Source organism: Clostridioides sp. ES-S-0108-01, assembly GCF_020662285.1.
In the GTDB taxonomy this organism is placed as follows: Bacteria; Bacillota; Clostridia; order Peptostreptococcales; family Peptostreptococcaceae; genus Clostridioides.
The window spans coordinates 1-115,343 of the sequence record NZ_JADGMN010000011.1 but is presented as its reverse complement, the minus strand read 5'-3'; the positions used below and the strand labels follow the sequence as shown (position 1 = coordinate 115,343).

At 30.9% G+C, this 115,343-nt stretch carries 129 protein-coding genes, 2 pseudogenes and 1 riboswitch (1 of these 132 running past the window's edge); of the genes and pseudogenes, 7 read left to right on the top strand and 124 right to left on the bottom strand.

Going from position 1 to position 115,343, the window contains the following annotated elements; all coding sequences use genetic code 11:
* The 23 genes and pseudogenes from IR152_RS12035 to IR152_RS11925 form a co-directional block, all read right to left on the bottom strand.
* Positions 1–32 carry the start of a hypothetical protein gene (locus tag IR152_RS12035; protein WP_227452207.1) on the bottom strand. 466 nt of this gene lie to the left of the window's left edge, so 32 of the gene's 498 nt are visible here — the first part of the coding sequence; its start codon is at positions 30–32; its stop codon lies beyond the left edge, outside the window.
* Between the two features lie 10 nt (positions 33–42).
* On the bottom strand, positions 43–486 hold the full coding sequence (locus IR152_RS12030; RefSeq protein WP_227452206.1) for a hypothetical protein: 444 nt from the start codon (positions 484–486) through the stop codon (positions 43–45).
* Positions 476–1,315, bottom strand: a complete 840-nt coding sequence (locus IR152_RS12025) for a DUF5685 family protein (RefSeq protein WP_227452205.1) — start codon at positions 1,313–1,315, stop codon at positions 476–478. Before IR152_RS12025 ends, IR152_RS12030 begins: the two co-directional genes overlap by 11 nt.
* Positions 1,316–1,535: 220 nt before the next feature.
* On the bottom strand, positions 1,536–1,679 hold the full coding sequence (locus IR152_RS12020) for a hypothetical protein (RefSeq protein ID WP_227452204.1): 144 nt from the start codon (positions 1,677–1,679) through the stop codon (positions 1,536–1,538).
* A 54-nt stretch (positions 1,680–1,733) separates the two neighbouring features.
* Positions 1,734–2,195: a hypothetical protein gene (locus IR152_RS12015; protein WP_227452203.1), complete on the bottom strand. Its 462-nt coding sequence runs from the start codon at positions 2,193–2,195 to the stop codon at positions 1,734–1,736.
* Positions 2,189–2,383, bottom strand: coding sequence for a hypothetical protein (locus tag IR152_RS12010; protein WP_227452202.1), 195 nt, complete (start codon positions 2,381–2,383; stop codon positions 2,189–2,191). Before IR152_RS12010 ends, IR152_RS12015 begins: the two co-directional genes overlap by 7 nt.
* Before the next feature lie 162 nt (positions 2,384–2,545).
* Complete coding sequence (locus IR152_RS12005) at positions 2,546–3,289, bottom strand: glutamine amidotransferase (protein ID WP_227452201.1); 744 nt, start codon at positions 3,287–3,289, stop codon at positions 2,546–2,548.
* Between the two features lie 19 nt (positions 3,290–3,308).
* The gene (locus IR152_RS12000) at positions 3,309–4,571 is read right to left on the bottom strand and encodes a M20 family metallopeptidase (RefSeq protein WP_227452200.1); all 1,263 of its coding nucleotides are present in this window, start codon (positions 4,569–4,571) and stop codon (positions 3,309–3,311) included.
* Positions 4,572–4,752: 181 nt separating this feature from the next.
* A complete protein-coding gene (locus tag IR152_RS11995; protein WP_227452199.1) occupies positions 4,753–5,751 on the bottom strand; it encodes an ABC transporter permease in 999 nt (332 codons plus the stop codon).
* Positions 5,735–7,246: a sugar ABC transporter ATP-binding protein gene (locus tag IR152_RS11990; RefSeq protein WP_227452198.1), complete on the bottom strand. Its 1,512-nt coding sequence runs from the start codon at positions 7,244–7,246 to the stop codon at positions 5,735–5,737. The genes IR152_RS11995 and IR152_RS11990 overlap by 17 nt, the downstream gene beginning before the upstream one ends.
* Before the next feature lie 53 nt (positions 7,247–7,299).
* Positions 7,300–8,262 (bottom strand): substrate-binding domain-containing protein, encoded by a 963-nt coding sequence (locus tag IR152_RS11985; RefSeq protein ID WP_227452197.1) that lies wholly within the window; start codon positions 8,260–8,262, stop codon positions 7,300–7,302.
* A gap of 47 nt (positions 8,263–8,309) precedes the next feature.
* Entirely contained in the window at positions 8,310–9,203 is an 894-nt protein-coding gene (gene rbsK, locus IR152_RS11980) for a ribokinase (RefSeq protein WP_227452196.1), read from the bottom strand.
* A 41-nt stretch (positions 9,204–9,244) separates the two neighbouring features.
* Positions 9,245–10,267: a LacI family DNA-binding transcriptional regulator gene (locus IR152_RS11975; RefSeq protein ID WP_227452195.1), complete on the bottom strand. Its 1,023-nt coding sequence runs from the start codon at positions 10,265–10,267 to the stop codon at positions 9,245–9,247.
* 217 nt (positions 10,268–10,484) lie between these two features.
* A complete protein-coding gene (locus tag IR152_RS11970) occupies positions 10,485–10,724 on the bottom strand; it encodes a hypothetical protein (RefSeq protein WP_227452214.1) in 240 nt (79 codons plus the stop codon).
* 146 nt (positions 10,725–10,870) lie between these two features.
* Positions 10,871–11,134: a hypothetical protein gene (locus IR152_RS11965; protein WP_227452194.1), complete on the bottom strand. Its 264-nt coding sequence runs from the start codon at positions 11,132–11,134 to the stop codon at positions 10,871–10,873.
* A gap of 69 nt (positions 11,135–11,203) precedes the next feature.
* Positions 11,204–12,277, bottom strand: coding sequence for a DUF362 domain-containing protein (locus IR152_RS11960; protein ID WP_227452193.1), 1,074 nt, complete (start codon positions 12,275–12,277; stop codon positions 11,204–11,206).
* Between the two features lie 146 nt (positions 12,278–12,423).
* A complete protein-coding gene (locus IR152_RS11955; protein ID WP_227452192.1) occupies positions 12,424–12,753 on the bottom strand; it encodes a hypothetical protein in 330 nt (109 codons plus the stop codon).
* Positions 12,754–13,000: 247 nt separating this feature from the next.
* On the bottom strand, positions 13,001–14,614 hold the full coding sequence (locus tag IR152_RS11950; RefSeq protein ID WP_227452191.1) for a recombinase family protein: 1,614 nt from the start codon (positions 14,612–14,614) through the stop codon (positions 13,001–13,003).
* 659 nt (positions 14,615–15,273) lie between these two features.
* Complete coding sequence (locus IR152_RS11945; protein WP_044822746.1) at positions 15,274–15,501, bottom strand: helix-turn-helix domain-containing protein; 228 nt, start codon at positions 15,499–15,501, stop codon at positions 15,274–15,276.
* A pseudogene (locus IR152_RS11940) lies at positions 15,494–15,921 on the bottom strand (RNA polymerase sigma factor). The gene IR152_RS11945 and the pseudogene IR152_RS11940 overlap by 8 nt, the downstream one beginning before the upstream one ends.
* 367 nt (positions 15,922–16,288) lie before the next feature.
* Positions 16,289–16,723, bottom strand: a complete 435-nt coding sequence (locus IR152_RS11935; protein ID WP_227452189.1) for a DUF3788 domain-containing protein — start codon at positions 16,721–16,723, stop codon at positions 16,289–16,291.
* 18 nt (positions 16,724–16,741) lie between these two features.
* Complete coding sequence (locus tag IR152_RS11930; RefSeq protein ID WP_413927497.1) at positions 16,742–17,689, bottom strand: AraC family transcriptional regulator; 948 nt, start codon at positions 17,687–17,689, stop codon at positions 16,742–16,744.
* 324 nt (positions 17,690–18,013) lie between these two features.
* The gene (locus IR152_RS11925; protein WP_227452187.1) at positions 18,014–18,538 is read right to left on the bottom strand and encodes a DUF4865 family protein; all 525 of its coding nucleotides are present in this window, start codon (positions 18,536–18,538) and stop codon (positions 18,014–18,016) included.
* A gap of 131 nt (positions 18,539–18,669) precedes the next feature.
* Between IR152_RS11925 and IR152_RS11920 the strand changes: the two genes are divergently transcribed.
* Positions 18,670–19,521 carry a LysR family transcriptional regulator gene (locus tag IR152_RS11920; RefSeq protein ID WP_227452186.1) on the top strand — a complete coding sequence of 284 codons (852 nt, stop codon included), beginning with the start codon at positions 18,670–18,672 and terminating at the stop codon, positions 19,519–19,521.
* A 40-nt stretch (positions 19,522–19,561) separates the two neighbouring features.
* Here the strand turns inward: IR152_RS11920 and IR152_RS11915 are convergent, their stop codons facing one another.
* The 30 genes and pseudogenes from IR152_RS11915 to IR152_RS11770 form a co-directional block, all read right to left on the bottom strand.
* A complete protein-coding gene (locus IR152_RS11915) occupies positions 19,562–20,455 on the bottom strand; it encodes a conjugal transfer protein (protein WP_227452185.1) in 894 nt (297 codons plus the stop codon).
* A gap of 15 nt (positions 20,456–20,470) precedes the next feature.
* Positions 20,471–21,479 (bottom strand): annotated as a pseudogene (locus IR152_RS11910) (lysozyme family protein).
* A complete protein-coding gene (locus IR152_RS11905) occupies positions 21,476–23,611 on the bottom strand; it encodes a type IV secretion system protein (RefSeq protein WP_227452184.1) in 2,136 nt (711 codons plus the stop codon). The pseudogene IR152_RS11910 and the gene IR152_RS11905 overlap by 4 nt, the downstream one beginning before the upstream one ends.
* On the bottom strand, positions 23,611–26,061 hold the full coding sequence (locus IR152_RS11900; RefSeq protein ID WP_227452183.1) for an ATP-binding protein: 2,451 nt from the start codon (positions 26,059–26,061) through the stop codon (positions 23,611–23,613). The genes IR152_RS11905 and IR152_RS11900 overlap by 1 nt, the downstream gene beginning before the upstream one ends.
* Positions 26,048–26,437 carry a conjugal transfer protein gene (locus tag IR152_RS11895; RefSeq protein ID WP_227452182.1) on the bottom strand — a complete coding sequence of 130 codons (390 nt, stop codon included), beginning with the start codon at positions 26,435–26,437 and terminating at the stop codon, positions 26,048–26,050. Before IR152_RS11895 ends, IR152_RS11900 begins: the two co-directional genes overlap by 14 nt.
* A 109-nt stretch (positions 26,438–26,546) precedes the next feature.
* Positions 26,547–27,050: an antirestriction protein ArdA gene (locus IR152_RS11890; RefSeq protein ID WP_227452181.1), complete on the bottom strand. Its 504-nt coding sequence runs from the start codon at positions 27,048–27,050 to the stop codon at positions 26,547–26,549.
* A gap of 16 nt (positions 27,051–27,066) precedes the next feature.
* The gene (locus IR152_RS11885) at positions 27,067–27,570 is read right to left on the bottom strand and encodes an antirestriction protein ArdA (RefSeq protein ID WP_227452180.1); all 504 of its coding nucleotides are present in this window, start codon (positions 27,568–27,570) and stop codon (positions 27,067–27,069) included.
* Positions 27,489–27,785, bottom strand: a complete 297-nt coding sequence (locus IR152_RS11880; protein ID WP_227452179.1) for a conjugal transfer protein — start codon at positions 27,783–27,785, stop codon at positions 27,489–27,491. Before IR152_RS11880 ends, IR152_RS11885 begins: the two co-directional genes overlap by 82 nt.
* 86 nt (positions 27,786–27,871) lie before the next feature.
* Positions 27,872–28,510 (bottom strand): CatA-like O-acetyltransferase, encoded by a 639-nt coding sequence (locus IR152_RS11875; RefSeq protein WP_227452178.1) that lies wholly within the window; start codon positions 28,508–28,510, stop codon positions 27,872–27,874.
* 186 nt (positions 28,511–28,696) lie between these two features.
* Entirely contained in the window at positions 28,697–28,918 is a 222-nt protein-coding gene (locus IR152_RS11870) for a hypothetical protein (RefSeq protein WP_227452177.1), read from the bottom strand.
* Complete coding sequence (locus IR152_RS11865; protein WP_227452176.1) at positions 28,919–29,053, bottom strand: DUF3789 domain-containing protein; 135 nt, start codon at positions 29,051–29,053, stop codon at positions 28,919–28,921.
* A 6-nt stretch (positions 29,054–29,059) separates the two neighbouring features.
* Positions 29,060–30,259: a MobT family relaxase gene (mobT, locus tag IR152_RS11860; RefSeq protein WP_227452213.1), complete on the bottom strand. Its 1,200-nt coding sequence runs from the start codon at positions 30,257–30,259 to the stop codon at positions 29,060–29,062.
* A 201-nt stretch (positions 30,260–30,460) separates the two neighbouring features.
* A complete protein-coding gene (locus IR152_RS11855; protein ID WP_227452175.1) occupies positions 30,461–31,855 on the bottom strand; it encodes an FtsK/SpoIIIE domain-containing protein in 1,395 nt (464 codons plus the stop codon).
* Positions 31,856–31,955: 100 nt separating this feature from the next.
* A complete protein-coding gene (locus IR152_RS11850; protein ID WP_227452174.1) occupies positions 31,956–32,498 on the bottom strand; it encodes a DUF3795 domain-containing protein in 543 nt (180 codons plus the stop codon).
* Positions 32,499–32,522: 24 nt separating this feature from the next.
* Positions 32,523–32,981 carry a VOC family protein gene (locus tag IR152_RS11845; RefSeq protein ID WP_227452173.1) on the bottom strand — a complete coding sequence of 153 codons (459 nt, stop codon included), beginning with the start codon at positions 32,979–32,981 and terminating at the stop codon, positions 32,523–32,525.
* A 106-nt stretch (positions 32,982–33,087) separates the two neighbouring features.
* Positions 33,088–33,501, bottom strand: a complete 414-nt coding sequence (locus tag IR152_RS11840) for a DUF3788 domain-containing protein (protein ID WP_021360144.1) — start codon at positions 33,499–33,501, stop codon at positions 33,088–33,090.
* Between the two features lie 95 nt (positions 33,502–33,596).
* On the bottom strand, positions 33,597–33,980 hold the full coding sequence (locus IR152_RS11835; protein WP_065977959.1) for a YdcP family protein: 384 nt from the start codon (positions 33,978–33,980) through the stop codon (positions 33,597–33,599).
* A 74-nt stretch (positions 33,981–34,054) separates the two neighbouring features.
* A complete protein-coding gene (locus IR152_RS11830) occupies positions 34,055–34,318 on the bottom strand; it encodes a YdcP family protein (RefSeq protein WP_227452172.1) in 264 nt (87 codons plus the stop codon).
* Between the two features lie 224 nt (positions 34,319–34,542).
* The gene (locus tag IR152_RS11825; RefSeq protein ID WP_227452171.1) at positions 34,543–37,590 is read right to left on the bottom strand and encodes an SrtB-anchored collagen-binding adhesin; all 3,048 of its coding nucleotides are present in this window, start codon (positions 37,588–37,590) and stop codon (positions 34,543–34,545) included.
* 174 nt (positions 37,591–37,764) lie between these two features.
* A complete protein-coding gene (locus IR152_RS11820) occupies positions 37,765–37,902 on the bottom strand; it encodes a helix-turn-helix domain-containing protein (RefSeq protein ID WP_413927496.1) in 138 nt (45 codons plus the stop codon).
* A 511-nt stretch (positions 37,903–38,413) separates the two neighbouring features.
* Positions 38,414–38,536: a DUF2185 domain-containing protein gene (locus tag IR152_RS20470; protein ID WP_077711488.1), complete on the bottom strand. Its 123-nt coding sequence runs from the start codon at positions 38,534–38,536 to the stop codon at positions 38,414–38,416.
* A 233-nt stretch (positions 38,537–38,769) separates the two neighbouring features.
* A complete protein-coding gene (locus IR152_RS11810; RefSeq protein WP_227452170.1) occupies positions 38,770–40,077 on the bottom strand; it encodes a M20 family metallopeptidase in 1,308 nt (435 codons plus the stop codon).
* Positions 40,078–40,141: 64 nt separating this feature from the next.
* Positions 40,142–40,621, bottom strand: a complete 480-nt coding sequence (locus tag IR152_RS11805) for an L-2-amino-thiazoline-4-carboxylic acid hydrolase (protein ID WP_227452169.1) — start codon at positions 40,619–40,621, stop codon at positions 40,142–40,144.
* A 46-nt stretch (positions 40,622–40,667) separates the two neighbouring features.
* Entirely contained in the window at positions 40,668–41,534 is an 867-nt protein-coding gene (locus tag IR152_RS11800) for a PTS system mannose/fructose/sorbose family transporter subunit IID (protein ID WP_227452168.1), read from the bottom strand.
* Positions 41,531–42,286 (bottom strand): PTS mannose/fructose/sorbose/N-acetylgalactosamine transporter subunit IIC, encoded by a 756-nt coding sequence (locus tag IR152_RS11795; RefSeq protein WP_227452167.1) that lies wholly within the window; start codon positions 42,284–42,286, stop codon positions 41,531–41,533. Before IR152_RS11795 ends, IR152_RS11800 begins: the two co-directional genes overlap by 4 nt.
* Before the next feature lie 26 nt (positions 42,287–42,312).
* The gene (locus IR152_RS11790; RefSeq protein ID WP_227452166.1) at positions 42,313–42,801 is read right to left on the bottom strand and encodes a PTS system mannose/fructose/N-acetylgalactosamine-transporter subunit IIB; all 489 of its coding nucleotides are present in this window, start codon (positions 42,799–42,801) and stop codon (positions 42,313–42,315) included.
* Between the two features lie 17 nt (positions 42,802–42,818).
* The gene (locus IR152_RS11785) at positions 42,819–43,220 is read right to left on the bottom strand and encodes a PTS sugar transporter subunit IIA (protein ID WP_227452165.1); all 402 of its coding nucleotides are present in this window, start codon (positions 43,218–43,220) and stop codon (positions 42,819–42,821) included.
* A 2-nt stretch (positions 43,221–43,222) separates the two neighbouring features.
* Positions 43,223–43,720 carry a PTS sugar transporter subunit IIB gene (locus IR152_RS11780; RefSeq protein WP_227452164.1) on the bottom strand — a complete coding sequence of 166 codons (498 nt, stop codon included), beginning with the start codon at positions 43,718–43,720 and terminating at the stop codon, positions 43,223–43,225.
* A gap of 23 nt (positions 43,721–43,743) precedes the next feature.
* A complete protein-coding gene (locus IR152_RS11775; RefSeq protein WP_227452163.1) occupies positions 43,744–44,157 on the bottom strand; it encodes a PTS sugar transporter subunit IIA in 414 nt (137 codons plus the stop codon).
* Positions 44,158–44,378: 221 nt separating this feature from the next.
* The gene (locus tag IR152_RS11770; RefSeq protein ID WP_227452162.1) at positions 44,379–46,946 is read right to left on the bottom strand and encodes a sigma-54-dependent transcriptional regulator; all 2,568 of its coding nucleotides are present in this window, start codon (positions 46,944–46,946) and stop codon (positions 44,379–44,381) included.
* A gap of 403 nt (positions 46,947–47,349) precedes the next feature.
* On the opposite strand from IR152_RS11770, the gene IR152_RS11765 reads away from it, so the two are divergent.
* The 3 genes from IR152_RS11765 (at position 47,350) to IR152_RS11755 (ending at position 48,688) form a co-directional block, all read left to right on the top strand.
* Entirely contained in the window at positions 47,350–47,799 is a 450-nt protein-coding gene (locus IR152_RS11765) for a hypothetical protein (RefSeq protein ID WP_413927495.1), read from the top strand.
* A 363-nt stretch (positions 47,800–48,162) separates the two neighbouring features.
* On the top strand, positions 48,163–48,474 hold the full coding sequence (locus IR152_RS11760; protein WP_227452161.1) for a DUF6442 family protein: 312 nt from the start codon (positions 48,163–48,165) through the stop codon (positions 48,472–48,474).
* Between the two features lie 4 nt (positions 48,475–48,478).
* Complete coding sequence (locus tag IR152_RS11755; protein WP_227452160.1) at positions 48,479–48,688, top strand: helix-turn-helix transcriptional regulator; 210 nt, start codon at positions 48,479–48,481, stop codon at positions 48,686–48,688.
* A gap of 135 nt (positions 48,689–48,823) precedes the next feature.
* Here the strand turns inward: IR152_RS11755 and IR152_RS11750 are convergent, their stop codons facing one another.
* Both IR152_RS11750 and IR152_RS11745 read right to left on the bottom strand, forming a co-directional pair.
* Positions 48,824–48,982: a hypothetical protein gene (locus IR152_RS11750; RefSeq protein WP_227452215.1), complete on the bottom strand. Its 159-nt coding sequence runs from the start codon at positions 48,980–48,982 to the stop codon at positions 48,824–48,826.
* Between the two features lie 401 nt (positions 48,983–49,383).
* Complete coding sequence (locus tag IR152_RS11745) at positions 49,384–49,779, bottom strand: pyridoxamine 5'-phosphate oxidase family protein (RefSeq protein ID WP_227452159.1); 396 nt, start codon at positions 49,777–49,779, stop codon at positions 49,384–49,386.
* Between the two features lie 140 nt (positions 49,780–49,919).
* On the opposite strand from IR152_RS11745, the gene IR152_RS11740 reads away from it, so the two are divergent.
* The gene (locus IR152_RS11740; protein WP_227452158.1) at positions 49,920–50,312 is read left to right on the top strand and encodes a winged helix-turn-helix transcriptional regulator; all 393 of its coding nucleotides are present in this window, start codon (positions 49,920–49,922) and stop codon (positions 50,310–50,312) included.
* 16 nt (positions 50,313–50,328) lie between these two features.
* Here the strand turns inward: IR152_RS11740 and IR152_RS11735 are convergent, their stop codons facing one another.
* From IR152_RS11735 to purE, 66 genes are all read right to left on the bottom strand, one after another.
* Positions 50,329–50,487, bottom strand: a complete 159-nt coding sequence (locus tag IR152_RS11735; RefSeq protein ID WP_227452157.1) for a hypothetical protein — start codon at positions 50,485–50,487, stop codon at positions 50,329–50,331.
* A 361-nt stretch (positions 50,488–50,848) separates the two neighbouring features.
* On the bottom strand, positions 50,849–51,265 hold the full coding sequence (locus IR152_RS11730; protein ID WP_227452156.1) for a DUF3788 domain-containing protein: 417 nt from the start codon (positions 51,263–51,265) through the stop codon (positions 50,849–50,851).
* 14 nt (positions 51,266–51,279) lie between these two features.
* Positions 51,280–52,191, bottom strand: a complete 912-nt coding sequence (locus IR152_RS11725) for an AraC family transcriptional regulator (protein WP_227452155.1) — start codon at positions 52,189–52,191, stop codon at positions 51,280–51,282.
* Positions 52,192–52,375: 184 nt separating this feature from the next.
* Positions 52,376–53,398: a spore photoproduct lyase gene (splB, locus tag IR152_RS11720; protein ID WP_227452154.1), complete on the bottom strand. Its 1,023-nt coding sequence runs from the start codon at positions 53,396–53,398 to the stop codon at positions 52,376–52,378.
* 578 nt (positions 53,399–53,976) lie between these two features.
* On the bottom strand, positions 53,977–55,917 hold the full coding sequence (htpG, locus tag IR152_RS11715) for a molecular chaperone HtpG (protein ID WP_227452153.1): 1,941 nt from the start codon (positions 55,915–55,917) through the stop codon (positions 53,977–53,979).
* A gap of 114 nt (positions 55,918–56,031) precedes the next feature.
* Positions 56,032–57,432, bottom strand: coding sequence for a tetratricopeptide repeat protein (locus tag IR152_RS20290; RefSeq protein ID WP_227452152.1), 1,401 nt, complete (start codon positions 57,430–57,432; stop codon positions 56,032–56,034).
* Positions 57,433–57,463: 31 nt separating this feature from the next.
* Positions 57,464–57,838: a FliM/FliN family flagellar motor switch protein gene (locus IR152_RS11705; protein ID WP_413927494.1), complete on the bottom strand. Its 375-nt coding sequence runs from the start codon at positions 57,836–57,838 to the stop codon at positions 57,464–57,466.
* A 2-nt stretch (positions 57,839–57,840) separates the two neighbouring features.
* The gene (locus tag IR152_RS11700; RefSeq protein WP_227452151.1) at positions 57,841–58,722 is read right to left on the bottom strand and encodes a FliM/FliN family flagellar motor switch protein; all 882 of its coding nucleotides are present in this window, start codon (positions 58,720–58,722) and stop codon (positions 57,841–57,843) included.
* A 22-nt stretch (positions 58,723–58,744) separates the two neighbouring features.
* A complete protein-coding gene (locus IR152_RS11695) occupies positions 58,745–59,506 on the bottom strand; it encodes a flagellar hook-basal body complex protein (RefSeq protein ID WP_227452150.1) in 762 nt (253 codons plus the stop codon).
* Between the two features lie 20 nt (positions 59,507–59,526).
* Entirely contained in the window at positions 59,527–60,300 is a 774-nt protein-coding gene (locus IR152_RS20285; RefSeq protein ID WP_227452149.1) for a flagellar basal-body rod protein FlgG, read from the bottom strand.
* 41 nt (positions 60,301–60,341) lie between these two features.
* Entirely contained in the window at positions 60,342–60,527 is a 186-nt protein-coding gene (locus IR152_RS11685; RefSeq protein WP_227452148.1) for a flagellar protein, read from the bottom strand.
* Positions 60,512–60,934 carry a DUF6115 domain-containing protein gene (locus IR152_RS11680; RefSeq protein ID WP_227452147.1) on the bottom strand — a complete coding sequence of 141 codons (423 nt, stop codon included), beginning with the start codon at positions 60,932–60,934 and terminating at the stop codon, positions 60,512–60,514. Before IR152_RS11680 ends, IR152_RS11685 begins: the two co-directional genes overlap by 16 nt.
* Positions 60,935–60,949: 15 nt before the next feature.
* Positions 60,950–61,651, bottom strand: a complete 702-nt coding sequence (locus IR152_RS11675) for a sigma-70 family RNA polymerase sigma factor (RefSeq protein ID WP_227452146.1) — start codon at positions 61,649–61,651, stop codon at positions 60,950–60,952.
* Positions 61,652–61,664: 13 nt separating this feature from the next.
* Positions 61,665–62,543, bottom strand: coding sequence for a MinD/ParA family protein (locus IR152_RS11670; RefSeq protein WP_227452145.1), 879 nt, complete (start codon positions 62,541–62,543; stop codon positions 61,665–61,667).
* The gene (gene flhF / locus IR152_RS11665; RefSeq protein ID WP_227452144.1) at positions 62,540–63,556 is read right to left on the bottom strand and encodes a flagellar biosynthesis protein FlhF; all 1,017 of its coding nucleotides are present in this window, start codon (positions 63,554–63,556) and stop codon (positions 62,540–62,542) included. Before flhF ends, IR152_RS11670 begins: the two co-directional genes overlap by 4 nt.
* Positions 63,531–65,606 carry a flagellar biosynthesis protein FlhA gene (gene flhA / locus IR152_RS11660; protein ID WP_227452143.1) on the bottom strand — a complete coding sequence of 692 codons (2,076 nt, stop codon included), beginning with the start codon at positions 65,604–65,606 and terminating at the stop codon, positions 63,531–63,533. Before flhA ends, flhF begins: the two co-directional genes overlap by 26 nt.
* 8 nt (positions 65,607–65,614) lie before the next feature.
* The gene (locus tag IR152_RS11655) at positions 65,615–67,429 is read right to left on the bottom strand and encodes a fused FliR family export protein/FlhB family type III secretion system protein (protein WP_227452142.1); all 1,815 of its coding nucleotides are present in this window, start codon (positions 67,427–67,429) and stop codon (positions 65,615–65,617) included.
* A gap of 11 nt (positions 67,430–67,440) precedes the next feature.
* On the bottom strand, positions 67,441–67,710 hold the full coding sequence (fliQ, locus tag IR152_RS11650; RefSeq protein ID WP_227452141.1) for a flagellar biosynthesis protein FliQ: 270 nt from the start codon (positions 67,708–67,710) through the stop codon (positions 67,441–67,443).
* A 12-nt stretch (positions 67,711–67,722) separates the two neighbouring features.
* A complete protein-coding gene (gene fliP / locus IR152_RS11645; RefSeq protein ID WP_227452140.1) occupies positions 67,723–68,388 on the bottom strand; it encodes a flagellar type III secretion system pore protein FliP in 666 nt (221 codons plus the stop codon).
* Positions 68,389–68,763, bottom strand: a complete 375-nt coding sequence (locus tag IR152_RS11640; protein ID WP_227452139.1) for a flagellar biosynthetic protein FliO — start codon at positions 68,761–68,763, stop codon at positions 68,389–68,391. It abuts the gene before it with no gap.
* A gap of 14 nt (positions 68,764–68,777) precedes the next feature.
* Positions 68,778–69,221: a flagellar basal body-associated protein FliL gene (fliL, locus tag IR152_RS11635; protein ID WP_227452138.1), complete on the bottom strand. Its 444-nt coding sequence runs from the start codon at positions 69,219–69,221 to the stop codon at positions 68,778–68,780.
* An 11-nt stretch (positions 69,222–69,232) separates the two neighbouring features.
* A complete protein-coding gene (locus tag IR152_RS11630; protein ID WP_227452137.1) occupies positions 69,233–69,928 on the bottom strand; it encodes an OmpA family protein in 696 nt (231 codons plus the stop codon).
* Positions 69,918–70,736: a motility protein A gene (locus tag IR152_RS11625; protein WP_227452136.1), complete on the bottom strand. Its 819-nt coding sequence runs from the start codon at positions 70,734–70,736 to the stop codon at positions 69,918–69,920. Before IR152_RS11625 ends, IR152_RS11630 begins: the two co-directional genes overlap by 11 nt.
* Complete coding sequence (locus IR152_RS11620; protein ID WP_054268815.1) at positions 70,736–70,939, bottom strand: flagellar FlbD family protein; 204 nt, start codon at positions 70,937–70,939, stop codon at positions 70,736–70,738. Before IR152_RS11620 ends, IR152_RS11625 begins: the two co-directional genes overlap by 1 nt.
* Before the next feature lie 12 nt (positions 70,940–70,951).
* Positions 70,952–71,935: a flagellar hook-basal body protein gene (locus IR152_RS11615; protein WP_227452135.1), complete on the bottom strand. Its 984-nt coding sequence runs from the start codon at positions 71,933–71,935 to the stop codon at positions 70,952–70,954.
* Between the two features lie 50 nt (positions 71,936–71,985).
* Positions 71,986–72,555 carry a flagellar hook assembly protein FlgD gene (locus IR152_RS11610; RefSeq protein ID WP_227452134.1) on the bottom strand — a complete coding sequence of 190 codons (570 nt, stop codon included), beginning with the start codon at positions 72,553–72,555 and terminating at the stop codon, positions 71,986–71,988.
* Positions 72,556–72,573: 18 nt separating this feature from the next.
* Positions 72,574–73,779 carry a flagellar hook-length control protein FliK gene (locus IR152_RS11605; protein ID WP_227452133.1) on the bottom strand — a complete coding sequence of 402 codons (1,206 nt, stop codon included), beginning with the start codon at positions 73,777–73,779 and terminating at the stop codon, positions 72,574–72,576.
* A gap of 28 nt (positions 73,780–73,807) precedes the next feature.
* Positions 73,808–74,254 carry a flagellar export protein FliJ gene (fliJ, locus tag IR152_RS11600; protein ID WP_227452132.1) on the bottom strand — a complete coding sequence of 149 codons (447 nt, stop codon included), beginning with the start codon at positions 74,252–74,254 and terminating at the stop codon, positions 73,808–73,810.
* A gap of 31 nt (positions 74,255–74,285) precedes the next feature.
* Complete coding sequence (gene fliI / locus IR152_RS11595; protein WP_227452131.1) at positions 74,286–75,605, bottom strand: flagellar protein export ATPase FliI; 1,320 nt, start codon at positions 75,603–75,605, stop codon at positions 74,286–74,288.
* A gap of 3 nt (positions 75,606–75,608) precedes the next feature.
* A complete protein-coding gene (locus tag IR152_RS11590) occupies positions 75,609–76,349 on the bottom strand; it encodes a FliH/SctL family protein (RefSeq protein ID WP_227452212.1) in 741 nt (246 codons plus the stop codon).
* Positions 76,333–77,403: a flagellar motor switch protein FliG gene (gene fliG, locus IR152_RS11585; RefSeq protein WP_227452130.1), complete on the bottom strand. Its 1,071-nt coding sequence runs from the start codon at positions 77,401–77,403 to the stop codon at positions 76,333–76,335. Before fliG ends, IR152_RS11590 begins: the two co-directional genes overlap by 17 nt.
* Positions 77,404–77,415: 12 nt before the next feature.
* On the bottom strand, positions 77,416–78,966 hold the full coding sequence (gene fliF, locus IR152_RS11580; protein WP_227452129.1) for a flagellar basal-body MS-ring/collar protein FliF: 1,551 nt from the start codon (positions 78,964–78,966) through the stop codon (positions 77,416–77,418).
* Between the two features lie 24 nt (positions 78,967–78,990).
* On the bottom strand, positions 78,991–79,308 hold the full coding sequence (gene fliE / locus IR152_RS11575; protein ID WP_227452128.1) for a flagellar hook-basal body complex protein FliE: 318 nt from the start codon (positions 79,306–79,308) through the stop codon (positions 78,991–78,993).
* Between the two features lie 9 nt (positions 79,309–79,317).
* Positions 79,318–79,722, bottom strand: a complete 405-nt coding sequence (gene flgC / locus IR152_RS11570; RefSeq protein WP_227452127.1) for a flagellar basal body rod protein FlgC — start codon at positions 79,720–79,722, stop codon at positions 79,318–79,320.
* A 7-nt stretch (positions 79,723–79,729) separates the two neighbouring features.
* Positions 79,730–80,047: a flagellar basal body rod protein FlgB gene (gene flgB / locus IR152_RS11565; protein WP_227452126.1), complete on the bottom strand. Its 318-nt coding sequence runs from the start codon at positions 80,045–80,047 to the stop codon at positions 79,730–79,732.
* 407 nt (positions 80,048–80,454) lie between these two features.
* Positions 80,455–80,545, bottom strand: a riboswitch (cyclic di-GMP riboswitch).
* A 334-nt stretch (positions 80,546–80,879) separates the two neighbouring features.
* The gene (locus tag IR152_RS11560) at positions 80,880–81,413 is read right to left on the bottom strand and encodes a hypothetical protein (RefSeq protein WP_227452125.1); all 534 of its coding nucleotides are present in this window, start codon (positions 81,411–81,413) and stop codon (positions 80,880–80,882) included.
* Between the two features lie 188 nt (positions 81,414–81,601).
* The gene (locus IR152_RS11555) at positions 81,602–81,763 is read right to left on the bottom strand and encodes a hypothetical protein (RefSeq protein ID WP_227452124.1); all 162 of its coding nucleotides are present in this window, start codon (positions 81,761–81,763) and stop codon (positions 81,602–81,604) included.
* A gap of 51 nt (positions 81,764–81,814) precedes the next feature.
* Positions 81,815–82,753, bottom strand: coding sequence for a glycosyltransferase family 2 protein (locus IR152_RS11550; RefSeq protein ID WP_227452123.1), 939 nt, complete (start codon positions 82,751–82,753; stop codon positions 81,815–81,817).
* 26 nt (positions 82,754–82,779) lie between these two features.
* Positions 82,780–85,347 (bottom strand): glycosyltransferase, encoded by a 2,568-nt coding sequence (locus IR152_RS11545; protein ID WP_227452122.1) that lies wholly within the window; start codon positions 85,345–85,347, stop codon positions 82,780–82,782.
* A 76-nt stretch (positions 85,348–85,423) separates the two neighbouring features.
* On the bottom strand, positions 85,424–87,562 hold the full coding sequence (locus IR152_RS11540) for a glycosyltransferase (protein ID WP_227452120.1): 2,139 nt from the start codon (positions 87,560–87,562) through the stop codon (positions 85,424–85,426).
* Between the two features lie 76 nt (positions 87,563–87,638).
* A complete protein-coding gene (locus IR152_RS11535; protein WP_227452115.1) occupies positions 87,639–88,511 on the bottom strand; it encodes a flagellin in 873 nt (290 codons plus the stop codon).
* 102 nt (positions 88,512–88,613) lie between these two features.
* On the bottom strand, positions 88,614–88,949 hold the full coding sequence (locus tag IR152_RS11530; RefSeq protein WP_227452113.1) for a flagellar protein FliT: 336 nt from the start codon (positions 88,947–88,949) through the stop codon (positions 88,614–88,616).
* Positions 88,950–88,951: 2 nt separating this feature from the next.
* Complete coding sequence (gene fliD, locus IR152_RS11525) at positions 88,952–90,469, bottom strand: flagellar filament capping protein FliD (protein WP_227452111.1); 1,518 nt, start codon at positions 90,467–90,469, stop codon at positions 88,952–88,954.
* Between the two features lie 11 nt (positions 90,470–90,480).
* Positions 90,481–90,843 (bottom strand): flagellar export chaperone FliS, encoded by a 363-nt coding sequence (gene fliS / locus IR152_RS11520; RefSeq protein WP_227452109.1) that lies wholly within the window; start codon positions 90,841–90,843, stop codon positions 90,481–90,483.
* 3 nt (positions 90,844–90,846) lie between these two features.
* Positions 90,847–91,239 carry a flagellar export chaperone FliS gene (gene fliS, locus IR152_RS11515; protein WP_227452107.1) on the bottom strand — a complete coding sequence of 131 codons (393 nt, stop codon included), beginning with the start codon at positions 91,237–91,239 and terminating at the stop codon, positions 90,847–90,849.
* Positions 91,240–91,260: 21 nt separating this feature from the next.
* Positions 91,261–91,473, bottom strand: a complete 213-nt coding sequence (csrA, locus tag IR152_RS11510; RefSeq protein ID WP_227452105.1) for a carbon storage regulator CsrA — start codon at positions 91,471–91,473, stop codon at positions 91,261–91,263.
* Positions 91,467–91,859 (bottom strand): flagellar assembly protein FliW, encoded by a 393-nt coding sequence (locus IR152_RS11505; protein WP_227452103.1) that lies wholly within the window; start codon positions 91,857–91,859, stop codon positions 91,467–91,469. The genes csrA and IR152_RS11505 overlap by 7 nt, the downstream gene beginning before the upstream one ends.
* 16 nt (positions 91,860–91,875) lie before the next feature.
* Positions 91,876–92,808: a flagellar hook-associated protein FlgL gene (gene flgL / locus IR152_RS11500; RefSeq protein WP_227452102.1), complete on the bottom strand. Its 933-nt coding sequence runs from the start codon at positions 92,806–92,808 to the stop codon at positions 91,876–91,878.
* 18 nt (positions 92,809–92,826) lie between these two features.
* On the bottom strand, positions 92,827–94,137 hold the full coding sequence (gene flgK / locus IR152_RS11495; protein ID WP_227452100.1) for a flagellar hook-associated protein FlgK: 1,311 nt from the start codon (positions 94,135–94,137) through the stop codon (positions 92,827–92,829).
* 17 nt (positions 94,138–94,154) lie between these two features.
* Positions 94,155–94,571: a flagellar protein FlgN gene (locus tag IR152_RS11490; RefSeq protein WP_227452097.1), complete on the bottom strand. Its 417-nt coding sequence runs from the start codon at positions 94,569–94,571 to the stop codon at positions 94,155–94,157.
* Between the two features lie 4 nt (positions 94,572–94,575).
* The gene (gene flgM, locus IR152_RS11485; protein WP_227452096.1) at positions 94,576–94,851 is read right to left on the bottom strand and encodes a flagellar biosynthesis anti-sigma factor FlgM; all 276 of its coding nucleotides are present in this window, start codon (positions 94,849–94,851) and stop codon (positions 94,576–94,578) included.
* A gap of 147 nt (positions 94,852–94,998) precedes the next feature.
* Positions 94,999–95,313: a FliM/FliN family flagellar motor switch protein gene (locus IR152_RS11480; RefSeq protein ID WP_227452094.1), complete on the bottom strand. Its 315-nt coding sequence runs from the start codon at positions 95,311–95,313 to the stop codon at positions 94,999–95,001.
* A 23-nt stretch (positions 95,314–95,336) separates the two neighbouring features.
* Positions 95,337–95,765 (bottom strand): YaaR family protein, encoded by a 429-nt coding sequence (locus IR152_RS11475; protein ID WP_227452092.1) that lies wholly within the window; start codon positions 95,763–95,765, stop codon positions 95,337–95,339.
* An 8-nt stretch (positions 95,766–95,773) separates the two neighbouring features.
* A complete protein-coding gene (locus IR152_RS11470) occupies positions 95,774–96,442 on the bottom strand; it encodes a lytic transglycosylase domain-containing protein (protein WP_227452090.1) in 669 nt (222 codons plus the stop codon).
* 38 nt (positions 96,443–96,480) lie between these two features.
* On the bottom strand, positions 96,481–97,464 hold the full coding sequence (gene rfbB, locus IR152_RS11465; RefSeq protein WP_227452089.1) for a dTDP-glucose 4,6-dehydratase: 984 nt from the start codon (positions 97,462–97,464) through the stop codon (positions 96,481–96,483).
* A 38-nt stretch (positions 97,465–97,502) separates the two neighbouring features.
* Entirely contained in the window at positions 97,503–98,060 is a 558-nt protein-coding gene (rfbC, locus tag IR152_RS11460; RefSeq protein ID WP_227452088.1) for a dTDP-4-dehydrorhamnose 3,5-epimerase, read from the bottom strand.
* A gap of 51 nt (positions 98,061–98,111) precedes the next feature.
* Positions 98,112–98,981, bottom strand: a complete 870-nt coding sequence (gene rfbA / locus IR152_RS11455; RefSeq protein WP_227452086.1) for a glucose-1-phosphate thymidylyltransferase RfbA — start codon at positions 98,979–98,981, stop codon at positions 98,112–98,114.
* Positions 98,982–99,087: 106 nt separating this feature from the next.
* Positions 99,088–99,960, bottom strand: coding sequence for a dTDP-4-dehydrorhamnose reductase (gene rfbD, locus IR152_RS11450; protein ID WP_227452084.1), 873 nt, complete (start codon positions 99,958–99,960; stop codon positions 99,088–99,090).
* 204 nt (positions 99,961–100,164) lie between these two features.
* A complete protein-coding gene (locus IR152_RS11445; protein WP_227452082.1) occupies positions 100,165–103,971 on the bottom strand; it encodes a phosphoribosylformylglycinamidine synthase in 3,807 nt (1,268 codons plus the stop codon).
* 24 nt (positions 103,972–103,995) lie between these two features.
* Complete coding sequence (gene purD, locus IR152_RS11440; RefSeq protein WP_227452080.1) at positions 103,996–105,246, bottom strand: phosphoribosylamine--glycine ligase; 1,251 nt, start codon at positions 105,244–105,246, stop codon at positions 103,996–103,998.
* Between the two features lie 10 nt (positions 105,247–105,256).
* On the bottom strand, positions 105,257–106,789 hold the full coding sequence (gene purH / locus IR152_RS11435) for a bifunctional phosphoribosylaminoimidazolecarboxamide formyltransferase/IMP cyclohydrolase (protein ID WP_227452078.1): 1,533 nt from the start codon (positions 106,787–106,789) through the stop codon (positions 105,257–105,259).
* Entirely contained in the window at positions 106,782–107,375 is a 594-nt protein-coding gene (gene purN, locus IR152_RS11430; protein WP_227452076.1) for a phosphoribosylglycinamide formyltransferase, read from the bottom strand. The genes purH and purN overlap by 8 nt, the downstream gene beginning before the upstream one ends.
* Positions 107,369–108,445: a phosphoribosylformylglycinamidine cyclo-ligase gene (gene purM / locus IR152_RS11425; RefSeq protein WP_227452074.1), complete on the bottom strand. Its 1,077-nt coding sequence runs from the start codon at positions 108,443–108,445 to the stop codon at positions 107,369–107,371. The genes purN and purM overlap by 7 nt, the downstream gene beginning before the upstream one ends.
* Positions 108,439–109,806 carry an amidophosphoribosyltransferase gene (purF, locus tag IR152_RS11420; protein ID WP_227452072.1) on the bottom strand — a complete coding sequence of 456 codons (1,368 nt, stop codon included), beginning with the start codon at positions 109,804–109,806 and terminating at the stop codon, positions 108,439–108,441. The genes purM and purF overlap by 7 nt, the downstream gene beginning before the upstream one ends.
* An 11-nt stretch (positions 109,807–109,817) precedes the next feature.
* On the bottom strand, positions 109,818–110,516 hold the full coding sequence (gene purC / locus IR152_RS11415) for a phosphoribosylaminoimidazolesuccinocarboxamide synthase (protein ID WP_227452069.1): 699 nt from the start codon (positions 110,514–110,516) through the stop codon (positions 109,818–109,820).
* Between the two features lie 5 nt (positions 110,517–110,521).
* Positions 110,522–110,998 carry a 5-(carboxyamino)imidazole ribonucleotide mutase gene (gene purE, locus IR152_RS11410; protein ID WP_003420964.1) on the bottom strand — a complete coding sequence of 159 codons (477 nt, stop codon included), beginning with the start codon at positions 110,996–110,998 and terminating at the stop codon, positions 110,522–110,524.
* A 901-nt stretch (positions 110,999–111,899) separates the two neighbouring features.
* Between purE and IR152_RS11405 the strand changes: the two genes are divergently transcribed.
* Both IR152_RS11405 and IR152_RS11400 read left to right on the top strand, forming a co-directional pair.
* Positions 111,900–112,115 (top strand): hypothetical protein, encoded by a 216-nt coding sequence (locus IR152_RS11405; protein ID WP_003420960.1) that lies wholly within the window; start codon positions 111,900–111,902, stop codon positions 112,113–112,115.
* A gap of 5 nt (positions 112,116–112,120) precedes the next feature.
* Complete coding sequence (locus IR152_RS11400) at positions 112,121–112,414, top strand: spore coat protein (protein WP_227452068.1); 294 nt, start codon at positions 112,121–112,123, stop codon at positions 112,412–112,414.
* Positions 112,415–112,581: 167 nt separating this feature from the next.
* Here IR152_RS11400 and IR152_RS11395 read toward each other — a convergent pair whose 3' ends face one another.
* The 3 genes from IR152_RS11395 to IR152_RS11385 all read right to left on the bottom strand — a co-directional run bounded on the left by IR152_RS11395 (position 112,582) and on the right by IR152_RS11385 (position 115,078).
* Positions 112,582–113,313: an HAD family hydrolase gene (locus IR152_RS11395; RefSeq protein WP_227452066.1), complete on the bottom strand. Its 732-nt coding sequence runs from the start codon at positions 113,311–113,313 to the stop codon at positions 112,582–112,584.
* Positions 113,314–113,400: 87 nt separating this feature from the next.
* A complete protein-coding gene (locus tag IR152_RS11390) occupies positions 113,401–114,666 on the bottom strand; it encodes a class II D-tagatose-bisphosphate aldolase non-catalytic subunit (protein ID WP_227452065.1) in 1,266 nt (421 codons plus the stop codon).
* A 103-nt stretch (positions 114,667–114,769) separates the two neighbouring features.
* A complete protein-coding gene (locus IR152_RS11385; protein WP_227452061.1) occupies positions 114,770–115,078 on the bottom strand; it encodes a PTS fructose-like transporter subunit IIB in 309 nt (102 codons plus the stop codon).
* Between the last annotated feature and the right edge of the window lie 265 nt (positions 115,079–115,343).

The window sequence follows — 115,343 nt, the reverse complement described above, 5'->3', positions numbered from 1 at the left end:
AAAACTCCTCCATAAGCAACTTTTATACTCATATTTATCATCCTAACAACAAGTTATTAAATCTCCACCAAAACATTCGCAACATGAATCTAAACACCAAAGCTTAGCACAATTTTCACAACAATCGTCACCTAGACAACAGCAACAATCATCACAGCAACAGCAACAACATCCATCTAAATCATTTCGTCTTCTTCTATTATAATTATCAGCTCTGTTGTTATATTCATTTCTATATTGTGTATAACTTCTAAGTGCATCACTATATTCACTATTTTCAGGCTCCATAAACTTTGCTCTTTTTAAGAAGTCTTCGCCTTCTTCATAATATCCTATGTTCATTGCAGAAAAACCAGTTAAATAATACCATTCTGCACATTTGTCAGTCAAAGTTTTCAAAAAATCATATGCTTTTCTAAATTCACTGTTTTCTATAAAAGCTCTTGCTCTCATAAAATTTTCATTATTATAAGTATTACTGTACACTTTTTCCACCTCTACTTTCTAATATATTCATATATCTTAAATAAACACCAGAATAAATTATATTTTCTATTATTCCAACATTTTTATTTAGATTTAGATTATCAATTCCTTTAGCTAAAAATCCTAATGATGTTACTATTATTTTTTTTACTTTTTCTTTTAACTCATCATTTTTATCTATATACTCTATAAATGGATTGTATCTTCCTTTTTTAAAATCTTCATCTAAATCTTCATAGGCATCTAGTAGATATATATACTTACCTATATTAAAGCCTATCATTCTTAAGTTTCTCTCGTTTTCATCTTTTTTATAAGCAAATACTTCACCCATTATATTTCCAAATATACTAGATACTTCATCTATATTTATATTTTTATCTTTTTCTAACTTATTTAATTCATTTAACTGTTGTTTTATATACTCTGCCTTTTCAGGATACTTTTCATATGCTAATTTTAATTTGTTTTTATATATATAATATGCTAATTTATCTTTTATGCGTTTATCATCCATTAAATTATCTTCCAATTTATAATACGTTAAAAGAATATTCATACTTGCTGCATATTCTGTAATATCATTTGTAATTACCTTTTTCTTTTTAAATGGATTGACTATACATACTTCCTCTGTGCTTATAGACTCTGTGTTATATACTGCTGTTAATAAAACAATTAAAAATGTTATATCATAATTCAGAGAAAATCTAGAAATTTCTCCATGATTTCTTTTTAAGTATTTACATAGTCCACAATAATAAGCTTTGTAATAATCATATTCTCTAAATGTTAAATCCATTTTGTTTATTTTAACATATCCAAACATAAATACTCCTTTTTTGTACTATTTTTTATTTAGATTATATATAGTATAACACTTTTTATCAAGATTATATAAGATACAGTATTCTAAAAAACTTAAAAAATTCCTTCTAATCATTGTATCTTAAATTTAAAATAATTAGAAGGTTAAGTTAAAAATAATATTAAATTATATACTTATATTAACTCATACAAGTTAATTATGCTTTATATCAATTTAAAATTTAAATAATTGGTATATATTCAAAACTACCTACAGTATCCTTCAATTCCTTTTTTGCTTTATTTATAACCAATTCATCAAGCATCACATCATTTATTGAACACGCTATAGATTTAGATGCTAACAACATAGCTTTAAATCCCATATCAGAACCTGCACTAGCACAAGACTGTCATGTATGAGCAGAAATACCAATAGGTCAAACTGAGCAAGAACATTGTGCTGTAGGAATTATGTAACTAATATCTCCAATATCTAGTGATAATGATATACAGTTATTATGAGTAAATGTATCATCTGTAACCTCATCATGTAAATTCATCTTAGCAATATCCTTATTTCCACTTAATACACTAGAAACACTAATTCTTTTATCTATATACACTGTTTCAGCTAATTTTTCTGCAAAATAGTAGTCATCTTCGTTATAATTTTGTACTCCTACCAATCTCATGTTTTGTGATAAGATATTTGTTAATATTGTATTTGGAATATAGTCATACACTCCACTTATAATATTATATTCCATACTAGTACCAGTCATTAATGCTGCCCCTTTTGCTATATCAACAATTCTGTCAAATACATCTCTTACATGCTCCATTTTAACTCCTCTTATGTAATACCACACTTCTGAAAAATCTGGAACTATATTTAGCATTTTTCCACACCATCTAATTCATCTATACTAAAATCATGTTTTTTTAAATATTCCTTTTGTAAGCTTGAAGCATAATATTCTTTATATTGAAGTTCTGGATTTTTCCATATTTTATCTGATATATCTCTTAACTCTTCCTGTATACCATCTATATATTCTATTAAAAACTTTTTATTTAAATCACTCATATTAATTGTATAAACCTCCCTATTTCTAATAACTTATTAATTATTAACCAAAATAACTCATTTAAAAATATTTTCTACTGTACATCAATTTTATACAATAAAACCTCTTGACTTGTAAGTTTCGTTTTATCAAGTAAGAGGTTTTCAAATTTTATAAAATTTTTAGCATGTTAGCCAATCAAGCATATTGACCCATAATTTATTATAGTATTTCCAATCAGTAAATTCTTTTGAACCCCAATGAGGTGCACAATCAGAACTAAATACAGCAGATTTTCCTTTTCCAAACTCACCAACAGCTACAAATGGGTCTCCTCCAATAGTTGCTAACACAGGGCAATTATCTCTAGCAACTGTCTTATTATATCCTAAAAACTTTGGCCATTCTGTTGGTATATCTTTTAATACTGGATGTTGAGAGTCAACAACTACTGGAATTATTCCTGCTGGTTTTTCTACTCTATCATCTTTATCTATCATTGTTATTGGTAATACATCTTTAATAGCAGTTTCACCAAATCTAGCTTTTGCATCTATACCTGTAAATGACATGTATCCACCTACCATGATTAATGCCCCACCATTATTTACGTAATCTTTGATTAGTTCAAGTCTATCTGGATTACTATTGCAATCTATAAAAGTACCATTAGATAATAAAAACGTATTAGAACCTATATCAGATAATATTATACAATCATATTCATTTAACTCCTCTAATTTATATGGGAAGCTATCTGCTGCTACATGTGCAGGCATATGAACTGTCTCATATCCTCTAGATTCTATTGCCTCTTTTAACCACTTTACAGCTTCTTCATAGTGAGTTGTAACAAATGTATCAAATCCTTTTATATGAGTTATATTTTTTACCCAAGATTCCCCTACTATTAATACTTTTTTCATTTATATATTCCTCCTACTTTTATAAATTTAATATTAGACTTGCATACATAAGTATACTATCTAGATACTCCTTAATTTCAACATATTCATCTATTGAATGGCATTGTTCTATTGAGCCTGGACCTAATATGAGTGTTGGTATTTCAGCTAAATTTTTCATCAATCTCGCATCATTCCCAGCTGTCGAACCTCTTATTTCTAATTTTTTCTCTAGAGTTTCTTCTAGTATTTTATGAGCATTAACTACAAAATCAGAATTCTTGTCCATCTCAAAACCTAATCCTGATTGATATATATTTATATTTGGCTTATTATCTTTAAGCCATAAATCCCCATTAGCTCTTGTCATTATGACATTGGTCACGTCATTTACAACTTGTTCATAACTCATTATATTTGGTAAGAAGTGTACACATAAGTTAAATACACACTTGTCTGGCACAGTAGAACCTGCTGTCCCACCATTTATCATACCTAAATTTATTGTAGGTGATGGTAATAGTGGATGCTTATATATCATAAGCCAGTTATGTTCTAATTCTTTTATATCTTGAAGGAGTAACATAGCCTTCTCTATCGCATTAACACCCTCCCACTTACTACCACAGTGAAGAGATACACCTTTAACCTCAACTTCAAAGAATACAAATCCCATATGTGCAATTATTAAATTCTGTTCTGATGGTTCACAAATTACACAGTAGTCTCCATCAATTCCATTCATAACTGCATTTATAGTACCATTTCCCCCACCTTCTTCATCTACTACTGACATTATCTTCACATTACCAGGTACATTTAAACCACTATCTTTTATAAGCTTTACAGCTAATATTGATGCTATAAGCCCAGATTTCATATCTGCAGTTCCAAGACCATAAAGCTTCCCATTATCTTCCGTCCCACAGTATGGATTATATCTCCACTTACTTATATCGCCAGGTGGCATAGTGTCTACATGACCATTAAATACAATTGTCTTTCCAGGTAAATTATCACTGTATTTGCAAATTAAATTATATCTATCTTTATAATTGTGACCTAGATTTCCTTCTTTATAGGTATCTTTTGCTTTTTTAATTAGCTCTTCACTCATTTCTTGTCTATCTACACTAAAACCTATGTCATTTGCAAGTTTCTCAATATATTCCTGTCCCTCTTTTTCAAATCCACCTAATATTCCATGACCAATATCTTCAGTCTTTATACTTACAAGTTCTTTTAAATAATCTATATATTCTTGTTTTCTACTATTTAATGTATCTAAGAGAATTTTTTTCATATTTCCTCCTAAGATTTATTTTTACATTTAAAATTTCAAGTCTAATCTCCTCTATTTAAACCATAGTAAACTTTTTCACTTAGTATATTCCCATTTAATATATAAAGATATATGCAAATTAAAGTATAAAAATATACAAAAACTTAATAATTTTTATAGTTCATCAACTAAAATTTAATTACTATTTAGCTTTAGCTGATTTTTTTAATCTTATATTATTTATCCATATAGCAAATAACATTACCAAACCTTTTATAATCATTTGATTATACGAAGATACACTTAATAAGTTTAATCCATTTCCTAATATTCCTATTATTCCAACACCTATACATGTACCTACTATAGAACCAGAGCCACCCATCATGTTAGTACCACCAAGCACAACTGCTGCTATAGCATCCAACTCTGCTCCATCTCCAACAGTAGGTGAACCTGATGCCAAACGTGATGATAGTATTATTCCAGCCAATGCTGTTAGTAATCCAGCTAGTGCATATACTTTTACTATCACTTTATTTACTTTTACTCCACATAATCTAGCAGCTTCTTCATTTCCACCTACTGCATGTACATGACGTCCAAAATTAGTTCTTTTTAATAGAAAATGACCTATTATTACAACTATAATCATAATTATAACTGGTATTGGTATTGGTCCAACATATCCTCTACCTAACATCTTAAATGCGTCCGTATTTACTGATATAGGTCTTCCTCCTGTAAATACAAAACTTATCCCACTTATTATCGTCAACATGGCTAAAGTTACAATGAATGGTGGTAGTTTTTGTGTTGAAATAATCGCACCTTTTATAATTCCTAATATTGTGCCTATTGCCAATGCAAGTATCATACCTACCCATATAGGTGCATTATAATTTACTACTGTTGTAGCCCAAAACGTACCTACTAGAGCAATTACTGCCCCTACACTTAAATCTATTCCTCCTGTGATTATTACAAATGTCATACCTACTGCAAGTATTGCATTTATCGATATCTGTCTTCCAACATTAATTAGATTATCTAAAGTTAAAAAATTAGATGAAGCTACACTCATTATTATAAAAATTATTACAAGTCCTATAGCTGCACTCCCTTGGTCTCTGAATGTACTTGTTAATTTTGTTAATAATGGAGAGGATTTGTCTTCTTTATGCTTAGTTATTGAACTCATTAATTTTACCTCCGAAAGCCAATTTTAATACATTATTTTCAACCATTTCTTCACCTTCTAAAAATCCACTTATATGACCTTCTCTCATAACCATTATCCTGTCGCTCATTGATATTAATTCTGGTATCTCAGAAGATATCATTATAATACTTACACCACTCTCTACTAAATCTCCCATTAGATTGTATATCTCTGCTTTAGCATTTACATCTATACCTCTAGTTGGTTCATCCATAATTAATATATCTGGTTGTAATAAAAGCCATCTTGCTATTATAGCTTTTTGTTGGTTTCCACCACTTAGACTCTGTATAACTTGATTCATATGTGGCGTTTTTATCTTTAATGCTTCTATGTATTTTTCTAGTACTTCTTTTTCCTTTTTTCTGTCTATAACTGATTTAAACTTAGATATCTTTTTTAATCCAGCCATAGTTGTATTTTCTTTGACACTCATCTGTAAAAACAATCCAGTACCTTTTCTATCTTCTGTTATTAATCCTAGTCCATTTTCAATCGCATCTGATGGAGTTTTAAATTTGATTTCTTTATTATTTAAATATATTTTTCCATAATCATATGCTCTAAGTCCAAATATAGCTTCTACTATTTCACTTCTCTTACTTCCAACTAATCCACCTATTCCTAATATTTCACCTTTTCTTATATTAAAACTGACATCGTTAAAAACATTGTTCTTAGTTAGATTTTCCACTCTCATAATTTCTTCTTTTATTTCTACTTTTCTTTTCGGAAAAAATTGGTCTAGCTTTCTATCTATCATTAAATTAACTAATTCTTCCTCAGATGATACATCTTTGGTATTTAAAGTCGAAATCGTTTTCCCATCTCGCATTATAGTTATTCTGTCACAAATCTCAAAGAGTTCTTCCATCCTATGGGAGATATATATTATACTGACTCCACTCTCTTTTAAATCATTTATAAGTCTAAAAAGTATTTCAGTCTCCTTTTTACTTATTGAAGATGTGGGCTCATCCATTATTAATACCTTAGTTTTTGATGATAAAACTCTTGCTATTTCTACCATTTGCTTTTGAGCTATACTAAGCTCTTTGACTAAACTATTTGGATTTATATCTATTCCCATATTGTCAAAAATCTTTCTAGCCTCTTCGTTCATTTTTTTGTCATTAGTTAAGACTTTGCCATTTATTTCTTTTCCCATAAAAATATTTTGTGCTACTGTCAACTCATCAAAGACTGTTAATTCTTGATATATGGCATTTATACCTATCTTTTTAGAGACATCTGGTGATATATTATCTATTTCTTTGCCTTCAAAAATGAATTTACCAGAAGTTTTAGCATGTGCACCAGTTAAAATCTTTATCATTGTTGATTTACCGGCACCATTTTCACCTAGTAGCGCATGAACTTCCCCATGAAATAACTCAAAATTAACATTATCTAATGCTCTGACACCAGGAAATTCCTTAGCAATATTACTTAACTTCAGAATTGTATTACTCATAATGACACTCCTTTTTAAATAGGATTTCTTTCAAATAATCTCATTTTATTTTACTAATTCTTAAAGTCTTTTATATTTTCTTTATCATAAAGTAAGGCTGGTACTGGTATATTTTTTTCTACCTTTTCCCCTTTTATAGCTTTTACTACTGCTTCTACAGCTAAACGTCCCATCTCTTTAGGTTGTTGTTGAATCATAGCAAGAATAGTCCCATCTGTTATCCCACTTGATGCTTCTTCAGTTAAGTCAAACCCTACAATCTTAACATCCTTATTCTTTGCAGATTCAAGTGCAGCTTTAGCTCCTAGTACACTATTTTCAGCTGTTGCATATATTATATCTACATCTGGGTTAGATTGAATTAAGTTTTCTACTGTATTAAGAGATTCTTCTCTGTCATATCCTGGTTGTGAATTTAATATCTTAACATTTGCTGAACCTTTTAATGCATCTTTAAATCCATCTATTCTCTGCATTTGTATTTGAGATTTTAAATCTGTTACTATCGCTATTTCTGATTTTCCACCTAATTTTTCATCTATATACTTTTTAGTGTATTCCCCTAACTTTTTACCAGCATCATAACTAACTGTTCCTACATAACTTGTAATATTTTCAGTATTTAATACAGCATCTACTGTAACTACTGGCATTTTTTCAAACGCTCCTTCTACTGCTGGTACTATAGCTGAGTTATCTGTTCCAAGTACTATCATTCCATCTACATTTTGTTGTATAAAATCTTCTATTGCTGATGTTTGCTTAGCTACATCTTGGTCTGGGTCATTTACTATAACTTTCACACCTAGCTCTTTGGCTTTTTCTTTTATTCCCTCATCAATATCTATAAAAAATTGATGTTGAAGAGTTATTGTAGATACTCCAATAGTTAAATCTTTCTTGTCTGAACCACCTTTATTGTCTGATTTACTCGGTCCTTCCATTGAACATCCTGTTAACATTCCTATTGCTAGCATTCCAGCTATTCCTAAAGATAAAACTTTTCTCAATCTCATAATTAACCTCCATTTTTAATAGTTTTAATTTTAAACAAATTAGATTTCTATTTATTAATATTTAAATATTTTTCAACATCTTCTCTATAAGGCATACCAGATTGTGCTCCTAATTTTGTTACAGAAAGACCTGATACTACTACTGCATATTCTACTGCTGTATATAGATTTTTACCTTCTGTTATAGCCACTGACAATGCTCCATTAAATGTATCTCCTGCACCTGTGGTGTCTTGAACATCAACACTTATACAAGATACATGCTTAATTTCTTTACCATCATAAAATCTAGCTCCATTTTTTCCTTCTGTTATCACAAGTTTATTAGGATATTTTTTTAATATTTCCTCTATCCCTTCCTCTGTGTCAAAAACTATCTTATATTCATGTTCATTTGGCGTTAAGTAAGTTACTTTTTCTATTATATCTCTATCTAATTTTATTGCAGGTGCTGGATTTAATAAAACCTTTATCTCATTTTCAAAACAGAAATTTACTACATAATTTATTGTTTCTAATGGAATTTCTAATTGTAGTAATACTATATCTGCATTCTTTATCTCCTCTTCATTTTTTTTGATTAACTCTATATCTACTAATTCATTAGTGCCTGATACAACAACAATACTATTATCATTTTCACATAGTGTTATAACAGCAACACCAGAGCTTTTATGTTTATCTTTAGATACTAGACTATAATCGACTTTATTATTTCTAAAATTTCTTATTAACTCCTCACCTAAGCTATCCTCACCTACACATGATATCATTTTTACATTTGCGCCTAGCTTAGATGCTGAAATAGCTTGATTAGCACCTTTTCCACCAGGTGATGTAAAAAAACTATTACCTAGCACTGTTTCTCCTTTTTCTGGTCTTTTATCTACAGAACATACCATGTCCATGTTTACACTTCCTATGACAACTATGTTTCCCATTACATTACTCCTTTACATATCTATTTATGTCTTTTATGCTGTTATTCATTTTCTTTTGTTGAATCTCTTATGACTAATTCTGGTTTGAAAATCAATTCATCAAACGATTCTTTTTTATCTCCTCTTAAACAATTTATCAATATTTCACTGGCTTTGTATCCTATATCATAAGAGGGTTGTCTTACTGTTGTAAGAGAAGGGCTTATTAAACTAGATGTTTGAATATCATCAAATCCCACAACACTTACATCATTTGGTATACTTAATCCTCTTTCTTTAAGACCTCTTATAACACCTATTGCAATTAAATCATTTGCACAAAATATTGCATCAAAGTTTATTTTTTCTAAATTTTTTATAAATTCTTGTCCCCATTCAATCTTATATTTTCCCTCAAATACATAATCAGGATTGTAGCTTAAATTACACTCGATTAGAGCCTTTTTATATCCTTCTAATCTATCTACTGCTATTTCATTTTGAAGTGGACCACTTAGGTATATTATTTTCTTATTTCCAATATCTAATAAATGTTTTGTAGCTATATAAGCACCTTCAAAGTTGTTTATTTTAACAATTCCTTTTAAGGTTTCTTTGTTCATGCTTATCTTCTTATCAATCAACACAGTTGGTATTTTTATATCTTTATAATTTGCCTCTTTCCAGTTTGTATTTGAAGAAGCTGCAAATATAATTCCATCTATCATTCTCTCTGATAATGTTCTTATCCCTTCATATTCTTTTTTAGCATCTTCATCTGTATTACATAAAATTATGTTGTAACCTTCTTCATTAGCTTTATCTTCTACTCCTCTTGATACATCTGTAAAGAATGGATTTCGTATATCTGGTATAAGAAGCCCTATAGTATTAGTTTTTTTAGTTACTAGACTTTGTGCTAATTTGTTTGGTACATAATTTTTTTCTTTCATTATTTTCAAAATTTTTTCTCTTGTCGCTTGACTTATATTTTCATCTTTATTATTAATGACTTTTGACACAGTTGTTTTAGAAACACCAGCCAATTCGCCAATTTCTTTTATCGTTATACTCAAGAAGTTCACCCCCACAATTTAGGAAACCGTTTTACTTAACCGGTTACCTAGATATTAGCACATCCTTTTTTCCTTTGCAACTATTTTGTATAAATTTTGATATTTTTCTTATTTTTCAAAATACTGCGATTTATAATTCAATTTTAGTATTTTAATTAATGTGCAAAAAAATTAATATACCTTTATTACTATTTAAAAGTATACTAATTAATTTAAGTAATCTTTATTAAAATTCAAGTCCTTGTTCTATAATCATTTTTTTATCATTTTCAATCCCATTTCCGACAGTTGTTAAATAATCACCTACAATTGCAGAATTTACACCCCCATTAAATCCAATTTTGTCATATCCTTTTAAAGATAACCTTCCGCCAGCATATCTTATGTATACATTAGGAATTATAAATCTAAATACTGCTGTTGTTTTTAATTTTTCCATAGGAGTATTCTTAATAGGATTTAAAATATTTATTGGAATTGATTTTACATTTTATTTTTTATATAGGTTTACTATTAAACAAAAAAATACTGTTCTAAAATAGTATTTGTATAATATCTTATACATATCATTATTAAAACAGTATTTTTTATTAAAGAATCATTCTTATTAATTTATAAAACTATTCTTGTCTTAACGCCATCCAAGCTTTCAATTGTAATAACCTCTAAGCCTTCATACTCTCTAAACAACCATTTTAAATCCTTCATAGCTTGATTAACCTGACTTTTTGTTAAATTATTTATAAAATATTCTTTTCTAGTTTCCTCATACTCTTTGCTAGTTAAAAAGTTTCTTAGAAAATTAAATGCAAATACACTTGGAATATTGTTTACATTGGCTTTCTTGCTGTTTTCTTTCTCATAGTAAATTTTCATAAATGCATACTCCTTTGATACTTTTAAATTTCTCTTACAATAATTATATGCATCTAAGTCCTACTATTCTTATAATTTTATTAATTCATATTCTTTACTTCCCATACCCATTTCACATGCATAGTCTATTATTCTAGTTCCATTTACATGAGGATGCTCATGTTTGAACACATCATGACCCATTTCCTTACAAATCAAATCATAACATGCTTGTTCAATAGCTACAGGGTCTGTTGATGCTAATATGCCTATATCATGTGCAATTGGTCTACCTGACCAAGGCACACAGTCACAAAGTGGAGTTACATTCATAACAAAAGTTATATATCCTACCTTATCTTTTTTGTTTGATACTGCTCCATAAGCGTATTCTGCCATCTTTTCGACAAACACATCTGAGTCACTTTCCCATTGTATAGTTACTGCTCTAGTTGGACAGACAGTTGGACATTCTCCACATCCATAACATACATCAGAATCTATAATTGCCTTCTTATCTACTATACTTATAGCTTTTGTAGGACAAGAATTAACACACTTTCCACAACCTATACACTTCTCTTCCTTTACTACTGGAGTAACATCAGAATGTTGCATTTGCTTTCCTGCTGCACTTGCACATCCCATAGCTAGATTTTTTAATGCTCCTCCAAAACCTGCTGCTTCATGACCTTTAAAATGACTCATTACTATCATCGCAGAAGAATTATAAATTTCTCCACCTATTTTTACACTTTCAAAATGTTTTTTATCTATTTTTACATTCTCATAATTTCTACTATATAATCCATCTGCAATTATTACTGGTGCATTTACAACTGCATAAGCAAATCCATTTTCTATAGCAGTTGTAAGATGGTCTACAGAATTTGTTCTACTCCCTGTATACAGTGTATTTGTATCTGTTAAAAATGGCTTTCCTTCGCAGTCTTTGACCTTATCAACCACTTGTCTAACTGCCACAGGACTCATATATGTAGTATTTCCCTTTTCTCCAAAGTGAAGTTTAATTGCGACTTGGTCATTCTTTTCTATTAAATCTTTGAATCCTGCTTTATCAAATAATCTTCTTACATTGTTTGGTACATTTTTATTTTGCGAATTTGAGTATAAATCACAAAAATATACTTTTGACTTTTCCATATCTACACCCCTTTAAAATATTTACTTAAAATAATTTTATCACTTTTAAAATGATTTTTAGTATATTTTACCACAATTAAAGATTCTTATCTTTATTTAATGAAAACAATATTATTTTAGTCCTTAACTACTTTAAACTCTATATACTAAACAAGGTTCTGATATGCCCCAAGTTGAAATGTTTCTCTTGCTTCATCAATTTGACCATTCATCATTTGCCCCTGAGCAAGAAGTATAGATTCATTTATCATGGGAAAATTGCTGTTTTGCAATAAATCAATCACTTGTATGGGTTGATTTAACAATATATAACAAGTTGCCTCCATACTTTTTGCTTGACGGCAAATATCTATGTCATTACAAGTTTCCTGTATACGAATAAATATTTCTAATGCTTCACTAATTAATAGCTCACGCTTTTTTTCATCTACAACATCATAGTGATTAACTATTAAAAGACCCATCCGAAAAATCAAAGGAAAACATGAATAATATTTTTTTATGATTTCTCTTATTTCAGACATTACTTCATCAAATGGTTTAACCGTAAAGTCTTTGCACAGTTTATTATACAGTTTATTAATATCTTCCTTCATCATTTGAGGTTCATAGCATATTAACTCATCAACTGTAATGTTGAAATATGTCGCGAGTTGCGGTAAAAAGGTTATGTCAGGATAGCTTTGTCCGGTTTCCCTTAGTTAAAAATATGGTTTCATATAATCAATCGACTTTACCAATAAAGCGATAATAAATCTCTATTTCTTGTGTTCTTTCTCCACTCTCATTAGTCTGTGGAGCATGAATGAGTATTTTCTCAATCATGGCATTTAATAATGTAGCATTTAATTCTTTGGGTACTGAACATTCCTTGATTAACTCAATCCATTTTTCAGCACCTATCATTTCCTGCTCCATTTTTCTTAATTCTTCACTTAGGTTTGCTATCTGTTCTTCCAGCTCGACTTGTTCTTTCTGATACTTGCTGGAGAGCATAACAAAGTTTCGCTCTGTTATCTTTTCATCTGCTCTATCCTCATACATTCTCATAAACAGACGGTCTATTTCTTTCTGTCGATTTTCCGCCTTTTTCAATGCGGACGTTGTTTTCTTGCGTGTGTTGATTCGCTCTGCATTGCCAGCTTTTTGTATCTTCTTTAAGACCTTTTCCTCGTTCTGCTGAACAGCATTAACCCAATATTGCAGTCTTTCCAAAACAGCTTGATACAGAACATCATAACGTATGTAATGCATGGAACAATAGCCTTTTCCAAACTGTCCATAAAAGCTACACGCATAGTAACTATATGGTGTTTTGCTAGTATTATTCGTCCCAAACCTCATAGACCAGCCACAATCGGCACATTTGACTAGACCTGCAAATATCTGGGTCGTACTGTCTTTCCTTTGTCTGCGTCTTGATTTTATCTGCTCTTGCACATGATAGAACACTTCTTTATCAATGATTGCTTCATGTGTATTCTCAACTCTGAACCACTCACTTTCGGGCTTTCGTACTTTTTTCCTGCTCTTAAACGATACCGTAGACTGCTTGTTGTGTACACTGTTTCCGATATAGATTTCATCTTTAAGAATACTTTTAACTTGTGCAATCGTCCAAGCATAACGCTTGCTCTCTGGTTCATTTTCAAAAACGTGTGCAAATGTTCCATATCGTTGAAAGTTTATCCATGCAGGTGTCGGGACTTTTTCTGTTATCAACTGCTTTGTTATTTTTGAACCACCATTACCTTGATAAGCAAGCATGAATATCTTTTCAACAATCCACCTTGTTTCATCGTCTGGAACAATCTTCCCTTTGATTTCTGGGTGTTTTCGATACCCTCTCTTTGCATAAGCTCCGTAATGTGCTCCCTCTGCAAACTTTGTTTTAAATGCAGACTTCACTTTACGGCTAGTATCTCTTGCTACCCATTCATTGATGATATTTTTAAACGGTGCAATCTCACTTTCGCCTTTCTCACTGTCTACACCGTCATCAATCGCAATGTAGCGAACATTATGGCTCGGAAAATACAGCTCTGTATATTGTCCCGTCATAATATAATTTCTTCCAAGACGAGAAAGGTCTTTTGTTACAACACAATTTATTTTACCAACTTCAATATCCTCAATCATTCGTTGAAAATTGGGTCTGTCAAAGTTCGTTCCAGACCAGCCATCATCAATGTATTCATCAATCACATTCAAATGGTGTTCTTTTGCATATAAGCGAAGCATACTTCTCTGTGTCGTGATACTGGAGCTTTCACCCTGTAATTCATCATCACGGCTCAACCTAAGATAAAGTGCAGTATTGTAAATCTGTTGTTTCATTTGTCAGTTATCCTCCTTTATAACCAACCCATGATTACAATACTTGCTTGCAAGCACATTATACCATTGGTTGATTTCATAGCTCAATAAAAATTTATCAATACAGGTAATTTTACATTGAAATACGCTTCGCTTTTTCTACGATAATATCAGTTAGCAATTCTTCAAGATTTTTGCCTTGTTTTGCAAAATGTTCTTTTACAATAATTCTTGTCTTTGCATTTCTTTTAGATGCTTTTTTTCTCAGTGAAATGTTTATATCTTGTTTTTTAATGGTTTCAATAATAATCCCCCCTTTCTGTGTGTCATTTCATAAGCAGACAGACGGCTTCGGAAAGCTCCGTTAGTATCTCAACTATTCCCATTCTTGTGGGCAGAACCGCACCATGCGGACGTATCATTATTCTGTGAGTATAGGTCGTGGCAAAGCAACCTTTCCAACGGTTGCTCTCGGATCACTACGTGGGTCGCTCGCTTCCCTTATGGAAAGGTCATGGCGTACAGTTCCCGTGGCTCGCTATCTCACAAACGTATCTGTCTGCTTTATTCAATTTTCAAAGAACAGTTGGAGAAAACCTATAAAGGCTCTCATGTGTAAAAGCAGGAGCAGAGCAGGAAAGAGGGGATTGAACAAATCATGCTCTGCTGGCAACTGCTGATTATTCCTCTATCTCAAATTCACAAATCATCTTCAATAGAGCTTCTCTGATACGCCCTTTTAATTCCATATCTACGACAACACAGACATTTCCGTATTCATCATAGAAGGGACGTAAACAGCATTTTGATATGTATGGTTCGTAGAACTGCAATAGCTTCTCAATAGAATTTATATTACCGTCCACAGCCGACGAAATAAGATAAAATGACGGGTGTGTTTTATTCATTTTCCGTGTTCTCCTTTAACTTTTTTCCAATTTTATCAAGTGAGCTTTTCCTAATACGAAATGACGTTGAACGGTCAATTTTCATCTTGTCGCCGATTTCTGCATCGCTCATGCCAAGAAAGAAATACATCAATACAATGTTCTGTCTTTTTCTGAAAGAGCTTTGAGAGCGTCCGCTAATTCATCATCAAGTACACGGATTTCAATACCACATACATCAAAAGCTGTGTAGTCGCTTTCGTACTCGTCCCAGACAGCCAGCTTTTCAACAACGATTTCTGGAAGCTCACAGAATGAGATTTCCTTATTCCTGCGTCGCCTTAATTCCTTTCGGTAATTTCGTACAATGTTCTTGACTACACGTTTTAGCTTGCAGTCGAATTGACATTGTACTGTCTTTTGGAAGTCCGACGGTTTCATAATCACACCCCCTTTCCGTTATGACGTGAAAAGTGTTTATCCCTCTTTCCGCACCATATCTGTACGGCAAGGTGTGATTTGTTGCAGGATTTCAGAAAAAAGTTGAAATTATTTTGAGCAATAAAAAAGCCCGCACAAAACATAGTGTTTGTGCGAGCTAAAGCTCTGGCATATTCAGTTGTAATTGTAAGTGTTGTACTGCTAAATTGAGCTTGATGTTTTTGTAGATTTCTTAAAATATTCCATAATGCAAGCCCCCTTAAAGCAGTGCGTTAAATATCTAAAATCTTGATTTTCTGTAATTAAACAGGACACTTGTTACAACAATAATATTGTTTGTGTTCAAAAGTAGTGTGATATATTTTCATTAGGGGATTATACCTTTTTGGGCATAACGAATATCAATAAGTCTCAATACATCTTGATATGAGGTATTCTTAGAAATTATATCTATCATAAGCCACTTTTGTCCATTTCCCTCTCTAGTATTGTGATAGATTTTCTGTATATATTCAGAAAATTGAGGTAACAAGTTTTCGACATGTTCTTTCTCTTTATTACCCACGACCACCAATACAGTAAAATAGTTTTTCTTAGGATAGATAACACACAATGATTTTCCAGATTTTCTAAATTTCACATTCCAACCACGTGCCCAGACATCTTTACTGTATTCGATTTTACAAACCGCTTTATATTTATCGTTCATATACTGATAGAACTCATCAAATATAGGGCTCTCAATATAACCGCTTATTTCACTAATATTAGGTGCATAATTTATATCCTTTATATTTATCACAACGGACTATACTCTCCTTTATAGGTTTTCTGTCTTATTTCCATTGACATTGGATAATTCCTTTTCAGCATTTCCTATTTCCACAGGAATCACCCATATTTCCATATAACTAATATCTGCACTTCCTTTGTAATATTTTTCTGCCATGAACGGCTTTGTAATCAATTTATGATTTGGAAGCCATGTTTCAAACAGATACTTATTTGCTTGATTTAAAGCAGTGGTAACAAGTTCTTCAAAAGATTCTGCCTCAATTCTGCATACAACATACTCACCTGCTGGTAATGTGTGTTGTACCATATTTTTAGGACATACATCTATTGATGAAACCATACCTCCTACAAAGTAAAGGAACGTTCCTTTATCTGGACTTGCTGAATGAGATACACCAAGCTCAATACCATTGTTAAAAATGGCACTTTCGGTTTGCAGTTTCTTTGCATGAAATTCACGCCATAGCTGACCTGGAACATCAATTCCCGTACTTTCTCCAACAGGAATTTGTTCAGTAACATTTACTGTTTTTTCAAAACCAAAATACATTTCCCTTGTTCTTAATGTTTTCCTTTGAATCTCCAAAACAATATTCCCTACAATCAATGGAACATTTTCATCAATCATAATATAACGGGAAGAAAGTTCTGGTTTGTCAAATGTATTTAACATAGGAACACTCTTTCTGTATTCATCAGGAGTAATATGGTAAACTTCTTTAAATGCTCTTGTAAAATTAGCATGGTCTGAAAATCCGTATTTTAAAGCTATGTCTAATATTCTTTCTTCTGAATTATTTAATTCTGTTATTACCATTGCTAAACGACGAAGCTTGATATACTCTTGCACTGATTTCTTAACTAATCTTTTGAATAAACGTTGGTAATAAAATGTAGAAAGACAGGCGATTTCCGCCAGTTTTTCTGTTTCGATTTTTTCACTTAAATGTTGTTCAATATAATTTAATGACATTTCAATATTTTCATATGCGTACATATCAGTACCTCCTTGTATAATTTATAATCAAAGTATACATGATAATTTTTTGTACGGCTTGTCATACAATGCCATTATCTTGTAAGAAAATAGTAATATATACCAGATTTTGCAGTCATTCTGAAAATTATGGGCTGTTCCTTTTTGAAAAAATGATTGTCAGCCTTGTATATTTATGCCTTTTAGAAGTAATGTTTAAATTCAACCCCAACCTATCACATAGCCTTTTAATAGATATAGCCCCATAGCCAGTTGCATTTGTTTTTTTACATATTTAAGTTCAATATTTCAAAACATATTTTATTGTGACAAATGCAATATTGAATAAATTTTTCCAATAGTTTTTTTAATAGGTCTATCTTTATAGAAATAGTATTCTACATATTTCCATTTGTCTGGATTATATATTAACACTTTACCTGTACAATCATCTTTATCCAATGAAAAATTTATAGCTTTCATTTGTTCCATTGGTGTAATTTCATGTTCAATTTCAAGAGCAAACTTTGACAGATTAAAGTCTTTTCCCAAACAACATGTTATTGGAATACCTATATTTATTTTTTGCCAACCGAATGAACTCAAAATATTATCATAATAACCATCAAAAATGAATTTGTTCATACCTTCATTATTCTTCCATACATATAGTGGAGAATACTCATTACAACTCCTTGAAGAATCTTTTTTTTCAGATATGAGGTATGCTTTAAATATCAAATTCTGAAAGCCATCCGTTCTATGTCCATTATCAGCTACTCGCTGTCTAATCACGTTCATGTCGTAGTTATCTGGTAGTGAAATCTTATATTGCATAGCAATCATTATTTTTCCCTTCTTTCTTTATCAGCTATTCTGCTTCAAATTACAATTTAATTATACATTTTAGTTCGTTATGTGTATAATAGTTGTAAATGATGATAGATATCATTTTAAATAATAATGGAGGTGCTATTATGGAAAGTCTGGAACTTAGAATATTTAGAGAAGTTGCTCATACAAAATCAATATCAAAAACTGCTGAAAGTATGGGGTATGTTCAATCTAATATTACTGCACATATCAAAAAACTGGAAAGCGAATTAAACACGACACTATTCATTCGCCATAGCAAAGGCGTAACCCTCACAAAAGATGGAGAAAAATTACTGTATCAAGCAGAAAAGATAATCTCTTTACTAGATAAGACGTTACAATCTTTTCAGAACAATCCTAAAACTTTAAAAATTGGCACAACACAGACAATAGCTGGTTATTTATTGCCCAAATGTATCATTGAATATCAAAAACAGTTTCCAAATGTGTCATTGTCAGTTTCCACACTAAACCAAGACGAATTAGACCAGAGTCTATCTAATGGACTATTAGATTGTATAATCACTAACAGTACCCACAATATTACACAAGGTAAGCAGATTTTGGAGTTTCAAGAAAATTTAATGCTCGCAACTCCATGCTCCTGCAATTCCATAAATGATATTTTTACATATCCAATTATCATAAATAATATCAAGTCCTGCCCCTACAGAAAAGCTCTTTTGGATTGGTGGAACTTACATCAATCGAAATCACCAATGATAATTGAATTAGATACTGTAGAAGCAATTCTTAATACCGTTGCTATGGGCGGTGGAATATCATTATTACCAAAATATATTTTAGCAGATAAACAAAATATCAATAGCTTCTATATTGAAGATTTGCAATATACATCAATTCATATGTGGATTGCTATGAATAAGCTTCCGTCAGAATATTTTGCTTTAAAGGACATTCTAAAAAAACAATTTAAAATAGATAACAACTAAGGCAGATAACCACGGCACGGTGTATCTGCCTTTTACTATGTTATCTTACAATTTTCCAGTTACTATCCTTATGTAGCACTAGCTCAAACTGTGATACTTGCGTTGCCTTTGTCTGATTGTCTATGAATTTCACGGCAACCTTGACTTTCACATTGTCCCCGTCAGCCGTAAATACGGGATTGACTAATTCAGAATAAAGGTAGTCCCTACCGATAGGTTCAAGCACATTGCCAGCTACATAGTAGGCAAGTTCTTTTTCGGTTGCTGTCGGGTACAGCTTAAAGAATGTTTCTAAAAATGCCGTAGCGTCATTCACGGTATCAGCGTCCACACTTGCGTCTGCTTCTTGTGCCTTTGGTTCATAGTTGGATTTCTCAATCGCTGGTGCAAGGGTTGGGTTCTGAATGATTACCATATCGCCGTCTTTATCCACATGGACTTTGACGGTATAGGTCGCCTTGACATTCGTTGTCTGTTCGCCCTCTTTTATCTGCTGATCTACTTCGTAGGTAGCAATAAAATCGTCCGTTCCAGACTGTTCTATATCCCAAATCAGCACATTCGTAACGGTGGAGCTGGTCGGTATATCTGTTCTTATGGTATCAAGGTTCAAGTCCTGCAATTCCTTTGTCAAATAACCGCTGATAGCCTGCGTCCTTGCTTCGATAGCTTCTTTGCTGTTGTCCCATGTGTAGTAGGACTTCGCAAAGTTTTTGACGAAATTTTCAATCCCGTTGGTGTCGTTCAATTTTAGCTGAATGGTTTCTGTTTCATGTACCGTGTGCATATCAATAGCGGTAAAGTTCTTATACACGCCAAAGCTCACGCTTGCGATAAGCACCACCCACAGAGCAATCACAGATTTCTTATGTGTACCTACTTTTACAGTACGCACCTTTTTTTCTTTTACTGGTTTTTCTTTCTTTTTAAACATGGTTTCCAATCCTTTCTACTGTTTTATTCTTCCAGCACAAATCAAGTGCTGTTGCCAATAGGCATTATTGAGGTCGGCATATCCGATAGGGTCGCCTGCATGATACATCTGATTATTTCCTACATAGATACCGACATGGGTTACATAGCTTCCTGCATTGTCTGTACTGTGGAAAAAGACTAAATCGCCAGCCTTTGCTTGCGACAGTGGGATATGCTGTGTTGCGTCATACTGCGTTTGTGCCGTTCTCGGTAAAGAGATACCAGCCTTGCCATAGCACCACTGTACCAATCCCGAACAATCAAAAGAAGTGTTCGGGTTACTGCCACCATACACATACTTCCAGCCTTGATATTTCAACGCTTCATTCATTATCTTTTGTGCCAGCTCGCCCGATACTTGATTGACGATAAGGTACTGATTCACAAGCTCCACATAGAACATATTTCCATAACCGTAACGCCAGCCCCCGTTTTTTGCTACAGCGATAGGGTTCGTATAGGTTACTTTTTGACCGCCCGACTTATCCCTTGCGAAGTTTTCTGCAAGGTTGAACGTATGCTTTTTTCCGTTTCCTGCCACATAGCCAACATAGCCACCGCCATAGTTATAGGATTGTATCACGACATTTATATCACTGATACCTTGATTTTTGCAGGAAGAAAGCAGGGACGCAAAATATTTACACCCCCTGCTTGATTGAGCTTTCCGTATCTAGTGAGTTAGGCGGTAGTCCCAGACTTTCCGAGCTTTGCATAACGTCCTCGGCTGTACCGCCACTTTCCACTTGTATGATTGCCAGCAGGATATTGACATACTCGGAAATACCGTTTTCTTTGGCATACTTTTCTACCATAGGCTGATGTTTCAACACCTCGGTAGATAGGTTCATGCCTGCATAACTGGAAGAATAACCACCGTTCCCGTCGTCGTCCTCGGCACTAATCAGAACTCCAAAGAACAGCACAATAGAAAAGAGGATAGGAAACAGACTGCCAATAATAGCGATATGTCTTAGTTTCATTTCTTCCTTTGTCCTTTCTTAAATAGGGTTCGCTTGTTCTTCTCGATACTCTGCTGTGTTTGCTTTTGTGTGGTTGTTTTCACAACACGGTCAGTCTTGTAATTCTGCCTTACGGTTTCTTGATTGACGGTCTTTGCTGATGAACCACCAGAAGATAGCGGACGTTCCTTGACAACATTTTTCTTGATAGGTTCATCATTTTTAACCGTAGAAGCTGTGGCAGGACGTTTGACTTCCTGCTGTTTTTCTACATTGACCTTAGAAGTGGTAGCTGGTCTTTCATGGGGACGGGTAGCTCCGCTTGTCGCTGATCCGTCCGTTTTCTTACCTGCCTGCCTTGCTTCCTGTGCTTTTTGAAGTTCCATACGTTTGTCGGCGATATTCTGTCTATGGAGCTGTTGCTTTTCTAAACGTTCAGACTGGCGATTTTCCTTTTCCTGCACCACGCCACGTTTGAAGTCGGACACGCTGGACTTTGCCTTTTCTTTGGCAGAGTGAACCGCATAGGCGGTCTGTGTCGGCATATCCTTGATATTTTCTTTGACAGCGGTTGCCTTATCCTTGACCTTGTTTTTCGTATCAAGGACAGCACCAACGGCAGAACCAGCTTTCTGTCCCATGCTGGAACTTGCATTTCCACGATTGCCCTTTGTTCCATTCTGGCGTGTAGATTTAGAACTGGCAACGACACCGCCAGCTACCGCACCAGCGACACCACCAGCACTAACAGCCCTTGCAAGTCGATGTTCCATACGTCTAGCTCTATGTCGCATGAACAGATACGGTCTGCGGAATATTCGGCGTCCCATGCTTTGACTGTCACTAGCATTTAAAGAGAACATACTCATCAAGTCGCCCAGCTTCATATAGATACCTGCAAAACACACTATCTGCAAGAACGCCACCATAAAGAACGGGTAGTCCGTAGATATGTTGTAGAACATACTGGAAATACTAAAAGCTACCGTTACAATCAGCGTAATACCAGCTCTTGTCATAATCGTATTGAATACACGGACGATTGCCTGCTTTGCCATGCTTTCATAGCTCGGTATCATACTTAGTAGAAAACTGATAGGCAGGAACATAGCGAAGATAATAAAAAGTATTTGGCTGAACAACATCATACCCGTAAGCAGAAATACAAATACAGTTATCCCTAAGTTGAAGATAAGCAGGAAGAATACCATGCCTAAACGGTTCACGACCTGCGGTATCGTCAGATTGTTGTTGTCGTTGTCCTCAATCTCCGTCTTTACCACATTTTCTCTTGTTTCGCCGTCCTCATCCTCTGGGCTTGCCGATACCAGAGCTTCCACACGGTCAGAACCAATTTCCTCTATATCGCTGTTGCCAAACTGTAAGAGTAGCCACGGCTGTTGTACTTGTATGGAAAATAGGCTGTCCCTTATCAAGTCCACACTGTCCTTGCCTTTGCTGTCGCTGTCGGGAAGCATGATTTTTGTTCCTAAGTCTAAAGAAGCGGTACTGATGTCTGATGAAAATTCATTCACTTTCTTTATGTAGTCGGGTGCATAGGCAATGAAAGAAGCCGATACCAGAAACACCACAACAAAGTTGATAACGGCGTGTAGTGCCTTGCTGGTTTCTCGCTTTATCAGTCCCGTATAGGCTACATAGATACCTACCACTAAAATAATCAGAAGTAGGAAGCCCACATAAAAGCCAGAAGTTGAAAAGCCGTTTTCGGTAACACCTGCAAGGGTCTGTATGCTTTTTCCAATACTGTCTGCCATATCATTGATGAAATCTAACTTATAGGCTTCCTGCACCACATAGCCCGTGGCATTGCTTAAATACAAGCTAATAGTCCAGACGAAATTAGTAATGCAGTACAGCCCGTATTGCACCGATTTTCCGATACCGTCCAGCCAGTTCCACGGTAGCCACGACCAGCTATTATCCACATAGAAATCAAGCTGATAGTTGCTTAACGGATATTTAGAGTACAGATTTTCGGTATTGATAGTGTCGTCCACAAGTCCCGTAGCGTGTGCCACCGTTCCCAAGACTGAAAGCAGGATAAGGGACAGTACCACGACAAACAGAGCCATTTTGGGAAAGTGGAATATCTTTCTTCTTGTGAACGCACCTTTTATCCTTTCTTTCATCATTCCACCTCATTTCTCTGTATCGGCGGTCTGGTATCAAAGGCGTGCAGTAATTCTTCAAAAACTGGGTGTATCTGCACCACGCCCACACGTCCGTATAAATCTTGTAATAGGCATTGTCCGTTTTCCAAATCACGCAATCGCTTCTGGTTGTTCTCGTCCTCTTTGTCAATGCTGAAAAATTCAAGGGTCTGCTTTATCTCGTTAATGTCAGTAGAACGGAAAGCGAATTTTAGACCGATATTATTTTTCAGACTTTCCTTTGACACGTCGCCCGAAGATTGCGTTACAAAGTAGACACCTGCCTGCATAGCACGACCAGCACGCACCAGCTTGTTTGAGAGCGTTTCGCCTTGTGCCACATTTAAGAACGCCCATGCTTCGTCCAAGTCCACGATTTTAAAGATTGACCTATCACTGTGAATGAAATCTAAGGCAAAGGTACTAATTACAATCAGCATGGAAACGGACAGTAATTCAATGGTCGTGTATTCCTCAAAGGTCGTGTCCTTGTCTGGCAGTACCAAGTCGGCTACTTGAATGATGTTGAGCTGGTTGTCTAAACTGATTGCATTTTCCACCGTACCGTCCGAAAACAGCAGATGTGCAAAATCATAGTCTGTAAAGCTGTCGATATGGTCGGCAATATTCCTTGATACTGGCGTATCTTCCTTTCGTAATTCCTCAATCACATGGAGCAATCCTCGCTGGTCGCTCTGGGTAACGGCACGCACCGCTTTTCTAAGAACGGGGAACTTCTCGCCGTCCCTTGAGGAAATACCCGTAAGGAATGTGAGTATGTCGATTGCCAGACTTTCAGCGTCTTTGACATTCTGCATAATTACGAACGGGTCAAGAAGCCCTGCATTTTCTCTATCGCTGGTTAGGTTCACGATATTGATTTCATGGGCGATTTCTGGGAGCGTTTCTTTCCAGTTGCCACGCTCACTTTTCGGGTCTAAGATTACCGCTTGACCGCCAAACAGCACAGAATAATAGACAAGCAGGTTGTTACAGAATGATTTTCCACCGCCAAGACTTCCTACAAAGGCAGAAGCAAGGGCATTTGTAACCGTACCTTTTACACCTTGACTGGCAAGGGACGGTTGCAGATATACATTGCGTCCCGTATCAACGGAATAACCAATATAGATGCCCGTATTTTCCCCTAATTGCTGTGTTGCTCCAAAGCCAAGCCCTGCTAAAAAATCACTTTTTACATACTGCACATAATCATTGATGTAACGCTTGCTGGCTGGTAGAAATTCCGAGTGAAGTCCTAACATATCGCCAGCAGGACGCACCAGCTTGACGTTCAAATCGTCGTAGAAGTCCTTGACTTCATCACAGCGTCTTTTCAGCTCGTCAAGGTTGGGAGCTGATACACGGATAACATAAGAAAGCTTATACATACTTTCTTTTGACTGGTCTAAATCCGTTTCCAGCTCGTCCACACTGTCTAATGCGTCCACCACGTTTGAGCTGGTTTCACTGCCAGACTGATAGGCGTGATTATCAAGGTCTTTCAATTCCTTTTTCTTATTACGGACAGTGGATAACGCCTTTCGGTTTTCCACGATTTCTACATTCATGCTGGTATCAACGGGAAAGGTAAACTGCTGTTGCTGGAAGTAGAAGATTTCACTGGACGGAAAATCAAGCTCGCCGACAATCGCATTGACGGTAAAGTAGGAAACGTAGCTTTCGCTGTCCTCATGCTCCAAGCGTAAATGTCGCTGGCTTTCTTCCACAAGGCAACGTGTAGGTCGTATCAGGTCATAGTGCTTTATCAGTGTTTCCTTTTTCAGTTTCTTCTTTGGTAAGCTGTACTCATAATCTTCATAGGCGATACCGTCCCTGCCGTAAAGATGTTCAATCAGATACCCGAAGTCGTTTGTTTCCAAGCGTCGCACCTTGAAGCGTCGGCTGATTTTATTTTCCAATAACTTCTCCATTTTTAGATAGCGGTTGATTTCATCATTCGGCATGGAAACAAAGTCATTCATCAGCGTGTGATTCACTTCATGGATAAACTCCTTGAATGTCAGAAACGCCGATTGCTTCATGGTCTTTAGGTTCATGTTCTGGTCTGTTACCATGAGCTTGAAGCCAAGAAAAAAGCGGTAGTCTACTTGATTGTCCCCAATCATGCTTACTAACGCTTCGGTCTGTTCATCTATCTTCTGGTAGGCAACTTCTTTCAAGCGTCCCGTAACCAGCTTTTTTGACTGCTCCTGCATACTGCGGATTGAGCTTTCCGTGGCAATCTGCAAGGCGTGTATCTTGCCCTCACGGGACTGTACGATAAGCTGTCGGAAGCTGTCATGCACAATAAATTTCTGTTCAGCGGATAGAAAACTGTAATTGTAAGGTATCAGCTCATAGTAGGCGAACACCTCATTGTCCTTGTTCCAGACAAGGTTATTGTCGATATATTTAATCGGGAACATAGCTTATACTCCTTACTGCCGTGATATTTTCATGTAGTACCTGCTTATCCAGTTTCACGGCTTTTCCTGCATAAGTCAGTTTTGGTCGAAGTCCGTAAGTAATCATGGACTTTAGAAAACTGTATGGTTTCTTGCCGTCAAAGGTCTTTTGCGACATAAACCATGTAAGAGCCACGGGAATACCAAAGTATTTCAAAAATGCTCCCTCAATCATGGATAAAGGTGGTAAGTCCCCAAATAGAATGATGATAAACTCGGTTATCACAAACCATGTAATCTGTGTAAAAGTAACGGGAAAAGGCAGGTTAAAGTCATTTATTGCGTACAAGACTTTTTCCACGTTCCAGATACCCGTGTAGCTTTTAATCTTTTTCATGTTTTCGTTTCAACTCCTTTCTCATAATGGAAAAGGACAGCCGTTTTCAGACTGTCCCCAATAGAAAAAGCTGTCAGAAGCAACCCGTTAGGTCGCTGATCTTCCAGCTTTAATATGGTATCTCGCAGATACCACGGCTTGTCGTGATGAAGCAACCGCCCATATCCAAATCTCTGCCGTAGGCTTCATAGTCAATATAATTCTGTAACTGTGAGGGTATTTCCCCCAATGCCTGCAATTCATCTATGTAGTAGTAGGCAACGTCTGTCATATCGTCACAGTCGGGATAATAGTAAATATCGTCCTTGTGTTCCACGACTTCTTCCAGTGTCCCAAAGTGGCTGATAAATTCGTCCAATGCGTCCATGATATAGTCGGGCAATTCTTCAATCAGTTCGTACATTTCATTTAATTCTTCGATAGAGATATATTCGCCAATCTCAATGGGAAAGTTATCGGTATCATGGATTGCGTATTCTTCGTATCGCTCATTCAAGCCGATACGCTCTTTTACGTCGTCCTCATCAATAGGGAAAGAGAACCAGTCGCCAACCAGATAGCCCTCATTGTATTTTCCAAGATTAGCAATATATACCCTCATATCATCAATCATAAGCAACCCTCATTTCTTACAGCGGTATCTCAAAGATACCGTGGTCTGTTTCCAAGAAACGCCCGTTTTCCTGCAAATGATTAGCGTATTCTTCATAATCGAAATAATAAGTCTGGCAATCTTCAGATAAGCTCTGAAAAGCAGGACTATTCGCCAGCTTAACACGGGCAACGTCAATCATGCTCTTACAGTCTGGATAAGAGATAACCCCGTATCTGTTATTGTAGAGTTCTTCCAGATTTTCATAATAAGAAAGAAGTTGTTTGTATTCTTCTTTGATATAGTCGGGTAGTCGCTGATACATAAAATTCAGCTCGTTCAGTTGATAAATACTGGTATGTTCGTGTACATCATCAGCATAAGGCAACACCTTTTCAATAATGCGGTAATCTTGACTTTCTGCACCGACACCTATCTTTTTTTCAAACTCTGCAACATCTATCGGCAGGTCGAACCAGTATGACGTTGTTTCTTCGCCAGTTGTTCCTCTCGTTTCCACCAGCACCCTTGTTTCCTGCATTGTTCCTCACGTCCTTTCTGTTGTTCCATAACAACGGTCAATGTCTGGTAGTTTGTACCAAACACATACTTTAAAAAATCTTCTAATTGTTTCTGTGGATAATCGGCAAGGTTCAGTCGCTTCATTTCATGCCATACTTTACGCTTATGATGTAGCAAATCTGAAATATAGGTACAGTCGATAGTTGCCTGCATATCCGAAAATATATCTTTCAAATCATCACTCCAATCTTAAATTTAGATATAGAAAAAGCAGTCAATCCTAAGACTAACTGCTTTGTATGTGTGCTGGTATGAAGTTGTTAAATTGTATTTATCAATTCTTGTACTTCATTAAAAAATCTGGATAAATGAAAACCGTCTGCTACGGCATGGTGTATATTCATAGTCAGAGGCATAATGTATTTTTCTTGTTCTAATTCATACTTTCCCCAAGTAACAACGGGTGCAAGAAACTTTCCCTCATCAAAAACATGAACATCAAAATGATTATATTTTACCCACGGTAAGCAAGATACATCAAAAAAATTCAAAGGTTGATTTTCTACAAAAGCCCGTTTATTTTTGAATTTCTCTCTATCTAGCATAAATTGATTATAAAACTCAAATATGTTATCACAATAAACGGTACTCAACTTTGTGAAATTTTCATCTTCTTTGTGAAATTCAGTATACGACGGAGAAATAAAATTCCACCTTATTAAATTACCATTGTTGTCCCAACCATACTTAAATTCATCATGTGCATTAACGACTTTTGAAACAATCCACATCATAACGGGATAAAACTTCAAGTCATTATTCTTTGTAAACTTAATCAGTTTTCTCACATCAATATCAACGGTCAAACTCATAACAATACGCATATTATCAATGTAATTTTGAAACAGTTTACCTCTTTTCCATTCATTCAAATCAATTTTTGTATATTTGTATTCCATATCCATTCTCCTTTACATTTTAAAATTTCATTAAATGCAAGGCTCTCTGGCTAATATACCACTCCATGCAAGTCTATTCCATTAAGCCTTGTATGGAGATAATACAATACATAATTTCATAAAATCACTCCTTAGTGTTTTCGTATTCATATTATATCATTCTCATACCAGCACTACAATAAACTTTTACACACCAATAATCTTATTGAATAACTCTAACAACACATCTTTGACACCGCCAGCATTGAATACCAATCCAACAGCAACTAAGGCAACTACTAAGAAACCGATAAGTTTTGAAAACTCACGCTTAAACCCTAAGTAGATACCAATTACGACGATTGCCATAAGCACTAAAGACTGTGCGTTGCTTAAAAACCAGTTGTACAAATTTTGTCCGAAATTCATTTATTTTTCCTCGCTTTCTTTTAATTCCATCATGTGTCGGTCAGCTTCCTTTCCGACACTCATAATACACATCAGAACCACGCCGATACTCACGCCAAGTGATACCAGCAGTAAGTCCTTAATCGATTCCCACATAATCAATCACGCCTTTTCTTGTTCTATCAGTTCGTCCACCGAAGCCGTTTGCTGTTTGACTATCTGCTTGTGCTTATCCGTCAGCTTTGCCTGCTGTTCAATGGTTTTGAGATACTCTGTCTGATTGCCTGCGTCTATCTGTTTCAGCATTTTCAAGGTCGGGGCAACCTGCCTTTGTAGCCAGTTAAGCGTCCTTTGCAGAGTGTAAGGCTCTGGCTTTGTCGTCAGCTTCACGGGCGGTCGTCCCTCGCCAATGAACCAAGACCAGCGGGCGTTGGTTTTCCAGTCGCTTTTTCGCTTGTCCGCTTCCTTGTCAGCAAAGCGGATATACTGGTTGATAATAGAAAATGCCGTCAGCTCTGCGTCGTAGTGGGTCAGCAGTTCTCTCACGGCATAGTAGGCACGTTCATTTTTCAAACGTATCTCAAATCGGTTTTTAATGGGGACTTCCTCAATCGGTATTCCCAATTTTGAGGATTGTTCATAATTCTTTTCATAGGCACAGAAGTACACTTCACTGGTAAATGAACCAATGTAAAGCGTGTGTCCCATGCCGTCCTTGTTGACTTCGTTATGCTTTACCAGCTCCCCAGAACCATAGTTCTTGAAAGAACGGAATTTAGAAATACATTCCTCATGCTTGCATTTCTCTATCAGTTCTGGAATATCCAGCAAGCCCGTTCTGTCATTGATTGCAAGGTCAAGGCGTTTCATCACACCGCCCTCAACCAGTGCGTCCATGAAGAAGTCATACCAGCTTCGCTCTTGTGCCAGCAGGTAGCTTTCAAACTGGCGACAGCCTTTGCCTTTCAGTTCCAGCAGGACACCTTTTTCCTTGTCTTGTGAAGTATAAACGAACACGTCCCCGATATAGTAATGTTCGGTGTACTTGTAATGCCCGAAATCTTCGTGAAGCATATAGTCTACATTCAGCTTTAGAATGTCCTTGATAACGTGCTGTATATCCAACGTGGGAAATCGAATACGCACATAATCAAAGAGCAGGAACATAGGAGCGTCGGGATTGAACCGTTCCACAGCGTCCAGAAGTTTCTCCTGCATTTCCTTTGTCAGATTGACCTTGCCAGCTTCGATACGGCTAAGGTGTTCACGGCTGATACCAGCCATGATTGCAAGCCTTGTCTGCGATACGCCGTAATCACTGCGTTTGGCTTTCAAGGCGTTGAGAAAATCAGTATCATTCAGTTGTCATACCCCCAATCGTGATATTTTTGTGATTTTGTGATATTTTCAAGCGATTATCACAAACGGCTGAAAACAAAGAAAACCCTTATGCTTAGCGGACTTCCAAAGGTTTTTGAACCAGTTTCCAGCGTAATTGTGCCCCTCTGTTAGATAATGAGGGGCTTGTATGTGCTGGCGTGGCTAACGCCACACCAGCAACGGCTAGTCCGTGCCGTCGCCTTTCGCTTCGCACGTCGCCGTCCCGTCCTGCCTTGCGTATGCAAGAGAGCCTATGGTCTGCAAAAAATCATGTCCTTTTGGAACTAAGGGTGTGTAAAATTCACTTATGACGCTTGTTCCCACATCACAATAGCCACGTCCCTTGATACGCTTCTGGAAAAACTGCTTTTTCACATCAGAACCGAACAGCATACCGTAACCTAATTCGCTGATACGCCCCAAGCCAACACGGAAGTTAAAATTATCTCTGATACCGTCCGAGAAATATTTTGCGTCTGGACGCTGGCAGGCAACAATAAGGAAATATCCTGCTTGTCGTCCTAACATGACGATTTTCTTTAGCTGGCTAAGTAGGCTCACACTTTCTTTTGTCCCCAGCATTTCAAAAAACGCCACATATTCATCAAAGATAAGAAAGCAGGGCGGTAAACCAAGATAGGCGTAGTTTTCGCCCGTTTTATAGTCTGGGTGTCGCTTCATTTCTTCGCTTCGCTGTACCATTCCCTCATAAAAGGCATTGACGCAATCAATCATTTCTTCTTTGGTATGATAAACATTTGGCATAACTGTTCCTAAATCGGCAAGGTCAGCATTCTTTGGGTCTAAGATGTAAAGCACAGCGTTGGTATGCAGTAAGGCTTCAATGAGCGTCAGCAAAAAATAAGTTTTACCGCCACCAGTCCCACCAGCAATCAGAGCGTGAGGGAGTGCGTCATATTCCCATACAAGATTTTTCATCAGTTTAAGACAGCCATTTTCTGCTTTCACTTCGTCAATGGTAATGCGGTTTGCTATCATATCATAAAGCATGGTGTATTCGATATAACCGTCATGTAAAGTCTTATCGGTCAGTTCACAATACAAGCCACTTTCCAGCTTATCCTCTAACCGTAAAAGCTGGTCTTGATATTTCCCTAATGTGATTTCACAGCGGATATGAAGCAATCCCTTTTCCATTTGATAGTAAATCTTTGGAAACCAGACGATTTTTTCCCTTGATCTGCTTTGCAGGTCAGTAAAAAAACCGCTGTCTTGTACGGTATCTGCTTCATACCACTTGTTTTCCAGTATCATTCTTGCCAGCTTTTGACGGTGCAGGAGCTTCTTGAAACTGTCGTAACAGAAGCGGTAATACCAAAAAGCGACCAATGCACAAACACCAGTCGCTATCAGTATGGTTATGAAGTTGTAAGGGGAAAGCGTCAAGCCATTGTCCAATAAGCTGAAATGTTCCCAGTCGGTACGCATGAGCTGTTTGATATTCAGTAGCAGGAGAACCGCCACGAATACAAACAGAAGCGTCCTTATGGAAAAATGGTAAACAAGGTGCTTATCGCTGGCTCTGATACGGTGTCCTTTGTTTAAAATCATTCTCATAAATCAGTCACTCCTTTCTGGATATGAAAAAAGCAGTCAATCGTATAGACTAACTACTTTGTGTATATGGATATAAAATTGTCAAACTGAAATTTGAAAATCACTTTTTCTTGATAAGTTTCAGTTTTATATTTCTTCTGTCGGCAATCTTCTGAAACACCTCTACCACATACAAGCATTGTGCCTTAAATGGTAGTAAGGACAATTCGTCATTAGATTGTATTTGTTTCATTGCTTCTTGCAATTCTGAAAGTTCTAATAAATTAACTGCCACACAAAAGAAAGTCTTTCTACGCCCGTCATTATAGTTAGAAAGTAAGTAAGAAAGAATTTGTGTTTTTTCCTGCTGGTCAAGATTGTATTGCTCAATGCCTATGTTTTTTGCTCTTTCTAAATCTGCTTTTCGCCGTTTATGCGTGATGAAAGAATCATAATCATCAATGTGTTGATATTTTTCACATGGATATTGTTTGCATTCATAGCAATATTCAATCTTTCCATGTTCAAGACTACATTTTGCAATTCTGCATGATTGATTACCATTGCCACAACCGCCACAGTAATTTCCCAAAAGCATAGGGCATAGTCCGCAATTCAATCCGCAAAGAGAAAATAATTGATTTTTGCGTTCAAATCCTTTCATAGTATTAGTCTCCTAACTTTCAATTTATCGCATACAAGCATTTATAAATTTCATAGGTACATCCATACGTTCTGCAACTTGTTCTGGTGTCATTCCACTATTTAAGAAACGCTTGCACACTATCTTCATGTTTTCTCCAACTTCGATAATATGTTTATCTGGGTCATAAAAGCGGACTACACGCTGTCCCCATGAATGTTCTATAATAGGGTGGACATATTCAATATCATATTCTTTCAGCCTATCAGCAAATTTATCAAAATCATCTTCTTCAAAATAAACTTCAAAATTGTTACCACCAAAAGAAATATCACTTGTACCGATAAACTCTTTGTATGTTTCACTTGTCTGTAAGGCTAAGCCACCTGTTAAAGTTTTATTTGCTCCAAAATCCATAATGACATGAAGTCCAAAAACCTTTTTATAAAACTCAACTGATTTATCTATATCAGTTACTACCAACATAGGGTTTTTAAATTTCATTTTTGCCACCTCCACAACTTCCAATTTTCTTTATGTCCACATGACAGCATTTTCATATATCCGCTATTATAAGAAATTATCCATTTGCTAATGGTGTGGTAATAAACTACTTTCTATTTGGTTTTCTTTTTATCCTCAAAAGTTTAACAAAATCGTCAAACAAAGTTGTATCTGTTGGCTCAAACATCAGCCATTTTCCGTCATGGTAAGTTTTTGTTTCATCATAAATTCTCTGAACTTCTTTTGAATAATTATCTCTATCTGTATCGAATTTTAACCGTTCATCTTTACCTAAGATAATCATAAATCCCACACAGTTTTCTCTAGCATATAAGGCACATAATGTTTTGCCACCTCGACGATACTTATATTCATAATTCCATGCTTTGCCACCTTTATTCCATAGACATTCCATTTCATACTTTTCATCAATCAAGGCACACAATTCATTCCATACACTATATAATGATTGTCCGACCAAAGCAGTCATTTCCTCTGCATTAGGTATTTTATCTAGCATACACATTTCTCCTTTATAAGTCTAAATTAACTGTTTCCACATCCATATTATAACAGTTGTTTATATCTGCTACAATGAAAAACTAGTTTGTCAGCTTACTTTTTCTGCTGTCCCTGCGGAGCGTTGTTCTGCGGATTTCCAGCTTGACCGCCTTTGTTCTTCAATACAATATCATCAGCTTTGATGTACCAATCAACCGTAGTCCCTCTAAAGTTGGCATTTGCCACCGTATCAGCTACGGGATTGATTAACTCCACTTCCGCATTATAAGGAAAGTCCTTTACGGGAACATCAGCGGGGATTGACACTTGTATCATGCGTTCCTGCACACTACATTTCAAATCATAAGTACGACGCTTAATTTCATCACTTGTCGTTCCGTCCTCATTTTCTACACGCACCTCATGTCGAAGTGCAGAGAATTTCAATACTCCAAAAGTTTTTTCGTTATCTAATACAATTCCATTTGCTAATCTCATAATCAAATACCCCCTTATTTGCTTTCTGCTGGCAACATATCATCAGCCATTAAAATGTAGTTTGTAAATCCACGTCATTTGACGTTGTAACCCTCTGCGGTAATGCGTGGGTTAATCAGTTTTACTTTCTGCTCTGGCTTAAAATGCTTCTCGCCAGCTTTTGCAGGCAATACAACGATAATGTCGTCGGCTCTCTGAATATCCGAATACAAGTTGTAACTTCTTGATACGGGAGTGTAACGCCCATTGATACGTTGCTGTTCTACTTTGTTTTCCCCTGCAAATTCCAAGTTTCCAAAAGTCTGTGCCACATTCGGCACGATATATTTTAATTCCATATTGTTTTACCTCGTTTCTTTCTTTTAGTTTGATTGATGTGTGTATTCTGGCATTTAGGAAAGTACCCGCAAGCCCCCAGATAGTAAAGGGTAAATAAATGCTAACGCACCCTTGACTATCCGTGTTCTTGCAGGTAATCGGCAGACAAGCCAGAATAGGTATAGTCTGCCTATCTAAGCTACGGCGGAGAGCGTGATTTTTCTTTTCTCATACAGCTACCGCCTTATGATTTCTTCATCTTACGGCGTTTGAAAAAGTATGTACCAGCCAGACCACCAGCAGAAACAAACATCATAATTGCAAAGACAAGGATATTTGTATTGTCGCCCGTTTTGGGGCTGTCTGTTTTCGTAGGTGTATCTGGTGTGGTTGGCTTCTCTGGTTCTTCTGGGGTAGGTGTTTCTGGTACTTCCTTGATAGTAACTGTCTGTCCGTCGTCATCAATGTCATTATGCTCCGTAACTTTGATAGGTTTGTCTGGATTGCTTAAATCGTATAATTCCTCAAAAGTTACAAGCTGTTTACCGCCAAGAGTGGAAGCGTCAAAGGTAAACTCGATTTTAACTTCCATAGTTTCGCTGTCAGCCGTAAAGATGTAGTCATTCTCAATACGCTTGTCATTGATGATAAGCTCTGCATTTTCTTCTTTTAACATCTGCCAGCCCACAAGCTGATACTTCGTACCGACTTCTAAGCCCTCTAACTTGACTGTATCAACGATAGTTACATCTTTTCCAGCTTCAATCTCTTTCTTGCCGTCTTTATCCGTAGCTATCGTATGAATTTTGACGATACGCTCTGTGATAAGCACTGTCTGTCCGTCGTCATCAATGTCCTTGTGTTCCGCAACTTTTACGGGTTCTTCTGGATTGCTTAAATCGTATAATTCCTCAAAGGTTACAAGGTTCTTACCGCCAAGAGCAGACGCATTGAAAGTATAAGCGATTTCCACTTTCATAGCTTCATCATCAGCAACAAAAGTATAGTCATTTTCCACACGCTTGTTATTGATGATTAGCTCTGCATTTTCTTCTTTTAACATCTGCCAGCCTTTCAACTGATACTTTGTCCCTTTGATAAGACCGTCTAATTTGACTGTATCAATGATAGTTACGTCTTTCCCAGCAAGAATAGTCTTTTCGCCGTCCTTGCTGGTAGCGGTAGTATGGATAGTGATTTCTTTTTCGTATTCATCAGTCAGCGTACCTAAATCAACCACAACCTTATTTCTGGAAATGACAATCTTAAACGGTGGAATAAGTTTGAAGCCTTTGTTGCTTTCACAACGTAATTCTTCAATGATGTAGGTATCATATAGCAAAGCACCTTTGCTGTCGTCTGGTTCAGAAGTACCAAACCACACACCGTCCTCGCTTGTTTTTCCTGCATTAGTATTGTGCTTGTGGGAAGCCCAATCAGAAGCAGTAGAGAATTGTCCGTTATCATCAGTTACAACAACATGACTTTCGCCCGTCGTCTTGCTTGTGATCCTAAACGGAACATCTGCAAGACGCTTGTGCGAACCTGCACCAATTTTTACGCCCTCAATATCGCCACGTTTAATCTGGTTATAGATAGAGTGGGCTTCGTCAGTCAAATCAACGATTTTTCCATTCTCTGTGATTTCAAAATCAATCGGCTTTGCACCGTCAATCAAATATCCCTCTGGCGGTTTTTGTTCAGACAATCTGTATTTTCCGTAAGGTAATAGGTCAGCAAAAGTAGAAGCGATACCCTCAATGTCAGTATGGATTGTCTTTAACACTTCATTTTTCTTGTATAACTTGCCCTCAACTAAGACGGTATTCTCATTTAAGGAAATGATTTCAAAGGCGGTATCTTTCAAAGTCGCACCGCCTTGAGCTTTCGTGTCTTTGGTTTCTAAATCTCGTTTCTGGATTTTCACACCGCCACGAATGACTTTATCAGAAACATGGTATTGATTGCTTCCAGATAATACGGCAAGGTCGCCGTCCTCTGTAATCTGTGTCAGATACATTCCTTTTATCTGTTCTTCGCTACCGTCAGCCTGCATATATGCACCCTCTAACAAGTAACCCGACGGACTTTTTGTTTCCTCAACAGTTAGTGTTCCTAATGGAAGTACGTTTTTACCGTCCTGCGTATAGAAGCTGTCCCCAGATACTTTATATTTGTCAGCTAAACGAGTAATGTAATGGATAGCATCGTCGCTGTCTTTTTCAGCGATAGTCTTTGTTATCCATGTACGAGTTGCTTCGGCAGGAAGATTATCCTTGTTGTAGTAGCCAGCGTAGAAGTTCCATGTAAACTCTGCTCCCTCTAAAGAAGCGTTTCCTTGTGGATTGGATTTCTGTGTTTCCATGTCAATCTTGAAAAGCTCAATCAAGGTATCTGTTACCTTTGGAGTATCAGATACTTTCAAGGTTGCCGTCTTTCCAGCCTCCACACTCAAACTGTAAATAGTTTTATCAATTTTAAATCCTGCTGGTGCAGAAAGTTCCTTGATATATACTGTACTGGCTCTTACTTCAACGGCTTCTGTATTTCCGCTGGTATCTGTCGTAAGAGTGGCAAGCTGTTTCGTGCAGTCTTTATCAGAATACACACCATACGTTGCACCAGCGATAGAGTAAATCCCGTTGCCGTCTGTAATATTGGCGTTGGTGGAAGTCTTTTGAAGTTTGGCATTTCCGACAGCTAACTTCGCCCAGAATTGCCCTAACTCTTGACCCTCGCCAGAATAGATATATCCGCCACAGTCATAACGTCCTTTGTTTTCTTTCACAAAGGCTTTTGCTCCTGCGAATACTTCATCTTGCGTTGCCTTTGGTATTTCGTCATAAGAAGCTCGCACGTTATCACATTGCCAGCCTAAGTGAACACTCAATCTTTGCCACACAACAAGCTGTCTTAAAAGGTAGGCATGATTGTTTCTTATTCCGTTATGGCTGTTGGTGTATTGCTTCACATATTCGATAGATAAAGCAACATCACTTATCTGGTCGGCACTCATACGGGTGCTTGCGTCAGAACGTGTTTTATAACCATTTTTGAAAGCTGTGTTGATGTCGATACAATAAGCGTCCTCGTCCTCAACTTTCATGTGTCCCTCATTAAACGTTTCTGTAATAGAGCCGTCATTGTTGACACGTTCTACAATACCAACACGCTCGGCAGACTCCGTCCAATACTGTGTTTCCGACGCATGAACAGCCATTGTCGGTAATGCAGTAAGAACGGTTGTAAAGGCTAGGAAGCCCGTACATAATCGCTTTAATATCTTTTTCATAATTCTTAATGCTCCTTTCGTTTTGGGTAATAAAATAGCCGTCCACTAGGAACGGCTGGAAATAGAAAAGGAACGTCATTCTAGGCGTTCCATAGTCTATCAATCATTTAATTTTTCTTTATTAGTAAATCGCTGTGGTGCAAGCAAGTAAACACGGATTGTATTTCTATATTTTTAACTTTGGGAAACTCCAGTTTCCCATTTAGATATAGAAGCTTTAGAAACTCCTATATAATTTGCAAGTTCATCTTGTGTAATTCCTTTTTTTTTACGCTTTAAAATCAGCGTTTTTGCGATGTTTAATTCATTCATGTCAATCCCTCCTTATATATAATTATATCCTTAAACATGTAAAGCTAACAAGCGATTTGAAGTTGACTTTTGACGAAAAAATCAACCACAGAGAAACAAATAAACAAGTATCTAAAATATATATTTAAATATATTTTAAAAATAATTTGTAAAATATGTAAACTTTGTAAACAAAATCCATATTATATATAAAACTAGTAGTTAATCTATCTAAATACAGTTTTTATTTATCACGTTTTTTAACATTTTGTATAAAATATCTTTTAATATAAGCACCTTATTTTCATTTCTCATTTCATATTCTTTTTAAAATCCTGAATATAACTCTTCAATTTTCCATTTAATTCTTTTATAAAGTTATTATTCATACTTATTCCTCTAATTGTAACATGCAATTATCATGTATTGGTAATTGTCTATTATATAAAATTCTATAAAAGAAAAGCAGTCAATCATTTAGATTAACTGCTTGTACATATATCTTATTAAATTGTATAAACTATAATTTTTATTATTCTCCATTTTCATCCCAAGTCATAAATCCCCATCCACTATCTGGATAAGTATCAATAGACTTTTCTCTAATCATATAACCAATTTTATAACACTCTTTTGTTATTTTATTAGATAGTATACAGTCTTCTCCATTTAGCTAATTCCATTCAATTAACTTTTCAACCTTAACTTTTATAAAATAATCTTTTTTAATAATTTCATACTTATTTTCTCTTCAACATCATCAGATACTATTCAATCTTTAGGTGATTGAATAGTATCTGATGATGTTGAACATTTAAATAAAGTTGAACTCATTTTTTCTCTCTTTTTAAGATATCTATATATTTGCACATAAAGTCTCTTCTCCTTTTACAATTCTAATAGTTTTATTAAAGCCAAGGTATATATCTCCATATTCTTTCGTATATGATTTATTGGTACTCTTTCATCTACTCCATGACCACCAGTTTTATACGCTAAGAACTTAGGTCCAAACGCCACCATATCTTTAAACCAACTTGCATATGTGCCACCACCCATAGCAATTGTATATCCATTTTCATCTGTTACTTCTTCATAGGCTCTCAATAATTTTTTAAGTACTAAATTACTCTCATCCACATAATGTAAGTCTTTATGAGCAATAACTTCTATTTTCCAACCATTACAAAAAAACTTTTTGAATCTATCTATTATATTATTTAAAACTATATTTTTACCATACCTTATATCTAACTCACATACGATTTTTTCCTCATTTACCTTTAATATTCCTAAATTTAAGGTAGTGTTTTTGAATACCTCATCATATTGATTAATCCCCAATGCATCTCCATAATAGTCACTACAAAGGTATTTTGAAACTAATTCTATATCTTCTCTATACTGAAAATCCATATTATCTTCAACTATCTTTATTATCATTTTAGATATAGCATTTTCTCCCTTTTCAGGATTACTTGCATGCGTAGCTACTCCTTTAGTAGTTAACTCTGAAATAATTCCATTAATAATTTTTGCAGTACAATGAGATGGAACAACATTTTCTTTAGTTCCTCCACTTACTATTATGTAAGGCTTACTTTTATCAATTTTAATCTCTTTTTCTATCCTTATATGAACCCTTCCTTTTTCTCCATTAACCACTGGATACATAGCATCTGGAGTAAAGCCCATACTTGGAATTTCTTCACCTTTATCTAAGTAATATTTGATACATTCCATACCTGTTTCCTCATTTGTACCAAAAATTAATCTTATTCTTTTATTAATTGTAGGATACATATCCTCTATGTTTTTCAATACATGTATAAGCATAGACACAGCCCCCTTATTATCTACGGCACCTCTTCCATAAATAATATTGTCGATTACTGTTCCCGAAAATGGCTCTACACTCCACCCATCTCCTGGTGGAACTACATCTAAATGCATTGGAATCCCTATCAATTCTTCTCCTTCTCCAATTTCTGCATATCCAATATAATTATCAATATTTTTAACGCTAAAACCCAAACTAGCGCAGTAATCTAAAGTTTTCTCTAAAGATTTTTTAGGTCCTATACCAAAAGGACATTGTGAAATAGGTTCACCTTGTTGTGTATCAATTTTTATTAATTCTTTTAGGAATTCTACTGTTCTATTTAAACTATTATCTACACTTCTACTTATATCCATAAATCAACCTACTTTCTGTTTTTTTAAAGCCTGTTCTTAAAGAACAGGCTTTTAGCATTAAAAACTATTTTCTTGTGAATACTAACTCGCAAACTTCATCATCATGAGCACATTTTTGAGCAAACTCTAATCTAACACCTTGTGCACAATCAACTCTTCCATAATCACCGTAGCAAGCTAATCTACAAATTTCTTTTCTTTCTTCTTTAGTTAATCCATATTCTTTCCAAGCAGCATCTAATGGACAGTGATGGAATTTTAAAACTCCATTCTTATCTGTATTTTCTACTAATTCCATTTCAAACACTTTTTGTCCTTTACTGTTATATAACATTTCTGCCATTTTTCCTGGAGTATCTGCTACGCTATATTTTTGACCTCTCATTTTACCAAATCCATATATTGCTTCTTTACATACATCATCTGGATTAACTCCTAATTTTTCAGCTTCTTTCATAAGAAGATAGAACCATACCGCTCTTTCTCCTGTTGCTCCTCTAATTCCTTCTAAATATTCTTTTTCTGTATACATTTTTTCTGACATTTCTTTCTCCTCCTAAAATTAAATTCTATATTTTAATCATTGTAAATTAGAATATTCCAATGAATGACCCTACCAATGCTACTACAACTAAAATTACTAATAACTTAGTTATTGTCCACTTCTTGTATTTCATTCCCCAATATACAAAGAATACAACACCTAGTGGTAATAAACCTGGAGCAATCATGTTTAACGTATCTTGAACAACAATTGCTTTACCACCAATATCAAATGATAATGGAGTTGAAAGCTTAACTGTAGTTGCAGATAAGGCTCCCATCATAAACATTCCTAGAATTGAAGCACCATCAATTATCTTATTGACAATACCACCTGATAGAATTTTCTTAATTGAATCTCTACCCAAAGAATATCCTAAATGGAATAAGTAATAGCCTTCGCAAAATAGTAATATACTAAACATTATTGGGAAAAATGCACCTATAACACTTCCTTCTGCTCCAAATGAAGCACCTAAAGCTAAGAATATTGTTTGAAATGTACCAAAATCTAAAGTATCTCCAATTCCAGCCAAAGGTCCCATAAGCCCATTCTTAACACCTGAAATAACTTCTCCTGGGATTTTTCCTTCAGTAGCCTTCTCTTCTTCCATAGCTAAAACTGTACCGTGAATTAAACCTCCCCATATAGCTTGAGTATTGAAAAATTGTAAGTGTCTCTTTAACGCATCTACTAAATCTTCTTTTTTCTTATATAACTTTTCTAAAGCCGGAGTGAAACTTGCACAAACTGCTAATGCTTGCATTCTTTCAAAAGAGTTAGATAATTCTGCTGTCCACCACCATCTTAGATATGTTTTTGTTACATCTTTCTTCGTAAGTACTTTTGTCTTATTAACTTCAGTTGTACCTTGTTCATTTTTAACTTCTTTATTTTTTATTTCTTGCATCATACTTCACCTACCCTTTTATCTTCTTTCATAAATGTAACTAAAAGAGCTATACAAACACCAAATATTGCAGCTGCAGTAATTGAAATTTCAAAATATTGAACCATAAAAAATCCTATAATAAACATTGGTAAGAATTTATTTTTACCTATAGTAAATATTGTTGTTGCAAAACCTAATGCAGGTAATATACCACCCATTACTGTTAATCCATTCATCAACCATTGTGGTATAACATCTAATAATGATTTAACTAAATCTGCTCCAAAAAAGTTACATACAAAAACTATTGGAAATCTTAAAACAAACCCAAATATTAAAGAGTAAAGTGTTGCACATCTCCATATACCTTTTGTGTTACCTTCTTCGGCATACTTATCTGCCCTATGAACTAATACAGCATTACCAGTTCTTCTTAAGTTATTAACTAATACTCCTATAACACCTAAAGGTACCGCAATAGATACTGCAACTTCTGCATTAACACCAGTTTGAAGTGCTACTGGTATTGCAATAAGAGCAGCTAAACATTTATCTGATGGAATATTTCCTCCTGCTGCTACCATTCCTAGATAAACCATTTCTATACTTGCACCAACAATCATACCAGTTGTTACATCACCCCAAAGTAATCCAAGACTAAAACCTATAAATAAAGGGGACTTTAGTGTTGAAAAAAGGGTATACCCTGCAAGACCTGCTGCAAACCAATACCATAATCCTGTTATAATTGCCAACATCAAAACAGATTCCATTTATAATTCCTCCTAATTTATAATTTTTATTTAAATTTCTTTAACGCATTTTCATATGTCATAGATGATTCCTCTGGTATAACTTGTAGAACTATTTCAACCCCATCTTCATTAAGTTCATTTAGTTGTTCTACATCTTCATTTCCTAATGAAACAGCTGTAAATACCATCTTCTTTCCTGCTTCATTTGGGATACCTCCTAATTGAATCTTTTCATATTTAAGTCCAGCCTTATACGCCTTATTTGCCATATCAACATTCTTAAATAGAATAAATATATTTTTATCTCCTAAAGTATTGTTTTGGAATGCTTGTCCTGCATCTTCTGCTGTTAAAATAACTACTTCTACTCCTGATGGCGCTGCCATTTTATATATGTCAGCCATAAATTCATCTTGACCTAAGAAGTCATCAACTATTATTATTTTTTGAGCTTGAGCGATTTTCACCCATTTTGTTATAACTTGTCCATGAATTAATCTGTGATCTACTCTTACTAATGTTATTTTTGCCATTATATCCACCTCATAATTTATATTTTTTTAAATTCCTTAATTAAATCCACACAAAGGTTATTATTTTTTTTGACGATTCTTTCTGGTAATGTATGTACTTTATCTTCTTTGCTTAATTCTTCATCTACGATTAAAATTGTCTGTAAGCTAAGTCCATTTATTGCATCTATCCCTCTTCTTATAGCAACAGATATTGCAACACTTGATGTAGATCCACCATACAAATCTGCTATTATAATTTTCACATCCTCTTTATCTACTACTTCTTCAACCTCTTTCATGAATACAGAAACATCTTTTTCAGAGCTTAGTGATAAAACTTCGTATTGATTTGACAATCCAAAATTTTTATTTGCTTCTTCTATTAATACCTTTCCCCAAGTTCCATGGCAAAGTATGATTGCCTTATATTTATTCATTGTTAAACAAACTCTCCTTTATAGCGATTAATACTGTGATTTAATTCTACTTCTTCCTCATCAGGTACCATTTGAATTGATACATTTATATTTTTTTTAATAAATTTATCTATTAAAAGAAACTCTTTTTTATTAATGTATACATTTTGAGATATTTTCTTTTTTCCTATTCCTGTAGGTATTCTTCCAATAATAAGTTTTTTAATATCAATTCCTTCTTCTCTCATTCTATTTGCAGTATCTAAGTTTTTAATTAATACAAAAACGTTATCATCAGCTTGGTTATTATAAAAATACCTCCTTGATTCACTTACAGTTAATATTGATAAATCAATATTCTTTGGTGCTGCCATTTTTACCAAACCTTTAGCAATAACATCATTGGTTGTTTCATCATCTACTACTACTATTTTTTTAACACCTAGATACTTAACCCATTTATATATCACTTGACCATGTATTAATCTATCATCACATCTGCAATATTTTACTAAAGACATTTTTAATCGAACTCCTTTTTCTATTACATTGAGCTAAGAACTTTATTAATATGATTTATACCAGTTTTCCCCGCTTCAATACATGCCTCTGCTAACTCTTCTAAACTTTTTCCCTCTCTATTAATTAAAGCTTCAAGTAGCATTGTAAGATTTACTCCAGTAAGTGCATGAAACTTTCCACCTTTTTTAAGGTTTAAACTTGCAACATTACTTGGTGAACCTCCTAATAGGTCAGCTAATACTAAAACTCCGTCACCTTCATCTAATTCATTTAACTTTTCTACAAAATTTCTATTTAAGTCTTCAATATTATCATTCCTATTTAGTTTAAGTGCTGCTGTTCTTTCTGCTGGTCCTGCAATAAGTTCACAGCTTTTTATAATTTCTTCACTAAAACTTCCATGAGTCATAACTATTATCCCTATCACCAATCTCACCTCACTTTTCTTGTCACTTTTTATATAAGCAACTGCCGTGCCAACTTATGTGTATCAATAACAAATGGCTATTATACGGGATTTAATTAAACCTTTTCACTTAATTTATAAAAAAAAACTTACTCTTTCAATATGTATCAAAACCTTTTTCAAACCTGTATTAAATCTGTATCAAAAAGAAGTAAAAAAAGGTAGCCTTTTGGCTATCCTTAAATTTTGTATCAACTTTTGAATTTATCTGTATCATACTGTGATTCAAATATATCTAATATATTTGCATATTCCATATCTGAAATAATTATATCGAATATCTCTTCTACAAGCTTAAAACTTTCTTTTATAACTAAATATAATTCTTTACTTCTACCAATTCTTTCTTCATATAATTTATAAACTAAAGACTCTTTTATTATTACTCTTTCAATCATACATGAACAATGAAATATAAACTTTACTAAAAGCTCATCTTGAATTACTAAAGAATAATGTTCGCTAATTCTATTAATTACTTCTTTTAATATAAAATAAGCCTTTTCCCCATTTAAAAAAGTCAAAGTTTTACTAATATTATCAATTAGTAATCTATCAAAATATCTACCACCATTATCTTTTTCAGCATATGTAATTTCCATATCTCCATAATGTTTCTTTATAGATTCTATAATATTAAAATATAATTTCTCTAATGTCATTTCCGGAGTTAGAGCCTTTCTAGTTGCTTCTATTACAATAGGTGTACTTACCATATCTATTGCTTTTACTTCTTTTCCAGTAGCATCATGAATAACTTTAGCAAATGTTAAAATAGACCCCATATCAGTTAGAATTAAAATTCCCTTACCTTTGTCAATTTTATTGGCTATTTCTACAGCTTGGACTAAAATATCCTGAACTCTATCTTCTAATCCCATATTGATTGCCACTGCATGGTTACAATCCAGTAAAGTATTAGCTACATTCACCATGCTAGATGCCGTAGATTCACCATGCATTATAACTAATATTGCTATACTCTCCTCATTTAATCCCACATAAGATAAATAAAGAAACGTTGCTAAAAAAATTGCTTCATCTTCTGGAAACTCAACTCCATACATTAACGACACGTTAGATAATATTTCCTTTGCTATGTTATATTCATATGCTCTTTCCTTCATAATTTCATCTTTATTAGGGTGCTTTACTATGTTTCCAATCTTTATTCTTTCAATTAAATTCTGAATATGTAAGGCTATAGCTTTTATTAATTTATCTAATCCTTCTCTTTTGCTCCATTTATCATGCTTTTGTAAAATATACTTCACAGTAGTTGCAATTGAATCATTAACAATATTGTTATAGGCTGTTTGATTACTACTATTATATATAAAAGTATTCATTAAATTATAGGAATACTTCTGTATATCTTCATCTATAACGCTTCTAATTTGTGACTCTTTAATACCTTCTTGTTGAAGTTTATTCCAAGTTTCTTTTATCATTCCATAGAAATCTAAATCATATTTTTTATTTTCTATTAATAAATTTTCACTTTCAAAATTCTTTTTTTCTGGTAAAAAAGTAATATCATCTTTCCCAATAAAACTGAAGTTTTGTACAAACTCCTCTTTTCTATTATTTCCATATAATGATTCTCTAATATTGTTTGGTAGAAGAGAGAGTCTTACATATACACATTCCCTTTTATAGGTCATATAATCTAAAAAAGCTCTTGCACAAATTAATTGTATGTCGCTTTTTAATTGTCCTATATTTCCCTTACACTTATATAAAATAAATGCCTTAATAACTTCCTTTGAAACCTTTACCTTAACACCAATCCTAATACTTTCTTCTTTAAAAAAATAACATATAAGCTTCATTCTCTCTTGAAAACCTCTTTCCTCTAAAGATGGAATCTTTATAGTTACAGGTATTCTTCTTAAAAATGTATCCAACATTGCTGTCTCTGGGTCTTCTGTAGTAGCTGCAATTATCATAACCCTACACTCATGTACCTTATTAGCCTCTCCTAACCTTCTATATATACCTTTATCCATAAGCAGAAATAGCATTTCTTGTCCCTCTGCAGATAACCTATGAACTTCATCTAAAAACAATATTCCATTATTAGCCTCATGTACAAGACCATACTTATCTTTATCAGCTCCAGTAAATGCTCCTTTTACATATCCAAAAAGCTGTGCTAATAATAATTGCTGATTATCAGAATAATCAGCACAGTTAAATATGATAAATGGTGTATTATCACTATCTTCTTTTATAGTTAAACTATACTTATACATATATTCTGCAAATATAGATTTACCAACTCCTGTAGGTCCTATTATTAATGTACTCAACCCCTTAGGTGGATATATTACTGCTGCTTTAGCTTGCTCTATCTGGGACTTTAAACTTCCGTCACAGCCTATTAAATTAAAAATATTGTTCTCTTTTTTTATACCCTCTACAATATACTCATCTTTGATAGAATCATTTTCACTATATTCGTTTATAGAGTTAATATTATCAAATATCCCTTTATTTAGTTTCTTTCCTAAAATACTCTCAATACTTTCTTTATATAAGTACTGAACAGGTTTTCCCTTTATCTTTATAATAGTACTTTCCTTTATTAATTGATTTAATTCCTTACTAGCATTACTTCTATTTATACCTACTTCAGTAGCAATATATTCTGCATCAAATCCAAATCTAATGCCATTATTAAGGTTCAAGTGTTCTTCTGTTAACCTTTTCAAGCAAATTAAAACTTTTTCTTTCCTTGATAGCTTCTTTTGTATCATAGTTAACCTCCCGTATAAGCAGTAATACTGTTAAATATTATTAAGCTTAATTCTATAATATTTTAATATTTTTGTCTAATTGTGTAACTATTGATTTTGTTTCCTGTTCGTTTTATAATATAAATTACGTTACCATCATCTTTTATAGAGGAGGAATTTATATGAATTTTTTATCAGATTTACACACCCACTCTATAGTCAGTGGTCATGGCTATAGCACTTTGTTAGAAAATATTAATTATTGTAAAGAAAATGGAATTAAGATACTAGGTACATCTGAACATGGTCCTAAGATGCCTGGTTCTCCCCACAAAAGGTACTTTCACAACATTCAAAATATCCCAAGAATCATAAATAACATTATAATCTTAAGAGAATGTGAAGCAAATATACTTATCTTATCTTGTCATTTCACGAAGCCGTTTTTTCACCAAATACATTAGAGAATAATACTAAAGCCTTAATAAATGCAATAAATAAGCATGATAATATTAAAATATTAGGCCACCTTGGAAACCCAAACTACCCAATCGACTATGAATTAATCATTAAATTAACCATGGAAAAGAATATCTTAATAGAAATAAATAATTGTTCTATCAAAGGTGTCTCAAGAAATGGTAGCTCGGATAATTGCAAGTATATTGCCACACTTTGCAAAAAATATGGTACTAAAATCATACTAACTTCAGATGCTCACATTTGTTTTGATATAGGTAATTATGAGTATTCTGAGAATATCTTAAAAGAAATTAATTTTCCAGATGAATTAATAATGAATTATCCTAAAAAACTTATTAATCATTTTCAACAAAAAGGTAAATTACTAGATGTTGATTATACAAATATTTGAGTAATAATACATACTTAATTTAACTCTTATAAAAACCTTAGTACTATTTATATTATATTAAATGAGGAAATTATAATGAAGAGTCTATTTAATAAACTAATAAATAAGGATATTTCTTTAAATACTTTTCTCTATATTCATATGTCTGAGAAATTAAACTCCTTTCAAGTTAAAAAAAATTATATTTCAATTATAAAGCATTAAACTCAACTGTTATACAAAGTAGAGTTTGAAATATATTTTAAAGAGACAAATCTGGTGAATTTATGCCAAGTTTTATTGTCAAATCTATTGACAAGTAAACTTGGTATGATATAATGAAAATACCAAGTAAACTTGGCATCCAAATAGGAGGTGTCTTATATGAATAGAGAAGAAATTTTAAGTAAAAGTCGTCAATCTAATAGAGATGAAGGATTAGAGTATATTGAAAATAAGGGTAGAAAAGTAGGATATTCAATTTTCGTATGTGTCTGCTTTTTCATTGAAATATTTAATGCCTTTACTGGACAAAAAAACGATGCGATACTTGCTTTATTTTGGACATTTGGGCTTTCTGAAAATATAATAAAGTACCAATTCACACATGAAAAAAAGAATTTAATTTGGGCTATTATTTTCTTAATTTCAACTATATTCTCATTAACTAATTTTGTTTTATCATCTTTGAGGTAAACGTATGAATGAAGAATTAATATTAAAAAATCACTTAAAAACGGCAAGAGCAGAGAAAAAATTATCTCAAAGCCAACTAGCTGAAATGGTTGGAGTATCAAGAAACACGATTAGTTCAATAGAAACAGGTCAGTTTAATCCAACAGCAAAATTAGCACTTATTTTATGTATCGCTCTAGATAAAAAATTTGAAGATTTATTTTACTTTGAATAAAATATATTGTAGTCATAAAATATAAAACTATCTATGACCATTGCATATTTTATTCATTGGTGAAACTTAAAATAAAAATATTTAAATAAATAAAACAAAAAGAGTAAATGATTAGATATTTATTATCTTATCACTTTACTCTTTTATTTGTTTTAAAGTCTTATCCATTTTATATTTCAAAAACGAATGCTCTATCTCTATTCCAGCAATATCTTTTATTTCTTCAAAAGTTAATTTAAACGATTTACTACCATTTTTCTGAACATATTCCCATAAAGAACTATATTTGCTCATCTTATATCACTCCTTTTAAACTTATATTTTATCTATTAATTTATATTCTATCACTACTAATGTATAAAGTAATGCTACTTATTATTTATATACAAAATATGCAAATAATAAGTAGCAATTTTTTATAATCATCATATTTTCTTCAAATTGAATAAAAATCAACTATAGTTAAAATATTTTTTAAAGGAAATCTATCCCACCATAAAATAAATTTTAATTGTTCTTATTTTTATTATGTAATTATTCAAAATAATATGTCATTATTGAAATGCACATCTAGTAGCTAAAATTTTTATACATTGATTATTTAAAAATCTTTTCATTGCATTTAAATTAAATCTATCAATATTTCGGTAGTAACGTTTTCTTTCTTTTCATTATGGATGTCAATTCAATTATAATTAAAGTTCTACATCAACTTTTTTACCACTCATTGAACAACAACTAATTTTTGCCTTATCAATAGAAAATATTTCAAATTTGCCATCTCCTACAGAGTACATCTGGCTTAAACTTGGCATTATTTCAAGTGCCTTAGCTTGTGTCTCTTTTGATGTAACGAATACTGCTTGACCCAAAATACGTAGAGTATTAAGGTTTTGGTCTATACAGCAAAGCTCAACCTTTGGATTAAAAATAAGTTGCTTAAACATCTCCTTCTGATTAGATGTGCAAAATGTAAGCTTGCCATCATATTCCATAACAAATCCTAGAGGACGCACATGTGCTTGATTGTTCTCATCAGCTGTTGCTAAATAATAAACTCCCGCTTTGTTCAAAAATTCTAATACTTTCATAATTTTTACACCCCTTTTAAATACTTGTATTAAGGATTATCCTTTGATATAATTTTAATATAAAATACAGAAAAAACAAGTATGCAGTTTTTTCTGATAAAGTATAAAAAAGATACTAATATAAATAGGGAGTAATTATAATGAATTTAGATAATGAAAAGAATATGACTACAAATATTGAAGAATTAACCTGTCCAATACGTTATGCATTAGATATTGTCGGTGGTAAGTGGAAATTACCTATTATATGTATGTTAGCAGTTGATAATCCGATTAGATATAGTAGCATAAAAAGAAAACTAGATGGAATTACAAATACTATGTTAGCTCAATCATTAAAAGACTTAGAGTCTGATGGCATTATTCATCGTAAACAATATAATGAAATCCCTCCAAAAGTTGAATATACATTGACAAGTAAAGGTAAAAGTATTGTGCCTATTTTACAACAACTTGCTAATTGGGGAGCTAGCAACATGCAAGAAAAAAATATGTGTGGACTTAGTTGTAAGGAATGTCGAAAAAGAAAGTAAATTGAAGTTTATTAGATTATTTGCAACAAATTTTATTCTTGTCTATAGCATTTTCAATTCTTCTTATATCTTTATCACTCAATTTAATGTCTTTAGATTTTAAAGAGTCCAGTAATGTAACCCTTCTTAATGCTCCAACCAAAGTTATAATACCATCCCTTTTGATAAAACCCATGCAAGAGCTACTTGTGGAATAGTAGCTTCTTTTTCATCTGCTATTTCCCTTAAATTCTCTAGCAGTTGGTAACTTGAGTACTTTTACTAGTCAGAAATAACTCCTATAGTCTCTTCTACTTGTATTGCTAAATCTATTCTTGCAGGTTGATAAAGGTTTTATGTAATCTAGATTTAATCTCTTAAGAGCCTATATTACATGATTTTTTATATTAAAATGATTGACATCAAGACCATATATTTGACCATTAGGTGTAACAAAAGCCCCTATTTTTACAGATACAAAAATTTTTCTAATTTATATAAGTTATTAAAAATTAATATAAAACAGGATGAGTATACAAATCATCCTGTTTTATATCTTAAGCTCTAAATTTAATCAGTTCAAGTGTATCATTCAATACGGATATATTATCTACTTGAATCATTAACCACTTACTACCATTAAAAAAATTTATCTCGTTGTATATTTGTTTGATATAATCACAACAAGTATTGATAAATAAATCGACTTCTACTCTATTACTCTCATTTACAATAACCAAAGCCTTAAAAGAACCCTCTTGTGGATATAAAGTACATAATGATTTATCTCTTTTTTTGTACTTTATATTCCAACCTCTTTGCATTGAACATTTACTATATTCAAGCTTAGGTTCTACATTATAAGTTGAAGTCACAACATTATTTAGCTTGTCCCATAAGGGGCTATTGATAAACTCTTTGATTTGCTCAAGTGTTGGTTTATTATCTTGAAAAAACATATCTTGCCAATCCATATTCATCACCCTTTCTATTGTTCAATAGGCACTGGAATAGTCCAATGTTCCATATATGCCACTTCAGGTGTATTAGGATAATACATTTCAATCGCAAAATCAGTGGCTATTAAATTATGATTCTTCATCCATCTTTCCATAAACTTATCCGCTTTAAAAACAGCTGAATCAACTAACTCATTAAAATTTTCTGCTTCAAATCCACATACTAAATACTCTTTAGCTGGTAACTCAAAAGTACTATATCCTTCCACCGATGTACCTGGCTCCACTTCTATACCTGCCATATACATACAATTTCCTTCTTTTGCATTTCCCATATAAAGAGCAGCAAATTCATTTCCACCTTGAATTTGATTTGGTATATTATGTTTTTGATTTCCAAGTTCCATCCATAATTCCTTCGCTGTTGCGATACCAGTTGTTTCACCTCCCATTAGCTGACAAATAGGTATTTCTCCTTCTATTCCAATAAAAGTCCTTGGATTACTCAATTTTCTGCGAGTTACTTCAATTACTATATCATCTGCAATTAATGGTACACCTTCATCAACCATAATATAATTTAAAATTAATTCTGGCTTAACAAATTGATTAAGTTTTACTGGATTTGTTCTATATTCTTCTGGAGTTAATCCATATGCTTTTTTAAAAGCACGTGTAAACGTCTCATGACTTTCAAATCCAAAACTTAAGGCTACATCAAGTATACGATTCTTATGTTCTGCTAAATGTTCAGAAGCTTTTGCAAGACGACGAAGTTTTATATACTCCATTACTGTTTTATTGACTAATCTTTTAAATAGTCTTTGATAATAAAATAGTGATAAGTTCGCTTTATTCGCTAGCTTATTAATTGATATTTCTTCTGATAACCTTTCTTCTATTAAGTCTAATGTGATTTGAATAGATTCCCATGCATGCAAGTTATAAGTACCTCCTAATATTGTTATTAATTGTATACCTTTATATTATCAAAGCTAAAAAAATGTTCTTGATATACAGTGCCCTTTTTAATTTTTTATCTAATAATACTGAGTTTTATTACTTTTTAAGCAAATATAAAATACATATGAACATAAAATATAGCAAATCTCATCCAAAGATTTGCTATATTATATATTTTATTAAGCTATTTTTAAATACTTCATTTATTTCCTTATGAAAAAAATCTTTCATATCGTCTATTTGTTCTTTATCATATACATACTTACCATATCCAAATTGACCATATTTAAACTTTCTATCTTCATTTTCCATTGGTAATAGTGTATCTGGATAAATTTCTAATATTCTATTTTTTGCTTTAGTTGTATATCTATGAGATATAACTTCAAATATAATTTTTTTATCAAAATCCTTTGGCAAAGCTTCTTTTATGTTTCTAATAAGACTTCTATATTCTTCTTTCCAACCTTCATATAGAAAAACAGGTGCTATTATAAAACCAATCTGATAACCAGCTTTAGCAAGTTTTACAGCTGATTCTATTCTTTTATTAGAAGACGCTGTATAATGTTCATGTCCTTCTATAATTCTAGGAGTGTTTATACTGAATCGTATTTCTGTATGATTATTATGTTCGACATCCAATAAGCTATCTACATCACTGTATTTAGTAACAAATCTAAATCTTCCCTTTTCTTCTCTCCCAAAAAACTCTATTGTTTTTTTCAATGAATTAGTATATGGTTCTACTGGAACTGGGTCTGATGTAGCTGCACCTTCAAATATAGTAACTTGTGGTTTTCTATCTTCAATATATTTCTTTGTTTGTTCAAGTATTTCATCTACATTTACAAACACCCTTATAAATGGTTTATCTCCTAATTGTGTATTTAAATAGCAATATTCACATCTTCCCATACATCCACTAACAAGTGGTAGTTGATAATTGGCAGAAGGTTTACATGTTTGAAACTTCATACTTTTCCTAATCCCAACTACCATGGTCTGTTTTCCACTTCTATATTGCTCATATAGATTTTCACCTGGAATATGTTCTTTAATTCTATTTGACGATATATTAATTATCTCTACATCTTTTTTATCTTTAAATTTATTATAGATACTTTTGCCGACATCAGTATCTAAGGCACCTTTTTCGAATATTATTCTTTTGGGATTAAACATTTATTTCACCTCTACTTAAAGTTTTTAAATTAAAGATTTTTATAAAATATTACTTAGTTAATCTTCCCTTTTTTAAACTCCTTTATTTATTATAAAGTAAAATAAAAGTTTAAGATAAATTTACTATATATACCTTATTAGTTACAAATTTCTTACTGATAATAAATGTTTTTATCTAAAATTAAATATATAATGTTAAGTTATAGATATTTATAGTATATTTCCCTTATTTGTTCCTTATTAAAAGTTTTTGGATATCTCTTAATATTTACAGCTGATATTTTCATACAATTATCAGTTAACCAATCTATATCTGATTTTTCAACACAGCGTAATTATGTATTAAAACATAAATTACAAAACAATCTTTTACTTAATTATATGTATTATTTTATCCTATATAAAGTTAACTCTATTTAACCAAACACAAGTTTTAATGATAATCTATTTAAATATTTAAAACTTAATCAATAATAAAAAATAAAGAAGAATTAAACAAAGATAATTTCAATTATCTTAAAATAACTCTTCTCATAATATTAGATACTTTTTTCAAATTTACTTTAATATATTTAATCTTATAACTCTATTAACATGTTCATAAGTTTATTACTTCTTTGAACAAATGAATCTAATTCATCTGGTTTTAATTCTTTATTAGAAAGTAAAGCTAAATCTGCTATCTGATTACAAATAAGTGTAATCTTATCTTTCTTTTCATCATCATCTTTAAGAGAAACTAATTTTTTGATTATTGGACTGTTTTCATTTATAACAAGAGTCTTTTCTTCCTCAAAGTTCATCCCTAAATCCATTCCAGCAAATCTTGATTGCATTTCTGCCATTCTAATAGATTGTTCCGATACTAACACCATAGCTGGAGTGTTTTCATTTTTCAATCCTTCTACAGAATAATTCTTAACTCTTTCTCCAACAGCTTCTCTAAATAAGCCTTCTATCTTGGCTATCTCTTCTTTGTTTTCTTCACTATCTTTATTTTCATTCTTATCTTTTAATACATCAGAAAGGTCTGCATCTATTCTATTAAACTTCACACCATTTTCTTTATATTCCATAAATGAAATAAAATGAGTATCTATTGATGAGTTTAACACAACAGCATTTAAGTCGTATTCTTTAAATAATTTAATGTATTGCGATTGTTGCTCCTTATCACTTACATAAAATACTTTATTTTCATGTTTATCCTTACATTTTTCTAGATAATCTTGTAATGTTATATATTCATCATCAATAGTTTTAAATAATATACATTCTTTTACTTTCTCATAGAAACTTTCATCTTTTAAGCAACCATATTTAATAAATATTTGTATATCATCCCAGAATTTATTGTATTCTTCTCTTTCATTTTTACAAAGAGATTTTAACTTATCAGCTACTTTTTTAATTATATGTTTAGAAATTTTACTTACATCTCTGTCATTTTGTAAGAAACTTCTTGATACATTTAATGGTAAATCTGGGCAGTCTATAACACCTTTTAATAAAAGTAAAAATTCTGGTATAACTTCTTTTATATTATCAGCCACAAACACTTGATTGTTGTATAACTTTACTTTTCCCTCAGTCAATTCAAATTCATTTTTTAATTTAGGGAAGTAAAGTATACCCTTTAAGTTAAAAGGATAATCTACATTTAGATGTATCCAAAATAACGGTTCATCAAATACATGGAATACTTTTCTATAAAATTCTTTATATTCCTCATCAGTACAGTCTTTTGGAGATTTTAACCATAGAGGATTAGTGTCATTTAAAGGTTCAATTACCTTTGCATCTACAACTTCTTCTTCTTTTCCATCTTCCTTTTGTTTTTTAGCTTTTTCTTCTGCTTCCTTAGCTTCTCTTTCCAATCTTTCAACATCTTCTAAATATATTTCTACTGGTAGGAAAGAACAGTATTTATCTATTATCCCTCTTACAGTAAATTCATCTAAAAACTCCTTACTATCATCATCAATAAATAGTGTTATAGTAGTTCCTCTATCATTTCTAGTATCTGATTCAGATATTTCATATTCTGTACCACCTTCAGATATCCATCTTACAGGAGTTGCTCCTTCTGTATATGAAAGTGTGTCTATTTGTACCTTTTTAGACACCATGAATGCAGAATAAAATCCTAATCCAAAGTGACCTATTATATCATTTGACTCTTCCATTTTATCCTTATATTTATTAAAGAAATCTTCAGCACCTGAAAAAGCAACTTGATTTATGTATTTTTTTATTTCTTCTTCAGTCATACCAATTCCATTGTCGATAAATTTAAGTGTACCTTCTCCTTTATTTACAGATACTGTAATTTTATAATCTGGTGACTTATTTTCTGATATTTCTCCTAATGATACAAGTCTTTTGTGTTTACTTACTGCATCACACCCATTACTTATAAGCTCTCTTATGAATATGTCTTTATCAGAATATAACCATTTTTTAATTATAGGAAAAATATTTTCTGTATGAATTGAAATACTCCCTTTTTCAAACTCCATTTTTATCCCTCCTCATTTTATAATTAATATTTTAAATTTTTTAAAATAGTATGTCAATATATTATAAGCAAATTATTTTAAAATGAAATAATTTATTTTTCTTATTTAATTTAATTATTCTTCTTTTAAAATTTCTTTCACTTTTGAGTTATTATACATGCTATTAGGTACCTTATTAACCAACTTCTTTAATGTCAATTTAGAACTTTTTAAATCGCCATTGTTATAATACATCATACCTAAGTTATAATAAGATTCATCAAAATAGGCATCTTTTTCCGAGTAATTTTCTACATACATTTTATAATATTCTTCAGCAGTTTCATAATCTTTTAACTTTTCACTAAGAAGAGCAACTTGATAAGTTGCTTCTGATGTGTTTCCCTTATTTTTACCTATATCTGCAACTTTCTTATATAGTTTTATAGAAGATTTAGTTTTCTTTTCTGACTTTAAATTATTTGCCTTAGACATCAATTCATCCTCTGTAAATAAGTCAGAATCTTTATCATCTTCATTTTCTACAATATTTTTTTTAGATTTTACATCCTCTTTATTGAGTTTTTTATTACTCTTATCGATATTAGAAGTCTTATTGACATCCTCATTTCCTTCTATATCATTTTCTTTATTACCTAAACTAGAATCTATTGACTCCTCATCCTTAGTTTCATTATTTTTAGATATTTTATCAGTTAAATTATTCATCTTATAAGAACTATATATATTTTGTCCTATTAATAATATTCCTAATATTATTGTTATATATAGGTACTTATTTTTTTTAATACTTTTTTTCTTATTAGAATCTGAACTTTTCTGATTTTTGCTTGAACTCTTTTCTTTAGCTACATTTTTAGTAGCATCAATTTTATGGCTATTACTACTTTTATGCAAAAACTCATTCTTATAATTATCTACATTTGCATTACTCTTAATTTGTATGTTAGCACTATTATATATATCTAACGTACTATTTTCTTGATTTAATAAATAATTTTCTTTATCAATAGTCTTCAAGATTTCTAAACATTCATCAAATTTTATATATTCTTCTTCCTTATCATAAAGTAAAGCAAGCAACTCATAAGGTTCTATTAAATCACAGTATTGCTCAGTTATAAGTTTAAAACCTTGTATAGCTTCTTTATACATTCCTTTGTTTATTAACCTTATAAGTTGATTGTACTTTTCAAAGAAAATTAAAAACTCCTCAGATGTAAGCATGTTTATATACTTTTCACACAGAGCAGTTTTTTCACAAATTAAACTTTTATAGAAACTTTCTACAGACTCATCAAAATTACATTTTAGTAAGTTTACAAGACCTGTGAGATTTAATATGTCAACATCATCTGGGTTTAAATCTCTTGCTTCTTTTAAAAATTTCAATCCACTTGATATACAATTATTATTTATATTATTAATAGATTCATTATATAGAGAACATGAGTCTTTTTCATTGAATTTTAATATATCTTTTTTTATATCATTTAAGTTTAAAATAAATACCACCTCATGCCTTAAGTATTAATTAATGTTATTTCTAAACAAGAGATTTTACCATATCTTCTTCACTTACTATACTTGTTACTTTTACACCAAAGTTCAAATCTACTACCACTACTTTTCCATAGGCCAATACTTTATTATCTATTAGTATTTCTACGTCTTGATCTGCTAAAGTGTCCAGTTCAATAAGAGAACCTTTATTTAAATTCAAAATATCTTTTAGACTCATTTTAGTTCTTCCTATAACTACAGATAACTCCAACTTAAGGTCAAGTATCCTCTGTATGTTATTTCGGTTAGCTTCAGAGACATCTAAAGCTAATTCATCATCTCCATCAATTTCACTTCCAACTTTATCATTTAACAACATCTTCGCTTCTTCATCTGAAATAAGATTACTATTGTCCATAACTACACCTCTTTTCCAACAGCATCATTTATTTTTACACCTTTTTTACTTGATATAAATCCTGGTGTTGCTGTGTATGATTTTGAATTTTCTACAAATACATCTATATAATCATTTATTTTTTTATTTGTTACTATTACATCTCCAACCTCTAGTTTAAGTAAATCTTCAACATTAATTGATACTTTACCTACCTCTGCAATAACCGATAATTCTATATTAGATACACTATTGTAAATTTTTTGGGTAAATTCTTCTGAATTATCCCCTGCATCATTATCTAAAAATTCTACTACAGAGATACCTTCTAAGAGAGCCTCTAAACCATTGTACGGGAAACAAAGAGAAACAGTACCAATATACTTATTGTTATTTAAGACTTTTAAATCTACAACGCATACAGGAGCAGTTGGAGAACACAATTGTGGTAAATTAATATGTGTATGTGTATCCAATACTTGTATATTTTCAAAGCCTTCAAATAAATGCATATTTCTTACTAACTCCTCCATAAGATGTAAAAGCACTTTCTTATCAAGTTCTGTAAAATCTCTGTCGCTATCTCTTACGACTCCATTCCCTCCAGCAGTTATATCAATCCACATATCAGCTACACTTCTATCTATTCTAAAAGAAAAGTTTTTCATAATAGGTTCCATTGCATTTTGTACTACTACACATGAAGCTGTCACTCTATCTAAAAAAGTTTGATAATTTACTTGGTCTATACTATCAACAACCATGTTAGAATTACACTTAAGTTCATAAACTATATAATTTTTATATTTTTTACAGAATTCAGCTAATAAAAAATTTAAACTAGTTAAATTTTCTCTTGAATAACTCTGAGGTTTGCCGAAATCATACTCTTTCATATCATACATGAATATTCCTCACCTTACATAATTATTTAGCTCTTAAATTATTAGCTATTTGCCACATTTCATCTGCTGTCCTTATTCCTTTTGAATTCATTTGAAATGCTCTTTGAGTGACTATTAAATCGACAAATTCTTCTTGTAAAGAAACATTTGACCTCTCCCTATACCCTTGAACTATATCTACTTTCTCAACTTGTTTAATCTGTGCTGCATCAGTTGCAACGAACAGACTATCTCCTTCAGATATAAAATTTTGAGTTCCTATAGGTTGATATAAGTTTATTTTGCCTATTTTCTTATTATCTACGAATAAATCTCCATTTCTTGAAACTGTTAAGTTTGTACTATCTATATTCGTATTATTATAGTTATATCCTGCATCAAATTGAACATCTAATGTATTTCCATTGTCATCTACAATCTTACCTAAAGCATCTACATTAAATCCACCATTTCTTGTATATGCATATGTACCATCTTTTCTTATCACTCTAAAGAATCCTTCTCCATCTATCGCCAAATCACTCTTACTACCTGTAGGAACTAATGCACCTTGTTCATAAATTCTCATGGGAGCTGATGCCTTAGCTCCTGTTCCAGTCGATATATCTTTACCATTTGTAGGATATGATGGTCTGTTTAGTACTTCATCCACTAAATCAGAATATTCCATATTTATTTTTTTATATCCTGTTGAATCAGTATTTGCTATATTGTTAGATATTATATCAAGTTTACTTTGATTTGCTGATAAAGCTGTTTTACTAGTATAAAACATTGTGTACATAAAAATTCACCTCCTATTACCTATCTTACTGAACCAATCTCACTTGCTATTTTTGCTAATTTAGAATCCATAGCTTGAATTATTTTTTGATTTGCCTCATACTCTCTTGATATTGTCATCATATTATTAATTTCAGATACCATATCTACATTAGAAGACTCTATTGCACTTTGTATTGTAAGTGCATCATTTACTTTTATAGCTCCTCCTCCAGAATACAAGTTATCTCCTTCTTTTTTTAATTTATTATAGTCATTAAAATCTACAATATTAAATTTGTACATAGCATTTCCGTCTAGTGATATTGTATTATCTTTTGCTACTTCAAATTTTTGATTTCCTACATTTATATGACCTACAGCACCAGTCGCAGTATTCGTCCCAAGTACATAATACCCTTCACTTGTTATAAGGTCACCTTGATTATCTGTTCTGAAGTTCCCATTTCTAGTATAAAATTGATTTCCAGCTACATCACTAACTAGAAAAAATCCCTTACCTTGAATAGCTACATCCATTTTATTATCAGTAGTTTTTATAGGACCTTGATTAAAATTTGTGATAGTTTCATCCATAGAAACACCTGGACTTATATCGCCTATAGCTTGCTTTTGTTTAGCTCCATTTGCATAATTATTATAACCTTCTAGTTTTAATTCATCAAAACTTTTAGTTAGAAGTTGTTTACTTTTATATCCATTTGTATCCATATTGGCTAGGTTATTGACAACAACACTTTGCTTTTGTTGATTAGTTATCATAGCAGAAACTGCTGTATATAATCCTCTTATCACATTATAACCTCCTTCTTTTGTAAGTACTTATACAGTATTATCTATTCTAAAACTTTCATCTCACTTTCATATTTCATACCTAATGTTCTGGCTTTTTTTTCTATCTCTGCCTTACTCATATCATTATTACTAAAAAGCATTATACATAAAGTTGATATTAATATACCAATCCCTATTCCCAAGAATACTTTTTTATCAAATAATAATATTCTTATATTTTGTAACAACTCCTTATTAATAACAGCTCCCCCTTTCCAATATCTAGCGCCTTGCATATTTCTACATCATCATAACCTGAATTTATAAGATGTTTCACTTTAAGAGATAGCTCATTTTCTTGTTTTACTTCCTTTTTTGATTCTATAAATGTGCTTTCCTTTATTTCTTCATTAGTCTTTATTAAGTTATAATTTTCATAAACTTTTATATTATTATTACTTCTTATTTCAGCAAGTACTTTATCTAAAAAGAATCTTCTTTTTTCTGCAACTATTAATCTATCATTTGATTCATATTCTTGCTCAAATATTTTGTCAAAGTATCTGTTATCCTTATTTTTTGGTTCCTTATGTAAATTTATAACTATAGTTACTATTATTAAAATAGACACTATTATTAATATAATTTGTATCATCTCATCAATCACCATCTATATAGAATATTTAAGTTCTTTTATTTTATTTCTTAGGTTTCTTATCGATTTTCTGTGGAGTTGTGAAACTCTTGATTCTGAAACACCTAGCACTTTCCCTATCTCCTTTAGATTTAAATCTTCATAATAGTACAGTGAAAGTATTAATTTTTCCCTTTCCTTTAAATTACTAATTGCTTTAGATAGAATCTCTAACTTTTCTTCTTCTTCTATTACATTTTCTGGAATCTCTTCTTCTCTATCACTTATTACATCTTGTACAGTTTCATTTGTATCTTCAAAGACTACATAGTTTAATGACACAATGTTTAGCATGTCTATATTACTCTCGATATCATGAAGTTCTTTTTCTGAAACATTTAATTCGTTTGCAATTTCATGTGAAGTTGGCTCTCTTAATAATTCAGATTGCAACTTTTCTACCACTCTATTATACTTATTTACTTTAGTTAAATTATGTTTAGAAATTGGACTTTGATTTCTGATTTCATCTAATATGGCAGATTTTATCTTTATATAAGAATAACTAGAAAATTTTGCTCCCTTTTCAGCATCAAATTTATTTATTGCATCAATTAATCCAATGACTCCACTATTTACTAAATCTTGATATTCAAAACCTTTCCCTGGTATAAAAAATTTTCTTGCTATACTCTTTACAAGAGGCATATTCTCTTTTATTAATTCTTCTCTATTCATTAACTACGCCTCCTTAGCTTTTAAATATACTAAACATCTTTCTTAGTAAACCTTTATTATCAACAATATCTTCTCTTGACTGACCTACTATTCTCTTTGCTATAGTTATAATACATTTTGATGCAATACTTGTAGGATATTCTAAAATGAATGGTATCTGTTTTTTTACACATACGCCTACTTTTTTATCATCTATTATATATCCATACAATTCCAAATTAAGATTTAGAAATTTATCCACAACGGTCTTTATTCTATTGTATGTAGACTTTGCTTCTTCTAAATTAATTACCCTATTGATTATTATGTTTGCACTCCTCTTTATACCAAAATTACTTATAGCTTTTAATAAACTATATGCGTCAGTCAATGCCGTAGGTTCTGGAGTTGTTATTAAGAAAAATTCAGTACTACAATATATAAATGACAATAGGCTTTTGCTCATACCAGCTCCTGTATCAATTATTATAAAATCCACATCATGAATCTGTTCTATGATATGTATAAACTTATTTCTTTGAGCTTCTGTAAAGTCTTCTATATGATTAAGGGCAGAACCTCCAGATATTATATTTACACCATACTTAGTCTGTGAAATTATATCTTCTATGTTTTTCTCACCATTAATTACATCAATTATAGTCCCCTTTACATTCACCCCCATTATTATATCTATATTAGACATACCTATATCTGCATCTAATATAAGAACTTTTTTATTAAGTTTGGTCAAACATATAGACAAATTTGTAGCGAGATTACTCTTTCCAACCCCACCCTTACCAGAAGCTATTGTAATTATCTTAGGCGTAGTGTCATTCTCTACTATAAATTCATTAAGTCCTCTTTTTTCTATTGCCATTTTTCTCAAAATTTGAGCTTGGTCTATCATATACTTTCAACTCCTAATAATAGTCTTATAATCTTATCTTCATTAGGTTTTATAATATCATCAGGAACATTTTGTCCTGTTGTAATATATGATATTGGTTTTTGTGCATAATTCATTATGTTAAATATTGAACCATATGTGTTTGTTTCATCTAGCTTTGTAATTATTAAGCTTTTAAAATTCACATTTTTATATGAATCTATAATTGCTTTTGTATCACTTTCTCTTGTTGTACAATTCAAAACTAAATATATATTATCAATTTCAGCTTTATCTATGAGGTTTTTGATTTCTAGTATTTGCATAGAGTTTTTATACCCTCTACCTGTTGTATCTATTAATACAACATCACAATCTTTCATCTCATCAAGTGCCAACTCCATCTCATCAGGGCTTATTACTCCCTTAAAAGGAATATTCATTATCTCCGTATATATTTTTAACTGTTCTACAGCACCAATTCTATATGTATCTATAGTAATTACTCCTACTTTTTTGTTTTCCCCAAAAACTAATTTTGCAGCTAGCTTTGCTATTGTAGTTGTTTTACCCACGCCTGGTGGACCAACTAGAGCAATTTTCCCATTTATCTCTTGATTTTCTATTTTAACTCTTTTTTTCAGACTTTCTACTAAATTCTTACTTGTATCAATCCCATTTAACTTCATTTCTTGCAAATCAATTCTTATAGATTCCACAATCTCTTCATTTAATTCTAGGCTTAGTAGATTCTTACATATTTTATCTATATCATCATCTCTCTTATTATCAAACCCCATATTACTTATAATTGACTTTAATTGTTCTATCTCTCGTTTTAAATCTTTTTGTTCTACGTTTTCTCTCTTTTCCCATCCAATTGTTAGTTCAATATTTTTCTTGGCAAAAATACCTTGTATTCCAGATTTTCTTACTTCTTTTTTATCTATTAATGTAATATTATCGCCCAATTCCATTTTGGCTAGATTCATAGCATCCTGAATTGTGTCAGCTGTATACTTTTTCGTCATCATATATGCTCACCACACCTTCTGCTTTGATTTTAATATCGTTAGGTATTTCATTTAATGATAGTACAGTCAAATTAGGATATACAATTTCAACTAATTTTCTAAAAGGAGCTCTTATCTTTGGTGATACTACTATTACTGGTATATTATGATTGAAATATACATTGTTCATTACTTCTTGTATACTCTCAAATATTTTATTTGTGTTTTCTGGGTCAACTGCTGGATAAGTTCCATTTACAGACCTTTGTAAATTATTAGATACCAGTTCCTCAGTTTCTGGAGATAATGTAACCACTACAATTGATTTATCTTCATCTACTAAATTAGTGCAAATACTTCTAGCCAGAGCTATTCTTACATATTCAGTAAGTAACTCTATATCTTTTGTATTTCGGGACTGGTCTGCAAGTGTTTCAAGGATTGTAACCCTATCCTTTATATTCACTTTTTCTCTTAACAGATTTTTAAGCACTTTTTGAATTTCACCAAGTGTCATTAAATCTGGTATCAATTCATCTACTACAGCACTATAATTTTCTCTGGCTGCATCTATAATAGTCTTAACTTCTTGTCTTCCCAGCAATTCATGTGCATTAGATTTTATTATATCTAGTAAGTGGGTTATAAGTATTGTGGATGAATCTACAACTGTATAACCTTTTAACTCTGCATCTTCTACCTTGTTACTTTCTATCCAGAGTGCCTCTATTCCAAAAGTAGGCTCAATTGTCTTTATTCCAAATATATTAAAACCTTGATTCATAGGGTCCATACATAAAACCATATTAGGCATTATCTCATACCCACCAACTACATTTCCTTTTATTTTTATATTGTATTGGTTTGGATTTAGTTGTAAATTATCTCTTATTCTTATAGGTTGTACAACTATACCCATGTCTATTGCACATTGTCTTCTTATCGATGCTATTCTCTGAAGTAAATCTCCTCCTGCTGATTCATCTGCTAAAGATATTAAACCATATCCAATTTCTACTTCTATTGATTCTACATTTATTAAGTTTGTCACATCTTCCACTTCATTTTTATCTGGATTTACCATATCAGGTTTTTCAAAATCCAAATCTTCTAAAGTATCTTTCTTTTCTCTTCCTAAAAAGTAACCTGCTGCTATAGCACCTATACCCAGTGAAAAAAATGCTGGTTTAGGTAATCCAGGCATCATACCAAGTACAATTAAAACACATCCAGTCATCATTATTGCTTTTGGTATTGCTGTTAATTGTCTACCTACTAATCCACCAAAGTTTTCATCTGTAGAAGCTCTTGTTACGATTATACCTGCTGATGTGGATATTAATAGAGCTGGTATCTGACTTACAAGACCATCTCCTATGGTAAGTCTTACATATGTCTGTGCTGCATCCATAAGAGTCATATTTAGCATTACAGCTCCTATTACAATTCCACCTATTATGTTTATTGCTGTTACTATAAGACCTGCTATGGCATCTCCCTTTACAAACTTATTTGCTCCGTCCATAGAACCATAAAAGTCTGCTTCTTGTTGGAGTTCTTTTCTTCTTTTTCTAGCAGTTTTGTCATCTATAACTCCTGCATTTAAATCTGCATCTATACTCATCTGCTTACCTGGCATTGCATCTAACGTAAATCTAGCTGTTACTTCAGATACTCTTCCAGAACCATTGGTTATAACAACAAACTGAACAATTAATATAATTAGGAATATAATTATTCCTACTACGTAATTTCCACCTACAACAAAACTTCCAAATGCTTCTATAACTTCACCTGCATAACCCTGAGTTAAAATCAATCTAGTTGACGAAAGATTTAATCCCAATCTAAATAGTGTCGTTACAAGTAACACTGTTGGAAATATAGATAAATCAAGTACATTTGTTGTAAACAATGTCATTAATAAAATTAGCACAGATAAACTTATGTTAATTGCCAGTAAAATATCTAATACAAATGTAGGTAATGGCACTATCATCATAAGAACAATTCCTACAACACCAAAAGCCACTATTACGTCCATATTTTCCTTTAGATTAAACTTATTCATTACTTATCCTACCTTTTTGAGACTTTGTATCTATTTTTGATTTTATATACTGCTACTAATATCTCTGCAAAAGCTTGATACATGTCTTCTGGAATTTCTTGGTCTATTTCTACTTGTTTATATAATAACCTAGCAATAGGTTTATTTTCTATTATAGGGATATCATTTCCCTTTGCAATTTCCCTTATTTTAAAAGCTAAATAATCTGCACCTTTTGCCACTACTACTGGAGCTTGGTCCTTCCCTTTTTCATATCTTACTGCTATAGATAAGTGGGTTGGATTGGTTACTATTACAGTAGCACTTGGTACTGCTTGCATAGTCCTTTGAGATGAAATTTGTCTTTGTTTTTGTTTTATCTTAGCTTTTATTTCTGGGTCTCCTTCTGAGTTTTTATATTCATCTTTAACTTCTTGTTTTGTCATTCTCAGTTGCTTTTTATGACTGTATCTTTGATAAAAATAATCTGCAACTGCTATAACTATCATAGCTACACAAATTTTACTCAATATGGAATATACTAAGTCTTTGACTGTGTACATTAAACTTGGTAGATATATATTACCTAGTTTTAATATATCCAAATAATTATCTTGAAAGAATCTATATCCTATATAAGCTAAAATAGATATAATCGCTGTATCCTTTATTAAAGTTGATAAACTTCTCATAGAAAACATGTTTTTGAATCCGCTAATTGGATTTAATTTTGATAGATTTGGTTTTAAAGTTTCGCCAGTAAACAATATTCCCACTTGAAATAAGTTAGCTGCTATACCTAAAACTAAGAATGGAATAGCTATTGGCAAAAATATCTTAAAAAAATCCATTAATCCTACTATAACTAAGTTTTCTAGATTTGAATAATTTATGTTCATATAAAAATCCAGACTCAAAAAATAATTAAGTGAAGATTTAAGTGTATCTACTACATATGAAAATAATGTAGGTACTAATAAGGTGAATGCAAGTAGAGTCATTGCAACGGGTAATTCTCTACTCTTTGCTATATTACCTTTCTTTCTTTGTTCTCCTTTTTTCTTTGGAGTAGCTTCTTCTGTTTTATCTGTTGAGCCCATAAAAAACATAGGAGCTAGTGCAAAAGTTCCTTCATACATCTTTGGTATTTGACTTAATAAATGGCTTATTTGGTTGACAATTAAAGGTATTGATATGATAAATAGTGCAATACCAACCAATATTTTTAATGGCATACCAACTATCATTACATTTAGTTGAGGCACACTTCTCGATATAAGCCCTAAGATAAAATCTGCCATAAGTAGACAAAGTACAATAGGTATTGCTATTTTAAATCCAGTTAAAAAGCACTGTACAAATATATTTATTATATAATCTATATTATTATCTACAAATGATTTTCCTATTGGAATTAACTCAAAACTATACCTTATACCTCGAATTAAAACATGATGACCATCCATGCTAAAAAATATCATAAGTGCTGTCCAATTCATAAGATTATCAATTAAAGTCGTTTGAGTCAGTGAGTTTGGGTCAAACATATTAATCATTGATAATCCCATCTGTTGGTCCATCATAGAACCTGCCATTCTGATACTATAAAAACATAGATTGGTTATATATCCAAGTATAATCCCTGTTATAGTCTCGTTTATACCATATAACGTAAACAATATAATGTTGTCTATATTTGTTGCATATTCAATTTGCATAGTACTTGAAATCAATATTGATATAATGATTGCAAAGAGTGACTTAAATAAAGCAGGTGTTCCAGCTGGAAATAGTATTCTTAGTGTTCCAAAGAATGCTACTATTCTAATAAATACAAAAATCATATATATCCTACTTATTTAGTTACAAGAGATATCATATTGAATATCTCAGAAGTAAAGCCAGTAAGAGTATGTAACATCCAGCTTCCACCGATAGCTACTACTAAGAGAATTGCTATTAGCTTTGGTACAAATGTCAATGTTTGCTCTTGAATTTGAGTTGTAGCTTGAAACACGCTTATTAAAAGCCCAACTACAAGAGAAACAATGAGTACTGGAGCTGCAATCATAGCCCCTGTAAACATACCATTTTTAAGAACACTCATTATCATAAATTCACTCATGCTATTTTTCTCCTATCTAAACCCCAATATCAATGTTTTTACTATCAAGTTCCATCCATCTACCATTACAAATAATAATAACTTAAATGGTAATGATATCATGACTGGAGGCAACATAAACATACCCATAGACATCAAAACACTTGCCACAACAAGGTCTATTATCAAAAATGGTATATATATTAAAAAGCCTATTTGAAAAGCAGTTTTTAGTTCACTTATAGCAAATGCTGGAACTACAACAGACAATGGTATATTTTCACGAGTTAGTTTCTTTTCTTTTAAGCCAGCTTGCTCTACAAATAAATCTAAGTCTGTCTGTCTGGTTTGCTTTAATAAAAACTCTTTAATAGGTCCTTCTGCTTCCTTCATAGCTTCTTCCATAGTGACTTCTTCTTTCATATATGGTTGTAATGCCTTTTCGTTTATCTCATTTAATACTGGTCTCATTATAAATATTGTCAATACTATTGCAAGTCCTACCAAAATTTGACTTGGAATTGCTTGCTGTGCTCCTAATGCTGATTTTAAAAACGATAAACTTATAACTATTCTGACAAAGCTTGTCATCATGAACATTACAAATGGTAAAAACATTAATGCAGTTAGAAATAAAAACAATTGCATTGAACTTGTATATGGTACATCAGCCAAAGGTAATTTTGATAATAGTTCCATTTACTTATCTTCCTTTTTTGTAAATTTTCCAATATATCTACTGAAATCATATTTCATTTTGATTCTTTCCATTTTAAAATCTTGAATTTTAAAATTTCTTTCTTTAATGTCGTCTTCTATTTTTGATATTTCTTCTTTGGTTAAGTCTTTTATTTTATTCATACTAGAGGAAGAAGATGCCATAATGCATCCTTCTTCACCTATTTTTAAAATTATTATGCTATTGTTTTTACTTATACTTACAATATCTAGTATTTTTACATACTTATCATTGTATTTTTTTAATAAAGTTCCTTGGCTAATTTTTAAAGATAAGACTATCAATATTAAAATTATTGGGATACATATTAATATCTTTAATAAATAAAGTACCATGTCTTACCATCCTTTTATTGCACTACTATATTTGTGAAATATATACTTTGAATTACATTTTCACCTAGGCGTGTATTTAATATATTTTTTATTTCTTCTTTTATATTGTTTAAATTCTCAGCAGTAAAATCATCTGCTCTTTTTGCCATAAAGCAATTTATGATATTATCCCTAATTAAAGGTGTATTTTTTTCTATATCTTTATATGAAGAATCATAAGATACAGTTATTGATACTTTTAGATATCTTATACCTTCATCAGCTAGTTTAAGTATCATTTCTTCTAAGTCAAGATTTTCTGTCTTTACTTCATCTTTAACTTTTCCTGTTGGAATAAACAAACTCATAATCTTGTCAACTTGTTTATTTCCACCTTCACCTAATATAAAAAAACCTGCTCCTGCTGAGAGAATAATCAGTATCAAAATAATTATAATAATTTTTTTATTTTTGAACAAATCTCTTCCTCCTAGTCAATAGTTATAAGTATATTAACTCTTCTATTCTCAGCCCTTCCCTTTGCTGTTTCATTTGATACCAAAGGTTGATACTCTCCACATCCTGTTGCCGAAAATAGCTTAGGGTCCATGCCCTTTTCTTCTACAAAGTATCTTACAACACTTACTGCTCTACTAGAAGATAAATCCCAATTGGATTCATGTGTACTTGATTTTACAGGTACATTATCAGTATGGCCTTCTATAACTATCTTATTTTTCATCATTTTTATCATGTCATATACTTTATTGAGAGTGGCTTTACTATTGACTTTTAACTCAGAAATCCCAGAGTCAAATAAAATTGAATCATCTAGCTCTAGTAAAACCCCTCTACTATCATCTTTAACTGTTACACTATTTTGTAAGTTAGAATTATTAACCTTATCTTTTAAATCCTGTTCTAAATTTGACTTATCATTTTTATCTACCAAAACACTATCTATTGGAGATTTTTCACTTGTACTTGAACCTGTACTAAACATACTTATCCCAGAAAACTGACCTTTTAACGCATCTGCTATATTTTTGAATTTTTCCATATCTACAACTGATGTTGCATACAATAATACGAAAAATGTAAGAATTAGTGTTATTGTATCTGAATAAGTAGCTAACCATGCATCTGGATTTATCTCATCCTTTTTCTTATTTTTTTTACGCGCCATTGCTCATTACTCTTTCTGTATTTTTATTGGACGTCATAATTTCTAGCCTCTCGTTACTTGAAAGGTATGTTGCTAAACGCTCCTCAACTACTATACTGCTTTCTCCAGATTGTATGCTTATTATGCCTTCTAGCATCATTTCCTTTACGTAAATTTCTTTTTCGCTCTTTGCATCTATATTATATGCAATTGGGTTTAAAGCGATATTGGCAAGTAAAGAACCATAAAATGTCGTAATTAATGCCTTTCCCATACCAGATGCTATTAAGTCTGGAGATGTAAGGTCAGCTAGCATTTGTATAAGACCTATTAGCGTACCCAACATACCAAATGCAGGTGCAAAAGTACCCCAAGTTTTAAATAGTTTAGAGTATCTGTTATTTGTATCTTCAACAGAGTCTATTTCTAGCTCTAAGATGGACCTTATCTCATTGATTTCCAGACCATCAATACATAACTCTAATCCTTTCTTCATAAATGGGTCTTCTATTTCCATTACATCGTTTTCTATTGATAAAAGACCTTCTTTTCTAGCTTTTTTAGAAAGTGTTTTAAATTGTTCCAATAAATCTAATTTTGATATACTCATTGTTTTAAATGAGTACTGTAATGCATTTTTCATAAGTTTTATATCATCTATAGTAAATGTAATCATTAGCGCTCCAAATGACCCAAGCACTGTGATTAATATTGATGAAAAATCATAAAAATTCTTTAAACCTGAACTACTTCCTTTTGCGGCACCAACTAGAACTAATACTGTAGATAATATTAGTCCAATAAATGTCAGTGAATCTGTTTTTTTCATTATTTTTCGCTCCTAATATAACCTACATTTATTTTTCTTTTATATTTTATTACTTTATCTACTATCTCATCTACTGACTCTTTTACAAGATTTTTTTCTCCTGTTGTAAGGAGGATTCTACTTTCTGGCACAGAGTCAATTCTCACAATAAGGTCTGAATTTAATATGTAGCTTCTTCCGTTTAAATCTGTTACTCTTATCATAATATGTACCTACTATCTCTTAAGATTTATTATTTCTTGAAGTATCTCATCTGATGTCGATATTACTTTACTGTTTGCTTGGAAAGACCTACTTGCTATTATCATTTCTGTAAACTCTTCTGCTATATCTACATTTGAAGCTTCTATAGCTCCTTGTAATATTGTTCCTGTAGCTCCTTCTATTTGTGGTTCTCCAGAGTTTGCTGATGGCTTGAATAAGTTTCCTCCAGCTGCATCTAGCCCTGCTGGATTTTGGAATGCATATATTTGTACTTTTTGTATTTTTCCATCATCAACTTTTAATCCAGCAACTGTGGCTCCTACTTTAGCATCATCAGGAATATTATATACAAATTGAGTTCTTTGACCATCACTTAGTAGAAATTCTACTGTTCCATCCTTTGATATATTGTACTCTAATACATTTTGAACTGTACCATCTTTAGGACTTAGACTTCGAAGAGGTATTACAATAGGCTCTTTTCCTTCTGCAGTAGCATTTTTAGTAAATTCACCAGTAACAGCATCATACTTACCGTTATAAATCTCACCTTGTAACATGTATCCATCACCATTTACAAGTCTTCCTCCCTTAATACCCTTCAAAGCACCATCTTTTGCTGTAAATCCTGTATCTAAGTTAAAAGACCCATCTCTTGTATATATAACTGTACCTTGCCTTACCACTGGAAGATACCCATCTCCATCTATCATTAAATCTGATGGTCTATTAGTTGCTTGTACATTTCCTTGTGTCATGTCTTTATTTATGCTTGATATCTTACTACCTACACCTACTTGTCCTAAGTTTGTTCCCCCTAATGCAGCTGTTGGAGCACTTGCATATAGAACATTTTGATAAAATGAATCTGATATTCTAGCAGAACTTTTCTTAAAAGAAGTAGTACCTGCATTTGCTACATTGTTGCCTATTACATCTAACTTTGTTTGATTTGCTTTCATCCCACTTACGCCTGAATACATTGCTTTTATCATAAATATACCTCTTTTCTAGTTTAATATTATGCTTCTTCTGGAGAATTTTCTTATTCATCTGAAGTTGTGTTTACTTCTCCTATTTTAAGTAATTTTTCATATTTAACATCTACAGTTTCATCATTTCCATCTACCTTTAATTCTAAGTGTACCTCTCCATCTTTTATGTATGTGGACTTTACTACTCCTACAATGTTTTCATCTTCTTTCTCTTCTCCAGATACTTCTACTTCTTTACCAATTAATGATGCTGCCATACTCAAAGTAGAGTTTATTAGAGTGGAGTTACTTAAGGCTAAAAGTACATCTAGCTTATCATTCATAGCTGACATCTTTTCTAAAGTTGCAAACTGTGCTAATTGTGATACATACTCCGTTGGGTCTTGTGGATTCATTGGGTCTTGATTACCCATCTGTGCTACAAGTATCTTCATAAACAAGTCTTTATCAGCATCATCACCTTGTCCAATAATTGGAGTCCCATTATCTGTTACTGTCTGATTTCCTTTACTTCTAACTTGTTTATTAGAAATATCATTAATATTTCTTTCAAGTTGACTTAAGTTATTTGACCTATAGTTTCCTTGAGTACCTGCGAATGCTGTTGCTACTCCGTACATACAATATTTCCCCCTTACTTAAGCTAATAAATCTACTCTATCATCATCAATAATATTTTCTTTAATTTCATCTTCTATAACGATATTGTTATGCTTATTATTTGTACCTTGCTTATTCATATTTTCTTGCTTATTTTGTCTATTCTGTTGTTCAAATGCTTTATCAAAAGTATCAGATGTACTTCTATTATCACTATGCATTTGCACTGATACATCCTTTATATTTACATTTGTAAGTTCAAGGTGTTGCTTTAAATCTGTTATATTCTTATTTATAGAGTCAAATACATCTTTGTTGAAAACAGTCACAACAGCTCTCATACTTTCACCATCTTTTAGCAATTGTATGTTCATATCTCCTAATTCTTTTGGTCTTAATTTAATTGTCAATTCTTGTATATCATTTGTTTTCATATGTTTAATGGCTCTTATAGAATCGTCCATTACATTTGATTCTATCTGTTTTAAATTGACATTATTATTTTTAATTTTATTAATATCAACACTTTTATTTATTGCTTGACCAAAATTCCCGCTCTTATTTCCATTGACTCCTGCTAGTTTTTCCAAAATATTAGAACTATCATCTCTTTGCTTATTTGAGTTAAGATTGTCCATTCTATTGCTATCAAAATTATACAAATCTATACTTTTAGTATCATTTTCTGTAGTTTTACTAATTACTTCAAAATTTTCGTTAGCATTATTATCTAAAAGTTCTCTCAACTTCATTATGTCTAAATTTTGCATGTCATCAGAATTATTCATATTAGCCTTATTTAGCTCTGAATTTTGATTTGCAATCTTATTCAATATATTTTTATTAAGTTTAAGTTCTTGTTTTAATTCATCTGATATGTTTAGTTTTTCTATATTATCCAATATAGAGTTTATATCTTTATCTTTTTTATCATTATTTTTTAAAAGATTCAGTAATTGTTGTAAAATATCATTACTCTTACTGCAATCTTTTTCATATGTACTTTCATCCTCTAAGTGATTACTTTTATCTTCATCTAAATGACATTCATTATCACTATTTTCCGGTTTATTTGAACTGACATTTTGCTTGCTTGTTTCTCTTGTATCTTTAACTTTTTTATTGTCTGTTGCCTTATATAGATTATCTTCAAATTTATTATTTTTTATATTTTTATTCTTAGATGAACTTTTTTTATCCTCAATATCTTTAATAATATTATAAGAATCTGCTTGTATCTTCATACAATAATATCCTCACTTCCTACCATTCTTATAGAACTTGTCTATTTCTCAAATAACTCATACTTGCAAACTCATCATTAGTGTTTTGTTCTTTTAAATTTGCTTCTTTATAGTACTGTCCATACTTTTTTTCTTTTAATTTTTCTAATGATTTTCTTTCTATCTGTTTGTCTATAAGCTGCTTTCTAGCTTTTTCAAGTTCATTTGTTGACTTATCCAACTCCTCTGATAAATCCATTATAGAGTTATTTAAAGCTAACAAATAGTTAATAGTTATTTTTTGATTTTGAATACTATCGTTATTTTTACTTATAGAATATTTGCTATAATTACTTTCTAAGTTTTCTAAATTAGTCTCTATATCTATTTTTTTTTGTTGAATCTTAGCAAATTCCATTTTTATCTCTTCTTCATCTTTCATTTTTAAGTCTAAAACTTTCTGTAATCTAAACTTAAAATTTTTATCCAATTCCATCACAACCTATTCAAATATTTTTTTTAATTATTTATTCAAAGATGCTTCTCAAACTACTTATAGTTTCATTAAAAGAACTCTTTTCATTTATCCCTTGTTTTAAAAAATTAATAATATGCTCATGATAATAAATTGCCTCATCTATTTTTTTATTTGTACCTGAAGCATATGCACCTATATTTATCAAATCTTCTGCTTCTCTATACTCAGCAAGCATGTCTCTTGCAAGTGATGCTATTTTTATATCTTCTTTTGAGGCAATCTCATTCATAAGCCTACTTAAACTATTCAATACATCTATAGACGGATAATGATTCTTATTTGCCAAATCTCTAGATAAAACTATATGACCATCAAGTATCCCTCTTGTGGTATCTGCTATTGGCTCATTAAAGTCATCTCCATCAACTAGTACTGTATAAAATGCAGTTATAGAACCTTTGTCTGATGTCCCGGTTCTCTCCATAAGTTTTGGCAAAATGGCAAATACAGATGGTGTATATCCTTTTTGAGCTGGTGGCTCTCCTATTGCTATACCAACTTCTCTTTGTGCCATAGCAAATCTAGTTACTGAATCCATCATAAGTATTACTTTTTTATCCTGGTCTCTAAAATACTCTGCTATTGCAGTAGCAGTAAGAGCACCTTTTAACCTAACCAAAGGGGCTTTATCTGATGTTGCACATACAACAACAGATTTTTTCATTCCCTCTTCACCTAAATCTTTATCAATAAAATCTAGTACTTCTCTCCCTCTTTCTCCAATAAGAGCAATTACATTTACATCTGCTTTTGCATTTCTAGCAATCATACCTAGAGTTGTACTCTTACCTACTCCGCTTCCTGCAAATATTCCTATTCTCTGCCCTTCACCACAAGTAGTAAATGCATCTATTGCTCTTACACCTGTTTCCATTATATTTCGTATTTTTTTTCTCTTCATTGGGTCAGGAGGTTCATTATTCAAGTTGTATCTATCTCCTAAAACAACGTCTGAGTTGTCTATAGGATTTCCAAGACCATCAAGTACTTTACCTAGTAAATTATCACTACACATAACACTTAAAGGTATCCCCTTAGAAATAACTTTACAACCAGGCGATATCAATGTTAATTCTCCCAATGCCATTAATATGACTTCTTTATCTTTAAAACCCACTACTTCACAATTCACCGGTTTATTAACTTGATTATATATAACACATAGCTCCCCAACAAAAGCCTTTATTCCCTCAACTTCTACAGTAAGCCCTATAATCTTTTTAACTCTACCTTCTGATATAGTGAGTTCTAAATTTTCTATTTTCTTATTTATTTTATCAAAGTCTATATATATATCAGTTTTATACATACTTTATTCACCAAGCAATTCTTCTTTTAGTTTTTCCATAGCACAATCGATACCAACTATTATTCTTCCATTTTCCTTTTGGATGATAGCATTTCCTTTATCTATACTATCATCTGCAATAACAAATACACTTGATTTTGATGATGTTTCTTCTTTGAATAATTCAAACTCTTTCTCTATATTATCTTTATAGAAAGAATTACATCTTACTATGAATGAACTACTTCCTTCATAATCTTGAATGATTTGCTTTAGAAAATCACTCATAGATTCTTCATCTTCAAAGTGCTTTTTTAGAACAGAACTAGCCATATTAATAGCAAGTCTTATAATCTCTTTATTTTTTTCTTTTATGTATTCAGTCATTTTCTCATTAGCTTGTAATAAGATTAAATTTGCCTGATTTTTTATAAAATCTGCTTCATCTTTAGCTTTTTGAGTATATTCATCATATGACTCTTTATATCCATCCTCATATCCATTTTTTTGACCTTGACTATACCCTTTTTCATACGCTTGTTTTTCTATATTTTGTGCATTTATTCTTGCTTCTTCTAATATCTCATTCTTTTTTATCTCAGCAGATTCTATAGCTTCTTTTATTACCTCATCTCTAAATCTACAGTCCTTTTCTTTATTTATGTTTGATTCTCCCACTCTAGCTTTATCTATTATAGTTAAATCTAGCACTCCTTTATATGATGCTTTTTTACTTTTAATAATTTTATTATTCGACAAAGTCATCACCAAAATTCCTTACAATAGTTATGGCACCTTCTTTTTCAAGTTTTCTTACGCTATTTACTATCTTTTGTTGAGCAACCTCAATCTGTGTAACCTTTATAACACCAACCATTTCCATCTCTTCTTTAAGTGCATCTGCTGCTCTAGAAGATTGATTTCTATATATAGCATCTGAAATCGCATCATCCACACCTTTTAAGGCATATACTAAATCTTTCATAGTTACTTCTTTTAGCACTTTTTGTATACTTATATCATCCAGCTTGACAATATCTTCAAAGATAAATATATGGGATTTAATTTGTGCTGCTAAAGCTGGGTCTTTTTCTTCAATAGTTCTCAAAATATTCTTTTCTGTTTTTCTATCAGAGTTAATCAATATTTGAACTAAAGTAGATACTCCTCCATAATCCTTAAAATCATCACTACCCATTGAATGTAATTTATCTTCTAATGAATGTTCAATTACTTTTATCACTTCTGGAGATATTGAACCCATTGAACTTATTCTCATAGCTACCTCATTTTGTAAATCAAGATCTAAATATGCTAAAACCTCTGCCCCATTTTCAGGTTCCATATGTGCAAGTAAAATAGCTATAGTCTGTGCACTTTCATTTCTAATTATTTCTAATATCTTCTTTACATCTAGTTTTATAATATGTTTAAAAGGCTTTGTACTCGTATCTATTGATATACCTTCAAGTAATTTGTTTGCTTTAGCGTTTCCCAAAGCATTACTTAACAGCTCTCTCGCATATTCAAGCCCGCCTTCTATAACATAATCTTTTGCTCTATTTATTTCCACAAACTCTTTTAAGATTTCTCTTCTTTCTTTTGAAGCTATTGAAGAAATATTTGCAATTTCCAAACCTATTTTTTGAACTTGTTTATCAGGCAGGCTTTTTATTATATCACTAGACACACTTGGGCCTAATGTCATTAATAGTACAGCAGCTTTTTTTAAACCCTCACCTTCTATCTTTTCATTCTTATCACTTTCACTTATATCACTTAAGTCAAACGCATTAACATTTGTAATTTCCGTGGACACTTTCTATCCCCCTTACTCATTTAACCAAGTTTTTATTATCTCTGTTACTTGGTCTGGCTTTTCTTCTGCATACATTTTAACAGCTTCCTCTAATGTCAGTTCTGGATCCTCTCCTAATAGAGGATTATCTTTCCTATCAATAGAATCAGATTTAGGACTATAATCTTCATCTTCATAATCCATATCTTCTTGTTCACTTCTTTTCTTATATATTAAGTATCCAATAGCACCAACTGCTACTACTGCTACTACTCCAATAACTGCTTTTATTATATTCTTTTTAAATCCTTCTTTTTTAATATCTTCTAGTTCTTGTTTAGCTTCTTTCTTCCCTTCAGGGTCAAATACCATTGAAACAACGCTAAGAGTATCTCCCCTCGCTCCATCCATACCTATAGCATTATTAACAATATCCTCTACATCAGCTTGAACACCTTTAGCTATTTTTCCATCTATAGCAACAGAAGCTGTCAATCTTTTAAGTTCTCCAGGTGCAACTATAGTATGAGTTTCAATCTTACCTGTTTCATACTCAAAACTCTCATCTAAACTATCTTCTGTATTAGTACCATTATTATTTCCTTGGTTATTCATGTTAGCATCTACACCTTGAACATTATTTGTAGCAGATTTAGATGAATTTTTCGACCTTGTCTCCTTTATTGCAACTTTATCAGGGTCAATCTTTATTTCAGTTTTTTCAGCTGTATCAAAACTTAAATCAGCATTTACTGTAGCTTTTACTTTTCCTGTACCAAATATTGGTTCTAACATTTCTAGAATAGACTTTTCTAATTGTTTATTCAATGCTTGTTCAGATGCCTTATTTTTATCAACACTAATACCACTATTTATTGGTTGATTATTTTCATCAACTTCTTCATCGTCTAAAATACCTTCAGATAACAAATTCATTTTGTTATCAATGACCTGAACATTTTTTTCTGGTATATTTGTAACACTTCCTGATATAAGTGCCATAACAGATTTTATCTGATTTTTCTCTAAAGTTGTTCCTGGCTTTAACATCAAATAAACTGCCGCACTTCCTGGAACAGCCTCCTTCTCAAATACTGATGATTCTCCAAATGTTATATGCACTCTAGTATCTTCCACTTGTGGAAAACTCTTGATTGTTTTTTCTATTTCACCTTGTATCATTCTTTGTTTCTTAATCTGAAACTCTTCATCAGTAAGTCCTATTGATGAACTGTCATCCATTAGTGCAAATCCTTTAGAACCACCTGTAAGACTTGGTGCTAACTCCAATCTTAACTTATCAACTTCTGTTCTAGGTACATAGATTGTACTTCCCTTTACCTTAGTGTCTATCTTTTTAGACTCTAATTCTGCTGATATATCTGCAGCATCTTGAACATCTAGTTCTGAAAATAAGACTGCATACTTATTTTTGCTCGCAGATATTGCTGTAAATACTAGCGCTAAACATATAGCAACAATCCCTATACCTAATGCTATTTTAGTTCCCTTTTTTAGAGAACTTATCTTTGTCCTAGATTTAGCAACTTGCTCCTTAATCTTATTTTTAAAACTGTCTATCATTGATTATTACTCCTGTTCAAAAGACTAAATTTGTACCTTATTCATTTCTTGATATGCATCATGAATCTTATTTCTAACTTCTATTAAATATTGCATAGATAGTTGTGCTTCTTGACCTATTAACATAACTTCATGCATAGAGACATCTTCGCCTTTTATAAATTTTTCTTTCATATCATCTGCTGTTACTTGTTGAAAATTAACTTTATCTATAGTATCTATTATTACATCTTCAAAGTTCTTTTTTTCTTCTTTATTATTAATATTTAATGGTTTTATTTCTCCAATTAAATTATCTAACTGTGCTCCTTGCACTATATTGTTAATCTGTGTAATTGGCATAATTTATCCCTACTTTCCTATTTCTAAAGCTTTAGATATCATAGACTTCTGAGCATTCAATGTATCTATGTTAGAATCATATGCTCGTGAAGCTGTTATTAAATCTGTCATTTCAACCAATATATTTACATTTGGATATTCTACATATCCATTCGGCTTTGCATCTGGGTGAGATGGGTCATATACTTCTTTAAGAGGCGATTTATCATCTTTGACAGATGTAACTTTTACTCCTAGCATACCTAATTTATTATCATAGTTTTCTTCAAATGAAACAACTTTTCTTCTATATGCTTCTCCATTTGGACCTCTTGTAGCATTTATATTAGCTACATTTGATGATATGATATCCATTTTCAAACTTTCTGCTGTTAACCCACTAGCAGATATTCTCATTCCACTGAATACGCTCATCTTCTAATTACCTCCCACTTATTATTGATTTTGTCATTGCTATTTTACCATTTGCAAAACTTATCAAAGCATTATATTGTAATGTTGCCATTGCTTGGTTTACTTTTTCCTCTTCTATGTCTACATTATTGCCATCTACCCTTAATCCTTTCGAATTATCTGTTTTTTCCTCTATTTTTGGCATTGTGTCATTTAATGTTTCTTCAAAAGTTACATAATGTCTTTTATAGCCTTCAGTATTTATATTTGCTATATTATTTGCTATTGTCTGACTTCTTAGATTAGTTGCATCTAATCCCATTTTTATAATGTCATATGTATTCACATTCACTCCTCCTCCAAATATATTTTATCTATTTTGTTTATTAATAAATAATGAAGTTGCTATACTACAAAAAATGACTTCTTTATTCATCCAAATTAATTACATTTCTATTACATTAATACAATAATGTATCATTTTAGTAAGAAAACTAATATTTTTTCAGTGAAGTCCAATGAAAATATAAAAAAATTTTAATATATATTTAAATATTTCTTAAGAAAGTTGCCCTTTTTTGTAAAATAGTAACTTTTTTTATATAATTTATCTTTATTTTAAGTTATAATTGGTAAAATATGTTATTATATGTGTTTTCTACTACAATAAAGTAATTTCTCCATAACAAAATGACCGCCAAAAAGGCAGTCATCCTAGACTCTTCCTACGTATACAGTATACTTAGAACTCTTTTTGGCAACTGGCTGACATAGTTTGTGTATACAAACCTTAGCCCCTATAGCTTTGCGTCACTAGATTTCTCTAGTTTTGCCTATTTGGTTTTAACTTAAGTATACAATAAATAACAAATTTTTTAAATATATTTTTACTTTTCTCTTATATTTTATTTTATTTTTTACATATAATAATTTTTTATTATAAAAAAAGTATAGTTATACTCTAATAATTACAAATATATACATACTTTTATTTTATACAACTATCAGAATAAATATATCATCTCTCCTCTAATAGATTATATAGCTCTGCTAAGTCATCATTTTTTTAACATTATCATCACTATTATCAATTACACTCTGTGCCATTTCATATTCACCCAAATAAAATAGTACGTAACTAATATTATAGATTGTATCAATATCATTCCTGTCTACTTTTAATACCATATAAATATACTTATATTACACTCAAATAAACCATAGTTAAAACTTTCAATCCCAAGTTTATTTAATACATCTATCTTATTTATTATATTAGTACTTACTATATCTTCAATAAGTTGTTCATCAAAAGTATAATTATTCAAAATTAATTCTATATTATAATCCACTTGTGCATCATCATCTATACGCATTAAAAAATACTTTAAATTAACCATATCTATATTTTTATATCGATTTAAATCAACCTCATTTTTAAACTTTACAAAATACTTATATGTATAATATTGATATTTTAATTCATTGCCACATACTTCACATATTTTTTCAATAAATAATCTTGAATCTTCTGATATATCTGTTTGCTCTGATGAAATTGAATTAATTGAATAATAGATATCACCAAATATTTTTTTAAGCTCTTCAAGAGTAAAAAATATATTATTACTTATATATGAATCTATTAATTCATTAAAAAAGAGCTTTCCTTCTAAAAGTTTTTTTATTATATCAACATGAACAAAATTCAATACACTTATTATAATAAAACCTTCTCTTTTTAGATATGGTTTGACTTTTCTCAGTATTGTATAAATATCTTTTAAATCACTTGATAAATCTTCTAATATAGCATAATCAAAAAAATCTATATTTATAATTTAATTCTTTATATTCTAAATTAGTACTTTTTCATTATAATTTTCATTTGAAATCGCATTCAAAATTTCACATTTATCAGTTGTGTATATTGATGCATTTTTAAACCTATGTTAGCACCAGCATCAATTATAACTTTAGGATTTACATTTATGTTTAGTTCATATTCATTATCTATAAATATTTGTTCATAGACTTGTATATCAAATATATTTTCTCTCATTTTAATAATTTTATTAAAACCTTCTACCTTATAAAGCCCTTCACTTTTTTCTCATTTATTAAAATTATTATAATATAATAAAGGAGAATCTATTATAATTTCTAATTCAATATCTAATATATTATCACTATTCTTAATAGTATTTATTATTTCCTTTTTTTTATCTAGTAAACGCAATCTGTCACAGTCAATTAAACTATTCTTATAGTAAAATCGAATCATTTTTACTAATGTTCTTTTAGTCTTTTGATCTAAGTAAACTTTATTTTGTTCCAGAAAATTATACAATTCTTTTGATGATATATAGTGACCATCTATGTTTTTAACCGTCAATGGTTTTGTAGTTACAGATTCTTCTCTTCTCCTATAATTGTATAACTTCATAGGTAAATATGTAATTCTATCTGATAAAACCAAGCTTTTAACTGTATGTAATATATCTTCATATATAATTCCTTCATAAAATGTTATTTCAAATTTATTAAGAAAGCTTTTTTTAAAAAAATTCATCCATGTTGCAGCATAAACAAAATTATTATCCACAAGTATATTAAATAGATTTTTTCCAGTTAAAGTTACTTCTCCATTTAACATTTTTCTTTCAATATTTCCTACAATTCCAGACTCATTAAATACAGTTGAATCAAAAACTACTATTTCTGAATTATTTTTTTTTGCTGTATTATAGCAAAGTTCCATAGCTTCCAACTCAATATAATCATCACTATCTAAGAAATACACATATTCACCACTAGCAAACTTCAAACCATTATTTCTTGCTCCAGATATACCTTTATTAGTTTGATTTATTATTATTATATTTTCATTTTTATACTTATATTTATCTAATATCTTAAAACTTGAATCAGTAGAACCATCATTTACAATTATTATCTCTATATCCTTTAGTGTTTGATTAACCGCACTATATAAACATTTCTCTAAATATTTTTCAACATTATATACAGGTATTATTATACTAACTTTCATATTCTCCCCCTTATATTTTCATATAACTATTTTACTAAATTTTTATATTTTTCATAAAAATAATTATGGTCTTCTCCATTTACATATTTAATATAAGCTATATTTCTACTTACTAGTGGAGAATTCTTTAATATTGTATCTTCTTCAAATAATATGATATATTCACTATAAGATTCATTAAGTAAATTCAGTGAAAACTTGTAATTTGCTTTTTCATAAGCACCATATTTACTCAAATTATTAAATATATATGTGTAATTCTTTATAGATAAGTTAACTATAAAATTCATTATGTTGACATCATTCATCAAATCTACATATAATAACTCATATCCATAAATTTTTTCGCTATACTTGCTATTAATTATTGTATTTTTTAATACCTCTATTTCATTCATTTGTGTAAGTAAATATAAATAAATGATATAAATTACCTCTGAATTATATCTATTATAAATATCTCTTGATATTTCAGTAATTTCACTTATATTTTTTTGATTTAAAGCCATCAAATAAAATGCTCTTTTATACTCATCACAAATAGAATCTGATAATAGCATAAAATTCTCATTAATATCTTTATCAGATATATTAAAATAATTCTCTAAAACATTTACTATGTAAAAACAATTATTTTGTTTAGATAAGTGCAGTGAATTTAAATTTTCCATTGATTTACTATATTTATTAACAAAAAAATACACATTTTTTCTAGATTCAACTACCCTTTTTAATATGTATGTTTCTATATTATCTGTTACTATTAAATCCACCAAATTACATGCTTTCATTTCCATATCCAAGTATAGACTTTGATTTAAATAATCTATTTCATCCGTATACAAATTCTTACTACAATAATATGCAAATTTTATATATTCTCTCAGATTTCTAAGTTCCACAAGTTGATTATAATCGCTGGATATAAATATAGCATTTTTATTTTTTCTAGCTAAATATTCAATTAGATTTTTATATCTTTCTAAATCAGTTTCATATACACTTATTCCATTATCAAAATAAGCCCTCTCATATTTTATACTTTCATTATAAATTATATTTATTATATTTTTTTTCTCTTCCAATAGAGTTCTAAATATAATATTATCTTTATCCAAATTTAAAGTTATAAAAATTTTGTCATTTGATTCTTCATAATTACTATTATCATACAAACTTTGCAATAAATTTTCTATTTCTATATTTAAACTAACTTCTTTAGAATTATTTAAGCATTCTTTATAATAATACTTAGCTTCTTCATTTCTTTTTTTTAACAAACATGTATATGCTATGTTATATAGTAAATCTACATTACAACTCTCCAAAGCTAAACCAAGTTTAAAATTATTGTATGCATCATCTAAATTATTTTGTTCTAATGATATAATACCTTTCATACAATAAAAATCTGAAGTATACTCATACAAGTCTACATATCTATCTATCATCTCACTTGCACAATCAAATTTTCTATTTTTCATGAGCATCTTAATATTTTCTACAATGTTTATTGTCTTTATTTTATTTTTTAAATTTTTATGACTTTCTAATAAAGCTGACTCTATTTTATCAATAATATTCTTGGCATTAAACATTTCTACTGACTTTTTACAATCATCACTATTAGGTAATAAGTAGTTCTTATCTTGTATATTTTTTAAAATAGTGTACAATTGCTCATAATCTCCCCTTTTAAATATCCATCCATTTTTATTATTTTCAACAATATCCATTGAACCTGAACAATCACTAGAAATTACTGGAATTCCTCTTGCCAAGGCCTCAACTAATACCATTCCAAATCCTTCAAAGTCTGATGTAAGAACTAAAACTGTAGCACTCTCTATATTTTCCCAAGGATTATCTAGCCATCCTAACCAATTTATATTGTCATAGATATCTAATTTTATTGCAAGACTTCTCAATTTATCTTCATCTTTACCATTTCCAATTATCTTTAATTCCCAGTTTTTATCTAATAAGCTAAGCGCTTTAAATAATACATCCAGTCTTTTTTCACTATTACATAATCTACCAATAAATAATATTTTTAATCTCTCTTTAGATTGTTTTGTCATTTTAAGAGAATTCATATCTATAGGATTACCAACACAATAAATTTTCCTATTTTTATCTATATACTTTTTTATTTGTTTTTCTATAGCATTTGATATAACCAAATGAGAGTCACTAGAATTTAAACACTCTTTACCATCATAAAGATCTAAATCCGAATGGAGCCAAGATACTATAACAGGTCTAGCTTCTCCTAAATATTCTACTGCCTCTCTACAAACATAGCTTAATACAGGTTCCTGTGTTGCAATAACAATATCTGGTACATCCATTTCTGATAACATGTTTTTATACTTAAAGACAAAACTATCAATACTGCTATTCTCTAATTCTTCTTTTAAATCATAAAAATAAATTTCTGGCAATGTGTCTATCCATTTAATATATTTTGGTCTATGTGCTTGGAAAATACGTACTCTATGTCCTCTTCTAACCAATTCATTACTTACATTTGTTAATACAACTTCTAGACCTCCAGTTCCTTCTATATAATATAATACTATATCTATTATCATAAAAAACTCCTTAAATTAAAGTTATCCATATATTTTATAAGGGTTTAAAATAAAATAATCTTATAAAAATTTTTTCCTATAAAATATTACTTCTAACATTTTTTAAATATTTAATATTTTCAATACTATCTTCATTTGTAAAATCTAATGAATATGCTTTTTTAAAAACAATATCTGCTTTTTGGAAATTCCCTTCTATCATAAATATAATTCCCTTAATATTGAGAACTTTCACATCATCCGCAAAATTTTCAGAGTATTCTTCCATTAATTCTTTAGCTTCTTTTATATTTCCATCTTCTAATAAATACTCTATATTATTGATAAATTGTACCTTTAATAACTTAAGTTCTTCACTTTCATTTAAATCTTTTTCTAAATCTTCTATAATAAACTTTACTATCTTTTTATTTTCTGGATATTCATATATTAACTCCTTCAAATTTTTTATATAGATTAATTTATCATCATATATACTTTGAGTTATATTTTTGAATTTTATTATAAATCTTTCTTCATCATTAGATAGATAATATAATAACTCTTCATCTTCAAAATTATTATACATGTATCTTATATATTGATAAGAATACATTACATAAAAATAGAATAATTCCTTATACTTCTCCATATTTAGATTAATATTTTCTAAAATTGCTTTAGATAATATTCTATATACTTTTATTTTCTCTATATCTGATGTATTTGGCACTTCTATTAAATACTTATATAACTCAAAAGAAAATTCTTTATTATCTGCTACAATAAAATTAATGTATTTATTTATCCATACTACTTCAAAATCATGTATCATATTAAATAAATCTAATCCATTTTTACATGCTATCTTAATAAGAGATGCATATATCACATTCTTTTCTGTTTTTAGTATATTCTTACACTCACTTATGGATATAAATTCTTTTAACCTTGCATAATTTAGTTTTCCATAATTTCCATCAATTTTACTCGCTATCTTATATATACTTTCTTTTTCATCTTCTTTTATATTCGATAATACTAACTCTACATTATTATAAAAATTATTTTTTTCACTCAGTGAGTTTGGTAATTCTCTGTAATACTTTAAAATATCTTCAAATCTATCAAGTTTATACAGTGACATAAATAAACTAAAATATCCTTCTTTTCTTTTTTCTTGTTTTTTTATGTCTGAAAATGCTTTTATAACTAACTCATACTTTTCTAATTTATAATAAACTTTCAGCAACATTATAACTGCATTATCTCTTAATATAATTGTTTCTGAATCTGAAAATAAATTGTTGGCCTGTAAACTAATATCATAATTTTCAATTAAATATATATATCTTTTATAAGACTGTATACACTTTTCATATTTCCCCAAGCCTACTTGAGATTGAAATAAATAAAAATACATATCTATATCATTTTTTTCCTTAGATATATACTTTAAACATAAATTTTCACACTTTTTATATTTTCCCAAATAAAAATATACCTTAGCTAAATTAGTGTATAAATAACCTGGAATAAGGTTCAATCTTCTATATAATTCAACTGATCTCTCTAAATAATATAATGCTTCATGATATTTAAGAGATACAATAAAATTTTTTCCTAACTGATAATTTATATATGGATTATCTAAATTTTTACCTAATTCTTTAAACAAGAGTACTTCATTTCGTTTAATCTTTTGCATTCTAAATTCTTCATCTTCAAATATATACCCATAATGTTCAAATTTGCAAACCTTATTATATACAGGTTCTTTATATAATGGTTGCTCATGTATAGATCCTATATACTTAAAATTATCATTTTTAAAAAGACGTATAATAGTAGAAAATCCATACATTTCTTTATCATATGAGTAGAAATTTTTTATTTCAACTGAAGCTGAATTATACTTTTTATAAAGTTCACTACTGAATAAATCAACTATTTTTTGATACTCTACTAAAACTTCATCTGCATCTATTATAAATACCCATTCACCACTTGCATATGAAATGGATTTATTTCTCATACTAGAAAAATCACCATCCCACTTTTCAAAATAAACTCTATCAGTATATTTTTTGGCAATCTCAATTGTATTATCATCTGAACCAGTATCAACTATAACAAGTTCACTTTCTATTGATGATCTTAATCCATTTAATGATGTTAGTGTTTTTTCTAGAATCTTTTTTTCATTTTTTACCATCATAACTATACTAAGTAGCATAAATATTTTCCTTTCAATATACAAATAGAAGAGTAAAGTATAACTTTACTCTTCAGTCTCCAATTTCTATTTTTTACTATCCTAATAACTGTAAAACTCCTTGTGGTTGCTGATTAGCTTGAGCAAGCATTGATTGTGATGCTTGTACTAAAATATTCATTTTAGACAGATTAACCATTTCTGAAGCTACATCTGTATCTCTTATTCTTGACTCTGCTGCTGTAACATTTTCTATAGTATTACTTAAGTTATTTTGAGTTGATTCTAATCTATTTTGTTGTGCACCTAACTTTGCTCTTGATGAGTTTAATTCTTTTAATGCTGAATCTAAACTAGATACCATAGTCTTAGCAGCATCTGTACCTGATACACCATCTGCTTTCATAGCATCAATTGTAGTAGATGTTATACTTGCATTTTTCATTACTTCAGCAGTATTAACTAACTCTACCTTTATTTCATTATTATTATTACTTGTTCCAGATACACTCGTTCCATAATTAGCTCCAACTTGTAATCTTATACTTGGAGAAGATCCATCTAATAGTTTCTTTCCGTTAAACTCAATTGAACTTGATATTCTCTCAATTTCATCTTTTAACTGTGTTAATTCATCTGCTATTTTATCTCTTTCTTCTTTAGTATTAGTTTCATTTGAAGATTGTACTGATAAAGTTCTCATTCTTTGTAATATATTACCAGTTTCTTCTAATGCACCTTCTGCTGTTTGTACAACAGATATACCATCTTGAACATTTCTTCCAGCTTGGTCTAGACCTTTAATTTGAGCTCTCATTTTTTCAGATATTGCAAGACCAGCAGCATCATCGGCCGCTCTTTTTATTCTCACCCCAGAAGATAACTTTTCCATAGATTTACTTTGACTATTTACGTTTCTTCCCATTTGATTATTTGCTATCAAAGCACTTACATTTGTATTAACTCTCATTAATTTACCCTCCTTAGTATAATTGACATCCTTGTCATTTCTACTTTTTTAATTTTTATATTAATCTTTCATTTATATAATCGGACAAGTTAATCTATAACTTTATACTTTTTTACTAAAAATATTAACTTTTTCTCTATTTAATTTAGAGTATATTGTATTTACTTGTTTTGTTAACTTATATTTATGCAACTCTTTTTTAACTTCTAATAAGTTTTTTTGTAAAGCATTTTGTATTTTGTTATCAATATCTATTAACTTCATATCAACATAGATACTTATGAAACTTTCTTTGTCATTTTCATCTATACTATTTATAATTTTTTGCCTATCATTTAACTTATTGCTTATGTATTGATACTCTTCTTTATCAATAAGGTTTATAATTTGTAAAGATATCTCTCTATATAAAACCAATTTTTCTCCTAATATTCCCATTATTAGTTACCTTGTGAAAAATAGCTCATTTGAGAACTATACTGATTTAACAAAGCTTCCAAAGCAGAATATTTAGAATAGAGTCTTTTCTCTTTATCATTCATTTTTTCAATTAATCTATTTATATTTTTTTCTTGCTCTGCGATTTGTTTAGAGTATATATTTGCATTTGCAGAAGCTGATTTTTCTATACCAGCTTTTTTTGTAAACTTTGAATCTGAACTTCCTGCATATTCGTATATTATATCTTTTAACTTTTCAAACACACCCTTCTCATCACTATTTGAAGAATACCCAGCTAAAATTTTATATACTTTATCGCTATCTTCTACAATGGCTTTTGAAAAAACATCTTCATTAAATGATATCTGACCTTTTTTATTATAATCCTTAGCTTCACTAATACCTATCTTCCTTAAAGTCTCAATATCTTTTACATCTCCAAACAACATAGATTGAATATCTTCAACAAATGCTCTTAATTCATCATCATTTCTAAGTATACCTTCTTTTGCCTTTTTCTCCCACTTCTCTATTTCATCAGTTGTCATATCTTCTTTTTGAGTATCTGTAAGAGGAGGATAGTCCTTTGACTTTTTAGTTACTATTAACCCATATACTTTATCCATTAATTTATTATAATCTTCTACAAATGCTTTCATATTTTTAGTAGCTTCTTCAGTATCAGTTATAGAAGTTAGTTTAGCATTTCCTTTTGAATTCACATTATAATCGACATTATCTATTGTAAATGAGTTTGACTCTTTGTTTATATGTATTACTCTTCCATTTTCATCAGTTATATCAGCATCTAAGTTTTTACCAAGTACTGTTGCTACCTTTTTACCTTCACCATCAGTTGTAAAAGAAATTCCATTATCATTAGCAACTTGCTGTGCTAAATTATCATTGCCATCTATTTTTAAATCAAGCTTTGAAGACGAACCAGTTTTCTTCCTAGAAATAATTAATTCACCTGTCATCTCACTATATGAAGCTCTTATATCCTTATCCTCACAAAGAGAATTTATTTTACTAACAATAGAACTTGTAGTATCTTGTTCAGATATAGGTATATTTACATCCCCTATAGTTAATGAACTCGCACCGCTAGCATTTGGAGGAAATTGCTGAACAATAGGTGTACTTGCATTTAACCTAATTGTTAGTTTTGCTGGTTCTGCCATTTGTGATACGGCAAACTGATAGTTTATTTTATTTGTACCAGCTGACCCCTTTGCAACTACAATACTCTCATCAGAGCTTTTTATACTTAAAGATGTGTATGAGTTTTTGCTTACTATATTGTTTTTAGAATAACGTTCAAAGTATTTATCATATATATCTTTTGTTTCTTTAATAATATCTCTGTATATTTCTTGTTTCCATTTAACTATTTGTTGATCTTGCTTAGCTTTATCGACCTTCTCTTTATCTCTGGTCATACTAGCTTCTATTATTCCTTCCATATCGAAATTTCCTGAAAGACCTGTAACTCTTATAGGGCTTATATTTGTCATTCTTACTCCTCCTATCTGTTATTTCTTGATTTATTATCAACTTCATACCACACAGTTCTAATTTGTTGTATTATTGGTAATACTTCATCTATTATTTTTATATCATTTGTTATATTTGCTTTTGATAGTTCATGTCTTATAAAATCATAGACATTATACATGTCTTTTGCCCATTCACCTGCATTTTGATCCAATGTGAGCATTAATTCTGTAAATATATCTTGTACTCTTATAAGTTCTTTGTGAGATTTTTGTCTATCTCCATCTATGATTGCTATTTTTGCTATCTTCATGGATTCCACAGCTCCATCTAAGAGTATTAATAATAATTCTTCTTGAGAAAGTTTATTTAGTTCATCTAAATTTAATTTCATTGGCTATCCTCTATTTCTTTCTTCTTTACTTTTTTTATCAGCTTCATGCCATGTATCTTTAATTTGTTCTATTATAGGTAAGACATTATCTAATATTTGTACATCTTTTCTTATATTCGCTCTTGATAATTCATATCTCACAAAGTCATAAACTCTATACATATCTTTTGCCCATTGACCTGCACTTTGATCCAATGTAACCATCAATTCTGTAAATATATCTTGTACTCTTATGAGCTCTTTATGTGCTCTATGCATATTTTTATCTATAATAGATAATTTAGCTATCTTTGTATATTTTACTGCTCCATCTACAAGCATCAACAATAATTGTTCTTTTGATGCCATAAATACTGCGTTTTGTTTATAAGAATTATAAGGATTTTCTCCATACATCTACTGTTTCCTCCAATACTTTTATTTAAAACTACTCAAAATATCTATATTTTTATTTGTTGCTCTTATATTTTCTTCTTTTATATTTTCATAAATTTCTTTTCTTAATATTCCTATATTATTTGGTGCTGATATAGCTAATTTAACATTATTTCCATCAATACCTACTACCTTAACTTCAACATTTTCTCCTATAAGTATTGACTCTCCCTTTTTTCTAGAAATAACTAACATCCATCACCACCTCTCAGTAATGGATATTTTATACTATATTTTTCTTCTTGTAAGATTATTTGCATTCCATAATTATTTTTTATATTTATTACTATAGGAGCTTTCATATTCACAGTTGATTCTTCTAGAGTTTGACCAAGAGTTATTATATTAAATAGCACAATATCATTAGGAGATTCTACTTCAAGTTTTTCTATTATATCTTGATTAAGAATTATTTCATATTCATTAATAATCTCAAATGGTGACACAATAATAAATCCTATACAATCTTCTTCAATAGAATTAAATTCCTTTAAAGTATCATTATTCTCTATATCTACAATCTCATATTCCTTTAGATTTTCGAACCCTAGTATACCTTTTTTTAATGTAATCTTCATCATATCTTCGTTATTTTGACTATATGTAATCTAATATAGATACATTAAATAACTTTCCTCCTGTTTGTAGTGAGGCTTGATAAGTTAATTCCGCAGCCTTTAATTGAACAAGTTTTTCTCCATAATCTATTTCTTCATTTTGTGATAGAGCATCTTTTAACTGTATCAAACTTTCATCGTTTTTTTCCTTCATAGCATCTACTGTATTAGCTTTTGTACCGTATATAGACCTAACATTTACTGTATTATCTATTAGATTCTCTATGTCACCTAAGCAAGTTGTTGTCAGCTCTTTTATAGCTGCATCATCTGGATTTGCTAGTTTCTTTGATATATTATTTAGTTTTTCAAACGGGTCAGTTTTTGTTGGGTCAAACCCAAGACTACTTAACTTAACATTATAATCTACTCTTATTCCTTGAGCTACATCCATACTCAAAGAATTATTTAGTTTATTAAGATTTAGACTAGAATTAAACTTCAAACTTACTGAGCCGTCAGCATTCTCTACACACTCAACAGGTGGTGTACCTGTATCTGAACCTGAAAATATATACTTACCTTCATGTGTTGCATTTAAAGCATTTGCTATTTCTTTCATTTTTCCATTGATTGAATTGCTAATAGTTTTTATTTCGTCATCTGAATATGAACCATTACCACTTGATACCAACCCCTTCTTTATATCTGCTAATAAATTACCAAGTTGACCTAATGAAGTATCAGTCGCTTCTAACCAATCTGCTGTATCTTTACAATTTTCAATATAAGTTTCCATAGTTTTTATTTCACTTTTTGAATTCAATATCTTTATTGCCTTATATGGATTATCAGATAGCTTATTTATTTCTTTAGTTGTGTTAACTTGTCTATTTACCTTGTTTAATCTTTGTAAATTATCTTGCAATGAATTTAGATAACTACTAGACATCATACCTGTACTAACTCTCATTATAAATTCCCCCTTTTATTAGATTATTCCATTTATTACAACATCCAATAATTGTACTGCTGTTGACATAACTTTTGCACTAGCTTGATAAGAGCGTTGTACTTTTATGAGCTCTGTCATTTCTTCATCTAAAGATACACCTGAAACACTCATTCGTGAGTTATCAATATTATTTATAATTTTACGTTGATTCAATTCATCTTGATTAACTTTCTGAGAATCTAAACCTACTGATTCTGCAAAAGCCTTATAGTGGTCACTTATTGTACTTACTTTTCCACCAACTGCCCCAATATCTATTTTTTCATCCTTTAACTTAGCAATCTTTGAAGCTTCTTCAGTAGTAAGCTTCAATTCATTTGGGTTACTTTTTATCGCTGGATTTACTTTTATGATATCTTCACCATCTACATTTGAAGTTATAAAAAAATCTTTTATAGTTATTCCAGCAGATGTATTATAAACATCATTTATCTGTTTAGCTAATCCATCAGATACATCTTTTAAGTCACTTTTATATGTATCAATTTTACCATGCATTTCAAATAAACCTTGTAAAGTTCCTGATACACCTGTTTTCCAGGTTCCATCTGCATTTTTCAATTCATTAAGTTCTAATTTACCATCTGCAAACATATTTTTAACGTCACTATTTTCAAGGTCTAGCTTAAAACTCAAATCATCTAAAATTCTATCTCTTTCATCAAGCAAATCATTTGGCATAGAGCCAGAACCAGATATAATATCAATAGATTTGTTTAAATCTTCAAGACTCTTTAACATGTCATTTATTTGTTTTATCTCAGTGTCTATATTAGAATCTATCTCTTCTTTTAACTTATCAAGCTTCTTATAACTTTCGCTTATTAAAGTTGCTAAATTCGATGCATTTTCTACCACTAGACTTTTTTTACTGTCACTATTTACATCCTTTGATAATGACTCCCATCCTTTAAAAAAATCATCTATACCTGCAGATATTCCATATTTTGATGGTTCATTTAGTATAGTTTCTATAGTATTATAATAGTCATACTTTGAAGTTGTATTACCATATTTATGAGCTTCTGCTCTAAATTGGTAATCATAAAAACTATTTCTAGCTCTTGTTACATCTGTTACATGTACTCCAGTACCTAATTGTCCTCTTCCAATTGAATTGTTCAAACTAGGCATATACATTGGTCTATTTGTGGCAAACTCAGTCCTTTGCCTAGAATAACCTTCTGTATCTAGATTACTTATATTATGAGAAATTGTCTGTACTGCTTTTTGGTGCGAATTCATTCCTGAATTAGCTGTATTTAAAATGGAAAATAATCCTGCCATATTTCTCCTCCCAATATCTATTTTCTAATGTTTCCATAAGAATTATAAGTTGTAGTTTGTTTATCAACTGGTTTTATGAAATTAATCATTTTTTTCGTAAAAATAAGTTCTTTCTTTATTAAAGAGTCATTTGATTCTTGTTGATTCTTAGCTAAAGCAATAATGTGCTTTAAATCTATATATATTTCTTTTAAATATTCATCATTACTATTTTCAACAACTTCACTCATTGAAACATCATCTCCAAAAAGTTGTCTTCTCTTTATTTCTATAGATGCAAGTTCTCTACTAATATCTTCTAATTTCGGGTTCAACCTATTTAAGTTTTCCAAGTCTTTTTCAATTATATAATCAAATTGTTCTTTTAGTAATTCCATCATATTACTAAGTATCTTTTTTTCTTCATATATTATGACTTTTAAGTCTGTAATCATGACTTTATCCTCGCATCTCCTCTATCATTTTTTTAGCAATTTCTTCTGGCTTTATTTTGTAAGTTCCACTTTCCAATGCGCTTTTTATTTCTTCTATCTTTTTATTTCTAGTCGCTTCATCATTCATATTTGATACGCTTGCCATTTCCTTTGCAAATTTAGATAGTTCTATCTTGTCCTTTTTACCAGTTTTTTGAACTTGTTGCACCTTCTTTGTATCTGATTTATTCTTTAAATAATTATTTATTACAATATTTGAACTTACACTTTTAATATCCATAGCTTCACCTCCAAAATCACATCCCTATATTTTAGTTATCGCTCAAAAAAGAAAAATATTTATACAATCCAAATAGATTTTAGATTTTTTATAAAAATCCCCTTAGTTAAACTAATATAGAATAACCTAAGGGGATTTTTTTTAGTATTAATTTATGTCTGAATCTTCTATTTTAGATAATCTTACAGATAACTTTTCATTTGTAATAATACTTTCTCCATAAGCAAATAATCTATCATTTGCATATATATCTAATTTTTCATCTACATTCTTATTTAATTTTATTATAGAACCTTCTTTTAAATCTAATATTTTTTTTATTGTTTCTGTTGTGTTTCCTATAGAAACGGCCACATTTACTTTTGCATTAAAAACATTTTGATTTTCCTCTATAACCCCAGTCTTTTCTTCTATTAATTGACCAAAATTCAATTCATATATATCTTCTTTTTTGCTATTCATAAAACTTTTCTCCTCGTGTAATCTCACCTATACATATCTATCAATAAGCCTTGTATCATATCAACAGTAGAAACAATATCTATATTTTCTTTTTCTTCACTAAGTAACTTACTAGTCATATCCTCAAGTTTATTATCAATAACCTTTACATTCTTATAATATTGATGTTCCCAAAAACTACCATTTTTATCAAGTGAATACATATTATCCACAACAGATTTTAGGTATTCTTTTACTGCATTTTTATACCTACTAATATCACCATAATTTTGTGTAAGTACAAGCCTTTCCCCAGCTTTTTTTACACTTTCTAAATTCCTTTTTATATCTTCTAGTGAAGAAGATTGTTTTACAAAGTTCAAGCTATCAGAGAATTTATTATTTTCCTTTGTTTTTTTAACTTCTATACTTCTACTTGGACTTATATTTAGCTTGTCTATGTTTATACCCATAATAAATCCTACCCTCTATAATATTTCATGACTTTAGGAATATAATTTTGTGTCTCTTTAGGCATTTTATACAAGTCAGAAATTGATTCTACTCCCCTGCTTCTCATTCTACCAGGTCCACCATTATATGCCATCAATCCCATTTCTATGCTACCTCCAAACATATCTATATATTCCTTAATATGTCTAGTTCCAGCATCTATGTTTTGTTCTATGTTAAAAGGGTCTGTTACTCCCAAATCTCTGCAATTTTCTGGCATAAGTTGCATAAGACCCTTAGCACCAGCAGAAGATACAGTGTTTGGATTAAAATCCGACTCAACTTTAATTATTGCTTTTATAAGATTTGCATCCACATTATATTTCTTTGATGCTTGCTCTACAGCATTTTCAATTCTTGACTTTACACTTTTATCTTTTGTATCAACTTCAATAAATTTACCAACTGTATTATTTGCCACACTATCAAGTTCATTAAATAATTTTTCAGAATTAGATGATAAATTATACCCATTAGAAGTTTGTTGATTATTCTGTGATAATGCTTTTAACAAAGTCATCATAATCATATCAAATCCAGATGAATTATTATATCCACAGTTACACTGATTTGTGGTATTACTACCAGATAGTTGTGTCAATGCCAGTATATTAATTAGTGAACTTATTTCGTTCAATATAAAACTCCCCTTTCTGAATTTTATAAACTTCAAAATTAAACTGATAAAACAGCTTTCCACCAAGATTCATTTTCTATATACCATCTAACAGTTTCTTTTATACCCGAATCAAAATCATATTTCGCTTTCCATCCTAACTCATGCTCTATCTTAGATGCATCGATAGCATATCTCAAATCATGACCAGGTCTATCATTTACATAAGATATTAAATCCTCAGATTTACCTAAAATATTTAATATGGTTTTTACCACTTCTACATTACTTCTTTCGTTATGACCACCTATATTATAAATCTCACCAAATTTACCCCTATGTATTATTAAATCTATAGCAGTACAATGATCATATACATGCAACCAATCTCTTATATTTTCTCCATTTCCATACACCGGTAATTGTTTGTCTTCTAAAGCATTTAAAATCATAAGTGGTATCAATTTTTCAGGAAAGTGATATGGTCCATAATTATTTGAACATCTAGATATAGTTGTTGGTAATCCATATGTCCTATAATAAGAGTTCACCAATAAATCTGCTGCTGTTTTAGATGCTGAATAAGGGGAACTTGGATTGATAACTGATTCTTCTGTAAAGAATAAATCCTTTCTATCAATTGGTAAATCACCATAAACTTCATCTGTAGAAACTTGATGATATCTTTTTATCCCATATTTCCTACATGCATCTAAAAGTACTTGTGTTCCTATAATATTTGTTTGCATAAATAACTCAGGATTTTCAACTGACCTATCTACATGAGATTCAGCGGCAAAGTTAACAACTACATCAAACTTTTCTTCTTCGAATAATTTATATATCTGTTCTCTATCTGAAATATCTCCTCTAACAAATTTATAATTGGGTTTGTCTTGTATTTCTCTTAATGTTTCTAAATTACCAGCATAAGTCAACAAGTCTAGATTAACAATAAAATAATCTAAATACTTATTAATCATATAATGTACAAAATTGCTCCCAATAAATCCTGCTCCTCCAGTTATTAGTATTTTTTTCATATTTTTTCTCCTAAAATGTAAATCATAATAAAAATTCACTAAATGTCTACATAAATTTCTTCAAATTTCTTTTGCTTTTTATCTTTTAATGATAAAAAGATCTCTTCAATTCCTTCTAAAGGCCAATCAATAGATATCTGCTTGTCATTCCACATAAAACCACTTTCAAATTCTGGATAATAATAATTTGTACACTTATAATTAAATACTGCTTTCTCTGATAAAACTAAAAAACCATGCGCAAAACCTTCTGGAATATAAAATTGCTTTTTATTTTTATCAGACAATACTACTCCTTCCCACTTCCCAAATGTTTGTGAGTCTTTCCTTAAATCTACTGCAACATCAAATACCTCTCCCTCTGTAACTCTAACTAATTTACCTTGAGGATATTTAGTTTGAAAATGCATTCCTCTTAAAACACCTCTTCTTGAGCTAGATTCATTGTCTTGAACGAAACACATATCAAGTCCAAATTCCATAAAATCCTTTTTATTATAGCTCTCAAAAAAATATCCTCTATCATCATAAAACACATTTGGTTCGGCTATATATAGTCCTTTTAGTTTTGTCTTTATAAAATTAAATTTTCCCATTATAATAAACTCCCTTATTAAAATAAAATTTATAATAAATTTTATTTCATATTACATATCTTCATTGGCTAATTTTAATAGATACTGTCCATACTCAGTTTTTATCAGTGGTTTTGCTAGTTCAATTAACATCTCTCTACTTATATATCCTTTTGTATATGCAATCTCTTCTAAACATGCTATGTACAATCCCTGCCTTGTCTGAACTACTTCAACATAATTAGAAGCATCCAAAAGCCCCTTATGTGTACCAGTATCCAACCAAGCCATACCTCTTCCTAAAAGTTCCACTTTTAGTTTTCCTCGCTTTAGATATTCATTATTTATAGAGGTTATTTCTAACTCACCTCTATCTGAAGGTCTAATAAGTTTTGCTATCTCTACAACATCACTATCGTAAAAATATAATCCTGGTATAGCATAATTAGATTTAGGAATATTAGGTTTCTCTTCTATTGATAATACATTTAATTCTTTATCAAATTCCACGATTCCAAACGCATTTGGATTACTAACATGATACCCAAATATAGTTGCTCCACTTCTTTGAACTGCCTTTTCTAGTCTCTCACTAAATCCATACCCATAAAATATATTATCACCTAACACAAGTGATACACTATCATTACCTATAAATTCTTCTCCTATTATAAATGCTTCTGCAATTCCGTTTGGTTTTTCTTGAATTGCATATGTTATTTTAAGTCCTAATGAACTTCCATCTCCAAATAATTCTTCAAATGCTATTATATCTCTTGGTGTAGATATTATAAGTATTTCTTGTATACCTGCCAACATAAGGACTGACATAGGATAATATATCATTGGCTTATCATATATTGGAAGTGTTTGTTTTGATATACATTTTGTTATTGGATATAGTCTTGTCCCAGACCCTCCTGCTAAAATAATTCCTTTCATCTTTTTCCATCCTTAAATTTTTTTGTCATATTATGATTATCGGATAAATAAAATAAATATTTATATTTTTTATAATATCTTATTCTCTTTTCTAAAAACAGTAAATTTAATTTTCACTTATGCTATATTCTTTTAAATATTCTTCAATAGACTCTTCCCACCTTCTGAAAGAATTTAAGCCAATTAATTTCAACATGAAATTATCCAATACAGAATATAGAGGTCTTTGAGCCTTACATTTAAAATCTTTACTCTTAATTGGATTTACCTTTACATCTATATTTTTTAATTCAAATATCTCTTTGGCAAAATCATACCAACTGCATTCACCTTCACATGTAGCATGATAGACTCCATAATGTTCTGTTTCCATAATTCTTATTATAACCTCTGCTAAGTCTACTGTACTTGTTGGACTCCCAAATTGGTCATCAACGACATTAATTTCTTTATTTCCTTTAGAAAGTCTTATCATAGTCTTTACAAAATTATTTCCATCACCATATAACCATGCTGTTCTCAATATAAAGTACTTGTGCGAGAATTGTTCCACAAATTTTTCTCCCATAAGTTTACTTTTCCCATATACAGACTTGGGTTCAGTTTTATTATCTTCTATATATGGATACTTAGAAAAACCATTGAACACATAATCAGTTGATATGTGAACAAGTTTGGCATTAACTTTCTCTGATGCTACAGCTAAATTTCTTGCTCCTAATGCATTTATTTTATATGCAATCTCTATATTATCCTCACATGCATCAACCTTCGTATATGCTGCGCAGTTTATAACTATATTAGGTTTATTATATACAATAAAATTATCTACATTAATTTGATTAGATATATCCAAATCATCTCTTGTTGTAGCTAATATAGTGTATTTTGGTTGATTCATACTTCGATTGATTAATTTTAATTGGTTAACTAGCTCTTTTCCCAATTGACCATTAGACCCTGTTATTAATATTTTCATTAATTGTGTTTCCCTCCAATAAATATTCAATTTCTCTTAACAATTAATTATAACATAGCTTATATTTCAACTTGAGTAGAATATATTATTTTTATATAAATAAAAAAGAGATGTAATATTAAATGCTTATCATAATATTATTACATCTCTCTAAGTTTAAATATCCAAAATATAAATTGTAATTACCAATTAAATATAAAAACCTTATCTAAAATACTTAACTCCAGATTCAAATATCTTTTGGTCTTTTTCACCTATGATATTCCTATACACTGCCTCACCAATTCTCTCAGAATGTCCCATTTTACCAAATACTCTACCATCAGCACTAGTTATACCTTCAACAGCATAGAATGAACCATTTGGATTAAATTCAATATCATAAGTAGCTTCATTATTAAAATCAACATATTGAGTTGCTACTTGTCCATTAGCAATTAATTCCCTCATAACCTCTTCACTAGCAACAAATTTACCTTCCCCATGAGAAACTGCTACATTATGAATGTCGCCAACATTAGTTTGAGCCAACCAAGGAGATTTATTAGAAGAAATTCTAGTTCTAGCAATCTTAGCTTGATGACGACCAATATTGTTGTAAGTAAGTGTTGGTGCATTTTCACTTTGAACTCTTATTTCTCCATAAGGAACTAATCCTAATTTGATTAGTACTTGGAATCCATTACAAATACCTAGCATTAAACCATCTTTTTTAGTTAAAAACTCATTTATAGCTTCTTGTACTCTAGGATTTCTAAATACAGTAGCTATAAATTTCCCAGAACCATCTGGCTCATCACCTGCACTAAATCCACCTGGTAACATTATTATTTGAGAAGATTTTATTTCATTTACTATTGTATCTATAGAATCTTCTATATCTTTATAAGTTAAATTCTTAAATACTCTTATATTTGCATTAGCTCCTGCTCTTTCAAATGCTCTTGCAGAGTCATATTCACAGTTTGTTCCAGGGAATGTCGGTATAAATACTCTTGGAGTAGCTATACTTAATGATGATTTTTTAGCCTCTCCTTGTGATATATAACTTATAGTTTCTATCTTTGATTTTACTTCTTCTGCTTTAGTTGGGAATATAGGCTCTAAAGTACTACAATGTGCTTTATATAATTCATCTAATGAAATTTCCTCACCTTTGATGAATAGACTAGCTTCTTTAACTGTACTTCCAAGTACGATGTAATTATATCCATCTAGTACACTTAAATCATCATTTGCTAATTCAAGTACTATATTTCCATAACTAGCCTCAAATAATTTATCATCTGTAAATGCTTTTTCAGCTTCTTCACTAAACTTAAATCCTATTTTATTACCAAAAGCCATTTTACTTATTGCTTCACCCACACCTGCAAATCCTAATGCATATGTTGATAAAACTTTATTTCCATGTATAAGTTCTCTTACTTTATCTAAGTTTTTCTTTAACTCTTCAAAATCTATAACATCATTTTCTGATTTATTTACACATAACATTACCACTTTTGAGTCTGCTTTTTTAAATTCTGGAGACACCACTTTTCTAGCATCTACTGTATCAACAGCAAATGAAACTAATGTTGGTGGAACTTCAATATCTTTAAATGTACCAGACATACTGTCTTTTCCACCTATAGCAGGTATCTCAAATTTACTTTGTGCATAAAATGCTCCTAAAAGTGCTGAGAATGGTTTACCCCATTTTTCTGGATTGTTACCAAGTTTTTCAAAATACTCTTGGAATGTAAGTCTTGTTGTACTATAATTTCCTCCAATAGCAACCAATTTACACACAGATTCTACTACTGCATACAAGGCACCATGGAATGGACTCCATTTTCCTACCTTTGGATTATATCCATAAGTCATTATTGTAGAAGTATTAGTTTCTCCTCCAAGTACTGGTATCTTAGCAACCATACCTTGAGTTGGAGTAGCTTGGTACTTTCCACCAAATGGCATAAGTACTGTATTACCACCAATTGTATTATCAAACATCTCAACTAATCCTTTTTGAGAACAAACATTAAGGTCAGATAATACTTTTATAAATTTGTCTTTCATACTTGCACACTTAACGTCTTTTACTATTTCATTAGAGGTAAAGAATGTGTTTTCTTCATCTACTTTAGTAACATGGACATCAGTAGTTTGTTTTACTCCATTTGTATCCAAAAACTCTCTATTTATATCTACAATTGCTTTTCCATTCCAGAACATTCTTAAATATCCTGTATCTGTTACTGTAGCTACATGTGTAGCTTCTAAGTTTTCTTCTACTGCTAATTGTATAAATTTATCTTTATTTTCTTTTTTTATAGCTACTGCCATACGCTCTTGTGATTCTGAAATTGCAAGTTCAGTTCCATCAAGCCCATCGTATTTTTTAGGAACTAAATCTAAGTTTATATCTAAGCTATCAGCAATCTCTCCTATAGCAACACAAACTCCACCTGCTCCAAAATCATTACATCTTTTTATCATTTGAGCAACTTCTTTATTTCTAAAGAATCTTTGTATTTTTCTTTCGTTAGGAGCATCTCCTTTTTGAACTTCTGCACTACAAGTTAAGATTGATTCTTCACTATGTTCTTTAGATGAACCAGTTGCTCCTCCACAACCATCTCTTCCTGTTTTTCCTCCAAGAAGAACTATTACATCTCCTGCTTCAGGTCTTTCTCTTACCACGTTTTCTTTTGGTGCTGCTGCTATAACCGCACCTATTTCCATTCTCTTTGCAACGAAGTTTTCATCATATACTTCTGCAACTTGTCCAGTTGTAAGACCTATTTGGTTACCATATGAACTATAACCATGAGCAGCTTCTGTAGTTATTTTTCTCTGCATAAGTTTTCCAGGCAAAGTATTCTCCAAAGTTGTTCTTGGGTCAGCACTTCCTGTAACACGCATTGCTTGATAAACATAACTTCTTCCTGATAATGGGTCTCTTATAGCTCCACCTAAACAAGTAGCTGCCCCACCAAATGGTTCTATTTCAGTTGGATGGTTGTGAGTTTCATTTTTAAACATTACTAAATATTTTTCCATCTTACCATCAACTTCAACATCTACATTTATACTACATGCATTTATTTCTTCACTTTCATCTAGGTCATTTAATTTTCCATTTTTCTTTAATTCTTTTACTGCAACAGTGGCTATATCCATTAAGCATATATCTTTCTGTTTGTTTACATATACATTGTCTCTTGAGTTAAGATACATTTGATACGCTTCTTTTACGATATCATTAAACTTACCATCTTCTATTTTTACATTTTCTATTTCAGTCATAAAAGTAGTATGTCTACAATGATCAGACCAATAAGTATCTAGAACTTTTATTTCTGTTATAGTTGGATTTCTCTTTTCTGTATCTTTAAAGTATTTTTGAACGTGTTGTAAATCTCCTAAAGTCATTGCCAACCCTTTTTCACTTACAAACGTTCTTAATCCATCTTCATCTAAATCTATAAATCCATCTAATACTTCAACTGTTGTCGGTATTTCAGTTTCCATTTTTAACGTTTCTGGCTTTTCTAAAGATGCTTCTCTACTATCTACTGGATTTATACAGTAATCTTTTATTTTAGAAAACTCTTCATCAGTTATTTTACCTGATAATATATAAACTTTTGCTGTATTAATAGCAGGTCTTATCCCTTGATTTACGATTTGGACACATTGAGCTGCCCAATCACCTCTTTGGTCATATTGACCAGGAAGAAATTCTATTGCAAACACTCTTTCACCATTTAATTCTGGTATTTCTTCATAATATACTACATCTAGATTTGGTTCAGAAAATATTGTCTTTGCTGCATTTTCATAAACTTCTTCTGATATTCCTTCTACATCATATCTATTTAATATTCTTAAATTTTCTATATTATCTATGTGTAAACTTTCCATCAAGTCTTTTTTTAAAGCCTTAGCCTCAAGGTCAAAACCTTCTCTTTTTTCAACTAGTACTCTTCTAACCATTGAGTCTTTATTTTCAGTATTCAACATACCTTATCCTCCATTTTAGAAAAATTATCTTCCTATGTCTGTTCTATAGTGCATTCCTTCAAAGTTTACTTTTTTTATATTTTCATAAACTTTTTCTGCTGCATCCTTAACAGTAGCTGATTTTGCAGTTATACCAATTACTCTTCCTCCATTAGTAACTAAATTACCGTCAAGCATCTTAGTACCACTATGGAATACTACTATATCATCATCCAAGTTTTCAAGACCAGTTATAATTTTTCCTTTTTCATAACTGTCTGGATACCCTCCTGATGTAAGCATAACACATACTGCTTCATCATCACTATAATTTATTTCTATATCTTTTAATTTATTATCCAATATAGCTTCCATTATCTCATGTAAATCTGTTTCTAATCTAAATAAAACAGATTGTGTCTCAGGGTCTCCAAATCTTACATTATATTCAAGTACTTTCTCTCCATCTTCAGTTATCATAAGACCAACAAATAAAATACCCTTAAAATTAAGTCCGTCTTTTTTGAAGCCTTCTAAAGTTTTTTCCAATACTGTCTCTTTTACTTTATTTGCTAATTCTTCTGTATATATTTCACTAGGTGAAAAAGTTCCCATTCCCCCAGTGTTTGGCCCTTGTTCATAATTGTTTACTTTCTTATGGTCTTTTGCACTTGCCATAGGAACTATTGTATCATTATCTACAAATGCCAAAATTGAAGTTTCTATTCCTTTTAAAAACTCTTCAATTACTATTTTATCTCCAGCATCTCCAAACTTCTTATCTGACATCATTTCTTTTAAAGTTGCTATAGCATCTTCTCTATTTTCAGGTATTACAACACCTTTTCCAGCAGCTAATCCGTCCGCTTTTATTACTACTGGATATCCAAAGCTATCTATTTCTGATATAGCTTCTTCTAAGTTTGTATATTCTTTATATTTTGCAGTAGGTATGTTATGTTTTATCATAAAATCTTTTGAAAAAGCTTTACTTCCTTCAAGTTGAGCACATTTTTTATTAGGTCCAAATACTCTTAATCCTTCTTTTTCAAACTCATTTACTATTCCCATAACTAGTGGTACTTCTGGTCCTACTATTGTCAGACCTATTTCATTTTCTTTGGCAAATTTTAAAAGTTCTTCTATATTAGTATCACCTATATTTACACATTCTGCTACATTTGCAATCCCTGCATTACCTGGTGCGCAATAAATTTTTTCTACATTCTTTTCTTTGCTTAGTTTCCAGCATATAGCATGCTCTCTTCCGCCACCGCCTACAACCAATATCTTCATAATATCCTCCTTAGTGTTTGAAGTGTCTTATCCCTGTAAATACCATAACCATATCATACTTATCACAAGCTTCTATTGAATCCTTATCCTTTATAGAACCTCCTGGTTGAACTACTGCTGATATTCCATATTCATGAGCTAATGTTACACAATCATCAAATGGGAAAAATGCATCTGATGCTAAAACAGCCCCTGTAAAATCTTTGTCTTTGTTATTTTCAAGAGCATTTTTTAATGCCCAAATTCTTGATGTTTGTCCACAACCTAAAGCTAGAGTTTGTCCATTTTTAACTATTGCAATTGCATTTGATTTCATATTTTTTACTACTCTCATGCCAAACTCCATGTCCTTAAGCTGTTCATCTGTTGGTTTTGCTTTTGTTACATTTTCACTTTTTTCCGCTAGTATATTATTTCTATCTTGTATTAATAATTTTCCATCTAAATATTTCATTTCATATGGTTGTAAACTATTTTCTATCTTAGCTAATTTTAATATTCTTAGATTTTTCTTTTGCTTAAGTATCTCTAAAGCTTCTGGTTCAAAATCATATGCTACTACTATTTCTAGGAATATTTCATTTAATTTTTCTGCTGTAGCTTTGTCTATAGTAGAAGTTATTCCTACTATTCCACCAAATATTGAAACCTTATCTGCTTCATAACATTTTGTATATGCTTCAAAAACATCTTTTCCTAATCCTACTCCACATGAATTAGCATGTTTTATAGCTACTGAAACTACTTCTTCGCTATCTTTAAATTCCCTCATTACTTCTAAACATCCATGTAAATCGTTTAAGTTGTTAAAAGAAAGTTCTTTACCGCCTAATTGCTCATAATTTAAGATTGGATTTTTTGCATTTGATTGTGAATATAAGAAACCACTTTGATGTGGATTTTCTCCATATCTTAAAGTTTGTTCTTTTTGGAAAGTTAAATTTAATATGTCAGGATACGTATCTCCAACTTCTCCAGCAAAATAACTAGATATTAATGCATCATATCTTCCTGTAGTTGAGAAAGCTTTATATGATAATTTTTTTCTGTCTTCTAATGTCATTGTGTCTGTCTTTAATTTTTCTATTATGGAATCATAATCTTTTATATCTACTACTACTATTACATCTTTGTAGTTTTTGGCGGCAGAACGTATCATAGATGGTCCACCAATATCTATATTTTCTATCATTTCATCATGGCTTTTTCCAGCTTTTAAAGTTCCTTCAAAATCATATAGATTTACAGCTACTAAATCTATTGAATGTATTTTGTGTTCATTTACAGTTTCTACATGAGATTCTTTATCTCTTTTGTAAAGTATCCCACCATGTATATATGGATTTAATGTTTTTACTCTTCCATCTAATATCTCTGGAAAGTTTGTAACATCTTCAACTTGTATTACATTAACTCCATTTTCTTTTAATGTCTTAAAAGTATTTCCTGTAGATATAATTTCATAATCTAGCTTATTTAACTCTTTAGCAAATTCCACTACACCAGTCTTGTCAGTTACACTTATTAAAGCTCTCTTACTCATTTATAAACACTCTCCTACCTTGAAGTTTTAATTTATTTTCACAAAAAAGACTTATACTTTCTTTTAAAATCCTATGTTCAACTTCTAACACTCTTTTTGCAAGTGTCTTTGCATCATCATCTTGATTTACCTTAACTACATCTTGCATTATGATTGGTCCAGTATCAGCACCTTCATCAACAAAATGAACTGTAGCACCAGTTACTTTAGCACCATAATCTATAACACCTTGATGAACTCTTTCTCCGTAGAATCCAGCTCCACAGAATGAAGGAATTAATGATGGATGTATGTTTATCATTTTGTTTCTAAACTCATTAACCAACTTTGGGCTGATTATTTTTAAATAACCAGCCAAAACTACTAAATCTATTTTATTTTCTTTAAGAATTTCTATTATCTTGTCTTCATCAGTTTCACAAATTGCCTTTATGTTATGATTTTTAGCTCTCTCTAAGCCATAAGCATCTTGCTTACTTGAGATAACTACCTTAACCTGACCTTTTATTTCTCCAGACTCAGTGCCATCTATAACTGCTTGTAAATTTGTTCCTCCACCAGATATTAAAACTCCTATATTTAGCATAATTCTACACCTTCATGACTATCTACTACTTCACCAATTATATACGCTTTATCTTCTAATAATTCACTGTATTTTTTATCTACATAAGCAGCATTGTCATTTTCTCTATTATTTATAAAGTTTACAACATCGTCAGCATTTTCTTTATCTACTATTAAAACTAGACCAATACCCATGTTGAAACTTTTGTGAAGTTCTCTCTCATCAACAGCATTAAAACCTTCTATCATTTTAAATATAGGAGGCTTCTCCCAAGATTTTTTATTGATGTCTAATCCTAATCCTTTAGGTATAACTCTTGTTATGTTTTCTATAAGCCCTCCACCAGTTATGTGAGCTATAGCTTTTATATCATGTTTAGCTAATACATCTAAAGCTAATTTAACATATATTTTAGTTGGTGTTAAAAGCGCTTCCCCAACTGTCATTCCTAGTTCTTCAACATATTGTTCCATCTTGTAGTTGTAAGTTTCTAAAAATATCTTTCTTATAAAAGAAAATCCATTACTGTGTACTCCACTTGAAGATATACCAACTAATACATCTTCTGATTTAACATTGTTTCCAGAAACAATCTTTTCTTTGTCTGCTATTCCTACAGAGAATCCTGCTAAATCATAGTCATCTTCTCCATACATTCCAGGCATTTCAGCAGTTTCTCCACCAATTAATGCACAACCAGACATTTTACAACCATCTGCAATTCCACCAACTATTTTTTCTATATGCTCAGGAACTAATTTCCCAAGAGCTATATAATCAAGGAAGAATAATGGTTTTGCTCCTTGACAAATTAAATCATTTACACACATTGCAACTAAATCTATTCCAACAGTATCATGCTTGTCCATCATTTGAGCTATTTTTAACTTAGTCCCAACACCATCTGTAGATGCAAGCAAAACTGGTTCTTTCATTCCCACAAAATCTTTTAAACTGTATAATCCACTGAAGTTACCTAAATCTCCAACCACATTTCCATCATAAGTTCCTTTTATTTTACTTTTTATAAGGTCTACTGCTCTATTTCCTTCGTCTATATCTACACCTGATTCTTTATATGTTAACATGAAAGTAGTTCCTCCTTATCAATTTTCTTAACTGGGTATTCTCCATCAAAACAAGCTTTACAGAAAGTAGACTTATTTTCTGTTGCATCTAACATTCCTTCTATATCTAGGAATTTTAAACTATCACATCCAATATATTCTCTCATTTCTTCTACGTTGTTACTTGATGCAATTAATTTAGAACGATTTGGAGTATCTATTCCATAGTAACAAGAGTAAGCTACTGGAGGAGATGTTATTCTAAGATGAATTTCTTTTGCTCCTGCTTCTCTTAAAGATTTTACTAACTGTTTAGATGTAGTTCCTCTTACAATTGAATCATCTACTAAAATTATAGATTTTCCTTTTATTATTGTTGAAAGAGGATTTAATTTTATTTTTACTGCTATTTCTCTTTCTTCTTGTGTAGGTTTTATAAATGTTCTTCCTACATATCTATTTTTAACTAAGCCTTCACTTATTTTTAATCCACTAGCATTTGCATAACCAATAGCTCCTGGCCAACCTGAATCTGGAACTGGAACTACCATATCTGCATTTACATTTTCATTTTGAGCTAATCTTTCACCACATTTAATTCTAAATTCATATGCATTTACATTGTCTATAGTTGCATCATTTCTTGCAAAGTATATGTGTTCAAATATACAACTCTTCTTAACTGGCTTGTAATTTTCTGAATAAAAGTATGATTTTAATTCTCCATCTTTAACTACTATTATTTCTCCTGGCTCCACATCTCTTATAACTTCTCCGCCAAGTATATCTATTGCACAATTTTCTGATGCAAATATATATTCGTCACCCTTTTTACCAAGTACAAGAGGTCTGAATCCATGTGGGTCTCTAACTGCAACCAATTCTTCTTGACTCATTATTACAAGAGCATATGCACCTTTTATATAATCCATTGTCACTTTTAAACTTTCTACTATATCCCCTTTATAATATCTCGCAAGTATATATAAAATCACTTCTGTATCTGAATTAGTTTGGAACATATATCCATCTTCTTCTAGCATGTCTTTTAAATAATTTGCATTAACTAGATTTCCATTATGAGCTATGGCTAATTGTCTTTTTCTACAGCTTCCAACTAAAGGTTGACAGTTAGAAACATGACTTCCTCCAGCTGTTGAATATCTAACATGTCCAATCCCTATGTTTCCTTTTAACTTAGATAATTCACTTTCCTTAAAAACATCTCCAACTAATCCCATATCTTTTTTGTACTTAATTTCTCCATCATCTAAAAGAGCTAAACCACAGCTTTCTTGCCCCCTGTGTTGCATAGAATATAAAGAATAATACAGTTCTTTAGTTACATCTTTATTAGAGTAAATCCCTAAAACTCCACACATACATTTGCCTCCTATTTATTATTCATTCTTGAAAGTACTTCTGTATAACCTTCTACAAGGTCTCCAAGGTCTCTTCTAAATCTGTCCTTATCTAACTTTTCATTTGTATTTACATCCCAAAGTCTACAAGTGTCTGGTGACACTTCATCTGCCAATATTATATTTCCTTCAGAATCTTTACCAAATTCTATTTTAAAGTCAACTAACTTTAGGTTTAATTTTAAGAAAAATGCTTTTAGTAACTCATTTATTTTTAAAGTTTCTTCTCTTAAAAACTTTAATTCTTCTCTAGTTGCTAATTTCATTGCTACTGCATAATCATCATTTAGCATTGGGTCTCCATAATCATCATTTTTGTAGCTTATTTCAAAGATTGGCTCATCAAAAACTACACCTTCTTCAAGACCAACTCTTTTACAGATAGAACCAGCAGCAATATTTCTTACTATTACTTCTAATGGTAAAATCTCTACTTTTTTAACTAACATTTCTCTATCTGATAAACTTTTTATAAAGTGAGTATTTATATTATTTTCTTTTAACATTTCAAAGATTATTGTTGATATCTTATTATTTAGTATACCTTTTGAAGATATTTCTGCTTTTTTCTCTCCATTAAATGCTGTTGCATCATCTTTATAATAAACAACATATTCATTTTCATTATCTGTAGAATATACTTGTTTTGCTTTTCCTTCATATAATAACATTTCTGCTACCCCCTTAAATTTTTGTCGTCTTCTAGCACCTTTTGTGCCATCTCTTCTCTATATGATTTCAAATCCTCTTTTAATTTTGGATATTTTAAAGTCATTATTTGTAGTGCCAATAAAGCTGCGTTTAAACCTAAATCTATTGTAACTGTCGCAACTGGTATTCCTTTTGGCATTTGAACTATCGATAAAAGTGAGTCTAGTCCATCCATAGTTGATGATTTAATAGGTAATCCTATTACAGGAATTAGTGTTTGTGAAGCTATTACACCTGGTAGATGTGCTGCCTTTCCTGCTGCTGCTATTATTACATCAGTATCATCTTCTATTTCTTTTAGGAATGTTGAAAGTTGTTCTGGTGTTCTATGAGCTGATAATGCTCTTGCTACAACCTCTATTCCATATTTTTCAAGCAGTTTTATCCCTTCTTCTAATTTTGGATAATCTGATTTTGAACCCATAACTACTGCTACTTTCATTAGACTTCCCCTCTCCGTTTATAAGTTATTTTATACTCTAAATCATTCGTATTATTATACGAATTATACACCTTAAATTTTATATTAATATACATATATTATCAACTCTTTTTTGAGATTTTAAAAAAAAATATTTCTTGTATTTTTTTCATTCTCCATTTATCGAACTTTATTTATATTTTTTTGTTAAAATAAAAAATGGATAGTCTCAAGATTGATTTTTTTAATCAACTTTTAAATTTAACTCCTTTTTTGAATTTTTATATATTATTTTTTGTTACTTCTTTTTTACTTTATCAACTCTTTTTTAAAAGAATGCCTATTAAATATCATGATATAAACCTTCTTTTCTAATATTATTTATATATTAGTTAACAGTAAATCATTTTTTAGAGATGGCAACAGACTTATGATTACCAAATACTACTGAATCATATTTAACTTCATTCATTTGTATAATTATAGTCATTTCTTTTTTAACTATGTCATCGTTTCCGTAAACATCTCAAGCCTCACTAGGATATTGCTCCATTGTCTTAAACCATCTGACTCATAAAAATCTACTAATGTCATATTAGGTTCTTTTTTCTTTATTTATTTTTTAAGCTATATTATATGTAACTTCTCCATGTAAGTCTATAGTTGCTAATATATTGATTTCAGTTGTTTCCCTCTTTTAGGATTCGTACACGATGTAAATATCATTAGTATTGATATTAAACATAAACTTAATACTTTGGTTTTATTTTTAAAATTCATTTTATCCTCCTAAAAAATTTTATGAGTTGATTAAAATTTGATATAAATAGAATATAAGATACTGTAAAAAAATGTTATGGTTATTTCATTAAAAAGGAAGACATAATATTAAAGAATAAATTACAATATAGGAGATGATTAAATGAGAATACTTTCAGAAACTGAAAAAATATCTTTAGCAGCTGTTATAAAAATGGAATCTGATGGATTACTTATGCAAAGAGCAATAAATATGTTAATATCAGATGAAGACCTAAAAAGACAATCAGAATCTAGTATATTAGCAACAGAAGGAAGAATTAAAGCTATACAACAATTTATAGTTGAAAATGAGATACTAATTTCTGAGGAGGTATAGATAATATGAGAAATATGATAGAAAATCTAATTAAAAACAATACTTATATAGACGATAAAGTAATAATATTAAGTATGCTTTCATCTGCTAAAGCATCTGCCAATATGTATCTTAATTCTGCATTAACAAGTAGTACACCTGAATTGAGAGCTATATATTCAGCTTCACTAACTCAAATGGTTGAAGGTCATACAGCACTTACAGAGTTAAGTATTAATAAAGGATGGGTTAAACCATATGATAAACCTATTCAACAGTTAACATGTAGCTATAAAGAATCCCAAAATGTTATTGACTAAACTAAATAAAATATATTTCTAACTATTTCATTTTAACTAAATAATAAAAAGGGGATACTTAAATTTTTATTTTAAGATTTCCCCTTCTTCTAAATAATCTATTTTTTAATATAAAATAGATGCTCACAATATAAATATATAGTTTTATATAGTTATTTTTGATTATTTTAGACAATTCTATTATTAACATTTTTTTTACTAGATATTTTTATAAATAAAGACAACAAGTCCCTATGTTCCAAAATTACAAAATCAGGCTTATAAAACAAATCTTCTATCCCATACCCCCTCTGATTAATCCATATACTCTTCCATCCAGCTTTTTTAGCACCTACAACATCATTTTTATAAGAATCACCCACATAGTATGTATTTTCTCTTTCTAAATTCATAACATTCTCAGCCACTCTAAAAATATTAGTATCTGGCTTAGAAAAACCAACCTCACTAGAGATAAAAATATTACTTTTATTAACCCATTTCTCAACATTTAACTGCTTTAACTTCATTCTTTGATGGTCTGATGGACCATTAGTTATAATTCCTAGATTAATATTTCTTTCTTTAGAAAAATTTAAAACTTGCTCAACTTCTGGTATTAAGGTAATTTGTGATTGTTGATATACATACTCATCTTGAAAACTTTGTGCATCTTTTTCTGTAATGGAATTTCCCAACTCCTCAAAAGCTTTCATTATTCTATAAATATGCATTTCTTTAATTGGCATCTCTCCACTCTCTGTCAAATGGAACACTTCGTCACTATACTTTCTACTACTTATATATAAATCTTCAATAGAAACATCCTTTATTGAAGAAAACACTTTATTATATGCAATATAAAAAGGTGTCAATTGATTATATAAAGTATCATCTACATCAAAAATTAAATTAATCAAAATATTAGTCCTCCTAAATTTAATAGTGGTAAGTATAATTATAACTATAAATACCTAGTATAACAATACTCACCACTATAAATCCTATTATTTATTTAAAATCCTTGTAGTAACACCTTTTAAATTATAACATTCTGCATAATCACGCAAAGGACGTTTAATATGGTCTACAACAAATCTTTGACCATCAATGTTGTTCTTACTTAAATTAGCATAAAGCACTTTTATTTCTTTTTTAACATCATCATTATTAAATGTATAATGTCCTGCAATATCTAATATTTCATTAGATAAAGCTTCATTCTTAAATATTTCTTCAGCAGTTAAATCTTTTTGTTCTCCTATTACCCATTTTCTCCAACGTCCACATTCGATTGCATTTACAAGAAGAACATGTCTGATATTAGAAGTTTTCTCAACTAGACCCTCTTTTTCTAATTTACGCTCAACTTCTGCTAATTTTAAATATGCTCTAGTTTCTTCAGTACCATATTGAGGAGCTACATTTGTAGCAATAATTTGAGATGGTATATGTTCTAATAACGTTACATCATCTAAGTAATCACCATTATGCTCTTTTAAACCAACTCCATATTTCTTAGCCATTTGAGCTAAATCATAAGCATTTCTAAAGTTAAAAGTTCCTACTTGTTCTGTCTTTCTAGTTAAAGTACCAGTTTGACCAACTATAAATGTTGGCATTGGCAAATCTCTCTTATCAAGCTCAACCTTTAACCTAGTTATAAATGTTTCATACGTCTCAGTTGAAGTCAGACCTCCATTTGTTTCTTCTGTACCAACTTCATAGCCTATATCTGGTAGATTAAGTCTTTTTCTTTCATTCTCACAATATTCAATCAATTCTACAGTTCTTTCTAATACTACATCTAATGGAATTACCTTTCCAATTTCAAAGGGGTCTTTTGTAGGGTCAATCATTAATAAGTCAAAACCTGCCTCAATGTCTGCTAAATAAGATTTTTTTCCTAACTCCATTGCTTCATCAACAGGTAAATGGTCATTTCTTTCTTTGTCTCTTTGCCATGGACCACCGTGGTCTCTACATAAGTAATACAAACCATCAAATCCAACTTTATCAGCTATTTTCTTAATATCCTTTGTAAAAGTTTCTTGATTCCATCCATTTACATAACCACCACCTAGTTCATCTGCATCTACTTGATTTCTACTTGCAATAAACATTAAAGGAAAATCATAATCTTTTGCTAGTTCAAAACTTGCTTGTAACAAGTTTGGTGACATAGGACCAATTCCTAAAAGCGTTGCACTTCTCCCCTCTTCTTGTAAGTCTAGTAATCTTTGTACGACAGTCTTTATTGGTAACTTCTTCATGACTATATCTCCTTTTATTCTATTTTTAAAATGTTTTCAAAGACGTTTCTAACAAAAACCTCATTAAAAACATCTTTATGCTATATGTAAGATAAATCAAACTTTATTGAAAAGTATCTTTTATTTTCTTAATTAATGCATCAGATTTCTTAATTATGTCAGAAACACTCATTCTTACAACTTTCTTCCCTTTAAATCTATCCATATTTCTGATTTCAACATCATTAGTTAGTATTACACAATCTGCTTCCTCAATCTCTTTAAGTGACAATTCATTATCTATCCCAGAACTTCCTTGAGTCTCAACCTTTATTTCTATACCAAATTTTTTTGCTGATAATTCAAGTGATTCAGCTGACATATAAGTATGTGCTACTCCACTAGGACAAGATGTTACTGCTACAATTTTCATATTCTTATCTCCTCTTTATATCTCGTGTATATCTCAACACAAGACTTAATCTTACTTGTTTTATACATAGACTACATATATTTTATGTAGTCTATAATTTTTCATATAATTTACCTCTAAGAACCTCTAATTGTTCTTTGAGTTTTTTATTTTCTTCTTCTAATTCTTTTATCTTCTTATCTTTAGCCATTATGATAATGTCCTTTGATTTTGAAGTCTTATCATACTTGGCTCTTTGATTTATAGTTTTACTTACTTGTTTATC

Coding starts and splice junctions, on each gene's coding strand:
- IR152_RS11640 (WP_227452139.1), bottom strand. CDS start 68,763: ATGGTACTTTATTTATTAAAGATATTAATATGTATCCCAATAATTTTA.
- IR152_RS11885 (WP_227452180.1), bottom strand. CDS start 27,570: ATGCAGGAAACAAGGGTGCTGGTGGAAACGAGAGGAACAACTGGCGAA.
- IR152_RS11950 (WP_227452191.1), bottom strand. CDS start 14,614: ATGAAACAACAGATTTACAATACTGCACTTTATCTTAGGTTGAGCCGT.
- purF (WP_227452072.1), bottom strand. CDS start 109,806: ATGTGTGGAGTTTTAGGGATTTACTCTAATAAAGATGTAACTAAAGAA.
- IR152_RS11590 (WP_227452212.1), bottom strand. CDS start 76,349: ATGACTTTGTCGAATAATAAAATTATTAAAAGTAAAAAAGCATCATAT.
- IR152_RS11960 (WP_227452193.1), bottom strand. CDS start 12,277: ATGGAAAAGTCAAAAGTATATTTTTGTGATTTATACTCAAATTCGCAA.
- IR152_RS11730 (WP_227452156.1), bottom strand. CDS start 51,265: ATGGATTGGCAAGATATGTTTTTTCAAGATAATAAACCAACACTTGAG.
- fliP (WP_227452140.1), bottom strand. CDS start 68,388: ATGGAACTATTATCAAAATTACCTTTGGCTGATGTACCATATACAAGT.
- IR152_RS11480 (WP_227452094.1), bottom strand. CDS start 95,313: ATGAATAGCAAAAAAGAAGATATATATGAATTGAATTTTGGTCAATTA.
- splB (WP_227452154.1), bottom strand. CDS start 53,398: ATGTTTAATCCCAAAAGAATAATATTCGAAAAAGGTGCCTTAGATACT.
- IR152_RS11890 (WP_227452181.1), bottom strand. CDS start 27,050: ATGATTGATGATATGAGGGTATATATTGCTAATCTTGGAAAATACAAT.
- IR152_RS11535 (WP_227452115.1), bottom strand. CDS start 88,511: ATGAGAGTTAATACAAATGTAAGTGCTTTGATAGCAAATAATCAAATG.
- IR152_RS11830 (WP_227452172.1), bottom strand. CDS start 34,318: ATGGAATTAAAATATATCGTGCCGAATGTGGCACAGACTTTTGGAAAC.
- IR152_RS11925 (WP_227452187.1), bottom strand. CDS start 18,538: ATGATTGCTATGCAATATAAGATTTCACTACCAGATAACTACGACATG.
- IR152_RS11945 (WP_044822746.1), bottom strand. CDS start 15,501: ATGAATAAAACACACCCGTCATTTTATCTTATTTCGTCGGCTGTGGAC.
- htpG (WP_227452153.1), bottom strand. CDS start 55,917: ATGGAGTTTGAAAAAGGGAGTATTTCAATTCATACAGAAAATATTTTT.
- rfbB (WP_227452089.1), bottom strand. CDS start 97,464: ATGAAAAAAATACTAATAACTGGAGGAGCAGGATTTATTGGGAGCAAT.
- rfbA (WP_227452086.1), bottom strand. CDS start 98,981: ATGAAAGGAATTATTTTAGCAGGAGGGTCTGGGACAAGACTATATCCA.
- IR152_RS11965 (WP_227452194.1), bottom strand. CDS start 11,134: ATGAAAATTTACTATGAGAAAGAAAACAGCAAGAAAGCCAATGTAAAC.
- IR152_RS11390 (WP_227452065.1), bottom strand. CDS start 114,666: ATGAAGAAGTTACCAATAAAGACTGTCGTACAAAGATTACTAGACTTA.
- fliJ (WP_227452132.1), bottom strand. CDS start 74,254: ATGGAATTGGATAAAAATTTTAAGTTTAGATTACAGAAAGTTTTAGAC.
- purE (WP_003420964.1), bottom strand. CDS start 110,998: ATGAAAGTAGCAGTAGTTATGGGTTCAAAATCAGATTATCCAAAATTA.
- IR152_RS11845 (WP_227452173.1), bottom strand. CDS start 32,981: ATGAAATTTAAAAACCCTATGTTGGTAGTAACTGATATAGATAAATCA.
- fliS (WP_227452109.1), bottom strand. CDS start 90,843: ATGAAATTAAATTTAGATGAACTAAATAAACTTTCTCAAGAAGAATTA.
- IR152_RS11790 (WP_227452166.1), bottom strand. CDS start 42,801: ATGGCAAAAATAACATTAGTAAGAGTAGATCACAGATTAATTCATGGA.
- IR152_RS11490 (WP_227452097.1), bottom strand. CDS start 94,571: ATGATTACAGACTTAAAAGTCATAATATATGAAGAAAAAAAGATACTT.
- IR152_RS11400 (WP_227452068.1), top strand. CDS start 112,121: ATGAGAAATATGATAGAAAATCTAATTAAAAACAATACTTATATAGAC.
- IR152_RS11865 (WP_227452176.1), bottom strand. CDS start 29,053: ATGTGGGAATCGATTAAGGACTTACTGCTGGTATCACTTGGCGTGAGT.
- IR152_RS12020 (WP_227452204.1), bottom strand. CDS start 1,679: ATGGGATTTAAAGCTATGTTGTTAGCATCTAAATCTATAGCGTGTTCA.
- IR152_RS11870 (WP_227452177.1), bottom strand. CDS start 28,918: ATGAATTTCGGACAAAATTTGTACAACTGGTTTTTAAGCAACGCACAG.
- IR152_RS11795 (WP_227452167.1), bottom strand. CDS start 42,286: ATGGAATCTGTTTTGATGTTGGCAATTATAACAGGATTATGGTATTGG.
- flhF (WP_227452144.1), bottom strand. CDS start 63,556: ATGATGACGAAAAAGTATACAGCTGACACAATTCAGGATGCTATGAAT.
- IR152_RS11820 (WP_413927496.1), bottom strand. CDS start 37,902: ATGAATGAATTAAACATCGCAAAAACGCTGATTTTAAAGCGTAAAAAA.
- IR152_RS11755 (WP_227452160.1), top strand. CDS start 48,479: ATGAATGAAGAATTAATATTAAAAAATCACTTAAAAACGGCAAGAGCA.
- flgL (WP_227452102.1), bottom strand. CDS start 92,808: ATGAGAGTTAGTACAGGTATGATGTCTAGTAGTTATCTAAATTCATTG.
- IR152_RS11670 (WP_227452145.1), bottom strand. CDS start 62,543: ATGATAGACCAAGCTCAAATTTTGAGAAAAATGGCAATAGAAAAAAGA.
- IR152_RS12000 (WP_227452200.1), bottom strand. CDS start 4,571: ATGAAAAAAATTCTCTTAGATACATTAAATAGTAGAAAACAAGAATAT.
- IR152_RS11695 (WP_227452150.1), bottom strand. CDS start 59,506: ATGTACACAATGTTTTATACTAGTAAAACAGCTTTATCAGCAAATCAA.
- IR152_RS11625 (WP_227452136.1), bottom strand. CDS start 70,736: ATGAAAAAAACAGATTCACTGACATTTATTGGACTAATATTATCTACA.
- IR152_RS11545 (WP_227452122.1), bottom strand. CDS start 85,347: ATGATAATAGATATAGTATTATATTATATAGAAGGAACTGGAGGTCTA.
- purN (WP_227452076.1), bottom strand. CDS start 107,375: ATGCTAAATATAGGAGTTTTAATATCTGGTGGAGGAACAAATTTACAA.
- IR152_RS11800 (WP_227452168.1), bottom strand. CDS start 41,534: ATGATGCAAGAAATAAAAAATAAAGAAGTTAAAAATGAACAAGGTACA.
- IR152_RS11740 (WP_227452158.1), top strand. CDS start 49,920: ATGAATTTAGATAATGAAAAGAATATGACTACAAATATTGAAGAATTA.
- rfbC (WP_227452088.1), bottom strand. CDS start 98,060: ATGGGAAAATTTAATTTTATAAAGACAAAACTAAAAGGACTATATATA.
- IR152_RS11620 (WP_054268815.1), bottom strand. CDS start 70,939: ATGATAAGAGTAACAGATTTAAACGGAAGAAGCTACATATTAAATTCA.
- IR152_RS11700 (WP_227452151.1), bottom strand. CDS start 58,722: ATGTATGATATGAAAGAGTATGATTTCGGCAAACCTCAGAGTTATTCA.
- fliI (WP_227452131.1), bottom strand. CDS start 75,605: ATGTATAAAACTGATATATATATAGACTTTGATAAAATAAATAAGAAA.
- IR152_RS11875 (WP_227452178.1), bottom strand. CDS start 28,510: ATGGAATACAAATATACAAAAATTGATTTGAATGAATGGAAAAGAGGT.
- IR152_RS11995 (WP_227452199.1), bottom strand. CDS start 5,751: ATGAGTTCAATAACTAAGCATAAAGAAGACAAATCCTCTCCATTATTA.
- IR152_RS11985 (WP_227452197.1), bottom strand. CDS start 8,262: ATGAGATTGAGAAAAGTTTTATCTTTAGGAATAGCTGGAATGCTAGCA.
- fliQ (WP_227452141.1), bottom strand. CDS start 67,710: ATGAGTGAATTTATGATAATGAGTGTTCTTAAAAATGGTATGTTTACA.
- flhA (WP_227452143.1), bottom strand. CDS start 65,606: ATGAATAAGTTTAATCTAAAGGAAAATATGGACGTAATAGTGGCTTTT.
- IR152_RS11835 (WP_065977959.1), bottom strand. CDS start 33,980: ATGAGATTAGCAAATGGAATTGTATTAGATAACGAAAAAACTTTTGGA.
- IR152_RS11385 (WP_227452061.1), bottom strand. CDS start 115,078: ATGAAAATTGTAGCAGTAACATCTTGTCCTAGTGGAGTAGCACATACT.
- IR152_RS12005 (WP_227452201.1), bottom strand. CDS start 3,289: ATGAAAAAAGTATTAATAGTAGGGGAATCTTGGGTAAAAAATATAACT.
- IR152_RS11770 (WP_227452162.1), bottom strand. CDS start 46,946: ATGATACAAAAGAAGCTATCAAGGAAAGAAAAAGTTTTAATTTGCTTG.
- flgM (WP_227452096.1), bottom strand. CDS start 94,851: ATGGATATTAAAAGTGTAAGTTCAAATATTGTAATAAATAATTATTTA.
- IR152_RS11745 (WP_227452159.1), bottom strand. CDS start 49,779: ATGAAAGTATTAGAATTTTTGAACAAAGCGGGAGTTTATTATTTAGCA.
- IR152_RS11630 (WP_227452137.1), bottom strand. CDS start 69,928: ATGGCGCGTAAAAAAAATAAGAAAAAGGATGAGATAAATCCAGATGCA.
- IR152_RS11550 (WP_227452123.1), bottom strand. CDS start 82,753: ATGAAAGTTAGTATAATAATACCTGTATATAATGTTGAAAAATATTTA.
- IR152_RS11855 (WP_227452175.1), bottom strand. CDS start 31,855: ATGAGAATGATTTTAAACAAAGGACACCGTATCAGAGCCAGCGATAAG.
- IR152_RS11810 (WP_227452170.1), bottom strand. CDS start 40,077: ATGGATATAAGTAGAAGTGTAGATAATAGTTTAAATAGAACAGTAGAA.
- IR152_RS11735 (WP_227452157.1), bottom strand. CDS start 50,487: ATGGGTTTTATCAAAAGGGATGGTATTATAACTTTGGTTGGAGCATTA.
- IR152_RS11610 (WP_227452134.1), bottom strand. CDS start 72,555: ATGTACGGAGTAGCAACAGCATTCGCAGGTACTCAAGGAAACTATAGG.
- IR152_RS11905 (WP_227452184.1), bottom strand. CDS start 23,611: ATGAAAGAAAGGATAAAAGGTGCGTTCACAAGAAGAAAGATATTCCAC.
- purC (WP_227452069.1), bottom strand. CDS start 110,516: ATGTTATTATATGAAGGAAAAGCAAAACAAGTATATTCTACAGATAAT.
- IR152_RS11825 (WP_227452171.1), bottom strand. CDS start 37,590: ATGAAAAAGATATTAAAGCGATTATGTACGGGCTTCCTAGCCTTTACA.
- IR152_RS11805 (WP_227452169.1), bottom strand. CDS start 40,621: ATGTCAGAAAAAATGTATACAGAAAAAGAATATTTAGAAGGAATTAGA.
- purH (WP_227452078.1), bottom strand. CDS start 106,789: ATGAGTAAGAGAGCTTTAATAAGTGTAACTGACAAGACTGGTGTAGTG.
- IR152_RS11505 (WP_227452103.1), bottom strand. CDS start 91,859: ATGATGAAGATTACATTAAAAAAAGGTATACTAGGGTTCGAAAATCTA.
- flgK (WP_227452100.1), bottom strand. CDS start 94,137: ATGGCAGGATTATTTTCCATTTTAAATACAGCTAATTCAGGAATGAAT.
- fliE (WP_227452128.1), bottom strand. CDS start 79,308: ATGCCAATTACACAGATTAACAATATAGTGCAAGGAGCACAGTTAGAT.
- IR152_RS11920 (WP_227452186.1), top strand. CDS start 18,670: ATGGAAAGTCTGGAACTTAGAATATTTAGAGAAGTTGCTCATACAAAA.
- IR152_RS11705 (WP_413927494.1), bottom strand. CDS start 57,838: ATGGACAATAGTAATCTTATTTCAGATGAAGAAGCGAAGATGTTGTTA.
- IR152_RS12025 (WP_227452205.1), bottom strand. CDS start 1,315: ATGTTTGGATATGTTAAAATAAACAAAATGGATTTAACATTTAGAGAA.
- IR152_RS11895 (WP_227452182.1), bottom strand. CDS start 26,437: ATGAAAAAGATTAAAAGCTACACGGGTATCTGGAACGTGGAAAAAGTC.
- rbsK (WP_227452196.1), bottom strand. CDS start 9,203: ATGGGAAACATAGTTGTCATAGGAAGTGTAAACATGGACATGGTATGT.
- IR152_RS11615 (WP_227452135.1), bottom strand. CDS start 71,935: ATGATAAAAGCAATGTATTCAGGCGTAAGTGGGATGAAAGCAAATCAA.
- IR152_RS12010 (WP_227452202.1), bottom strand. CDS start 2,383: ATGAGTGATTTAAATAAAAAGTTTTTAATAGAATATATAGATGGTATA.
- fliS (WP_227452107.1), bottom strand. CDS start 91,239: ATGTATGGAGAAAATCCTTATAATTCTTATAAACAAAACGCAGTATTT.
- IR152_RS11405 (WP_003420960.1), top strand. CDS start 111,900: ATGAGAATACTTTCAGAAACTGAAAAAATATCTTTAGCAGCTGTTATA.
- IR152_RS11530 (WP_227452113.1), bottom strand. CDS start 88,949: ATGGGAATATTAGGAGAAAAATTGGTTTTATATAGAGAGATATCTTTA.
- IR152_RS12015 (WP_227452203.1), bottom strand. CDS start 2,195: ATGCTAAATATAGTTCCAGATTTTTCAGAAGTGTGGTATTACATAAGA.
- csrA (WP_227452105.1), bottom strand. CDS start 91,473: ATGTTAGTTATTTCTAGAAAAAAGGGAGAGTCAATACTTATAGGAGAA.
- IR152_RS11475 (WP_227452092.1), bottom strand. CDS start 95,765: ATGGGTATAAACATAGACAAGCTAAATATAAGTCCAAGTAGAAGTATA.
- rfbD (WP_227452084.1), bottom strand. CDS start 99,960: ATGAAAATATTAATAACAGGGTCTAATGGTCAATTGGGAAAAGAGCTA.
- flgC (WP_227452127.1), bottom strand. CDS start 79,722: ATGAGCGTATTCAGTGGAATGAGAATATCTGCTAGTGGGTTAACAGCA.
- IR152_RS11990 (WP_227452198.1), bottom strand. CDS start 7,246: ATGAGTAATACAATTCTGAAGTTAAGTAATATTGCTAAGGAATTTCCT.
- IR152_RS11675 (WP_227452146.1), bottom strand. CDS start 61,651: ATGAATAGAGAAGAATTAATAAAAGAGAATATGCCTCTTGTAAAGAGT.
- IR152_RS11915 (WP_227452185.1), bottom strand. CDS start 20,455: ATGTTTAAAAAGAAAGAAAAACCAGTAAAAGAAAAAAAGGTGCGTACT.
- IR152_RS11445 (WP_227452082.1), bottom strand. CDS start 103,971: ATGTTGAATACTGAAAATAAAGACTCAATGGTTAGAAGAGTACTAGTT.
- IR152_RS11900 (WP_227452183.1), bottom strand. CDS start 26,061: ATGTTCCCGATTAAATATATCGACAATAACCTTGTCTGGAACAAGGAC.
- purM (WP_227452074.1), bottom strand. CDS start 108,445: ATGTTAACATATAAAGAATCAGGTGTAGATATAGACGAAGGAAATAGA.
- IR152_RS11555 (WP_227452124.1), bottom strand. CDS start 81,763: ATGAGAGAAAATATATTTGATATACAAGTCTATGAACAAATATTTATA.
- IR152_RS11750 (WP_227452215.1), bottom strand. CDS start 48,982: ATGAGCAAATATAGTTCTTTATGGGAATATGTTCAGAAAAATGGTAGT.
- fliF (WP_227452129.1), bottom strand. CDS start 78,966: ATGATAGACAGTTTTAAAAATAAGATTAAGGAGCAAGTTGCTAAATCT.
- IR152_RS11540 (WP_227452120.1), bottom strand. CDS start 87,562: ATGCTACTTAGTATAGTTATGATGGTAAAAAATGAAAAAAAGATTCTA.
- IR152_RS11780 (WP_227452164.1), bottom strand. CDS start 43,720: ATGTCTTTAGTAAAATATTGCAGATGTGATGATAGATTAATACATGGT.
- IR152_RS11850 (WP_227452174.1), bottom strand. CDS start 32,498: ATGAAAGGATTTGAACGCAAAAATCAATTATTTTCTCTTTGCGGATTG.
- fliD (WP_227452111.1), bottom strand. CDS start 90,469: ATGACAAATATAAGCCCTATAAGAGTTACAGGTCTTTCAGGAAATTTC.
- IR152_RS11785 (WP_227452165.1), bottom strand. CDS start 43,220: ATGAATAAATATAAGGCAATCATACTTTGCCATGGAACTTGGGGAAAG.
- purD (WP_227452080.1), bottom strand. CDS start 105,246: ATGAAGATATTGGTTGTAGGCGGTGGCGGAAGAGAGCATGCTATATGC.
- IR152_RS11605 (WP_227452133.1), bottom strand. CDS start 73,779: ATGAAGATACAAGCAGATTCTTATAATATTATTAAAGATATTGAGGAT.
- IR152_RS11760 (WP_227452161.1), top strand. CDS start 48,163: ATGAATAGAGAAGAAATTTTAAGTAAAAGTCGTCAATCTAATAGAGAT.
- IR152_RS11840 (WP_021360144.1), bottom strand. CDS start 33,501: ATGCTAGATAAAATACCTAATGCAGAGGAAATGACTGCTTTGGTCGGA.
- IR152_RS11930 (WP_413927497.1), bottom strand. CDS start 17,689: ATGTCATTAAATTATATTGAACAACATTTAAGTGAAAAAATCGAAACA.
- IR152_RS11655 (WP_227452142.1), bottom strand. CDS start 67,429: ATGATTTTTGTATTTATTAGAATAGTAGCATTCTTTGGAACACTAAGA.
- IR152_RS11680 (WP_227452147.1), bottom strand. CDS start 60,934: ATGATACAAATTATATTAATAATAGTGTCTATTTTAATAATAGTAACT.